88 protein-coding genes and 2 pseudogenes are annotated in these 102,957 nt (G+C 69.0%); 46 read left to right on the forward strand and 44 right to left on the reverse strand.

Going from position 1 to position 102,957, the window contains the following annotated elements:
• Positions 1–310 precede the first annotated feature (310 nt).
• Both ABDW61_RS10315 and ABDW61_RS10320 read left to right on the forward strand, forming a co-directional pair.
• Entirely contained in the window at positions 311–2,443 is a 2,133-nt protein-coding gene (locus ABDW61_RS10315) for a TonB-dependent siderophore receptor (protein ID WP_343638402.1), read from the forward strand.
• A 20-nt stretch (positions 2,444–2,463) separates the two neighbouring features.
• A complete protein-coding gene (locus ABDW61_RS10320) occupies positions 2,464–3,573 on the forward strand; it encodes a PepSY-associated TM helix domain-containing protein (protein WP_343638403.1) in 1,110 nt (369 codons plus the stop codon).
• Here ABDW61_RS10320 and ABDW61_RS10325 read toward each other — a convergent pair.
• Positions 3,472–6,315, reverse strand: a complete 2,844-nt coding sequence (locus ABDW61_RS10325; protein WP_343638405.1) for a hypothetical protein — start codon at positions 6,313–6,315, stop codon at positions 3,472–3,474. The genes ABDW61_RS10320 and ABDW61_RS10325 overlap by 102 nt on opposite strands.
• Positions 6,316–6,385: 70 nt before the next feature.
• Positions 6,386–8,980: a tetratricopeptide repeat protein gene (locus tag ABDW61_RS10330; RefSeq protein WP_343638407.1), complete on the reverse strand. Its 2,595-nt coding sequence runs from the start codon at positions 8,978–8,980 to the stop codon at positions 6,386–6,388.
• A 215-nt stretch (positions 8,981–9,195) separates the two neighbouring features.
• Here ABDW61_RS10330 and ABDW61_RS10335 point away from each other — a divergent pair, with 215 nt between their 5' ends.
• Entirely contained in the window at positions 9,196–10,278 is a 1,083-nt protein-coding gene (locus tag ABDW61_RS10335; RefSeq protein WP_343638409.1) for a hypothetical protein, read from the forward strand.
• Here ABDW61_RS10335 and ABDW61_RS10340 read toward each other — a convergent pair.
• Positions 10,230–11,213: a LysR substrate-binding domain-containing protein gene (locus ABDW61_RS10340; protein ID WP_343638411.1), complete on the reverse strand. Its 984-nt coding sequence runs from the start codon at positions 11,211–11,213 to the stop codon at positions 10,230–10,232. The genes ABDW61_RS10335 and ABDW61_RS10340 overlap by 49 nt on opposite strands.
• Before the next feature lie 115 nt (positions 11,214–11,328).
• On the opposite strand from ABDW61_RS10340, the gene ABDW61_RS10345 reads away from it, so the two are divergent.
• Genes ABDW61_RS10345 through ABDW61_RS10365 form a run of 5 tightly spaced genes read left to right on the forward strand, consistent with a single transcriptional unit; the run spans position 11,329 to position 17,254 of the window.
• On the forward strand, positions 11,329–12,324 hold the full coding sequence (locus ABDW61_RS10345; protein ID WP_343638413.1) for a tripartite tricarboxylate transporter substrate binding protein: 996 nt from the start codon (positions 11,329–11,331) through the stop codon (positions 12,322–12,324).
• A 16-nt stretch (positions 12,325–12,340) separates the two neighbouring features.
• Positions 12,341–13,888 carry an altronate dehydratase family protein gene (locus ABDW61_RS10350; RefSeq protein ID WP_343638415.1) on the forward strand — a complete coding sequence of 516 codons (1,548 nt, stop codon included), beginning with the start codon at positions 12,341–12,343 and terminating at the stop codon, positions 13,886–13,888.
• Between the two features lie 13 nt (positions 13,889–13,901).
• Positions 13,902–15,353, forward strand: coding sequence for an NAD-dependent succinate-semialdehyde dehydrogenase (locus ABDW61_RS10355; protein ID WP_343638416.1), 1,452 nt, complete (start codon positions 13,902–13,904; stop codon positions 15,351–15,353).
• Between the two features lie 14 nt (positions 15,354–15,367).
• Positions 15,368–16,168, forward strand: coding sequence for a 4-hydroxy-2-oxoheptanedioate aldolase (gene hpaI / locus ABDW61_RS10360; protein WP_343638553.1), 801 nt, complete (start codon positions 15,368–15,370; stop codon positions 16,166–16,168).
• Positions 16,169–16,183: 15 nt separating this feature from the next.
• A complete protein-coding gene (locus tag ABDW61_RS10365; protein ID WP_343638418.1) occupies positions 16,184–17,254 on the forward strand; it encodes a tartrate dehydrogenase in 1,071 nt (356 codons plus the stop codon).
• A gap of 9 nt (positions 17,255–17,263) precedes the next feature.
• Here the strand turns inward: ABDW61_RS10365 and ABDW61_RS10370 are convergent, their stop codons facing one another.
• The 11 genes from ABDW61_RS10370 to ABDW61_RS10420 form a co-directional block, all read right to left on the reverse strand.
• Positions 17,264–18,817, reverse strand: a complete 1,554-nt coding sequence (locus ABDW61_RS10370; RefSeq protein WP_343638420.1) for a tryptophan halogenase family protein — start codon at positions 18,815–18,817, stop codon at positions 17,264–17,266.
• A gap of 10 nt (positions 18,818–18,827) precedes the next feature.
• The gene (locus ABDW61_RS10375; RefSeq protein ID WP_343638422.1) at positions 18,828–19,826 is read right to left on the reverse strand and encodes a cupin-like domain-containing protein; all 999 of its coding nucleotides are present in this window, start codon (positions 19,824–19,826) and stop codon (positions 18,828–18,830) included.
• Entirely contained in the window at positions 19,823–20,548 is a 726-nt protein-coding gene (locus tag ABDW61_RS10380) for a SapC family protein (protein ID WP_343638424.1), read from the reverse strand. Before ABDW61_RS10380 ends, ABDW61_RS10375 begins: the two co-directional genes overlap by 4 nt.
• Positions 20,549–20,682: 134 nt before the next feature.
• Positions 20,683–23,739, reverse strand: coding sequence for a TonB-dependent receptor (locus tag ABDW61_RS10385; protein WP_343638426.1), 3,057 nt, complete (start codon positions 23,737–23,739; stop codon positions 20,683–20,685).
• 211 nt (positions 23,740–23,950) lie between these two features.
• A complete protein-coding gene (locus ABDW61_RS10390) occupies positions 23,951–25,078 on the reverse strand; it encodes an ABC transporter ATP-binding protein (RefSeq protein ID WP_343638428.1) in 1,128 nt (375 codons plus the stop codon).
• Positions 25,079–25,092: 14 nt separating this feature from the next.
• On the reverse strand, positions 25,093–26,451 hold the full coding sequence (locus ABDW61_RS10395) for a GH1 family beta-glucosidase (protein WP_343638429.1): 1,359 nt from the start codon (positions 26,449–26,451) through the stop codon (positions 25,093–25,095).
• 82 nt (positions 26,452–26,533) lie between these two features.
• A complete protein-coding gene (locus ABDW61_RS10400; RefSeq protein ID WP_343638430.1) occupies positions 26,534–27,406 on the reverse strand; it encodes a carbohydrate ABC transporter permease in 873 nt (290 codons plus the stop codon).
• Positions 27,407–27,420: 14 nt separating this feature from the next.
• Positions 27,421–28,356: a sugar ABC transporter permease gene (locus tag ABDW61_RS10405; RefSeq protein WP_343638431.1), complete on the reverse strand. Its 936-nt coding sequence runs from the start codon at positions 28,354–28,356 to the stop codon at positions 27,421–27,423.
• 14 nt (positions 28,357–28,370) lie between these two features.
• The gene (locus tag ABDW61_RS10410) at positions 28,371–29,636 is read right to left on the reverse strand and encodes an extracellular solute-binding protein (RefSeq protein ID WP_343638433.1); all 1,266 of its coding nucleotides are present in this window, start codon (positions 29,634–29,636) and stop codon (positions 28,371–28,373) included.
• A 313-nt stretch (positions 29,637–29,949) separates the two neighbouring features.
• A complete protein-coding gene (locus ABDW61_RS10415; protein WP_343638435.1) occupies positions 29,950–30,972 on the reverse strand; it encodes a LacI family DNA-binding transcriptional regulator in 1,023 nt (340 codons plus the stop codon).
• Positions 30,973–31,170: 198 nt separating this feature from the next.
• A complete protein-coding gene (locus ABDW61_RS10420; RefSeq protein WP_343638437.1) occupies positions 31,171–31,752 on the reverse strand; it encodes a TSUP family transporter in 582 nt (193 codons plus the stop codon).
• A 353-nt stretch (positions 31,753–32,105) separates the two neighbouring features.
• Here ABDW61_RS10420 and ABDW61_RS10425 point away from each other — a divergent pair, with 353 nt between their 5' ends.
• The 3 genes from ABDW61_RS10425 (at position 32,106) to ABDW61_RS10435 (ending at position 34,454) form a co-directional block, all read left to right on the forward strand.
• Complete coding sequence (locus tag ABDW61_RS10425) at positions 32,106–32,555, forward strand: type II toxin-antitoxin system HicB family antitoxin (RefSeq protein ID WP_343638439.1); 450 nt, start codon at positions 32,106–32,108, stop codon at positions 32,553–32,555.
• A 112-nt stretch (positions 32,556–32,667) separates the two neighbouring features.
• Positions 32,668–33,666 (forward strand): diacylglycerol kinase family protein, encoded by a 999-nt coding sequence (locus ABDW61_RS10430; RefSeq protein WP_343638441.1) that lies wholly within the window; start codon positions 32,668–32,670, stop codon positions 33,664–33,666.
• On the forward strand, positions 33,663–34,454 hold the full coding sequence (locus ABDW61_RS10435; protein WP_343638443.1) for a metallophosphoesterase: 792 nt from the start codon (positions 33,663–33,665) through the stop codon (positions 34,452–34,454). Before ABDW61_RS10430 ends, ABDW61_RS10435 begins: the two co-directional genes overlap by 4 nt.
• Here ABDW61_RS10435 and ABDW61_RS10440 read toward each other — a convergent pair.
• The 4 genes from ABDW61_RS10440 to ABDW61_RS10455 form a co-directional block, all read right to left on the reverse strand.
• A complete protein-coding gene (locus ABDW61_RS10440) occupies positions 34,424–35,269 on the reverse strand; it encodes a phosphatase PAP2 family protein (protein ID WP_343638444.1) in 846 nt (281 codons plus the stop codon). The genes ABDW61_RS10435 and ABDW61_RS10440 overlap by 31 nt on opposite strands.
• Before the next feature lie 23 nt (positions 35,270–35,292).
• Entirely contained in the window at positions 35,293–36,252 is a 960-nt protein-coding gene (locus tag ABDW61_RS10445) for a Fic family protein (RefSeq protein ID WP_343638445.1), read from the reverse strand.
• Between the two features lie 58 nt (positions 36,253–36,310).
• Positions 36,311–37,558 (reverse strand): Fic family protein, encoded by a 1,248-nt coding sequence (locus ABDW61_RS10450; protein ID WP_343638447.1) that lies wholly within the window; start codon positions 37,556–37,558, stop codon positions 36,311–36,313.
• Between the two features lie 258 nt (positions 37,559–37,816).
• A complete protein-coding gene (locus tag ABDW61_RS10455) occupies positions 37,817–38,071 on the reverse strand; it encodes a hypothetical protein (protein WP_343638449.1) in 255 nt (84 codons plus the stop codon).
• A 148-nt stretch (positions 38,072–38,219) separates the two neighbouring features.
• Between ABDW61_RS10455 and ABDW61_RS10460 the strand changes: the two genes are divergently transcribed.
• The 4 genes from ABDW61_RS10460 to ABDW61_RS10475 all read left to right on the forward strand — a co-directional run bounded on the left by ABDW61_RS10460 (position 38,220) and on the right by ABDW61_RS10475 (position 43,369).
• On the forward strand, positions 38,220–39,212 hold the full coding sequence (locus ABDW61_RS10460; protein WP_343638450.1) for a LysR family transcriptional regulator: 993 nt from the start codon (positions 38,220–38,222) through the stop codon (positions 39,210–39,212).
• 67 nt (positions 39,213–39,279) lie between these two features.
• Positions 39,280–40,509, forward strand: coding sequence for a Fic family protein (locus ABDW61_RS10465; RefSeq protein WP_343638452.1), 1,230 nt, complete (start codon positions 39,280–39,282; stop codon positions 40,507–40,509).
• 52 nt (positions 40,510–40,561) lie between these two features.
• Complete coding sequence (gene corA / locus ABDW61_RS10470) at positions 40,562–41,530, forward strand: magnesium/cobalt transporter CorA (protein ID WP_343638454.1); 969 nt, start codon at positions 40,562–40,564, stop codon at positions 41,528–41,530.
• A 195-nt stretch (positions 41,531–41,725) separates the two neighbouring features.
• A complete protein-coding gene (locus ABDW61_RS10475; protein ID WP_343638456.1) occupies positions 41,726–43,369 on the forward strand; it encodes a hypothetical protein in 1,644 nt (547 codons plus the stop codon).
• 118 nt (positions 43,370–43,487) lie between these two features.
• Here the strand turns inward: ABDW61_RS10475 and katG are convergent, their stop codons facing one another.
• From katG to ABDW61_RS10510, 7 genes are all read right to left on the reverse strand, one after another.
• A complete protein-coding gene (katG, locus tag ABDW61_RS10480) occupies positions 43,488–45,695 on the reverse strand; it encodes a catalase/peroxidase HPI (protein ID WP_343638457.1) in 2,208 nt (735 codons plus the stop codon).
• A 343-nt stretch (positions 45,696–46,038) separates the two neighbouring features.
• A complete protein-coding gene (gene yddG, locus ABDW61_RS10485) occupies positions 46,039–46,926 on the reverse strand; it encodes an aromatic amino acid DMT transporter YddG (protein ID WP_343638458.1) in 888 nt (295 codons plus the stop codon).
• A 180-nt stretch (positions 46,927–47,106) separates the two neighbouring features.
• The gene (locus ABDW61_RS10490) at positions 47,107–47,970 is read right to left on the reverse strand and encodes a glycoside hydrolase family 16 protein (RefSeq protein WP_343638460.1); all 864 of its coding nucleotides are present in this window, start codon (positions 47,968–47,970) and stop codon (positions 47,107–47,109) included.
• A gap of 45 nt (positions 47,971–48,015) precedes the next feature.
• The gene (locus ABDW61_RS10495) at positions 48,016–49,281 is read right to left on the reverse strand and encodes an extracellular solute-binding protein (RefSeq protein ID WP_343638462.1); all 1,266 of its coding nucleotides are present in this window, start codon (positions 49,279–49,281) and stop codon (positions 48,016–48,018) included.
• Positions 49,282–49,345: 64 nt separating this feature from the next.
• The gene (locus tag ABDW61_RS10500; protein ID WP_343638464.1) at positions 49,346–50,749 is read right to left on the reverse strand and encodes a glycoside hydrolase family 30 protein; all 1,404 of its coding nucleotides are present in this window, start codon (positions 50,747–50,749) and stop codon (positions 49,346–49,348) included.
• Between the two features lie 207 nt (positions 50,750–50,956).
• Complete coding sequence (gene galK, locus ABDW61_RS10505; RefSeq protein ID WP_343638466.1) at positions 50,957–52,156, reverse strand: galactokinase; 1,200 nt, start codon at positions 52,154–52,156, stop codon at positions 50,957–50,959.
• Complete coding sequence (locus tag ABDW61_RS10510) at positions 52,153–53,283, reverse strand: UDP-glucose--hexose-1-phosphate uridylyltransferase (RefSeq protein WP_343638468.1); 1,131 nt, start codon at positions 53,281–53,283, stop codon at positions 52,153–52,155. The genes galK and ABDW61_RS10510 overlap by 4 nt, the downstream gene beginning before the upstream one ends.
• Before the next feature lie 123 nt (positions 53,284–53,406).
• Between ABDW61_RS10510 and ABDW61_RS10515 the strand changes: the two genes are divergently transcribed.
• A complete protein-coding gene (locus tag ABDW61_RS10515) occupies positions 53,407–54,429 on the forward strand; it encodes a helix-turn-helix domain-containing protein (RefSeq protein ID WP_343638470.1) in 1,023 nt (340 codons plus the stop codon).
• 4 nt (positions 54,430–54,433) lie between these two features.
• On the opposite strand, the gene ABDW61_RS10520 is transcribed toward ABDW61_RS10515, so the two are convergent.
• Positions 54,434–56,704 (reverse strand): aminotransferase class V-fold PLP-dependent enzyme, encoded by a 2,271-nt coding sequence (locus tag ABDW61_RS10520; protein WP_343638471.1) that lies wholly within the window; start codon positions 56,702–56,704, stop codon positions 54,434–54,436.
• A 103-nt stretch (positions 56,705–56,807) separates the two neighbouring features.
• Between ABDW61_RS10520 and ABDW61_RS10525 the strand changes: the two genes are divergently transcribed.
• Both ABDW61_RS10525 and ABDW61_RS10530 read left to right on the forward strand, forming a co-directional pair.
• Positions 56,808–57,269 carry an Lrp/AsnC family transcriptional regulator gene (locus ABDW61_RS10525; protein WP_343638554.1) on the forward strand — a complete coding sequence of 154 codons (462 nt, stop codon included), beginning with the start codon at positions 56,808–56,810 and terminating at the stop codon, positions 57,267–57,269.
• A gap of 366 nt (positions 57,270–57,635) precedes the next feature.
• Positions 57,636–57,971, forward strand: coding sequence for a hypothetical protein (locus tag ABDW61_RS10530; protein WP_343638473.1), 336 nt, complete (start codon positions 57,636–57,638; stop codon positions 57,969–57,971).
• Between the two features lie 292 nt (positions 57,972–58,263).
• On the opposite strand, the gene ABDW61_RS10535 is transcribed toward ABDW61_RS10530, so the two are convergent.
• Complete coding sequence (locus ABDW61_RS10535) at positions 58,264–58,905, reverse strand: DUF1109 domain-containing protein (protein ID WP_343638475.1); 642 nt, start codon at positions 58,903–58,905, stop codon at positions 58,264–58,266.
• Positions 58,902–59,465, reverse strand: coding sequence for a sigma-70 family RNA polymerase sigma factor (locus tag ABDW61_RS10540; RefSeq protein ID WP_343638477.1), 564 nt, complete (start codon positions 59,463–59,465; stop codon positions 58,902–58,904). Before ABDW61_RS10540 ends, ABDW61_RS10535 begins: the two co-directional genes overlap by 4 nt.
• A gap of 174 nt (positions 59,466–59,639) precedes the next feature.
• Here ABDW61_RS10540 and ABDW61_RS10545 point away from each other — a divergent pair, with 174 nt between their 5' ends.
• From ABDW61_RS10545 to ABDW61_RS10580, 8 genes are all read left to right on the forward strand, one after another.
• Positions 59,640–59,918: a DUF2282 domain-containing protein gene (locus ABDW61_RS10545; RefSeq protein WP_343638479.1), complete on the forward strand. Its 279-nt coding sequence runs from the start codon at positions 59,640–59,642 to the stop codon at positions 59,916–59,918.
• 13 nt (positions 59,919–59,931) lie between these two features.
• Complete coding sequence (locus ABDW61_RS10550; protein ID WP_343638481.1) at positions 59,932–60,777, forward strand: DUF692 domain-containing protein; 846 nt, start codon at positions 59,932–59,934, stop codon at positions 60,775–60,777.
• Positions 60,774–61,520 carry a DNA-binding domain-containing protein gene (locus ABDW61_RS10555; RefSeq protein ID WP_343638483.1) on the forward strand — a complete coding sequence of 249 codons (747 nt, stop codon included), beginning with the start codon at positions 60,774–60,776 and terminating at the stop codon, positions 61,518–61,520. Before ABDW61_RS10550 ends, ABDW61_RS10555 begins: the two co-directional genes overlap by 4 nt.
• Positions 61,517–62,020, forward strand: a complete 504-nt coding sequence (locus tag ABDW61_RS10560; RefSeq protein ID WP_343638485.1) for a DoxX family protein — start codon at positions 61,517–61,519, stop codon at positions 62,018–62,020. The genes ABDW61_RS10555 and ABDW61_RS10560 overlap by 4 nt, the downstream gene beginning before the upstream one ends.
• A gap of 166 nt (positions 62,021–62,186) precedes the next feature.
• Positions 62,187–62,477 carry a co-chaperone GroES gene (groES, locus tag ABDW61_RS10565; RefSeq protein ID WP_088451343.1) on the forward strand — a complete coding sequence of 97 codons (291 nt, stop codon included), beginning with the start codon at positions 62,187–62,189 and terminating at the stop codon, positions 62,475–62,477.
• A gap of 179 nt (positions 62,478–62,656) precedes the next feature.
• Positions 62,657–64,294, forward strand: coding sequence for a chaperonin GroEL (gene groL / locus ABDW61_RS10570; RefSeq protein ID WP_343638488.1), 1,638 nt, complete (start codon positions 62,657–62,659; stop codon positions 64,292–64,294).
• Between the two features lie 308 nt (positions 64,295–64,602).
• Positions 64,603–66,681, forward strand: coding sequence for a DUF1631 family protein (locus ABDW61_RS10575; RefSeq protein ID WP_343638490.1), 2,079 nt, complete (start codon positions 64,603–64,605; stop codon positions 66,679–66,681).
• Between the two features lie 193 nt (positions 66,682–66,874).
• Positions 66,875–69,184: a patatin-like phospholipase family protein gene (locus tag ABDW61_RS10580; protein WP_343638491.1), complete on the forward strand. Its 2,310-nt coding sequence runs from the start codon at positions 66,875–66,877 to the stop codon at positions 69,182–69,184.
• Positions 69,185–69,199: 15 nt separating this feature from the next.
• On the opposite strand, the gene yihA is transcribed toward ABDW61_RS10580, so the two are convergent.
• Positions 69,200–70,447: a ribosome biogenesis GTP-binding protein YihA/YsxC gene (gene yihA / locus ABDW61_RS10585; RefSeq protein WP_343638492.1), complete on the reverse strand. Its 1,248-nt coding sequence runs from the start codon at positions 70,445–70,447 to the stop codon at positions 69,200–69,202.
• Between yihA and ABDW61_RS10590 the strand changes: the two genes are divergently transcribed.
• The 3 genes from ABDW61_RS10590 to ccsB all read left to right on the forward strand — a co-directional run bounded on the left by ABDW61_RS10590 (position 70,431) and on the right by ccsB (position 74,627).
• A complete protein-coding gene (locus tag ABDW61_RS10590) occupies positions 70,431–71,012 on the forward strand; it encodes a c-type cytochrome (protein WP_343638494.1) in 582 nt (193 codons plus the stop codon). The genes yihA and ABDW61_RS10590 overlap by 17 nt on opposite strands.
• A 155-nt stretch (positions 71,013–71,167) precedes the next feature.
• The gene (locus ABDW61_RS10595; protein ID WP_343638555.1) at positions 71,168–73,213 is read left to right on the forward strand and encodes a cytochrome c biogenesis protein ResB; all 2,046 of its coding nucleotides are present in this window, start codon (positions 71,168–71,170) and stop codon (positions 73,211–73,213) included.
• 1 nt (position 73,214) lies between these two features.
• Positions 73,215–74,627, forward strand: coding sequence for a c-type cytochrome biogenesis protein CcsB (gene ccsB / locus ABDW61_RS10600; protein WP_343638496.1), 1,413 nt, complete (start codon positions 73,215–73,217; stop codon positions 74,625–74,627).
• A 126-nt stretch (positions 74,628–74,753) separates the two neighbouring features.
• On the opposite strand, the gene ABDW61_RS10605 is transcribed toward ccsB, so the two are convergent.
• From ABDW61_RS10605 to ABDW61_RS10630, 6 genes and pseudogenes are all read right to left on the reverse strand, one after another.
• Positions 74,754–75,329: a hypothetical protein gene (locus ABDW61_RS10605; RefSeq protein ID WP_343638497.1), complete on the reverse strand. Its 576-nt coding sequence runs from the start codon at positions 75,327–75,329 to the stop codon at positions 74,754–74,756.
• 16 nt (positions 75,330–75,345) lie between these two features.
• A complete protein-coding gene (locus tag ABDW61_RS10610) occupies positions 75,346–75,846 on the reverse strand; it encodes a hypothetical protein (protein WP_343638498.1) in 501 nt (166 codons plus the stop codon).
• An 86-nt stretch (positions 75,847–75,932) separates the two neighbouring features.
• Positions 75,933–76,211 (reverse strand): hypothetical protein, encoded by a 279-nt coding sequence (locus tag ABDW61_RS10615; RefSeq protein WP_343638499.1) that lies wholly within the window; start codon positions 76,209–76,211, stop codon positions 75,933–75,935.
• Positions 76,212–76,332: 121 nt separating this feature from the next.
• Positions 76,333–76,590: pseudogene (locus ABDW61_RS10620) on the reverse strand (RHS repeat-associated core domain-containing protein); the annotation flags it as partial.
• 41 nt (positions 76,591–76,631) lie between these two features.
• On the reverse strand, positions 76,632–77,054 hold the full coding sequence (locus tag ABDW61_RS10625) for a hypothetical protein (protein ID WP_343638500.1): 423 nt from the start codon (positions 77,052–77,054) through the stop codon (positions 76,632–76,634).
• Positions 77,051–77,911: an RHS repeat-associated core domain-containing protein gene (locus ABDW61_RS10630; RefSeq protein ID WP_343638502.1), complete on the reverse strand. Its 861-nt coding sequence runs from the start codon at positions 77,909–77,911 to the stop codon at positions 77,051–77,053. The genes ABDW61_RS10625 and ABDW61_RS10630 overlap by 4 nt, the downstream gene beginning before the upstream one ends.
• A gap of 195 nt (positions 77,912–78,106) precedes the next feature.
• On the opposite strand from ABDW61_RS10630, the gene msrP reads away from it, so the two are divergent.
• The 11 genes and pseudogenes from msrP to ABDW61_RS10685 all read left to right on the forward strand — a co-directional run bounded on the left by msrP (position 78,107) and on the right by ABDW61_RS10685 (position 87,849).
• On the forward strand, positions 78,107–79,090 hold the full coding sequence (msrP, locus tag ABDW61_RS10635; RefSeq protein ID WP_343638504.1) for a protein-methionine-sulfoxide reductase catalytic subunit MsrP: 984 nt from the start codon (positions 78,107–78,109) through the stop codon (positions 79,088–79,090).
• A 19-nt stretch (positions 79,091–79,109) separates the two neighbouring features.
• Positions 79,110–79,775 carry a protein-methionine-sulfoxide reductase heme-binding subunit MsrQ gene (locus tag ABDW61_RS10640; protein WP_343638506.1) on the forward strand — a complete coding sequence of 222 codons (666 nt, stop codon included), beginning with the start codon at positions 79,110–79,112 and terminating at the stop codon, positions 79,773–79,775.
• A gap of 23 nt (positions 79,776–79,798) precedes the next feature.
• Complete coding sequence (locus ABDW61_RS10645; protein ID WP_343638508.1) at positions 79,799–80,440, forward strand: hypothetical protein; 642 nt, start codon at positions 79,799–79,801, stop codon at positions 80,438–80,440.
• A 117-nt stretch (positions 80,441–80,557) separates the two neighbouring features.
• The gene (locus tag ABDW61_RS10650) at positions 80,558–81,106 is read left to right on the forward strand and encodes a GNAT family protein (RefSeq protein WP_343638510.1); all 549 of its coding nucleotides are present in this window, start codon (positions 80,558–80,560) and stop codon (positions 81,104–81,106) included.
• Positions 81,103–81,951 carry an APH(3') family aminoglycoside O-phosphotransferase gene (locus tag ABDW61_RS10655; protein WP_343638511.1) on the forward strand — a complete coding sequence of 283 codons (849 nt, stop codon included), beginning with the start codon at positions 81,103–81,105 and terminating at the stop codon, positions 81,949–81,951. Before ABDW61_RS10650 ends, ABDW61_RS10655 begins: the two co-directional genes overlap by 4 nt.
• 142 nt (positions 81,952–82,093) lie before the next feature.
• Positions 82,094–83,071, forward strand: a pseudogene (locus tag ABDW61_RS10660) (FAD-dependent oxidoreductase); the annotation flags it as partial.
• A gap of 87 nt (positions 83,072–83,158) precedes the next feature.
• Positions 83,159–83,527 (forward strand): dihydroneopterin aldolase, encoded by a 369-nt coding sequence (locus ABDW61_RS10665; protein ID WP_343602724.1) that lies wholly within the window; start codon positions 83,159–83,161, stop codon positions 83,525–83,527.
• Positions 83,528–83,633: 106 nt separating this feature from the next.
• A complete protein-coding gene (ttcA, locus tag ABDW61_RS10670) occupies positions 83,634–84,638 on the forward strand; it encodes a tRNA 2-thiocytidine(32) synthetase TtcA (RefSeq protein WP_343638513.1) in 1,005 nt (334 codons plus the stop codon).
• Between the two features lie 385 nt (positions 84,639–85,023).
• Positions 85,024–85,665: a DUF4136 domain-containing protein gene (locus tag ABDW61_RS10675; RefSeq protein WP_343638514.1), complete on the forward strand. Its 642-nt coding sequence runs from the start codon at positions 85,024–85,026 to the stop codon at positions 85,663–85,665.
• Positions 85,666–85,803: 138 nt separating this feature from the next.
• A complete protein-coding gene (glmU, locus tag ABDW61_RS10680; protein ID WP_343638516.1) occupies positions 85,804–87,177 on the forward strand; it encodes a bifunctional UDP-N-acetylglucosamine diphosphorylase/glucosamine-1-phosphate N-acetyltransferase GlmU in 1,374 nt (457 codons plus the stop codon).
• A gap of 195 nt (positions 87,178–87,372) precedes the next feature.
• Positions 87,373–87,849, forward strand: a complete 477-nt coding sequence (locus tag ABDW61_RS10685) for a hypothetical protein (protein WP_343638518.1) — start codon at positions 87,373–87,375, stop codon at positions 87,847–87,849.
• Positions 87,850–87,861: 12 nt separating this feature from the next.
• Here the strand turns inward: ABDW61_RS10685 and ABDW61_RS10690 are convergent, their stop codons facing one another.
• Both ABDW61_RS10690 and ABDW61_RS10695 read right to left on the reverse strand, forming a co-directional pair.
• Positions 87,862–88,692 (reverse strand): transposase, encoded by an 831-nt coding sequence (locus ABDW61_RS10690; protein ID WP_343638520.1) that lies wholly within the window; start codon positions 88,690–88,692, stop codon positions 87,862–87,864.
• Positions 88,693–88,780: 88 nt separating this feature from the next.
• Positions 88,781–89,263, reverse strand: a complete 483-nt coding sequence (locus tag ABDW61_RS10695; protein ID WP_343638521.1) for a thioredoxin family protein — start codon at positions 89,261–89,263, stop codon at positions 88,781–88,783.
• A 112-nt stretch (positions 89,264–89,375) separates the two neighbouring features.
• Here ABDW61_RS10695 and ABDW61_RS10700 point away from each other — a divergent pair, with 112 nt between their 5' ends.
• From ABDW61_RS10700 to ABDW61_RS10715, 4 genes are read left to right on the forward strand one after another with little or no spacing between them, the layout of a single operon-like run.
• Positions 89,376–90,290, forward strand: coding sequence for a DUF808 domain-containing protein (locus ABDW61_RS10700; RefSeq protein ID WP_343638522.1), 915 nt, complete (start codon positions 89,376–89,378; stop codon positions 90,288–90,290).
• Positions 90,291–90,296: 6 nt separating this feature from the next.
• The gene (locus ABDW61_RS10705; RefSeq protein ID WP_343638523.1) at positions 90,297–90,539 is read left to right on the forward strand and encodes a hypothetical protein; all 243 of its coding nucleotides are present in this window, start codon (positions 90,297–90,299) and stop codon (positions 90,537–90,539) included.
• 51 nt (positions 90,540–90,590) lie between these two features.
• A complete protein-coding gene (locus ABDW61_RS10710) occupies positions 90,591–91,214 on the forward strand; it encodes a UPF0149 family protein (RefSeq protein WP_343638524.1) in 624 nt (207 codons plus the stop codon).
• Between the two features lie 16 nt (positions 91,215–91,230).
• Positions 91,231–92,730, forward strand: a complete 1,500-nt coding sequence (locus ABDW61_RS10715; RefSeq protein WP_343638526.1) for a M48 family metalloprotease — start codon at positions 91,231–91,233, stop codon at positions 92,728–92,730.
• 43 nt (positions 92,731–92,773) lie between these two features.
• Here the strand turns inward: ABDW61_RS10715 and ABDW61_RS10720 are convergent, their stop codons facing one another.
• The 6 genes from ABDW61_RS10720 to ABDW61_RS10745 all read right to left on the reverse strand — a co-directional run bounded on the left by ABDW61_RS10720 (position 92,774) and on the right by ABDW61_RS10745 (position 100,822).
• Positions 92,774–94,921 carry a peptidase domain-containing ABC transporter gene (locus ABDW61_RS10720; RefSeq protein ID WP_343638528.1) on the reverse strand — a complete coding sequence of 716 codons (2,148 nt, stop codon included), beginning with the start codon at positions 94,919–94,921 and terminating at the stop codon, positions 92,774–92,776.
• 1 nt (position 94,922) lies between these two features.
• On the reverse strand, positions 94,923–96,197 hold the full coding sequence (locus ABDW61_RS10725; protein WP_343638530.1) for an HlyD family efflux transporter periplasmic adaptor subunit: 1,275 nt from the start codon (positions 96,195–96,197) through the stop codon (positions 94,923–94,925).
• Positions 96,198–96,292: 95 nt separating this feature from the next.
• Positions 96,293–96,823 carry a hypothetical protein gene (locus ABDW61_RS10730; RefSeq protein WP_343638532.1) on the reverse strand — a complete coding sequence of 177 codons (531 nt, stop codon included), beginning with the start codon at positions 96,821–96,823 and terminating at the stop codon, positions 96,293–96,295.
• 78 nt (positions 96,824–96,901) lie between these two features.
• Positions 96,902–97,828, reverse strand: coding sequence for a hypothetical protein (locus ABDW61_RS10735; protein WP_343638534.1), 927 nt, complete (start codon positions 97,826–97,828; stop codon positions 96,902–96,904).
• Positions 97,785–98,003, reverse strand: coding sequence for a hypothetical protein (locus ABDW61_RS10740; protein ID WP_343638536.1), 219 nt, complete (start codon positions 98,001–98,003; stop codon positions 97,785–97,787). The genes ABDW61_RS10735 and ABDW61_RS10740 overlap by 44 nt, the downstream gene beginning before the upstream one ends.
• Positions 98,004–98,149: 146 nt before the next feature.
• Complete coding sequence (locus ABDW61_RS10745; RefSeq protein WP_343638538.1) at positions 98,150–100,822, reverse strand: prolyl oligopeptidase family serine peptidase; 2,673 nt, start codon at positions 100,820–100,822, stop codon at positions 98,150–98,152.
• A gap of 214 nt (positions 100,823–101,036) precedes the next feature.
• Here ABDW61_RS10745 and ABDW61_RS10750 point away from each other — a divergent pair, with 214 nt between their 5' ends.
• Both ABDW61_RS10750 and ABDW61_RS10755 read left to right on the forward strand, forming a co-directional pair.
• Positions 101,037–101,657, forward strand: coding sequence for a hypothetical protein (locus ABDW61_RS10750; RefSeq protein WP_343638539.1), 621 nt, complete (start codon positions 101,037–101,039; stop codon positions 101,655–101,657).
• Positions 101,658–101,724: 67 nt separating this feature from the next.
• The gene (locus tag ABDW61_RS10755; protein ID WP_343638540.1) at positions 101,725–102,018 is read left to right on the forward strand and encodes a hypothetical protein; all 294 of its coding nucleotides are present in this window, start codon (positions 101,725–101,727) and stop codon (positions 102,016–102,018) included.
• 286 nt (positions 102,019–102,304) lie between these two features.
• On the opposite strand, the gene ABDW61_RS10760 is transcribed toward ABDW61_RS10755, so the two are convergent.
• On the reverse strand, positions 102,305–102,823 hold the full coding sequence (locus ABDW61_RS10760) for a deaminase (protein WP_343638541.1): 519 nt from the start codon (positions 102,821–102,823) through the stop codon (positions 102,305–102,307).
• Positions 102,824–102,957: the final 134 nt, after the last annotated feature.

A 102,957-nucleotide genomic window follows, 5' to 3' on the forward strand; every position in this document is an offset into this window, starting at 1 on the left:
GTAGGAGAAGGGATGACGGGTCGGGGGGAATGACGACGGATGCTAGGCCGCCCTCCTGCCGCCGGCAGGCAGGAACCGGACGCGTCCCTCGAACGAGCCACTCCCCCCGTCCGGTGGCGCCCGCACCACGGTTTGGCCGCTTTCGCGTGGCTCCTCGCCCTCCACGCGCGGGATGCGCACGGATTTCCCCTCCGGAAAGTTGCGAACTATTCGCATTTGATAACGTATCGCGTTTGGCGCACTGAGCGCGGTCGCCCGGCCTCCCCCGCTCTGCGGTTCTTCCCCCGTTCTCCCCGTTCTGGTCCCTCCCATGTTCGCCACCGCCTTCCGCGCCACCACGCCCCGCCTGTCCCTGATCGCCCTGTCCGTCCTGGCCTTGACCGCGCCGCTCGCCGCGCGCGCGCAGGCCGCTGCGGAGCCGACGAAGCAACTGCTGGACGAGGTGGTCGTCCGCGGCGTGCGGGTGAAGACCTTCGCGCCGACCACCGTGCAGGTCGGCGCCTTCCGCGACCAGGACCCGCTGGACGTGCCGCTCACCAACAACGTGATGCCGCGCGACCTGCTCGACGCGCAGGCGGCGCAGGGCCTCTATGACGCGCTCAAGAACACCGCCGGCGTGACCCGCTCGCAGGTCAGCGGCTCGACCTACGACAACCTGTCCATCCGCGGGATCATCGTGGAGAACCGCGGCAACTACCGCCTCAACGGCAATCTGCCGGTGGTCAACCTGATCGACATCCCGCTCGAGAACAAGGAGCAGGTCGAGGTGCTGAAGGGCGCCTCGTCGATGTACTACGGCATGGTGCCGCCCTCGGGCATCGTGAACTTCGTGACCAAGCGCGCCGGCGCGTCGCCGGTGACCTCGCTGACGACCACCGTCAACGACCATGGCGGCCTCAAGGCGCATGTGGACATCGGCCGCCGCTTCGGCCCCGACGACAGCATGGGCCTGCGCTTCAACGCCGCCACCAGCAAGGAGGAGACCGGCATCGACCGCTACAAGGGCGATCGCGGGCTGGTCTCGGTGGCCTACGACTGGCGCGCGGCCTCGTGGGCCAATCTGAAGGTCGATGTCGAGCATTACCGCAAGAACGTCAGCGAGCAGGCCGCGATTTCGCTGCCGGCCGCCGTCAACGACACGATCACGCTGCCGCGCGTGCCGGACAACAAGACCAACCTCGCCGGCGACTGGGCCCGCTACGACGCCGAGGCGACCAACCTGCTGCTGCGCGGCGACTTCGCGCTCAGCGACGACTGGGTGCTGAGCGTCGAGACCGGCCGCGCCAAGACCTCGCGCGACCGCAACTACACGACCTTCGGCGCCTACAACAACGACACCGGCGCCGGCACCGCGACGACGACGGTGCTCAAGGGCCAGGCCTACACCAACACCAACCACCGCGTGGAGGCGATCGGCCGTTTCGCCACTGCCGGCATCGGCCATGAACTGACCGTCGGCGCGACCTACAACCGCCGCGCATCCGATGGCTGGCTCAGCGCCACGGCCAGCGCCGCGCAGAACCTGTACGCGCCCGTCGACCTGCCTCAGCCCGCCGTGACGCTCAAGCAGGCCGGCTATCCGTCGCAGATCAACGACCGCGGCCTCTATGTCTTCGACCGCGTGTCGCTGGGCGCGCAGTGGCAGGTGCTGGCCGGCCTGCGCAAGACCTTCTACCGCAGCGAGGCGACCAACCCCGCCACCCCGGTCGCGACCTATCGCGCCGACAAGATCACGCCCAACGTCTCGGTGATGTGGAAGCCGGTCAAGGACCTGAGCGTCTACGCCAGCGCTCTGCGCGGCCTGGAGGAAACCGGCACCGCGCCGCTGAACGCGCTCAACGCGGGCGAGGTGCTGGCCCCTGCCGTCAGCAAGCAGCACGAGCTGGGCGTGAAGGCGCGCCTGGGCCGGGTGCTGCTGCAGACCGCGGTGTTCCAGACCGACCGCGCGCTGGCCACGACGATCAACCGCGTGTTCCAGGTCGGCGGCGAGACGCGCTACCGCGGCCTGGAGTTCTCCGCCAGCGGCGAGATCGGCCGCGACTTCGCGCTGGTGGTCTCGGGCCTGCTGCTCGACGCCGAGATCACCAAGGTCGGCTCGGCCAACCCGCTTGAACTGGGCAAGACGCCGGAGAACACGCCGAAGAACACCCTCAGCCTGTTCGGCGAGTACCGCGTCCCCGCCGTGCCCGGCCTGGCGCTGAACGCGGGCGTCTATCACGTTGGCAAGCGCGCGGTGAACAACAGCAACCAGGCCTGGATCGATGGCTACGAGACGCTGTCCATCGGCGCGCGCTACCAGACCATGCTGCTGGGCAAGACGGTGAGTGTGCAGGCCAACCTCGACAACGCGGCCAACAAGGACTACTGGAGCACCGCCGGCAATGGCCTGCTGGGCGTCGGCGCGCCACGCACGCTGCGCCTGACGGCCAAGGTCGACTTCTGATCGATGGCAACGGAGCGCCCATGGCCCTGATGACCGCCCGCCGCCTCTGGATCTGGCTGCATCGCTGGATCGGGCTGACGCTCGGCATGCTGCTCGCCGCGGCGGCGCTGCTGGGCACGCTGATGACGGTGCTGCGCCCGCTCGACGAGGCGATGCATCCCGAGCTGTTCCGCGCGCCGCCGCCAACGCCAGCCTCCCTGGCGGCCGTCGATGCGCAGACCCTGCGCCAGCCGCTGGAGACGCTGCGCCGCCGCGCCGCCGAGGAATTCGGCCCCAAGGCCACGCTGACGATCCGCCCGCCGCGCGAGGCGGGCGAATCGCTGCGCGCCATCATCCGCGGGGCGGCCTGGGAAGGCACGATCTACCTCGACCCGGTCACCGTGCGCGAACTCGGCCGCCGCGGCGAGGCCGAGGGCCTGGCCAACACCGTCTTCGAGCTGCACAGCGCGCTGCTGCTCGGCGACACCGGCAAGGCGGTGCTCGCGATCACGGCGCTCGCCTACCTGGCGCTGCTGGTGACCGGTCTGATCCTCTGGTGGCCGATGAACGCCGCGCAGTGGCGCCACGCGTTCAAACTCAAGCTGGACAAGGGCACGACGCGCAGCCTCTTCGATCTGCACCGTTTCGGCGGCGCGGTGCTGGGGCTGCTGATCGCCGTGGGCGTCGCCAGTGGCGCCTGGATGGCCTGGCGGCCGATCGGCGGCTGGGTCAACGCGCTGGCTGGCGACACCGCGCCCAAGCCGCCCCAGGCGGGCAAGGCCTCTGGCGAGCGCGTGCCGCTCGACCTCATCGTGGCGCAGGCCCGCGCGCGCTGGCCCGACGGGCGCCTGGGCTTCGTGCAGCTCGGCACCACGGACGCCAAGCCGGTGCGGCTGCGTTTCCGCGTCGCCGGCGAGCCGCATCCCAATGGCCTGTCCTCGATCTGGGCCCACCCCGTCGATGGACACGTGCTCGCGCAGCAGCGCTGGAACGAGCTGGACCTGGCCGGCCGCTCCACCGCGTGGATCTATCCGCTGCACGCGGGCGAGCTATTCGGGCTGGCCAATCGCGTGATCACGGGCCTGGTGGGGCTGGCGCTGTTCGCGATGGGCGTCACCGGGGCGTGGCTGTGGTGGCGCCGGCGGGGTTGAGGGCCTGATCAGCTCGTCGATGCAGCGCGCCACCTCGTCGCTGCCGGGATCCGGATCGAAGTAGTGCGTGTGCGCCCCGCCGCCGACGCACAGGTCCTTGCGCGGCGGATCGTCCAGCGCGACCGCGCCCGCGTCGTAGAAGGACGCGGTGCGCTGGATGCCTTCCGGCGCGGGATGCCAGATCCAGCGCCCCACGTAGTCGCCCGCCGTGAACACGTTGGTCCAGCGGTCCAGGCCGAGGTCGCCGAGCTTCGGGCCCTCCAGCACCCAGCGATAGAGCTCGGGAAAGCGTGCCGCGTAGAGCTGGCGCAGCGGACTGCCGGCGGTCAACAGGTGCACCTCCACCTGATCCAGCCATTGCCCGAGCACCGCCGCCCGGCTGCCGTCGCCGCAGCGGGCGCGATAGGCCAGGTAGCGCAGCAGGTCCGTCGTGATGACGGTGCCCTGGCTGTGCGCGACGATGACCACGCGCGTGGCGCCCTGCTCCTTCAGATGCTCGAGCAGCGCGACATAGCGCGCGAAGATCCGGGCCCGCGGGATCGCGCCGCGCGGGAACTCGCGCAGGTAGTTGTCGATGTCCAGCATCGCATCCAGCGGCGCGCGCAGCCATGGCGCGTACTTGGACAGCGTGCGCCCCAGCAGCGACAGCGCGCCCAGCGCCGAGACCGAGCCCGTGACGAAGGGCGCGAGCATCGCCTGCGACTGCAGCCCGCCGATGATCAGCAGCAGCTTCAGCTCCGCGATGAAGAACGGCGCGAACAGCTGCGTCGCCTCGATCAGCAGCAGCAGCCCGATGACGATGCCCACGGCCGCGCTGACCAGCGCCACCAGCGACACGAAGCCCTCGAGCCGCTCATAGCTGTCCGTCAGCCAGCGGCCCAGGTCGCCGGGGCTGCCGATGTCGCGTTCCAGCTCCGCCAGCACGCTGGGCACCAGCATCGCCAGGATGTACAGGATCAGCGCGAACAGCAGCAGCGCGACGGCGCAGAAGCTCGCCGTGCTGTACACGTAGCGCAGCGTCAGGAAGCTCTCGGCCGGCAGCACGCGCGCGCTCAGCGGCTCCAGCAGCAGCTGGAAGCCCCAGAAGTCCGCCGCCACCTCCTGCTGGAGCTCGAACAGCCAGGGCCGGTAGCCCCATTTGCCGGCGGCGTTCTCCAGCACCTGGTGCGAGGTCGCCCAGATCACCATGCCGACCGCGGTGAACGAGGTCAGCGACACGCAGAGTCCGAGCCGGGCGGTGGTGATGCTGGCGCGCGCCTGCGGCCCCAGGCGCGCCTGCCGCATGCCGCGGACGATCCAGAACAGCAGCATGAAGGCGGCCACGCCCCACCAGAGGTAGCTGCCGAGCAGCGACACCTCGAAAGCCCGCAGCGCGGCCCGGGTCCACCAGACCCAGACATCGTGCTCCGGCGGCGTCGGCGGCGCCGGTCCGAAGCCTGGTGGATCCTGCGCTGGCGGGAACACCGGCGGCGCGTCCCACATGGCGGCGGCGATGATGCCGTAGCTCATGGCCAGGAAGACCAGCCCGATCTGGCGCGTCGACACGAAGCGGCGATCGGCGACGCGCAGCCCGGCGTCGCAGGCGACGGCGAGCGCGGTCAGCAGCGCCAGGCCGAGCACCCACGGCGTCGCGTAGCCGAGGTACAGGACCGTGCCGACGAGCGCCGCCTCCAGCACCAGCACCGTCCGCGCCGGCCACGACCGGACCCATCGGTAGGCCAGCCACCAGGCCGCCAGCACCGGACCGGCCACGGCCAGCGCCAGCTTGGCGGAATTCGCCGTCGACCCGCCCTCGCCCGATCCCGCGCCCACGCCGCCGTTGAGCACCGACATCAGCACGATGAACAGGCCGGTCAACACCGACTGCAGGAACAGATTGGCCAGCAGGTGCGCGAAGCCCCAGTCCAGCGCCGTCTGCAGCCGTGACAGGCGGCGCCAGCCCTGCCTCACGGCGGGCGAGGCCCTCGCCACTTCGGCGCCCTTGCGCGCATGGTCGATGGTGTCGCGCGCGAGCTTGGACATCCGGAACAGGATGGTGAACAGCTCGGTGAGGATGGGTGGCAGCGAACTGGACAGCCGCGACAGGTCGGCCCAGTACATCTCGTGGAAATCAATGCGCCGCGCGTTGTCACCGGGCGCGCCGGAGGCATCCGTGCGCGTGAGCCAGATGCGGCGGCACTCGTAGGGCTCCGCCGCCGTGCCGCCGCGCTGGGCCTTGAACAGCAGGTAATCGGTGAAGGCGAGCCCGAGGTCGGGCCGCTCGTGCGTACGCGTGGGCGGCGGCGCCTCCGCTGCCGGCGAGGTCGTGACCGAGGCCTCGTAGCTGGCGACCTGGGCCCGGACCGCGCCCTGGCGCTCACCCTGCGCCGCCCGGTCCAGCCAGCCGGGCCGCAGGAAGTCCGAACGCAGCGACTGCCGCAGCGCCTTCATCGGCGGCGGCGTCTCGTGGGGATCGGGCATCGCCGGCACGCTGCCCTCCAGCGGCGGCACCTGCAGCATCAGGCAGTCGGAGGCCGCCTCGCTGTAGCGCACGCCGTCCGGTGGCCGCGTCGTCAGCAGCGAGGCCAGCGTGCGGACGGTGTCCCCCGGCGCCTGGTCGGCGACGCCGTGCACCGTGACGACGGCGGTCCGCTGCCGCGGACCTGACGGCGCCCCGGCTTGAGGGTCCTTGCGGTCCCACGTCCGCGCGCGAGCGCGGCGCGCGCCGAGTGGATCGCGCTCGTCCGGCGCAGTGTCGGCCATGGCATGACTCTCCCCTTGTCGTTCCCGGCATCGTGACATCCGGGCAGGGGCGCGTCACGCCAGGCCATCCTCAAGGCATGGGATATCCCCGGCCGCCACCGTTCAGCGCGCCCATTCCGAGCCGCTCGAAGACCTGGCGCTCGCGGGCCCCGACAGCGTGCGCCACCATCCAGGCCGAGCGCGGCTTGAAGTAGACGTACTCCGGCGGCGTGCCCGCGGCGATCCGGTCGCGCAGCGGCTGCCACGCCGCGTCGGCCTGCGCCGCGCGGTCCAGCCGGCGCAGCGCGGCGCCCTTCACGGCCACCGCCAGGTCCAGCCACGGCGCGATCGCCAGCGCGCGGTCGGCCGCCTTCAACGCCTCGGCCCCATCGCCGCCCTCCAGCGCCAGCCAGCCCTGCAGCGCGAGCACCGACGGATCCTCGGGATCCAGCAGCGCCGCCGCCCGCAGGGCGTCGCGCGCGGCGTCCAGCCGGCGCGCCATCAGCAGGTCCTGCGCATGGTCGATGCGCAGCTCGATCAGGCCGGAGCGCTCGCGCACGACACGGTCGTACAGCGCGAACGCCGGCTCCCAGCGGCCGGCCAGCGCCAGCGCGGCCGCCTTGCCCCACAGCGCCTCGGGCTTATCGCCCTGCGCCGCGAGCGCGGCGTCGTACGCGGCGATCGCGCCGTCGACGTCGCCCAGATCGCGCAGCACGCCGCCCACCGCGAGGTTCACGCGCAGCGAGTCCTCCGCGTTCATGCGCTCGCCGCCGGCGCGCAGCTCCTTGGCCACCGCGGCCAGCGGCACGCCCAGCCAGCGCCGGGCCTCGGCGACCGCGACGCGCACGTTGGCGCTGCCGCCGTGCGCCGCGAGCGCCGCATCGGCCAGCGGCCCGACCAGCGCGCGATCGCCGCGGATCGCGCGGATGCGCAGCATCGTCAGCTGCGCCGCCTCGTTGTCCGGCGCCAGCGCCAGCGCCTTCTTCTGCTGCTCGAGCGCGCCGTCGACGTCGCCGGTCTCCAGCCGGCGTCCGGCCTCGTTGCTCATCGCGATGGGCAGGCTCGCGCTCGCATCGGTGCGCGCCTGCAGCTTCAGCACCAGGCGCTGCAGGTCGGGATCGAGCTCGGCCAGCCGTTCGCGGACGATCTCACGGGTGTCGTAGGCGTCGCGGCGCGGCGAGGCCTGCGCGTTCACGCCTTCGGCGAAGTATTCCCAGACCGTGCCACTGGCGTAGCGCGACAGGAAGGCTTTGCCGGTCTTCGCGTCGCGCGCCTTGGCGGCGCGGTACAGCGCCTCGATCTCGCGCCAGTCGTCGGGGCCGAGCACGCCATGCACCTGGTGCGACAGCTCATGGAGCACGGTGTTGTAGCGGTCGGCGATCAGGCGCTCCACGTCCTCGACACCGGTGACCGTGTTGTGGCCGCCAGCGCCGCGCACGTCGTCCCACAGCCGTGAATCGGTATCGATGCGCGCGTCGCGCAGCGACTCCAGCTGGGGCGTCTCTGACAGGCGTTGCCACATCGGCTTGATGTAGTGCGTCGCGCTGCCCTCGGCCAGCACCGGGATGTAGGCCTTCCACGGCGCCACCGACAGCGCGACCCGCTTGCGGATGCGGGGCGACAGGTCGTTCCAGTTCAGCACGTAGCGCTCGATGCCAGGCACCTCGGGCATCGGCGCCGCGGCGAAGCGGGCTTCGTAGCCCTCGCGGTGCACCTCCACGGCCAGGCGCTGGAACTCCAGCGCCTTGGCCAGCACCGCATGCGCACGGCCATGGTCCGGACAGGCCTTGAGCGCCTGGCGCGACAGCTCGCGCGCGAGGCCCGGATCGCCCGCCTCGAGGGCGTCCGACGCGTGCCGGACCAGGCGCTCGGCCTCGTCGAAGCGCGCGCCTTCGTCGCGGCGCAGCTCGGTGTAGTTGCGGCGGGCGTAGCCGTTGCCCAGCAGATAGTGCGCATGCTCGTCGTACGGGTTGTAGTCGAGCGCCTGCTGCGCGGCGGCGGTCGCGTCGGCCGTGCGGGCCAGCCGGATGAAGGTCTCCGCGAGCGCGCCCAGCGTTTCCGCGCTGCGGCGCCAGGCGAGGCTTTCCTCCAGCCGCTTGAAGGAGGTGTCGAAGTCGCGCTGCTGGTAGGACCACTGGCCGAGCGCGCGCAGCGCCTCGCCCTTCTCACGGGAGGTGGAGGCCGCCTGGAGCGCGCGGTCCAGCAGCGCCTTCGCGCGCTCGTCCTGGTGCAGCGCCAGCGCCAGTTCACCCGCCGCCAGCAGGTCCACGGCGTCGGCCGTGCCGCGCTCGATCGCGGTGCGGGTGCGGCGGTCGATCGCGGCCAGGTCGTCGCGGGCGCGCAGGCCGTCGTAGAGGACGCTGCGCTCGCCGGCGCCCAGCGCCGGCTTGGCGGCCAGCGCCTTCAGCAGGGGCAGCGCGCGCGGGAAGTCCTGCGTCCGCAGCCAGACGCGCAGCCGCGTGAGCTGCGCCGCCGGGCTGCCGTCGAGCTGGGCGAGCGCGGCGGCGGCCTCGTCGACGCGGCCGGCCTCGGCCAGCGCGTCGACCAGTTCCGGGGTCGGCGCGGCCGCCGCTTCGCTCGCCGCCGCCGGCGCGGAGGGTTCCCCGGCGCGCGCTGGCGCGGCTGGCAGGGTCAGCAAGGCGGCGCTCAGCGCGCCCAGGGCCATCGGAATTCGGAATCGGGTCATCGTCATGGGAATCGGTCGCCGGAGGCATTCGAGGCACCGACTGTCCCACACACGCCGGCAGCTTTTTCCGGCCTGACGGGGCTGAGGGCAAGACCCGGCCCCGGTGGCGCCGGCGGGCGTCCCCGAGGGCGGCGACGGTCCGCCGCCGCGCCGGGAATCTCATCTGCCCCAGGCCCGTCGACACCGGCCCCGACGTTTCCGGTGCGCCCGACCTGATGCCGCTGTACCACCTGCCCCCCGCCCCCATCCCGCCCGTTCCGGTGGGTCTTCCGCCGCCCGCCCCGGCCCCCTCCTCCGCTTCCGGCGGCCCGTCCCCGGACGGGACCGCCGCCCCGGCCAGCCGCCCGACGGCGGCCTCGCAGGCGCTGGAGCGGCGCTGGGCCCAGTCGGTCGCCGCGCATGCGCTCTGGTCACGCCAGGCGCCGGTGGTGCCGCTGTTGCTGGACTGGCTGCGCGACGCCGACGACATCGCCCGCCGGCTCGGCCCGGCGATGTGGCGGCACTTCGCACAGCATCTGTTGCAGCACGCCAGTACACGAGACCTGCGCGCGATGGGGCTGGACGAGCGCGTCGAGGCGCGGCTCTGGACCTCCTGGCCGGAATGGCGCACCGCGGGCTTCCGCATCGCCGACGCGCCGGGCCGCCTGCACCGGGCCGTGGTCTGGTGGGAAGACGGCCGCCTGCCGGAATACCCCCGCGACGACGGCGTCTTCGAGGCCCCCTATGGGGCGGCGCTGTGGCTCGACGGCCGGCTGCTGCCCTATCCGCAGGAGCTGACCTTCGGCTGCTCGATCAACGGCTCCGGCGAGTGGATCGACGATCGCTACTTCGTCGTCGACGTCGACGGCCCGCCGGAGCATCCGGGCTATGTCGAAGAACGCGCCAACGGCCGCGGCTCGGTGCTCAGCCTGCTGGTCGTGGACGCGCGCCGCCGCAGCTGCCACCTGATCAACCCGCGTGCCCACGAGCCGTGGCTGCGGCCGCGCATCACGGTGCAGGCCGACGGCCGCTGGCGCATCGACCCCGGCATCGACGCCGGCGCCGACACCTCGCTCTACGACGAGGACGCGGACCGGCCGTCCGCGCCGTCGCGGCTGATGCTGCCCTCGGACCTGCCGCCGCCCTCGATCGAGGCGGAGATCCCCGCCGACGAGGCCGAGCCGCGCTCGCTGGCGCCGGCGTGGCGTTACGTCGTGGACCTGTGGAACGCGGACAGCGTCCGCTTGACCGGGCTGCTCGGCGAGATGAACTACGAGCTCGCCCTGGACAGCTTCCGCGACGCCGCCTTGGGCTGGTGAGCCGCCGCGGCCGCGCGGCAGTTCGCCATGAACTGCTCCGCGGCCGGCGTCGGACGGCGCTGGCGCAGCGTCATCAGCCCCACGGGCGGCAGCTCGATCGGGATGTCGATGGGCAGCACGGCCGCCAGGCCCTCGCGCGCCAGATAGCGCGCGACGTTGTCCGCCACGAAGGCCGCCGCGCCGCGCTGGCGCAGGAAGGTCAGCGTGACCAGGAAGGACGCGCTCTCGATGACGTCGCTCGGCGGGTCGAGCTGCTGCGCGTAGAACAGCTGGTTCAGCTTGATCCGCGACGAGGCCCAGGGCGGCGGCATCACCCAGGGCATGCGCGACAGGGCGGCCCAGGGCGCCTGGCGTGGCTTGCGCGCGGTGGCCAGCGCATGGTCGGGCCGCACGACGATGCGCATCGGCTCCTCGTACAGCGGCTCCATCGTCAGGTCGGGCGCCGCGTAGCCGGGCTCCAGCCGCGACACGATGAGGTCCAGCTCGCCGGTGCGCAGGCGGGGCAGCAGCCGGGTGAGGTCGCCCTCCTCGAGGTGGACCGTCGTCAGCGAGGACTGCCGCTTGAGCCGCTCCACCGCGCCGGCGACCACACCCGGCGTCGCCACCACCATGGCGCCGACACTGACCCGGCCCGCCGCGCCGCTGGCCACGGCGTCGATCTCGTCGCGCGTGCGGGCGAAGTCCGACAGCACCGAGCGCGCGAAGCGCACCACGGCCTCGCCAAAAGGGGTCGGCTCGGTGCCGCGCGTCGAGCGCGTGAACAGCGTCAGGCCGAACATGCGCTCCACCTCGGCCAGCGATTTCGACACCGCCGGCTGCGTCTGCGACAGGAACTCCGACGCCCGGCCCAAATGGCGGAACTGGTCCAGCGCGACCAGCATCTGCAAGTGGCGCAGCTTCAGGTTGGAACGGAGGACGCGGTCGATCTGGCTCATGGAGGCGCATCTTAGGCTTCATGCCGTTCAGGACATGAAGGCTGTCCAGTTCTTCATTTGAGGCGCATGGATCGGGTGCCCACAATGCGGCGCAAAGATCACCAGGAGACAAGCCATGACCCTCCGCACGGACCGCCGCCGCGTCCTGCTCGCCGGCGCCGCCAGCCTCAGCGCCGCCGCCCTGCCGCGCCTGGCGCGCGCCAGCGCGGCCTATCCCGGCGAGCGCGCCATCACCTTCATCTGCCCCTGGCCGGCCGGCGGCACCGCCGACGTGACGATGCGCGCGCTGTGCCTGGCCGCCTCCAAGGCGCTGGGCCAGACGGTGATCATCGAGAACCGCGCCGGCGCGTCCGGCATGCTCGGCACCAAGGTGCTGTCGCAGGCCAAGCCCGACGGCTACACGATCGGGCAGATCCCGATCTCGGTGACCCGCTTCGCGCAGCTGCGCACCGTGCAGCTGGACCCGCTCAAGGACCTGACCTACCTGGCGCGCGTCAACGGCCAGACCTTCGGCCTGGCCGTGCGCGCCGAGTCGCCGTGGAAGACGCTGGCCGAATTCGTCGCCGCCGCCAAGGCCAAGCCCGGCCTGATCACCTACGGCAGCGCCGGCATCGGCGGCGCGACGCACGTCGGCATGGAGGAGTTCAACCTGCTCGCCGGCATCCAGCTCAATCACATCCCCTACAAGGGCGGCGCGCCGGCGCTGCAGGACCTGCTGGGCGGCCAGGTGGACGCGGTGGCGGATTCCAGCTCATGGGCGCCGCATGTGAAGTCCGGCAAGCTGCGGCTGCTGGCGACCTGGGGCGAGACGCGGACCAAGGACTTCCCCGGCGTGCCCACGCTCAAGGAGAGCGGCTACGACCTGGTCGTCGACGCGCCCAACGGCATCGGCGCGCCCAAGGGCATGGACCCGGCGATCGTGGCCAGGCTGCGCGACGCGTTCCGCAAGGCGGCCGCCGATCCCGACTTCATCGCCACCTGCGACCGCATCGATTCGCCGGTGATGTACCTGGACCAGCCCGACTACGAGAAGTACGTCCAGGCCACCTACCGCAAGGACACGCAGCTGATCGAACGCCTGAAGCTGCGCGAGCTGCTGGCCAAGGGCTGAACGCGAGACCCCCACGATGACCGCTTCCATCGCCGCTGCCACGACCGCCTCGCCGCTGCTGCGCCTGCATCGCGACGACAACGTGCTGATCGCGCGGCAGGTGCTGACGCTGGGACAGGAGCTGCCGGAATTCGGGCTGCGCCTGAAGGCGCAGGTGCCCGCCGGCCACAAGATCGCGGCGCGCCGCATCGCCGCTGGCGAGACCATCCGCAAGTACAACGCGGTGATCGGCGTCGCGGCGCGCGACATCGAGGCCGGCGACTACGTGCACGCGCACAACATCGCACTGGTCGAGTTCCACCGCGATCCGGCCTTCGGCGCGGACGTCAGGCCCATCGACTACGTGCCCGAGGCCGAGCGCGCGACCTTCCAGGGCATCGTGCGCGCGGATGGGCGCGTGGCGACGCGCAACTTCATCGGCATCGTCGCGTCGGTCAACTGCTCGTCGACGGCGATCAACCGCATCGCCGCGCACTTCACGCCGGAGCGGCTCGCGCCGTATCCCAACGTCGATGGCGTCGTCGCCTTCGCGCAGACCAGCGGCTGCGGCATGTCCTCGCCCAGTCCCCACTTCGAACTGCTGCGCCGCACGATCGCGGGCTATGCCCGGCATCCCAATCTCGCGGGCGTGCTGATCGTCGGCCTGGGCTGCGAGCGCAACCAGGTCGCGGACCTGGTCGCCTCGCAGCACCTGGTCCCCGGCCACAACCTGCGCACGCTGGTGATGCAGGACACCGGCGGCACCCGCGCCACGATCGAGGCGGGCATCCGCGCGGTCGAGGAGATGCTCCCGGCGGCCAACGACATCGCCCGCCAGCCGGTCAGCGCGGCGCACCTGAAGATCGGCCTCGAATGCGGCGGCTCGGACGGCTTCTCCGGCATCGGCGCGAATCCGGCACTGGGCGCGGCGATGGACATCCTGGTGCGCCATGGCGGTACCGCGATCCTGTCGGAGACGCCGGAGATCCATGGCGTCGAATACATGCTCACCCGCCGCGCCGTCAGCCCGGAGGTCGGCCAGAAGCTGCTGGACCGCCTGGCCTGGTGGGCGGAATACACCCGCGGCCACAACGGACAGTTCAACGGCGTGGTCGGCCCCGGCAACCAGGCGGGCGGGCTGGCCAACATCTTCGAGAAATCGCTGGGCTCCGCGATGAAGGGCGGCACCACGCCGCTGCAGCAGGTCTACGAGTACGCCGAGCCCATCGACCAGGCAGGCTTCGTGTTCATGGACTCGCCGGGCTACGACCCGGTCGCCACGACCGGCCAGATCGCCAGCGGCGCCAACCTGATCTGCTTCACCACCGGGCGCGGCTCGATGTTCGGCTCCAAGCCGGCGCCGACGATCAAGCTCGCCAGCAACACGCCGATGTTCACGCGCCTGGAGGAGGACATGGACATCAACTGCGGCCTGGTCATCGACGGCGCGTTGAGCATCGAGCAGATGGGTCAACGCATCTTCGAGCACATCCTGCGCGCCGCGTCCGGCGAGCCGACCAAGAGCGAGCTGCTCGGCCTGGGCGACCACGAGTTCGTGCCCTGGCACCTGGGCATCGTCAGCTGATCGGAACCATCCCATGCAAACGAGGAACCACATCGCCGGCCGCTGGCGCGACGCGGCCTGCGGCGACCGCTTCCCGGTCGTCGACCCGGCCGACGAGGCGCGCATCGCCGAAGTCCCCGACAGCCGCGCCGAGGACGCGCGGGCCGCCGCCGACGCCGCGCACGCGGCCTTCCCCGGCTGGCGCGCGGTGCCGGCCAAGCAGCGCGCCGCGATGCTCAAGCGCTGGAACGACCTGATCCTGCGCGACCAGGACCGGCTGGGCGCGCTGATCTCGCAGGAGCAGGGCAAGCCGCTGGCCGAGGGGCGCGCCGAGGTCGCCTACGCGGCCAGCTATGTCGAATGGTTCGCCGAGGAGGCGACCCGCGTCCAGGGGGAGCTCATCCCGGCGCCGGTGCAAGGCCGGCGGATGCTGGCGCTGCGCGAGCCGGTGGGCGTGGTCGCCGCGATCACGCCGTGGAACTTCCCGGCCGCGATGATCGCCCGCAAGATCGCGCCTGCGCTGGCCGCGGGATGCACCGTCGTCGCCAAGCCGGCCGAGGACACGCCGCTCACCTCGCTCGCGCTGGTCGAGCTCGCGGTCGAGGCCGGCCTGCCGCCGGGCGTGCTCAACATCGTCTGCGCGTCGCGCGAGCGCACACCCGAGGTCGTCGACGCGTGGCTCACCGATGCGCGTGTGCGCAAGATCACGTTCACTGGATCGACGCCGGTGGGCAAGCACCTGGCGCGCGAGTCGGCCGCGACGCTGAAGAAGCTCTCGCTCGAACTCGGCGGCAACGCGCCATTCATCGTCTTCGACGATGCCGATGTCGACGCGGCGGTCGAAGGCCTGATGGCGGCCAAGTTCCGCAACGGCGGCCAGACCTGCGTGTGCCCCAACCGCGTGTTCGCGCAGGCGGGCATCCACGACCTGTTCGTCGAGAAGCTCGCGGCACGGGTGGGCGCGCTCAAGGTGGGGCCGGCCAGCCGGGCCGACTCGCAGATCGGGCCGATGATCAACGCCCGCGCGGTCGAGAAGATCGAGCGCCATGTCGATGACGCCGTGGCGCGCGGCGCCCGGGTCGTCACCGGCGGGAAGCGCGTGCGCAACGAGGTCGCCGCCGGGCCCCACTACTTCGCGCCGACCGTGCTGACGGGAGCAAGCACCGCGATGCAGCTCTGGCATGAAGAGACCTTCGGCCCGGTGGTGCCCGTGTTCCGGTTCGAGTCGGAGGACGAGGTCGTCGCCGCGGCGAACGACACGCCCTTCGGCCTGGCCGCCTACTTCTACACCCGCGACATCGCCCGCGCCTGGCGCGTCGCCGACGCGCTGGAGAGCGGCATCGTCGGCCTCAACGAAGGCGCCATCGCGGCCGAGTCCGCGCCCTTCGGCGGCGTCAAGGAGTCGGGCTACGGGCGTGAGGGCTCGACGCACGGGCTCGACGACTACCTGCACATCAAGTACGTCTGCCAGGGAGGCCTCGCATGAGCGCGCCCGCGACCCTGGACTTCTCCAATCCGTTCAAGCGCGCCTTGAAGGCGGGCCGGCCGCAGGTCGGACTGTGGCTCTCGATGGCGCAGGCCTACAGCGCGGAGGTGTGCGCGACGGCCGGCTTCCAGTGGCTGCTGATCGACGGCGAGCACGCGCCCAACGACCTGACCAGCACGCTGCAGCAGTTGCAGGCCGTGGCGCCCTATCCCTCGCATCCGGTGGTGCGGGCCGTCAACGCGGACAAGGACGGCATCAAGAAGCTGCTCGACATCGGCGTGCAGACGCTGCTGGTGCCGATGATCGACACGCCGGAGCAGGCCGCGGCGGTGGTCGCGGCGACGCGCTATCCGCCGCACGGCGTCCGCGGTGTCGGCGCTGCGGTGGCGCGCGCCTCGCGCTGGGGGCTGCGTCGCCACTACCTCGACGAGGCCGATGGCGACGCCTGCGTGCTGGTGCAGGCGGAGACCGCGACCGCGCTGCGGCACCTGGAGGCGATCTGCGCGGTGGAGGGCGTCGACGGCGTGTTCATCGGGCCGGCAGACCTGGCGGCCTCGCTGGGCCATCGCGGTCAGCCCGGGCATCCCGAGGTGCAGGCCGCGATCGATGGGGCGATCCGCACCATCGTCGCCAGCGGCAAGGCGGCCGGCACACTGACCGGCGACGCGGCGCTCGCGCGCCATTACCTCGCACTCGGGGCGCGCTTCGTCGCCGTCGGCATCGACCTGACGCTGCTCGCGCAGGCGACGCGTAGACTGGCCGCGGACTTCGACCTGGCGCCGCCGCAGCCGGCGCCGGCGGGCTCGCCCTACTGATCTCCCGTTGAAAGCATGACCATGAGCAAGACGTACAAGATCGCCGTCATTCCCGGCGATGGCATCGGCAAGGAAGTGATGCCCGAGGGCCTGCGCGCGCTGGAAGCCGTCGCCAAGCGCTTCGGCATCCGGTTCGAGTTCACGCCCATCGAATGGGCCAGCTGCGACTACTACCAGCGGACCGGGCAGATGATGCCGGACGACTGGAAGGCGCAGTTGCAAGGGCAGGACGCGATCTTCTTCGGCGCGGTCGGCTGGCCGGCCACGGTGCCGGACCATGTGTCGCTGTGGGGCTCGCTGCTGAAGTTCCGGCGCGAATTCGACCAGTACATCAACCTGCGGCCGGTGCGGCTCTTCGAGGGCGTGCCCTGTCCGCTGGCGAATCGCAAGCCGGGGGAGATCGACTACCTGGTGGTGCGCGAGAACACCGAAGGGGAATACACCAACCTCGGCGGCGTGATGTATGCGGGGACCGATCGGGAGATCGTGATCCAGGAGTCGGTGTATTCGCGCTTCGGCGCGGACCGGGTGCTGAAGTACGCGTTCGAGCTGGCGCAAGGCCGCGCGCGCAAGCATCTGACGGTGGCGACGAAGAGCAACGGCATCGCGATCTCGATGCCGTGGTGGGATGGGCGGGCGGACGCGGTGAGCGCCGGGTATCCGTCGGTGACGGTGGACAAGCAGCACATCGACATCCTGTCGGCGCGATTCGTGCTGCAGCCGGGGCGCTTCGACGTGGTGGTGGCGTCCAACCTGTTCGGGGACATCCTGTCGGATCTGGGGCCGGCGACGACGGGCACGATCGGGCTCGCGCCGTCGGCGAATCTGAATCCGGAGCGCTCGTTCCCATCGCTGTTCGAGCCGGTGCACGGCTCGGCGCCGGACATCTACGGCAAGAACATCGCCAATCCGGTGGCGATGATCTGGTCCGGGGCGCTGATGCTGCAGTTCCTCGGCGAACAGGCGGCGCATGACGCGATCCTGGCGGCGATCGAGAAGACGCTGGCGTCGGGGCCGCGGACGCGGGACCTCGGCGGAGAGGCCAGCACGACCGAGATGGGACAGGCGATCGCGGCGCTCCTCTGAGCCCGGTCCTCAGGCGCTCGCTGGAACGCCCTCGCCCGCTTGCGGGAGAGGGGCGGGGTGAGGGCCAGCAGCCGGCGCATAGCGCCTCACGTACTGCTGATGCGCCGGCAGCTGCCGCACCGTGTGCTCGATGCGCTCGCGCATTTCCCCAAGGAAGCCGCCCAGTTCACGGTCGTCCATCAGATCCGCGATCGGATGATGCTGCTCCGGCATGAGCCCCTGCCCCAGCATCACCTGGATCCACGAGTTCTCCGTGAACAGCTCATTGGGCGCGCGGAACACGCGTCCCGTCTCGCGGAACAGCGCGATGCGATGCCGCAGCGACGCCGGCAGCGCCATCTCCCGCATGTCGCGCCACATCGGCGCGTCGGTCCGCTTCGTGACGTGGTAATGCAGCACGATGAAATCGCGGATGTGCTCGACCTCATCGGCCATCTGCGCGTTGTACTCGTCGATGTCGGACTGCCGGATCCCGTCCTTCGGGAACATCTGCATCAGCCGGATCGCGCTGCGCTGGATCAGGTGGATGCTGGTCGATTCCAGCGGCTCCAGGAACCCGCTCGACAGTCCCACACCCACCACGTTGCGCTTCCACACGGCGTCCCGCTGCCCCGGCTTGAACCGGATCACCCGCGGCGCGGTCAGCACCTCGCCCTCGATGTTGCCCATCAGCGCGGCCTGCGCGGTCGCGTCGTCGGTGTAGCGGCTGCTGAACACCACGCCGTTGCCGACACGGTGCTGCAGCGGGATCTGCCACTGCCAGCCCCAGGGATGCGCGATCGAGCGCGTATACGGCACCGCGTCGCGCACCGACGCCGTCTGCACCGCGATCGCGCTGTCGCACGGCAGCCAGTGCGACCAGTCCTGATAGCCCACGCCCAGCGTCTGGCCCAGCAGCAACGAGCGCATGCCCGTGCAGTCGATGAAGAGATCGCCTTCGATCTCCGAGCCATCCTGCAGCCGCAGCGCGCGCAGGTCCCCATCGGGTGCGTGGCGCAGCACCTCGGCGATCCTGCCCTCGACGCGCTTCACCCCATGCCCCTCGCTGAAGCGGCGCAGATAGCGGCCATACAGCGTCGCGTCGATGTGGAACGCGTAGTTCATCCCCGCCCGCGGCAGGTGCGCGAAGCGCTGTTCCTGCGCCGCGCGCAGCTCCAGGCAGTAGTCGCCGTAATCGGCCGCCAGCCCGCGCTCACGGCCCTTGCGCCAGAAGTGCTGGAAGCCCGCGGTCCAGTGATCGGTCCCGGTCGTGCCGAACGAGTGGATGTAGTCCTCGCCGACATCGCGCCAGCCTTCGAACTGGATGCCCAGCTTGAACGTCGCCTGCGTCGCCGACATGAATTCCTGCTCCGGAATGCCGAGCAGGTGATTGAAGGTCAGCAGCGTCGGGATGGTCGCCTCGCCCACGCCGACGATGCCGATCTCATCGGACTCGACCAGCGTCAGGTCCAGCCCGCGCCCCAGGGTCTTGGACAGGCAGGCTGCCACCATCCAGCCGGCGGTGCCGCCGCCGGCGATCACCACGCGCCGCACCGGGCGGCGACTCATCGGGTCCTGGCTCATCGGGAGCTCCTCAGCGTTGCAGGCGTTGGATCAGGTGCGCGCGCAGATGACGCGCGCCTTCGTCGGTCAGCGGCGCCAAGGCATGGCGCGCGTGCTCGGGGACATGGGCCGCGGTGTCGGCATCGGCGTGGAAGACGTAATGGCTGAAGATGCCCTCCCACGCCCGCCGCTGCGGCGGCGGCAGGTCGCGCATCGTCAGCAGCGCCAGCATCAGCGCCGCCACCGGCGAGTCCATGTGGTCGGGCGACTGCCGCCACCAGTAGTTGATCAGCGCGTTGAAGCCCTCCAGCGCCTCGACGTGGTGCCACCACATGCTCGGGAGGTAGAGCGCGTCGCCAGGCTCGAGGACCGCGTCCTGGCCCTGCGCGAGCGCCTCGGCGAAGCGCGGGTAGCGCGCGAAGTCGGGCCGCTTCAGGTCGACCAGGCTCACCGGTTGACCGGCCGGCGTGAAGTCGAGCGGGCCCACGTAGAGATTGGGCAGTTGCTCCGGCGGGAACAGCGTGAAGCGGCGCCGCCCCGCGACCACGCAGGCGATGTTGTCGGGCAGGTCGTAGTGCGGGGCGATGCGGCTGCGATTGCCCAGCCACACGCTCACCAGCGGATCGGGATGGCCGACGTCCAGGTCGTTGTGCGCGCGAAAGCCGGGCAGGCAGGTGTCGACCGAGGTCGATCCGACATAGAAGCAGGGCGGCCGCGGATCGCCGCGCAACTCCAGCAGCGCCTCCAGCACTGCCGGCAGCGGCGCGTCCTGGCGGCCGAAGTTGTAGCCGGTGAACTCGTCGTTGTAGAAGAAGCGTCCGTCGATCTCCGGCGGACCGGTCATGATCGCCACCGCTTCGCCGCGCCAGCACTGGCGCAGGTAGTCGACCGCCGCGCGATCGGATCGCCGCGCCGCCTCGACCATTGGCCAATGCGCGACCAGGCCGCGCAGCACGACAGGCTCCGCCGCCTCGAGCAGGCCCTCGGGCAGACGGCCTGCCGCGGCCGCGATCTCGCGGATCGGCTTCACGCGCCTTGGCGGCGATGCCGCTCGATGAGGCCGCGCAGCTGCGACATCGACGCCACCGCCATATAGACGGGCTCGAGGTGGCCGGCGCGCTGGAGCGCGGCCAGTGCCTCGCCGTCGAGCGCGGCCAGGCGCTCTTCATGGATCGCGTGGAAGCCCGCGATGCGCGTGACCGCGCCGTCGTCGGACTCGATGTCCAGCACGAAGGACTCGAGCAGCCGATGCGTCATCAGCGCGTCCATGAATGCCGGCAGCGCCAGCATGCCGTCATGGATCGCGCGCAGCAGCGAGGCGGCGCGCTCCACGTACGCCGTGGGACGGCCGTGGCCGTCGAAGAGCGCGGTGTCGCCGTCCTCGGCCAGGCGCACACGCGGATGCGCGAGGTCCACGTGCAGCTGCAACTCGTCGTTGCCGCCGGGGCCGCCGCCGCGCCCGATCATGAAGGGCTGGCGCTCCACCGACCACGGCAGGTAGTGCGCATCCCAGACCGTGTCCGGTCCGGACTGCGCGAGAAACAGGTTGCGCCCCTCGGCCAGGCCGAAGAGCGCCACCGGATGCAGGCCGCCGCCATCGTCGCGGAAGACGATCGGGTAATGCGCCTGCGCGTTGCGGAACTCCGCGGGAAACAGCGGCGCGCTCATCGCGCCGTCGCCGTAGGCGCTGCCACGGCGGGTCACGACGCGCATCGCGCCATGGTCGCGGCCGTTCAGGAGGACTGTGGTCATGGGGCCAATCGTGGTCGAGCGCGACGCGCCGCGGAAGAGGAGAAGTCTGGAGGCCGGGTCGCCAGAAATGGCCCGGCGCGCGGATCGGTGAGGACGCCGCGCGCCGGGAAACGCCAGGAGACCTTCCGGCGAGCTCAGAACTTGTAGCGCAGGCCCAGCATGTAGCGGCGTCCGGTCTGCGTCACCGAGAACACCTCCTCGGAGGTGCGGCCATGCTGGCGCAGCACCGAGTCGCCCAGGTTGATCACCTCCGCCTGGAAGCTCAGCCGCTCGCTGAAGTTGTAGCCCAGGCTCACGTCCACCTGCGAGTAGGGCTCCGTGTAGATCGGCGCCGAGCGGCCCAGAGTGTTGCCGTCGTTCACGGCCGCCAGGAACTTGTCCCGCCAGTTGTAGGCCACGCGCACGCTGAAGGTGCTGTTCTCGAAGAAGCCCACCAGGTTGGCCGAGTCGCTCAGCCCCACCAGCGCGTACTGCTGGTCGAAGCTCATGTTGTCGTACTTGAGCCCGGACTTGACCTTGGTGTAGTTCGCCGCCACGCCGAAGCCGCTGCGCCCGAACGCGTGCTGCACGTTCAGCTCGAAGCCGCTCAGGCTGTTGGAGCGCGTGTTGGCCGGCACCGTGATCTGGAAGTTGGCGATCGGATCGTCCGGCTGGCCGACGATGTCACCCGTCGCATGGCCGTTCGCGGTCCCCGTCTTCGTCACGCCCGGCTGGCCGTTGAAGTTGTTGAGGATGTAGTCGCGGATGCAGGTGATGTCGCCATTGCACGCGCCGGTCGTCTGCGCCGCCTGGTAGTACTTGCCGCCGATCGGGGTGTGCAGGTTGAACGGGGTCATGTTCACCAGCGTCGACCCGATGTAGTTCGAGATGTTCTTGCGGAAATAGCCCGCCGCCACATAGCTCGACGGCGCGTAGTAGTACTCCAGCGAGAAGTCGATGTTCTTGGACTTCAACGGCTTGAGCGCCGGGTTGCCCTGCGCGCCGGTGCCGCCGTTGATGCGCGCCAGGTCGTTGAGCGTCTGGCCGCCCTGGATCGCGTCCCAGCCCGGCCGGCCCAGCGAGGTGCCATAGCTGGCGCGCAGCTTGAGCTTGTCGGTCAGGTCCGCGTCCCAGTCGATGCTGGGCAGCCAGTACTTGTAGCTGCCGTCCAGCGTCGTGAAGCCGGGCGTGCCCTTCTTCACCGTCAGTTCGTTGTTGGAGCCCCAGCTGATGCCCGTGGCGATCGGCACCAGCGCGCTCGAGGTGACCTTGGTCTTCTCGTAGCGCATGCCGATCGTGGCGCTCATCGGCACCCCCAGCTCCCACTCGCGGGTGTACTCGGCGTAGGCGCTGGTGGACTTCTCGCTGGTGCGGCGGTCGGTGTCGAAGACGTTGGACGCCAGGTACTTGTCGGCCGACAGCGGGCTGTTCGGATCCTTGGCCTTGGCCGCCGCCGCGGCGGCCGCCGCTAGGTCGCGCACCGTGGCGAAATCGAAGGTGTAGAACTTGCTGAACAGGCGCGGATCGCCGCCGCCCGAGATGTTGCCGAAGAAGTTGTGCAGGTTCTGCTGCTGCCAGACGTTGTCGGGATAGTCGGCCTCGCTGGTTGCGCCGCCCCAGGTGTCGAGCTGGACATTGGAATAGGCCGAGCGGTTGCGCACCTTGGACAGGCCCAGGCCGAAGTCCAGCTTGGACTCGTCGCTGATCTTCCAGTTGCCGCGCAGCTGCTGCTGGTCCACCTGCGACTTCATGTAGCTGTTGCGGAAGGACGATCCCGTGACCTTCTGCAGCGCCGGATCGGCCTGGCCATCGATCATCAGGATCGGCAGCTTCTGGCTGAAGTCCACCGTGGTGGTGCCGCGCGTGTAGCTGGCCGTGCCGATGACGTTGTTCGTGCCCCAGGGGCTGTCCGCGCCCGAGGTCGCCGTCGAGTGGTGCGCGTCGAACTCGAAGCGCAGCTTGTCATTGGCCTTCCAGTCGAGGTTGAAGCCCAGCGACTGGTTCTTGTTCTTCACCGCGAAGTCGGCGCCGCCCATGGCGATGTCGGCGGGGTTCTTGGTGGCGTCGATGATTTCGCTGTAGCTCAGCGGCGCGGAGACCGGTCCCTGGGTCCAGGCGCTGGTGGACGGGCCGAAGTTGAACCAGGCCGAGACGTCGTTGCGGCGGGTGTGGATCTTGTTCTGCGATGCGGTGTAGTCCACCGTCGCCACCAGCGACTTGATCGGTGCGAACTGCAGCGTCAACTGGCCGTTCGTGCGCTCCCGGCTCACGCCGTTCATGTTGTAGTTCAGGTTCTGCGGCACCGAGTAGACGTCGGTCGGGCCCGGGCGGTTCGTGATGCGCTCCGAGCCGGGCTGGCCGGCCTGCGGGATCGAGCCCCAGCCGCCCTCGTCGCCCTTGAACGGCAGCCAGCCATTGGGCACGCCGGCGCTGTTGTAGCCCAGGTCCCGCTTCTGGAAGCTGCCGCTGACCGCGATGCCGAACTTGCCGTCCGCGAAGGTCGAGCTGTAGATGCCGGAGACTTCCGGCGTCACGCTGTCGCCCTTGAGGTTGTCCGGCAGCCGCGAGTTGCCGGCGTCATGCACCGCCTTCACGCCGATGCTGGCCACGGTCTTCTTCGTGTCGAGCGGACGCGCGGTCTTGATGTTGATGGTCGCGCCGATGCCGCCGGTGGGCGTGCTGGCGCGGCTGGTCTTGAAGACCTCCAGCGCGGAGATCGACTCCGAGGCCAGGTTGGCGAAGTCGAAGGCACGCGAGTTGGACGGCCCCGTGTCGGCGATCGTCGAGGCCGGCATCTGGCGGCCATTCAGCAGCACCAGGTTGAAGTCGGGGCCGACGCCGCGCACCGTGACCTTGGAGCCTTCACCCATCGAGCGGTCGATCGACACGCCCGAGATGCGCTGCATCGATTCGGCCAGGTTGGTGTCGGGGAACTTGCCGATGTCCTCGGCGACGATGCCGTCGACCACGCCGCGCTGCTGGCGTTTGAGGTTCAGCGAGGTGTCCAGCGATTGGCGGATGCCGGTCACGACGACCGTGTCGATCTGCGCGTCGGCCTTGCGCTGCGCGTCGGAGGCGGGCGCTTCGGGCGCGGCGGGCGCCTGCTGCGCGTGCGCGGCGGCGGCGAAGAACAGCCAGGCGCAGGCGGCGGCCACCGGCTGGCGCTGCGGACCGCGGCCGGGCCGCTGTCGGGTGGGGTGGACGTGCTTCATTTGTCTCCTTGTTCTCTCTCAGTCTTGGCCATGACCCCCCTCGATGGCGGGCCCGAACGATGCAGGGCAAGCTGGCGCCGGTCGCTTTGCCGGACGATTCTGAAAGCGCTTTCAGAATTTATCCGCTTCGGCTCCGGGTCCTCTACTGACTTTCCCTAGCGAGGGATCCGCGCCACAGCGGCGCGGGGTACTGCGGAAACGGGAGCCGCCTTCAAGCGGCGGTGTTGGCGGCGGTGTTGGCGGCGGTGTTGGCGGCCGCGTGGGCCGCGGCGCCGCGCGACTCGAGCGCGCGCGCGTCGGCGTCGAAGGCCAGCGCGTGACTGGCGTCGGCCAGCAGGCGCACCGCGTCTCCGTCGTGCAGCGAGGCCGCCCCGGCGGGGAGCTTCGCGGTGATCAGGCCGGGCAGGCCGTCCACCTTGAGGTGCAGGATCGAGACATCGCCCAGGTGCTCGGCCAGGGCCACGATGGCGGACACGGCGCCGGGCTCATCCGCTGCGGCCAGACGCAGATGCTCGGGCCGCAGGCCCAGGCGCCTGGCCGCCGGCCGCGCGGCGCCGCCGAGCGCGTCCCACAGCTGGCGCGCGGCGCCCGGCGTGTTGGCGTCGGGCCGGTCGATGAGGTTGATCTTGGGCGCGCCGAGAAAGCCGGCGACGAACTCGTTGGCCGGATGACGGTAGAGGTCCATCGGCGCGCCGAGCTGCTCGATGCGTCCCTGGTTGAAGACCGCGATGCGGTCGCCCATCGTCATCGCCTCGACCTGGTCGTGGGTGACGTAGATCATGGTCGTGCCCAGTTGCTGATGCAGCCGCGTGAGCTCGATGCGCATGTCCACGCGCAGCGCGGCATCCAGGTTGGACAGCGGCTCGTCGAACAGGAAGACCTTGGGCTTGCGCACGATGGCGCGGCCGATGGCCACGCGCTGGCGCTGGCCGCCGGACAACTGCCTGGGCGTGCGCTGCAGCAGGTCGGAGATGCGCAGCACCTCGGCGGCGCGGCGCACCTGCTCGTCGCGCTCGGCGCGGCCGACGCCGGCCATCTTCAGCGCGAAGCCCATGTTCTCGGCCACCGTCATGTGCGGGTAGAGCGCATAACTCTGGAACACCATGGCCGCGCCACGGTCGGCGGGACGCAGGTCGTTGGCGCGCCGGCCGTCGATCAGCAGGTCGCCGCCGCTGATCTCCTCCAGGCCCGCGATCATGCGCAGCGTCGTGCTCTTGCCGCAGCCCGACGGCCCGACGAAGACCATGAACTCGCCGTCCCGCACGTCCAGGTCGAGACCCTGGATCACCTCGTGATCGCCGTAGCGCTTGCGGATGCCGCGCAGCGTGACTTGTCCCATGACGGTGCTCCCGTTCAGCCCTGGCGCGCGGCGCGCCGTTGCAGCACGAAGTCGCGGTACGCGAGCGCGCTGTCCTTGGGCGTGCGGCGCAGCGTCGCGTAATCGACGTGCACGATGCCGAAGCGCTTCTCGTAGCCGGACGCCCATTCGAAGTTGTCCATCAGGCTCCACACCATGTAACCGCCCATGGGCACGCCCTGCGCGATCGCGTCGCCGACGGCGGCGATGTGCGTGTCCAGGTAGCGGGTGCGGTCGGCGTCATGCACGCGGCCGTCGGCGCCCACCGGATCGCGGAAGGCCCCGCCGTTCTCGGTCACGTACAGGCGCTTGGCCGCCGGGTAGTCGCGATGCACCGAGACCAGCAGGTCGGTGAGGCCCTGGGGGTAGACCTCCCAGCCCATGTCGGTGAGCTCCAGGCCGCTGGCCTTCGGATCGAAGCTGTTGTCCGCGCTGGCCATGCCGCGCGAGTAGTAGTTGATGCCGACGAAGTCGATGGGCACGCGGATGCGGTCCATGTCGCCGGCCTCGACGTACGGCGCGTCATCGCCCAGGTGCTCGATCACGTCCTGGGGATAGTGGCCGTTGAACAGCGGGTCCATGTACCAGCGGCGCAGCTTGCCGTCCTCGAGCCGGGCCTTGGCGCGGTCCGCATCGGAGTCGGTGGCGGGATACATCGGGGCCATGTTCAGCACGATGCCCAGCGAGGCCTTGAGCTGCAGCTCGCGCATCGCGGTCACGGCCAGGCCGTGGCTGAGCAGCAGGTGGTGCGAGACCTGCGCGGCCAGGCGGCGATCCTTGAGGCCGGGTGCGAAGACGCCGGTCTCGTGTCCGAGCTGCGCGACCACCCAGGGCTCGTTGTGCGTGGCGATCGAGACCACCTTGTGGCCCAGCCGCTTCGCGATGCCCACGGCGTACTCGACGAAGCGCTCGACGGTGGCGCGGTTGCCCCAGCCGCCGGTGTCCTGCAGCGCCTGCGGCAGGTCCCAGTGGTTCAGCGTCAGGTAGGGCTTGAGGCCGCGCGCGAGCAGGCCGTCGACGAGCCGCTCGTAGAAGGCCAGGCCAGCTTCGTTCCAGTCGCCGTCGCCGGTCGGGCGCACGCGCGGCCAGGACACCGAGAAGCGATAGGCCTGCACGCCCAGGTCGCGGATCATGTCCAGGTCCTGCTCCCAGCGCGCGTAGTGGTCGCAGGCGACGTCGCCGCTGCTGCCGTCGGCGATCACGCCGGGCTGGCGGCAGAAGCTGTCCCAGATCGACGGGCCCTTGCCGTCGGCGTCGTGGGCGCCCTCGATCTGGAAGGCGCTGGTGGCGACGCCCCAGACGAAGTCGTCGGGGAAGCGCTTGGCGGAGGCGGTCGGCAAAGGAGAGGATGACATCGGAGCAGGCGTGCTTATGGTTGTTGGAGGGCGGAAGGCGAGAGGCTGAAGGCGCGTGCGATGAGGTGCGAGGCGTGGCGCGTCACTTCACCGCGCCGACGGTCAGGCCCGAGATGAGCTGCCGTGAGCACAGGACGAAGAGCACGATCAGCGGCAGCGTCGCGATGGCGGACCCCGCCATCAGCGCGCCCCATTCGGTGTCGACGGGGCTCTGCAGCGACCGCAGCGCCAGCGGCAGCGTGTACATCTCGGGCGAGCGCATGACGACCAGCGGCCCGATGAAGTTGTTCCAGGACGAGATGAAGGTGATCAGGCCGAGCGTCCCCAGCGCCGGCTTGAGCAGCGGCAGCACGATGCGGGCGTAGATGCCGAGCTCGCCGCAGCCGTCCATGCGCGCCGCCTCGACGAGTTCGCGCGGCACGGCCGAGGTGATGAACTGGCGCATCAGGAAGATGCCGAACGCGCTGGCCGCGCCAGGGATGTAGAGCGCGCGCGGCTGATCGATCCAGCCCAGCAGGTCCATGATCATGAAGCTGGGGATCATGTTCATGAAGCTGGGCAGCAGCATGGTGCCCATCACCAGGCCGAAGAGCGCCTTCTTGAAGCGGAACTCGTACATCGCGAAGGCGTAGCCGCCCATCGAGCAGAACAGCAGCGTCAGCGCGGTGTTGCACACGCCGACGTACAGGCTCAGGCCGAGGTTGCGCCAGAAAGGCAGGCGCTTGGTGAGGATGTCGACGTTGTTCAGGAAGTCGTCGCCGAACCAGAGCGGCGGCGGCAGGCTGAAGATCTCGGTGCGGGAGTGCGTCGCGAAGACGAACATGAAATAGAACGGCGCCAGCATGATCAGCGCGCCGGCGCCCACCAGCAGGTAGGCGGCCCAGGCGGTCATGCGGGGCGGCTGGGCGGCGCGCGGCGCGGCGGCGTCGAAGGGGGCGGGCATCGTGGTGCTCATGGTCGGGCTCGGCCTCAGTCGCCCTTGCGGCGGAAGGCGCGGTTCGTCAGCCACGTCAGCGCGGCCACGATGAAGAACAGCAGCCAGGACATCGCGCTGGCGGCGCCGAAGTCGTTGAAGTCGAAGGCGTTGCGGTAGAGGTAGACCGCGGCGCTCATGCCGGCCTGGTCGGAGCCGCCCTTGCCGCCGGTGAGGATGAAGGGTTCCTCGAACAGCTGCAGGCCGCCGATGACGCTGAGCGTCACGCCGAAGAAGATCATCGGGCGCAGGCTGGGCAGCGTGATGTGGAAGAACTGCTGCAGGCGGCTGGCGCCGTCCATGGTCGCGGCCTCGTAGAGGTCGGGCGGAATGGTCTGCAGCGCGGCCAGGTAGAGCACGACGTTGAAGCCGACGTAGCGCCAGAACACGATCATCGAGATGGCGGGCTTGAGCGCGTCGGGATCGTTGAGCCAGTCGACCGCGGCCTGCGGCACCAGGTGGCCCAGCAGCGGGATCTCGCGCAGCGTGGCCAGGGCGAGGTTGATCAGGCCGTAGTCGGTGGAGAACAGCGAACTGAACAGGATCGCGATGGCGACGGAGGACGTGATGTAGGGCAGGAAGTAGGCCCCGACCATCGGATTGCGCCAGCGCCTGAAGGCCAGGTGCAGGAAGGTGGCGAGCGGGATCGCGACCAGGTGCTGCGGCACGCCCGAGGCGATCGCGAGCCAGCCGGTGTTGCGCAGCGACTTCCAGAACCACTCGTCCTGCAGCGCGAAGGCGAAGTTGTCCAGCCCGACCCAGTGCATCGCGCCCAGGCCGCTGGTCGGTTCCCAGCTGTGGAAGGCCAGGTAGAGCGAGAACAGCAGCGGGAACAGGCCGAAGACGGCGAACAGCAGCAGGAAGGGCGCGAGCAGCGCGTAGGGCGCGTGGCGCGGCGACAGGCGCAAGGCGGGAGGGAGGCGGAAAGTCATCGTCGGATTCCGGATCAGCGGCGGGCGCGTTGCTGGAGCAGCCGCTGCGCGTCGGCGAGCGCGGCGGCGATGTCCTTGTCGCGGTCGAGCACCTTGTCGAGTTCGGTGTCGATGACCTCGCGGGCGAAGGCATCCTGCTTGTGCACCGGGAAGGCGCGGATGTGGGCGGCAGCGGCGCGCCAGTCGCGGCGCGCGGCCTGGCCGCCGAGGAAGGGCAGCGGCTGGTCGTAGAAGGGATCGGTCTGGGCGTCGATCAGCGCGGGGAAGGCGTCCTGCGCCTTGAACGCGGCAAGCTGCTGCGCGCGGTTGGTCGTCATGAAGCGGATGAACTCGTAGGCCAGCGGCTTGCGGGCGGCGTCGCCGTGGCGGGCCATGGCGAAGAAGGTGCCGCCGTAGGCGGCGAAGGCGCCTTCGGGGAGCTGCGCCGCGCGCCACTTGCCGCGCGTGCCGGGGGCGAGCCAGGTGTTGAGGTGGCCCGCGAGCCAGGCGCCCGACATCTGCGTCGCGATGCCGCCGCGCTTGAAGCCCTCGGTCCAGTCGGAGGACCAGGCTGTGACCTTGGCGTCGAGCTGCTGGCGGCGCACGGCGCGCGCGAGCTCGAAGGCGCGGACGAAGCGCGGTGAGGTCACCAGCGGGCGGGAGTCCTTGTCGAAGTAGAGGCCCTCGCCGGGCTGCAGGCCGGTGCGGATGAGGATGTCCTTCATGTCGCGGGCATGAGCCAGAAGATAGGCGCCGGTCGCGGCCTTGAGCTTCGCGCCGGCGGCGACGTAGCCGTCCCAGCTGGCGGTGAGATCGGTCTCCTTCAGGCCGGCTTTGGCGAGCAGGTCGGCGCGGTAGAGCAGCGTGCCGGGGCCGATGTCCGTCGGCACCGCGAGGACGGCGCCGGAGGGCGTCGTCGCCTGGTCGAAGGCGTAGGCGGTGAAGCGGCCGCGCTCGCGGCTGAGGTTGTAAGGGGGCTGGGACAGGTCCTCGAGGCCGGTGCCCTGGGCGAAACGGCCGAGATAGCCGATCTCCAGCGCCATCACGTCGGGCAGGCCCTTGGCGGTGGAGAGGGCCGTGGTCATCGCGGTGTGGTGGTCGTTGAGCTCACGGCTGACGATCTTCACCTCGACGTCGGGATGCAGCGCGTGCCACGCGGGGAGCGCGGAGCGGACGATCTCGTCGATGGCGGGGAACGCAGCGACGGTGAGCGTGGTTCCGGCGAAGGCAACGCCCGACCCCGCCAGGCTCGCGCCGAGGGCCAACGCCACCGCCGACATCCATCGGGGCCACTGCCGCATGCTGTCCGTCTCCGTCGATCGTTGTTATGAAAGCGCTTTCATGATATCGGTGTCAACAGAGGAACGTACCAGGGTTATCGCTAGGAAGGCCGCTGGCCTTCAATCCAGCAGCGCTGCGCGCTGTGAGTCGACGCCCCTCTCCCCTGCCCTCTCCCCGCACGCGGGGCGAGGGAGTTGACTTCGCAGCATTGAGCGTCGAATGACTCCCTCGCTCTACGAGTAGGCAGAGTGCCCAGCATGCAACTCCCTCGCCCCGCTTTGCGGGGAGAGGGCGGGGGAGAGGGGTCTTGGAAGTACGGCAGCGCCGCGAAGCTCAAATCGCCCGTGTGGACGAGCGCGCGATCAGCCGTGGCTCTGGAAGCTGCGCCGTCGGTGTCTTGTCCGCGAGCAGATCCAGCAGCGCCTGCGCGGCGCATCGCCCGAGCTCGAGCCCCGCCTGATGGATGGTGGTGAGCGGCGGAATGCAATGCGCCGCGCCCGCCAGGTCATCGAACCCGACGATCGACACATCCTCGGGCACGCGCAGTCCGCGCCGATAGAGCGCCAGCGACGCGCCGAACGCCATCTGGTCGTTGGCCGCGAAGATCGCCGTGAACGGCTCGCGGCTGTCGATGAGCCGCTCGACCGCCATCAACCCGCTCTCTTCATGGAACATCCCGGGCAGCACCAGCGCCGGCTTGTACTTCACGCCTGCCGCCTCGAGCGCCGCGCGATACCCGCGCAGCCGCTCCTGCGCATCGGGGTGGACCGGGTCTCCGGCGATGAACGCGATCTTGCGATGCCCTTGCGCGAGCAGGTGATGGGTGGCCAGGCGCGCGCCCTCGAAGTCGTTGAAGTTCAGCGAGTACAGCCCCTGCGCCTTCAGCGTCCTTCCGGTGACGACGACCGGCAGCTCCTTCGCGAGCTTGCGCAGCGCCTCGTCGCTGAGCCGGCCGGTGAGCACGATGAGCCCATCGACGCGGCGCGCGCGCAGCGTGTCGATGCAGCGCTGTTCTTCCTTCGCGTTCCAATGCCCGCTGGCGAACAGCGGGATGAAGCCGGCGGCGTCGAGGACCTCCTCGACGCCCCGCAGCGCGACGCCGTAATAGGGGCTGTCGATGGACTGGGTGACGACGCCCACGCTCTGCGAGCGCCCGCCGGCGAGCACGCGCGCGATCGGGTTGGGAACGAAGCCGAGCTCGGCGATGGCTCGGTCAACGGCGTCCTTCTTTTCCTGGCTGACGACGGCGGTGCCGTTGAGGATGCGCGAGACGGTGCTCGGCGAAACCCCGCTCGCTTCGGCGACCATGCCCAGCGTCACCTTGGATGACGGGCGGGCGGTCTTGGTGCTCTTCATGGCGGGATAGCGTTGTCGTGGGCGCGGGCGAGTTTAAGGGACGGGATGCGCGTTCGAAATCCGCGCCTCCACGGCACCCTCGCGCTCGCCGCGTCGGCGGCCTCGCTCAACGATCAGGCGGAGCGGATGAATGAACTCGCGTCGGCGTTCCGATTGAGTTGAGCCGGACCCGCATGGTGAATCTGGTGCACGCCTTGATCACAGCGCCCGCCACAGATTGGCCGTGCCGAGCGCGATGAACACGAGAAACAGCGCCCGCTGGAAAGTCGCCGCGCTGATGCGCGCCCGCACCGCGGCGCCGAGTGCGAGTCCGACGATCGCCGCAGCCAGCGCCACGAGCGGCGGCATCGACAGCAGCATGCCGCCTTCAAACGCGTGCAGCCGCGCGGCCAGCGCGAGCGTCGCGACGGTGAAGGACAGACCGAGCGCCTGGATCATCGTGTCCTTGTCCAGGCGCAATGCCTGCAGGTAGGGCACGAGCGGCAGCACGAAGACCGCCGTCGAGGCGGTGACGAAGCCGGTCGCGAGTCCGGCGGCAAGACCGATCCACCACGCGCCGTGCGAGACCTGCGGGACAACGGGCTTCCAGAGCCCCCAAAGTCCGTAAACGACGAGGATCGCGCCCAATGCGAGCCGCGCGTCGATAGGCGTGATCGCGCTGAGATCCGGTCCCCAGACGGTCGCCGCCGCCATGCCGAGCCAGACCGGCCAGAGCGTGGCCGCGAGCCGCCGCCATGCGGGACCGAGACATTGCGCGGCGTTCGTGACCAGCGAGGGCATCACCTGATGCCTTCGCGCTTCTGGTGCCACTCACCAGTGGATCTACCACCAGATGAAGGTGGCGTCGCGCTGACCTCTACACGTTGCTGTCATTGATGTATCGGACATAATCGTCCGAGAGTTCGCATCACGACTGGCAGCGAATTCATCAGGCGCATCAAGGCACTGGGACGGGCTCGTGATCTGACCGTGCTCTTGGACACAAAGCGCGGCAAGGGCAGTCATCAGCTGCTCTATTTCGGGGCGGCCAGGACTGTGGTCCGAAACCCGAAAGATGAACTGAAGACGGGCACCCTGCACGCCATGTGCTCGCAACTCGGTATTCGAGTCACTGACTTGTGAAGGAGAAAGCCATGGAACGATTTGAGTACGCGGTGCATCTGCAGCCGGCATCGGAGGGAGGCTTTGTCGTCACCTGTCGCGATCTTCCGGAGCTGATCACCCAGGGCGAGGACCTGGAAGACGCATTGAACGAGGCGGCCGACGCGATGGATGAGGTCTTCGCCCTGTATATGTCCGACGGCATTGCATTCCCGCCCGCGACCCGTGCGCGGCGACGTGAGCACATGGTGTCACCGCCCCCGGAGACGGTCGCCAAGGCAGCGCTCCATGCCGCGATGCAGTCGGCAAGTGTGTCGAAGGTGCAGTTGGCGCGCCGCCTCGGGGTGGACGAGAAGGAAGTGCGTCGGCTTCTTGACCCACATCACGCGTCCAAGTTGCCGCGCATCGCAGAGGCCGTGCATCTGCTGGGGCGCAGGCTGGTGATCGGCTTGGAGGAGGCAGCCATGCCGACAGGCCGATGATGGGGCCGTCGTGCCGAACGGCGATCTGAAGCCGCGACGCCGGGCGCTCAGCTTGCCAGGGCGGTTATCGTCCAATCTCAAGTTCGCCTAGCTGCGGTAGCAGATCTTGCCCATGTCCGAGTCCCTCCCCACCCCCTCCCCACCGTTCTTCGTCGTGTTCAACCGCGCCTCGGGCCGAGGGGACCGGGATGAAGTCGGCCCGGCCGTCGAGGCCGCCTGCCGCGCCGCTGGACGCGCCTGCGAACTCCTGCCCGTCGAATCCCCCGACCAGCTCCCGGCCATCGCCAGCGAGGCCGTGCGCCGCGCTCGCGATGCGGGGGGCGTCGTCGTCGCCGCGGGCGGGGACGGCACGATCAATTGCGTCGCGCAGGCCGTGCTCGGCAGCGGCTGCGCCTTCGGCGTGCTGCCGCGCGGCACCTTCAACTACTTCGCACGCACCCACGGCATCCCCGCCGACCTCGACGCCGCGCTGCGCGTGCTGCTCACCGAAACCGCCTCACCCGTGCAGGTCGGCCTGCTCAACGAGCGCGTCTTCATCGTCAACGCGAGCCTGGGCCTCTATTCGCAATCCCTCGAGGACCGCGAGGTCTGGAAGCAGCAGTTCGGCCGCAGCCGCCTCGTCGCCGCCGGCGCCGTGCTCGCCACCATCCTGCGCGGCCATCGCAGCCTCAGCCTCACGATCGAACTCCACGGCCAGCCCCGCAACGTCCGCACGCCGACGGTCTTCGTCGGCAACAACGCGCTCCAGATGGAACAGGTCGGCCTGCCTGAGGCGCGCGCCATCGACGGCGGCTCGCTCGCCGGCGTGATGCTCAAGCCCGTCGGCCGATGGGGCCTGCTGAAGCTGCTCATGCGCGGCGCGCTCGGACGGCTCCGCGACGCCGACCAGATCGTCAACTTCGCCTTCCAGCGGCTCACCGTCCGCCCGCACCGCTTCGGCACCCGCCGCGTGAAAGTCGCCACCGACGGCGAAGTGCTGTGGATGACGCTCCCGCTGCGCTTCGAGGTCGCACCGCATCCGCTGATGCTGATCCGCCCCGATGGGCTCCCGGAAGAGCGGCGTCAGGCTCAGGCCAGCCTCGCGGCGGCGGAATCGGAGGCCGGCGGATGACGGTGGTGCTGCAGGTCTCCGATCCGCACTTCGGCACCGAGCGCCCGATGGCCCTGGCCGCGCTCGAGCGGCTGTGCGCCGACCTGCGGCCAGACCTGGTGCTGGTCACCGGCGACATCACCCAGCGCGCCCGCGCCATCGAGTTCTCGCGCGCAAAGGCCTTCCTCGACAACCTGCGGACGCCCGTTCGCCTGACCATTCCCGGGAATCACGACATCCCGCTCTATGCGCTGCACACGCGTTTCCTGCATCCCTATCAGCGCTACGAACGCGTCTTCGGCCCCGCGCAGGACAGCGAGTTCGAAACCGACGATCTGCTGCTGATCGCGCTCAACACGACGCGCCGCTACCGCCACAAGCATGGCGAGGTGTCACCCGCGCAGATCGAGCGCACGGCACAGCGGCTCGCGCGGGCGCGGCCCGGCCAGGTGCGCCTGATCGCCGTCCATCAACCGGTGGCGGTGACGCGAAGCTCCGACGTCATCAACCTGCTGCGCGGCCACTCGGAGGCCGTGAAGCGCTGGTCGGAGGCCGGCGCCGATGCGGTGGTCGGCGGCCACATCCATCTGCCCTATGTGCTGCCGCTGCACGAGCGCCGGGCGGATCTGCCGCGGCCCGTCTGGGCAATCCAGGCGGGCACGGCGCTGAGCACCCGCGTGCGCGGCGGGATTCCCAATTCGGTCAACGTGATCCGGACCGGCCCCGGCCGGGCCGCGTCCGCCGAACGCTGGGACGTGGACGAGACGGCTGGGCTCTTTCAGCGCGTGAGTTCGACGCCGCTGCTCTGAACCGCGGCGCGCCGCCGGCGAGCCCAGCGTGCGAGCTCGATGCTGACGATGGACACGGTCAGCCAGGCCGAGCCCGACGCGAATCCGGCGAGCACGTCGCTCGGGAAGTGCACGCGCAGGAACACACGGCTTGCGCCCACCGAGAACGCGAGCGCCGCGGCCAGGATCCAGGCCGGCACATGCCAGCGTCTGGGCAACAGCCGGACCGCCAGATAGGCCAGCATGCCCATCGCGATGACGGTGCCGGAGCTGTGGCCGCTCGGAAAACTGAAGCCGTCCTCGGTGAGCCAGTGCGTCGGATGCACCGGACGGGCGCGCTCGAAGACCTGCTTCAGCAGCGGGTTCAGCGCGGCGTTGCCGAGCATCGCCAGCGACCAGCCCAGCGCCAGTCCATGGCGCCGCAGCACCAGCAACAGCAGCGCCACCGTCACCCCCAGGCCGATCAGCGTGTCGCGGTTGCCGACCGTCGTCAGCAGGAAGAAGCCGTGCAACGCGGCATCGGGGACACGGTCGATCATCGCCACGATGAAGGCCTCGTCGAGCTGGCCAAGGGTCTGCTCGGTGTGCAGCGCCTCGGCGATCTCGGCGAACAGCATCGCGCCGCCGGCGAGGAAGGCGAAGCCGGCCGTGAAGCGCAGCAGCAACGCGGCGGGGGACAGCGGCTCTGGCCTGGCGGGCGCGCCGCCGCGGTCGGGCAGCAGCGCGCGCGAACCGATCCAGGCGGTGACGATGACCACGAGCAGCAGCACGCCGTAGACCGTCAGTGCATGCCGCCCGGCAAAGCTGGCGGCGTCGAGAAGGGAAACGGAAAACATGCGCGCATTGTGCGGGGTGACCGTTAACGCGACGTTGGCCTGAAATCACCGGCTTCCCACAGCAGCCACGGATATTTCTTCATCGACCGCCGGTACATCCACTCGAACAGATCGACCGCGACGGACACATCGTTGCGCTCATACACGCCAAGCAACGCGACCACGTGGTCCTGCGGGTCGACGTCGCTGAAGCTGAGCGGCGCGCAGTGGCCTCGCAGCAGCGGCTTGTTGGCGCACAGCCGTCCAGTCCGTTTGTTGCCATCACGGAAGGCCTGCAGGTAAGCGAGGTGCAGCCAGAGGAAGAACGAGGCTTCGACCGGATTGCGGATCGCTGACGCCTTGACGGCGATCTGCTCGAGCATCTCCTGCAACAGCGAGAAGTCCTCGGTCGGCTTGTAGGCCGTGCCTTGGATGTAGATGCCGACGCCACGGACCTTCCCGCGTTGCGCTGCGGGCAGCAGGCCATTCATCAGCGCCTCCTGCACGTCCAGAATCAACTTCAGATCCAAGCGCTCGTCCGGTCGAGATGCCAGCACCTCCAAGGCGTGATGGTGATTGAGCACCATGCGCGCATGCTCGCTCCGTGCCGCCACGCCGTTCTGGAGGTCAGGGCTGAGGCTCAACAGCGCGTTCGACTCCGCGCGGGACAGCGTGCAGCCCTCGAGCTTCGACGAGGACCAGCAGAAGTCCTCGACGAAATCCGTCATCAGGCTGAGCGCCCCGTGGAATTGGCACCGCCCCTTGTCCCATCGCGCCTCCGAATGAAGCGAACTGGCCAGTGACGGCGGCAGCAACGAATCGACGTTGGGCTGGTAGGCGTCGAGGAACTCGCGGCGATAGGGCACGCGGGTACGAAAGTCGACCGGGATCTCCATGAAGTCGAACATCTGGAGCGAGCGCCCGGACCACGCCGGCGCGCCTGGCAGGGACGAGTCATAGGCCGCTTCTGGCTCGGCGACCTCCATCGCCGCCGTCAGCGGCATGTCGAAGAGCAGGTTCATCGCTCACCTCGTTGAGTCAGGGGTGCTTCGTCGTCGCTGGTCAATGCGGCCGGCCCGCGGCGATCCAGCTGTCGATCAGCGGCTCATCGATGTCGAATCGCAAGGCGTGACGAGGCGCCAAGGTCCGGAGCCGTTCCGCCAGAAGCTCGCCGAACTCTCCCGCGTCCGACGGCTCCAGGCACTCGAACGCAATGGCGGCCGCGGCTGAACGCCGCTCCACGACCACCGCGCGGATCACGCGCAGCAGCTCATCCCGGAAGCGGGCGACGCGGGCATCGATGCGCGGCCGCGTCGCAAGCAGGGCGACGTACTTGCGCATCGACCTCCGGTAGGTGTGCACGAACAGGTCGATGGCCATCGAGACATCCTGGCGCTCGTACACGCCCAGCATGGCTCGCCCGTAGTCGACCTCATCGATGCCCTCGAACGAGAGCGGCGCACAGTTGCGCAGAAGGAGCGGCAGGTTGGCGACCACGCGGCTCGTGCGCTTGTTGCCATCGGCGAACGCCTGCAGATACGCGAGGTGAACCCACAGGAAGAAGGCGGCTTCGACCGGGTTGCGGATGGCGGCGGCCTTGGCGAGCACCAGATCGAGCTGGTCCCGGAGCGCATCGCGCCGCTGCTCCGGTTCGAACGCCGCGCCAACGACCTCGACCTCGTGCGACCGGATCCGGCCTTGGTCGAGGCGATCGGACATCAGACCGTCCATCAGCAGGTCGTGGACCGCGAAGACGAACTCCACGCTGAAGCGCTGATTCGGTGCCGCATGGACCAGATACTCGACGGCGTTCTTGTGGTTGATGAGCATCCGCACGTCGTCGTCGTGGGCCGAGCGCGGATCCTCGATCAGCCTGCCCAGGCTGAAGATCGCCTGGCTCTGCTTTCGAGAGAGCGAGTTGCCCTCCAGCCTCGACGACGACCAGGCCAGGTCGAGCACGAACGCCTCCTCGACGGCCCGCGCGAAGGCGCCTCGCGGCAGCGTCTCGTACCAGCGGCTGGCCTGGAACAGCTGGTCGGCCAAGGCCTTCGGCAACAGCGAGGACGCATTGGGCACATAGCGCTCGGCGAGAGACCGGTCGTACCGCGCGGGCGGCCGGTCGGACAGGGAGACGTCCAGCCATGCCTGCAGGCGCAGCGAGGCCTCGGACCAGTCGACCGGCGCGAGGTCGTCCGGGAGATAGGGCGCGTCGGGTTCCGCCGCGCGAAGCCACGCCGGCTCGTGTCCGCCGAAGGGGACGCGCCCCGTGGCCTGAGGCCTCGCCCATCCGCTTTGAATCACTGCATCCATTGCTCACCTCGCTCTTCGGACAACAAGGCGACGATGTTGCGATGCGGATGCGGGCGACCCGGCCAAAAATCAGGTGGCCGCGGCCTGACCTGCGCTCGACTTGACGGACCCCGACTGGCGGAGCCGCTTTGCGACGGGGCGAGGATGTCGCGCGACGACTGCCGCGCGGCGGCCGCGCCACAAAGAAAAAGGCCGGACCTCGCGGCCCGGCCTTTCCTTGCAGGAGCGGACGCTGGTCAGGCGTCCCGAAGAAACCGATCAGTACATCATCCAGCCGTTGCGTGCCACGCGGCGCAGCGAAAAGGCCAGGTCCGGACGCTCGGCCGACTGCTCCTGGGCGGCGCGCAGGACGGCTTCGCGGGGGCGGAGTTCGGCGACGGTGTGCACGGCGCCGACGACGGCCCGGCCGGCGCGCAGCGCCAGGCCCACCAGACGCTCGCCGGCCGCGCTCGCGGTGCGGGCCCGGGCTGCGTCGGCAGCCATCACTTGGACATTCAGCGTGGTGGTGATCATGGCGTTTCCCTTCTTTCTGGAGGCACCGGACGAAGGTCCTGGCGCCGTGGTCGAGATATTGCGGTTTTCACGTAGAGGACGCCAATTGCGCTTCCGAATCGGGTCATCACTGGCGGAAATGCCTCGTGACGGAATTAGCATCCGCCCGATGAGCCCGCCCCGCCCCGTCAACTTCCGGACGCTCGACCTGAACCTGCTGCGCGTCTTTGACGTGGTGATGGAAGAGCGCCATGTCACCCGCGCCGCCCACCGGCTCTCCATCACGCAGCCCGCGGTCAGCAACGCGCTGCGCCGGCTGCGCGAGGCGACGCACGAGGAGCTCTTCATTCCGACCTCCACCGGCGTCGAGCCGACGCCGCACGCCCAGTCGCTGTGGCCGGTGGTGCGGCGCGCGCTGTCCAGCCTGCAGCAGGCGCTGGAGCCGCAGGTCTTCGATCCGCGCGCGGCCGGCAACACGGTCAGCTTCACGCTGGCGATGGCGGACGCGACCGCGGCGCTGGTCGTGCCGCAACTGGCGCGGCGCTTCCTGGACGAGGGCATCCATGTCGGGCTGCGCGTGGTGCCGCTCACCACGCGCGATCCGCGCGAGCTGCTGGAGCAGGGCTGGGCGGACCTGGCGATCGGCTTCTTCCCCGACCTGACGGAGCAGTTGCAGGTCGAGGACGACAGCGCCGCCTTCCGCCGCGAGGCGCTGTACGCGAGCCGCTATGTCTGCGTGATGCGCGCGGACCATCCGCTGGCCCAGCCCGGCGCGCTGACGCTGGACGCCTACTGCGCCGCGCAGCACCTGCGTGTGAGCTTCGGCGGCCGCGCGCACGGCTTCGTCGACGACGCGCTCGCGCAGCTGGGCCGCAAGCGCACGGTATCGATGACGGTCAACAGCTTCTTCACCGGCGCGATGGCGGTGCAGCAGTCCGACCTGATCACGGTGCTGCCGGACAGCTTCGTGCCCGCGACCGGCTTCGCCGGCCAGCTCGCCTGCCGCCTGCCGCCGTTCGCGCTGCGCGGCATCGACATCAGCCAGGTCTGGCACATCCGTGCCGAGACCGATCCCGCCCAGCGCTGGCTGCGCCAGATGATCGGCGAGGTCGCCGACGTCGTGGCAGCCGGCGCGCGGGCACTGCCGCGGACTGCGGCTTAGCGCATATCGGTCATTGTCTTCGGCGCCGCGGCGCGGAGCATCGCGGGCTTCTCATCGAGGAGGCCCCATGCAACGCGGACTCACCGGACACCACGAACCATCGATCGCCGGCGGCGAGCCTTGCCGCGCCTTCGTGCCCAGGCCGCTGCCGCCCGTGCCGGCGCTGAGCTTCGACGCGGATCTGCAGGAGCGGCTCAGCGCCGCGCACCTGGCGATCGGCCGGCTCGACGGCATGGCTTCGCGCATGCCGGAGACGCCGGTGCTGCTCTACGGCTACGTGCGCAAGGAAGCGGTGATGTCCTCGCGCATCGAGGGCACGCAGTCGTCGCTGTCCGACCTCCTGCTCTACGAGGCCAACGGCGCGCCGGACGTGCCGCTGCATGACGTGCGCGAGGTCTCCTGCTACGTCGCGGCGCTCGATCGGGGGCTCGCCGGTCTGAAGGCCGGCATGCCGCTGTGCACGCGCCTGATGAACGACATGCATGCGCTGCTGATGAGCCAAGGCCGCGGCGCCGGCAAGGCGCCGGGCGAGATCCGCCGCACGCAGAACTGGATTGGCGGGCGGTCCCCCCGGGCGGCGCAGTTCGTGCCGCCGCCGCCGAACCGGCTGCGCGACTGCCTGTCCGATCTCGAGAAATTCCTGAACGACCAGCCGGCGCCGACCGCCACCTTGATCAAGGCGGCACTGGCGCACCTGCAGTTCGAGAGCATCCATCCCTACCTGGATGGCAACGGCCGCCTCGGCCGGTTGCTGATTCCGCTGATCCTCGTCCACGAACGCGTGCTGCGGGCGCCGCTGCTCTACCTGTCGCTGCACTTCAAGCGGCATCGGCAGACCTACTACCGGCTGCTGCAGGAGGTGCGCGAGCACGGCGACTGGGAAGCGTGGCTGCGCTTCTTCGCGACGGCGGTGGCGGATACCGCGTCGCAGGCGGTGGGCACCGCCGAGGCCCTGACGGCCTTGCGGGTCATCGATGACGCGCGGATCCGCTCGACGCTGCGGGTCGACGATGCGCTCGTGCAAGTCCACCGCGCGCTGTGCCAGCGCCCGGTCGCGCGAGACGCCGACCTCATCGCGCTCACCGGCCTGGACGCGCGCGCGGTCGGCCGCGCCGCCGCGATGCTCACGGACCTGGGCCTGCTGCGCGAGGCGCCAGGCCTGGCGGGCGACCGCATCCACGTCTACACGGCCTTCCTGGACCTGCTCGACCGCGAGCCGGACGAGGACGATCCACCGCCTCCACCGGAGGCGGCCGACGGTGCATCGCCCTCGCGGTTTGTCTTGATGCCGTCTTGATCCGGTCCGGGCTACGCTCGGCGGATCACGCCGCTCACAAGAACGAGAGACCATGCTCATCAACTGCGTCGCGTACCGCGACGGCCGCCGGCTTGCCGACATCAGGCCGGAAGAGATCAGTGACTACCTGAAGCTGCCCGACTGCTTCGTCTGGGTCGCGCTGCGCGATGCCGCGCCCGAGGAAGTCTTGGCGATGAAGGAGGAGTTCGACCTCCACGAGCTCGCCGTCGAGGACGCGCTGCACGGGCAGCAGCGGCCCAAGGTCGAGGAGTACGGCGACACGCTGTTCGCCGTCATGCAGACCGTGCAGTTCACGCCCACCGATGAGCTCTGCACCGGCGAGGTGTCGATCTTCGCCGGCCGCAACTTCGTGCTGTCGATCCGCAATCGCGTCGCCCAGAACCTGCTGGGCGTGCGCGCCCGCGCGGAGAAGGAGCCGCACATGCTCAGGCGCGGCCCCGGCTTCGTGATGTACGCGATCATGGACGCCGTCGTGGATCGCTACTTCCCGGTGATCGAGGCGCTGGAGGCCGAGCTCGATGCGATCGAAGGGCAGATCTTCGAGCCCGGCGTGACGCGCGAGAACATCCGCCGGGTGTATGCGCTCAAGCAGCGCGTCACGACCGTCAAGCATGCGGTCTCGCCGCTGCTGGATGCCGTGGGCAAGCTGGTGCGCGGCCGCGTGCCGCCGATCTGCGAGGACACGCGCGAGTACTTCCGCGATGTCTACGACCATCTGGAACGCATGCAGTCGGCGCTCGACACGCTGCGCGATTCGGCCACCACCGCCATCCAGGTCCATCTGTCGATGGCGGCGATCGAGGATTCCGAGATCACCAAGCGGCTGGCGGCCTGGGCCGGGATCTTCGCGGCGGCCACCGCCTTCGCGGGGATCTGGGGCATGAACTTCGAGGTCATGCCGGAACTCAAGTGGCGCTGGGGCTATCCGGCGGCGCTCGGCGTCATCGCCGCCACCTGCGGGGTGCTGTTCTGGCGGTTCAGAAGGGCCGGCTGGCTGTAGCGTCCAGGGCGAGTACCGTCTTCACCACATCCCAACCGCTTCTTCTGAGCCGGACTTCACAAATTCCTGATCGACGGGCTCCTTTCGCTATCCGCACCACTGGGCGCATGCTTTACAGGGCAGACAATTTCTCGCGCCGCGGACCGCCCGGTCGGCGGCCCCGGAAAGCACAAACCTAGCGAAAGAGCTACCCCGATGAAGAAGCAGAACCGATCGACCGCGACCGCGGCCCTGGCCTCCGCCGCCCTCCTGCCCGCCCTGCTCGTGGCCTGCGGCGGCGGTGGTGGCGACGCCTCGCCGCCCACGCCCGACCCGGCCCAGCAGTCCCTCGTCGTCACCGGCACCGCCGCCACCGGCGCCGCCCTGGCCAGCGCGTCCGTCAAGCTGGCCTGCGCCGCCGGCACCGCCACCGTCACCGCGTCGGCCTCCGGCACCTTCTCCGCCACCATCGTCAACGGCGCCCTGCCCTGCGTGCTGACCGCCACCAGCAGCGACGGCAAGACCGAGCTCCACTCCGTCGCCGCCGGCACCGGCTTCGCTCCCACCACCGCCAACATCACGCCGCTGACCGAGCTGCTGATCGCCCGCCTCGCCGGCGGCGATCCCAAGACCTTCGTCTCCGGCTTCGGGGCCAACACCGCCATCTCCGCCAGCGATGTCGCCGCCGCGCAGACCGCGCTGCTGCAATCGCTCACCAGCGCCGGCCTGAACACCAGCGCCGTCACCGACGTCGTCAGCGGCTCGCTGACCGCGGGCAGCGGCGCCGGCTACGACGGCGTGCTCGACAAGCTCGGCACCCTGCTCAAGGGCGCGAACGTGGCCCTGTCGGACCTGACCGGCGCCGTCGCCTCCAGCAGCAAAGCCGGCAGCGAGACCACCGGCGCCGTGCTGGGCACCGTGCTGGCCGCAGCTCCCGGCGACTGCCCGGGCTTCAAGACCGGCACCCTGCGCGTGCTGGACCTCACCAGCGCCAAGTACTCGCTGATGAAGGTCGACACCACCGCGATGACCGTCAGCGGCACCGACGGCACCTTCGCGCTGACCAAGAACGCCGCCTGCGACTACAAGATCGGCGACCCCGCCGGCACCCGCGCGCTGGTCGCGCGCTCGGGCATCGTCATCTTCAGCTCCGGCACCGGCTTGAACGGCCTGGTCGGCGTCGCCTTCCCGGAGCAGAAGCTCGAGGTCGCCGCGCTCGCGGGCACCTATGACTTCGTGAACTACGCCGTCAGCGGCTACGCCGGCTTCGGCGACACCGTCTTCGCCGCCGATGGCAAGAACGGTCTGTCGCACAACTGCAATGGCTACGGCGCTTGCGTCGAGGACGCGCAGACCAAGGGCCGCCTGGTCGCCAACGCCAATGGCGGCTTCGACTACGCCGACGACCCGCAAGGCGATCACGCCCGCGTCTTCGCCTTCCGCAACGCATCGGGCCGCAACTTCCTGGTCGCGCAGAACGATGACGGCTCGGTCACCGTGATGGCCGCCAGGGACAAGCTGGCGCTGCCGGACGTGGGCCGCGTCGCCGGCTACTGGCAGTTCAGCGTGAACAACACCGGCCTGAGCGCCATCGTGGCCGACGCCAACACGATCACGGCCGCCGATCCGGTCACCGGCCTGGTGAGCCGCAGCTTCACGAACGACAACCACACGGACAAGATCACCTACAACGCGCCGTACGACGGCATGCGCTATCGCGCCCCCAACGCCTGCCTGAGCTCGGGCGGCGGCGCCTATGCCTGCAACACGGTGGTGCAACTGCCCTACGGCGGCGTGCAGGTGGCCGTCAGCGCCGACCCGGCGAAGAACTTCGTCACCGTGACCGTCGACAAGCCCTGATCCTGGGGCACGGCCCGGCCGCCGCGCCAAGCGGCGCCGCCTCGGGCCGATGAACGCTGCACGCCGGGGCGGGCGGTGTCCGGAAACGGACGCCTCCCGCCCCGGCGGCGTTTCGGGCTCACTTCAGTTCGAAGCGATCCAGGTTCATCACCTTGGTCCAGGCGGCAATGAACTCCTGGACGAAGCGCTGCTGCGAGTCATCGCTCGCATAGACCTCCGCCAGCGCGCGCAGTTGCGAGTTCGAGCCGAACACCAGGTCGACGCGCGTCGCGGTCCACTTCGGCTCCCCGGTCGCGCGGTCGCGGCCGACGTAGAGCTCAGCCGCCTCCGACGTCGGCGTCCACGCCAGGTTCATGTCCAGCAGCGTCGAGAAGAAGTCCGTGCTCAGCACGCCGGGCCGCGCGGTGAAGACGCCATGCCGGTCCTGCGTCGCGCCCAGGCTGCGCAGGCCGCCGACCAGCACGGTCATCTCGGGCGCGCTCAGCGTCAGCAACTGGGCCTTGTCGATCAGCAGCGCCTCGGCGGGCACGCTGTAGCGCTTCTTCTGGTAGTTGCGGAAGCCATCGGCGATCGGCTCCAGCACCGCGAAGCCTTCGACGTCGGTCTGCGCCTGCGACGCATCGACGCGGCCCGGCGTGAAGGGCACCGTCACCTGATGGCCCGCGGCCCTGGCCGCCTGCTCGATGGCCGCGGCGCCGCCCAGCACGATCAGGTCGGCCAGCGAGACCTGCTTGCCGCCGGCCGCGGCGGCATTGAAGTCGCGCTGCACCGTCTCCAGCGCGGACAGCACTTTGGCGAGCTGTTCCGGCTGGTTCGCTTCCCAATCCTTTTGCGGCGCCAGGCGGATGCGCGCGCCATTGGCGCCGCCGCGCTTGTCGGAACCGCGGAAGGTCGAGGCGCTGGCCCACGCGGTCGACACCAGCTCGCTCACCGTCAGGCCGAAGGCCAGGATCTGCGCCTTCAGCGCCGCGATGTCGCTGGCGTCGATCAGCGCGTGATCGACAGCCGGCAGCGGGTCCTGCCAGAGCAGGTCTTCGGCCGGCACCTCGGGACCGAGGTAGCGCGACTTCGGGCCCATGTCGCGGTGCGTCAGCTTGAACCAGGCACGGGCGTAGGCATCGGCGAAGGCGGCCGGATCCTGATGGAAGCGGCGCGAGATCGGCTCATAGATCGGGTCCATGCGCAGCGACAGGTCGGCCGTCGTCATCATCGGCGCATGCTTGCGCGACGGATCGTGCGCGTCCGGGATCATGTGCTCGGGCTTGACGTCCTTGGCCACCCACTGGTGCGCGCCTGCCGGGCTCCGGGTGAGTTCCCACTCGTAGCCGAACAGCATGTCGAAGTAGCCGTTGTCCCAGGTCGTCGGATTGGGCTTCCATGCGCCCTCGATGCCGCTGGTGGTGGTGTGCACGCCCTTGCCGGACTCGAACTGGTTGAGCCAGCCCAGGCCCATCGCCTCGAGCGGCGCGGCCTCCGGTTCCGGGCCGACCAGCTTCGGATCGCCGGCGCCGTGCGCCTTGCCGAAGGTGTGGCCGCCGGCGACCAGCGCGACGGTCTCCTCGTCGTTCATGCCCATGCGGCCGAAGGTGTCACGCACGTCGCGGCCCGAGGCCACGGGATCGGGGTTGCCGTCCGGACCTTCCGGGTTCACGTAGATCAGGCCCATCTGCACGGCGGCCAGCGGCGTCTCCATCTGGCGCTCGCCGGAGTAGCGGCTGTTCGGCTTGTCGCTGGTGGCCAGCCATTCGGTCTCGGCGCCCCAGTACACGTCTTCCTCCGGCGCCCAGATGTCCTCGCGTCCGCCGGCGAAGCCGAAGGTCTTGAAGCCCATCGATTCCATCGCGACATTGCCGGCCAGGATCATCAGGTCGGCCCACGACAGGCGGTTGCCGTACTTGCGTTTGATCGGCCACAGCAGGCGGCGGGCCTTGTCCAGGTTGCCGTTGTCGGGCCAGCTGTTCAGCGGCGCGAAGCGCTGGTTGCCGGCGCTGGCGCCGCCGCGGCCGTCCGCGCTGCGGTAGGTGCCGGCGCTGTGCCAGGCCATGCGGATGAACAGGCCGCCGTAGTGGCCCCAATCGGCCGGCCACCAGGGCTGGGAGTCGGTCATCAGCGCCGTCAGGTCGCGCTTCACCGCCGCGAGGTCGAGCTTCTTGAACTCCTCGGCGTAGTTGAAGCCGGCGGGCATCGGGCTGGAGTCCGGCGTGTGCTGGTGCAGGATGCGCAGGTTCAGCTGGTTGGGCCACCAGTCGCGATTGGAACGGCTGCCGGCGGCCGGGGCGGGGATGCTCTTCTTGCCCGAGAACGGGCACTTGCTTTCACTGCTCATGAGGTCTCTTTCTCTGTGACGGGGTCTCTGGTGGCGATCCGGAAGGCGGGGAAACGGAGGGCGAGGATGGATCAGGCGGGACGGCCTCGCCACTCTCCGATGGCAGAGCGCGAGATCGCCGGTCGCGGCGAGGGACGGGGGCAGGTCTTGCGGGCTGGAGGGAAGTCTCTTCATCCGCGCGCCGCCGGTCCAGTCGATTGCGCTTATGGCGGCCATAGGAAACCTTTTGAGACCGGCCGGGGGCGAAAGGCCACCGGCGCGAGCTGAAAGGTCTACCAGGAGTGGGACAGCGACGGCGAAAACGACCTGCGCGCCTTGCAGTTCGGCGGGGCAACCGCCACGGCTACGTCCGCGACCCGATCGCCGCCATCAGTGATCCTGCCGCGACCATCGCGGCGCCGATCCAGAACACGCCGGGCAGTGGCGCGCTCAGCAGCACGGATGCGAACAGCGCCGACAAGAGCGGCGTCGCGTTGGCCGCCAGCCCGAGCAGATGGATGTTGCCGCGCAGCACGCCGATGTTCCACAGCGTGTAGGCCAGCGTCACCGCCGCGCTTGCCAGCGCCACCTGGATCACGACATGCGCTGACCAGTTCATCGGTGGCCGGTCGCTGTTGAAGGCGTGGCAGATCCAGAACGCCACCGCGCTCAGGGCCATGAAGAACCAGAGCCCGTTCCTGCCCTGGGCCATGAACTTGGTGCAGGTGCTGTAGAGCGCCCACACGATCGCGCCGGCGAAGGCCAGGCCATAGGACAGCGGATTCGCCGCGGCGTTGTGGAAGAAGCGGCTCAGCGACAGCCCTTCCGGCGGCGAGGACGCGGTCACCACACCGGCGAGCGCGAGCGCCAGGCCGCCGAGCATCAGCGCGTTGAGCCGCTTGCGGCCCGCGGCGGCGGAGCACAGCACCGTGAGGCTGGGCCACAGGTAGTTCACCATGCCGACCTCGATCGCCTCGTGCCGCGTGCGCGCCAGCCCGAGCGCGAGGACGAAGCAGAGCTCGTAGGCGACGAACAGCGTGGCGCCGATCCACAGGTAGCGGCGGGGCAGTTCGCGCAAGGAGGCGCGCGCCGGGAGCAGCAGCAGCGCCGCGGCGGTGAACAACACCGCGGGCGCGCCGGTCCGGCCGAGGAACTCGATCGTGCTGCGGTTGACGCCGACGGAGGTGCTCCAGAACAGGATGGCGATCAGGCCCAGCGCGGTCGCGCCCTTGGAGACTTCAGACTTCGACATCCAGGGGATCAACCTTCGCAAAACTTCGGGGGCGACATGCCCCATTGTTTCGCGAGCGCCGGGCTCGAACGACCAGACTGGAAATCGGAGCGGCGCCGACCGCACGGATGAGGCGCTCGAGGAGCGCCGGGCGGCCATGATTCCGCGCGACCGCGCGAGACATTCTCCGGCCTTCTCCGATCACCGCTCCGCCTGATAGACCCTCACGTACTCGATCTCGTACCCGATCGGGAAGATCCCATCATCGATTTCTCCGCCGAGGTCCCCGCCAATGGCGAGATTGAGGATCAGGAACTGCGGCTTGTCGAACGGCCATTGCGCCGTTCCGCGTCCGAGGTTGGGATAGGCCGCATGCACCTGGCCATCGATGCCGAAACGGATCTCCCTGGGCGTCCACAGCATCTGGTAGTCGTGGAACTCGTCGCACGCCGTCGCGAGCTTGCGGCCCTCGCCCACTCCGTGCCCCCCGTGCCCCGAGCTGGTGTGCACCGTGCTGAACACCCAGTCCGGCTTGCGCCCCATGTGCTCGAGGATGTCCAGCTCGCCCGCCGCCGGCCAGTCGCCCTGGCTGCCGAGCATCCAGATCGCCGGCCACGTTCCCTGGCCGCAAGGCAGCTTCGCGCGAATCTCGAAGTAGCCATAGGTCCATTCGGCCTTGCCCCTCGTGATCAGCCGCGTCGACGTGTACTGCTGGCCGCCCCAATCCGGCTGCGAGGTCAGCGCCTCCTTCCTCGCCGTGATGACCAGCCGGCCGTCCTTCACCACCGCGTTCTCCGCGCGCGGGCCCGCGTAGTACTGCTTCTCGCGGTTGTGCCAGCCCTGCCTGTTCATGCCGGTGTCGTAGGACCAGCGAGACTCGTCCGGCAGCCCGGCCTTGTCGAACTCCTCCGACCACACCAGCGAGTAGCCCGCCGGCACGCCGATCGGCCCGGACGCCGCCCCGCCCTTCCCCGTCGCCGTCTGCGCCATCGCGGCGCCACCATCGATCGCGAGCGCCGCCACCAGCGGCACGGCGGCCCAGTGCCGTGTCAGTCGTTGCTTCATGACGTCCTTTCCCTCATCCCCCACTCCCATCCCCATCGCCATCCCTTACCGCTTCGCGCGGCGTTGCAACAGTTGCTCGGCATCGGCGAGCGCCGCCTTGATGGTCTTCTGCCCGCGCAGCACCTTGTCGAGTTCCGTCTGCACGACCTCCTCGGCGAACTTGTTCTGCTTGTGGACCGGCAAGGCCGTGATCTTCAGCGCGTCCTCGCGCCAGAGCAGCCGCGCCCGCTGTCCACCGAGAAAGTCCACCGGCTCGCTGAAGAACGGGTCCTCGTGCACCTCCCGCAAGGCGGGGAAGGCGTCATAGCTCTTGAAGGCCTGCAGCTGCCGCTTCGGATCCAGCGTCATCAACTGGATGAAGCGCCACGCGAGCGCCTTGCGCGACGGCGCGGACTTTCGCGCGATCGCATAGAAGGTCCCGCCATACGGCACATGGGCGCCGCCGGGCAGCGACGACGCGCGCCACAAGCCCTTGGTCTCCGGTGCGATGAACGCGTTGAGCTGCCCGACCAGCCAGGCACCCGACAGCTCCGTCGCCAGCCGCCCCTGCTTGAAGCCGGCGCCCCAGTCGTTCGACCACGCCGGGACCTTCGCATCGAGGCCCTTCTGCCGCGCGCGCAGCGCGACTTCGAATGCGCGCTCGAAGCGCGGTGAATTCACCAGCACCTGCGAGTCGCCATCGAAGTAGATGCCCTCGCCGGGCCGCAGCCCGTCGGCGATCAGGATGTCCTTGATCTCCTGCACGCTGGCGATCAGGTAGGCGCCCGTCGCGGCCTTGATGCGCTCACCCGCGGCGACGTAGCTGTCCCAACTGCGCGTGAGCGCCTCCGGCGCGACGCCCGCGCGCTCCAGGACGTCCTTGCGATACAGCATCGTGCCGGGCCCGATGTCGGCCGGCACCGCGACCACCGCGCCATCGCGCGCGATCGCCTGGTCATAGGCGTAAGGCACCAGCCGCGGCCGGAAGGCCTCGACGCCGAAGGGCGCCTGGCGCAGGTCCTCCAGCCCGCCGCCCTGCGCGAAGCGTCCGACGAAGCTCGACTCCAGCGCCATCACGTCCGGCAGCCCGACCGCCGTCGACAGCGCGGTCGTCATCGCCGTGTGGTGGTCGCTGTACTGCCGCATCAGGATGCGCAGCTCCACGTCAGGATGCATCGCCTGCCAGGCCGGGATCGCCGCCTTGGCGATCTCGTCCATCAGCGGAAATGCCGCGATGGTCAGCACCTCGCGCGTCTGCGCCAGCGCCGGCACGATCAGCGTTCCGGACCACGCCGGCGCGGTCAACGCCGCGAGCGCGGCGCGGCGGCTCAAGGCCGCGGATGCTCCGTGCGCAAGGGCCTTTGGGCGCTTCGCCCTGGACTCGGCCATCCGGGTCTCAGCGCGGCAGCACGTAGGTGGCGATGCTCCGCGGCGGCAGCGACACCACGCCCGCCACGCCATCGAGACGCAGCGTGAAGCGATGCGCCCGATCGCTGCGGTTCATCACGACGGTGACGACACTGCCGTCCTCGTTCACCGCCGCGGTGCACTCCAGGTCCTGGCTGCTCGCCGAGCACAGCACCCGCCGCGCGCCCGGCTTGATGAAGCGGCTGAAGTGGCCGAGGTAGTCATACGAGCTCTGCGGCATCAGCCGGTTGTGCTCGCGGTCCGCGAGCATCGGCGCGCTGCACAGGTTGCCGACATGGTTGGGGCCGCCGGTCTCGTCGAGCAGCAGGTTCCAGTCGATCCAGCCCACCGTCCAGCGGTTGAGGTCGTTGATGATGCTGCGTGCGTAGCGTTCGCCGGTGAGCCACGAGCCGATGTGCGGGCCGCCCTCCTGGCAGCCTTCGGTGAACAGCAACTGCTTGTCGGGATAGGCGTCGTGCAGCAGGCCGACGTGGTCGAAGTGGTCCTCGACGTACCAGTGGAAGCCGCAGCCCCACACGTACTTCGAGGCCTCGGGATCGGAGTACACGACATCCGCGCGCTGCACCATCTGGTCTCGGTTGTGGTCCCAGATGACGATGCGGATGCGCTCCAGGCCCGCCGCGTGCAGCGCGGGGCCGAGGTGGTCGCGGACGAAGTCGCGCTCCTCCTCCGCGGAGTAGACGCAGGAATCCCAGCGCTGCACGGCGTCCGGCTCGTTCTGCACCGACACGCCCCAGATGGGCACGCCTTCGGCCTCGTAGGCCTGGATGAAGCGCACGAAGCACTGCGCCCACGCCTTCGCGTACCGCGGCAGCAGCTTGCCGCCGTTGTTCATCTCGCCGTTGGACTTCATCCAGGCGGGTGGACTCCACGGCGAGACGAGCAGCTTCATCGGGCCGGGCGCGACCTTCATCGCCGCCTGGATCATCGGCAGCAGCGCGCGGCGGTCGCGATCGATGTTGAAGTGCTCGAGCGCTTCGTCGCCGGGGACCTCCGCATGCGCGTAGTTGCCCAGCGAGAAGTCGCAGCTGTTCATGTGCACGCGGTTGAAGGTGTAGCCATGGCCGGCGTTGGCGTCGAAGTACGCGTGCAGCAGCGCGTTGGCCTCGGCGGGAGGGAGCTTCTGCCAGGTGGTCGCGGCCGCTTCGGTGAACGCGCCGCCGAAGCCCTCGATCCGCTGGAAGCGCCTGGCGCTGTTCACCACCACCTTGGCCATGCCCGCCACCGCGGCATCGGCCATCAATCGGTCCACCGGCTGCAGCGCGAGCTCGGGCTGCGCCGCGAGGCGAGTCGAATCGGCCAGGCTCGCGCCCTTCGCGGACAGCGTCCATCGCAGCGGCGCGGACGCGCCAGCCGAAGTTGTCTCCGTCATGGGAATGCCTTTTGTGCTTGTCGAATCAGCGCATTTGAAATCGCTTTCAGGCGACGAGCATAGAGGCAGTAGGGGACACGGTCAATGGAGAGCTGCACTGGCACAGCGCTGCTGCCACTCGACGAACCCCCTCTCCCCTGCCCTCTCCCCCCTCGCGGGGGGCGAGGGAGTTCGTGGCGGGTGGTTGGTTGTCGGCGGGAGGGTGTGTCAGGCGAGCTGACCGGCGCCGTCGGAGGCGGCGCAGACGTGCAGTTCGGCGGCTCGGCCGTCGGGCGAGCGATAGCCGCGTTCGACCGCGGCGCGGATCTCGCCGACCATCGCCCGCGGCGCGAGCGCAATCACGCAGCCGCCGAAACCGCCACCGGTCATGCGCGCGCCGCCGTGCTCGCCGATCACCTCCTGCATCAGCGCGGCCAGCGCATCGATGGCGGGCACGGTGATTTCGAAGTCATCCCGCATCGACCAGTGCGACTCGCGCATCAGATGACCGATCGCGGCGAGATCCCCGTGGCCCAGCGCGCCGGCCAGACCGGCGCAGCGGCGGCTGTCCGAAATGATGTGGCGCGCACGCCGGCGCACCACCAGGTCCAGCGTGCCACCCAGCCGCGACCACAGCGCTTCGTCGACATCGCGCAGCGCCTTCACGCCAAGCCCGCGCGCGGCCGCCTCGCATTGCTGACGCCGCAGGTTGTATTCGCTGTCGACCAGCCCGCGCTGGATCTTGGAATCAACGACCAGCACCGCCAGGTCCGCCGGCATCGCGATCGGCCGCACGTCCAGCGAACGGCAGTCCATCAGCAGCGCATGATCCTTGACGCCCAGCGAGGACGACAGCTGATCCAGCACCCCGCAGCGGCAGCCGGCGTAGACGTTCTCCGCGCGCTGGCCGGCCAGCGCCATCGCGGTCGGCGTCAGCGTCCAGCCGTTGAGCGCCGACAGCGCCTGCCCGATCGCCATCTCCAGCGAGGCCGACGAACTCAATCCGGCGCCCTGCGGCACATTGCCCGCGATCGCGAGCGTCGCGCCGCCGACGGCATGCCCCTGCTCCCGCAGCACGGCGACCATGCCCTGCACGTAGCGCAACCATTGCGGACTCGCGCTCACGTCGGCGGCCTCGCCGACGCGGAAGCGGCCGAAGGCGCCCCCGGACGCACCCGCCTGGCCCTGCCCGCCCGGCAGGTCGCAGGCCAGCACCTCGATCACATCGTCCTCACGCGGCGCCGCGGCAACGACCGTCTCGCGGTCGATCGCGCAGGGCATCGCGAAGCCCTCGTTGTAATCGGTGTGTTCGCCGATCAGATTGACGCGCGCAGGCGCGCGGCTCAAACGTTCCGCGGCGCGGCCGAAAGCGCGCTGGAATCCGTCCACCGCGCGATCGCGCGGCGGGGTCGATGGCGTCTGGCTCATGCGCCCTCCTGCGCGGCAGCGCGGCGCGCCTGCCGGTAATGCACCGTGTCGCTGACCTCGCGCAGCCGCTGCGCGGCCGTCTCGGGCGTGAGATCGCGCTGCGGCTCGCCGAGCATCTCGAAACCCACCATGAACTTGCGCACCGTCGCCGAGCGCAGCAACGGCGGATAGAAATGCGCGTGCAGTTGCCAGTGGGCATGGGCCGCGTCGTCCGGACGGCCGGCGCCATGCGGCGCGCCATGCCAGCCCATCGAATACGGGAACGAGCACTGGAACAGGTTGTCGTAGCGCGTGGTCAGACGGCGCACGGCCTCGGCCAGGTCATCGGCCTGCGCCGGCGTCATCGCGTCCAGGCGCAGTGTGTGCGCCTTGGGCAGCAGCAGCGTCTCGAAGGGCCAGGCGGCCCAGTACGGCACGACGGCGAGCCAGTGCGCGGTCTCGACGACGATGCGCTCCTTCGCCGCCAGCTCATCGCGGACATAGCGCATCAGCAGCGGCTCGCCATGACGGGCGAGGTAGTCGCGCTGATGGGCGTCGGCCAGCAGGGCCTCGTCGGGCAACTGGTCCAGGCCCCAGACCTGGCCATGCGGGTGCGGGTTGGAGCAGCCCATCGCCGCCCCCTTGTTTTCGAACACCTGCACCCAGCGATGGCGCGCGCCCATGTCGGCGGACTGGTCCATCCACGCCGTCACGACGGCGCGCAACTCGGCCGGCGTGAGCTCCGGCAGCGTGCGCCCATGGTCCGGCGAGAAGCACAGCACGCGGCATTCGCCCGCCACCGGCAGCGACTGCATCAGGTCGGCAGCGCCGGCATCCGGCACGGCGATGCGCTCCTCGTCGCCCTGCGCCGGCTGCAGCGCCGCGAAGTCGTTGGTGAAGACGAAGGTGCCGGTGTAGTCCGGGTTGCGCTGGCCGTTCGCGCGAGTGTTCCCGGCGCAGAGATAGCAATCCGGATCATGGGCCGGCAGCAGCGTGTCGTCCAACGCCTCCTGCGCGCCCTGCCACGGGCGCTGCGTGCGATGCGGAGACACCAGCACATGGCCGCCGGTCAGCGGATTGCGGCGGCGGTGAACGCGGCCGGGACGGTCGGCGCGTTCGGTTCGCGCGTCGTGGGGAACGGGATTCATTCCATCATTATCGCGAATCTGATTGTTAGTAATGATCGGTTCTTACCCGATCTGCCAAAAGCCCGAGGCCGAAGCCAGGGAACGCGGCGCATAAACTCACGAATCTTTTCGGGGGAACGCGCGATGGTGGAGGTCTCGGGCAGCCGGATCCTGGTGGTGGAAGGCGATGCGGCACTCGCGGTGGCAAAGGCGCTGGCCTCGGACACGCGGCAGGCCCTGCTGGGTCTGCTGACGCATCAGGTGCTGAACGTGTCGGAGCTGGCATCGGCGATGAACCTGCCGCATTCCACCGTCAGCTTCAACATCAACCAGCTGCAGGCGGTGGGACTGGTGTCGGTGGAGGTGGAGCCCGGCACGCGCGGCCAGCAGAAGCTGTGCTCCAAGCGCTATGACGAGGTGCGCCTGCGGCTGCCCGGCGCGGCGATCGAGTCACGGCCCGACGTCATCTCGATCAGCATGCCGATCGGCAGCTACCGCCATGTCGAGGCCAAGCCCACCTGCGGCCTGGTCAGCGAGACCAAGATCATCGGCATGCTGGACGACTCGCGCTCCTTCTTCGAGCCGGAGCACGTCTATGCGCAGCTGCTGTGGTTCGGCGGCTCGGGCTACGTGGACTACGCCTTCCCGAACAACCTGCCCTACGGCGCGGTGCCCAGCCAGCTGGAGCTGTCGATGGAGCTGTGCTCGGAGGCGCCGCAGTTCAACGAGGACTGGCCGTCGGACATCACGCTGTGGATCAACGACAAGGAGATCGGCACCTGGACCAGCCCCGGCGACTATGGCGGGAAGCCCTCGCTGCTGATGCCGAGCTGGTGGCAGGTGGACCGCACGACGCATGGCTTGCTCAAGCAGTGGAGCGTCGGCGAACAGGGCTCGATGATCGACGGCGTCGCGCTGGGCCCGGTGAAGATCGCCGACCTGGACCTGCCGCAGACCAACCACATCAAGGTCAGGCTGGGCGTCAAGGAGGACGCCCGCAATCGCGGTGGCCTCAACCTGTTCGGACGCAAGTTCGGCAACTACCCGCAGGACATCGTGATGCGAATCGCGTTCGACTTTCCTCGCGGGCAGGGGCCGGACGCGGTGAACAACGAGCCGAAGACCTCGCCCGCGGCGGCCCGCCGGCCCCCACGACAGGTGCGCTGAGCGTTCAGATCGCGATGGCGTCGAAGGACGTCGCGGCCTTCGTCTCGGGCCACAGCGCCAGTCCCCCGGCCAGGCTCCACGCCTGCCCGTGGCCGAGGCGGCGAAGCGCCCGAGCCGCCTGCGCGCTGCGGTTGCCGCTGCGGCAGAAGAACACCACCGGCGTGTCGGCCGGCAGGTCGCGCCAGCGCGGCAGCGCATTGACCAGCGTCGACAGCGGCACCGATTCCGGCGCCAATTCCTCGGTCGGACTCAATCTCGCCTCGTAGGCCTCGCGGACGTCCACCAGCACCGGCTTGGGCCCGACGCCATCGCACAGCAGCGCCTGCAGGCCGGCGACGTCGAGTTCGACGCGCTCCACCGCCCGCGCGCAATCCACGCGCGCACCGCAAGCCATGGTCTGGTACTCGGTTGGCGCGAGGTCGCGCTCCAGCTCGGCCTTCTCCATCGCGAAGGCCTCGGCGCTGAGCCGTCCCTTCAGCACCCCTTCCAGCAGCGGCTGCGCGCCGCACTCCACGGCCAAGGTCGTCGCGAAGCGGTCGTCGTAGTCGTGGCCCGGCAGCAGCAGACCCTGCGCGCCGACATGGCGCTCGAGCGTCTTCAGCGACGCCCCATAGGCGCTCGGCGCGCTCTGCGCGAAATCGCTGCGGCCCAGCGCGCCGGGCATCACCGTATCGCCGACGAAGGCGGCGATCAGCGCATCGCCGGTGTGCAGCAGGTAGGCCGTCGAATCCTCGGTGTGGCCCGGCAGCGCGAGCCGCGCCAGCCGGTGCGCGCCGAGTTCGATGGACTCGAGCTCCTTCGGCCAGCCGAGCCCGTCGACGCGATCCGCCGATGCCGCGGCATCGAGCAGCCCCACCACCGCATCGCGCAGCGCCTGGGCCGACGAGGCGTGATCGCCATGGCTGTGCGTATCCAGGATCGCCGCGAGCGTCAGCCCGCGACATCTCATCCACTGCGCCAGCGTGCCTGTGAGCTCGGGCAGCGGATCGATCACCACGCAGCGGCGGCTGGCGGCATCGGCCACGACATAGCAGCAGGCGCCATCGACGGCGAAGCGCGTCACCAGTTCCGGCGCCTGCGGTGTCTCGTCGGAAGCGGGCATCTGGCAGGTCGCGCGCAGCGACGCGCCACAGGCGCGCAGGCGGCGGCAGGCTTCGTCGATGGTGGCGTCGGCATCCGCGGCGCCGAAGGACAGCCGCACCGCCGAGGCGGCGCGCGCCGCCGGCAGGCCCATCGCCTGCAGCACGTAGCTGGGCTGCGCCTTGGACGCGCCACAGGCCGAGCCGCCGCTGACGCGCAGCCCGGCGGCGTCGAACAGGTCGAGCAGCAGCTTCGCGCTCAGGCCCGGCACGGAGACATTGAGCGTCGTGGGCAGGCTGATGTCGAACGGCGCGTTGAAGACGACGCCGGGGAAGGCCTCGGTGAGCGCATCGGCCAGGCGCTGGCGGCGATCCAGCAATTCGCCGAGCGAGGCGAAGGTGCCGCCTTGTTCGAGCGCGTCCAGCACGGCGCCCAGTGCCGCGATGCCGGCCATGTTCTCGGTGCCGGAGCGCAGCGCGCCTTCCTGGCCGCCGCCGGCCAGCAGCGGCGTGAACGGCGCGCCGTCGCGCACGTAGAGCATGCCGATGCCCTTGGGCGCATAGAGCTTGTGGCCGGAGAACGGCGCGTAATCGATCGCGCGTTCGCCGAGCAGCAGCGGCAGCTTGCCCAGGGCCTGCACGCCGTCGACCAGCCACAGCGCGCCGGTACCGCGCAGCGCGTCGGCGATGCCGTCCAGGTCGCTGATCACGCCGGTCTCGTTGTTGGCGGCCATCGTGCAGACCAGCCCCGCCGCGCCCGCCTGCGCGCGCAGCCAGCCGAGCTCATGGCGGCCGTCCAGGCCAACGGGGATCGGCACGATCTCCAGGTCCAGGCCCAGCAACGCATTCCAGTGCTTCAGCGCTTCTGGCACGGCCTTGTGCTCGGTGGCGCCATACAGCAGGCGCGGCGGGATGGCTTCACCCGCCTCGCGGCGCTGGCGCAGCGCGGTCAGCGCGGACAGGACGGCGGTCTGGATGCCCTCGGTCGCGCCGCTGGTGAAGAGCAGCCGGCCCGAAGGGGCGCCGAGCACGCGGCGGGCGGTGGCGCGCACTTCGTCGAGCCGGGCGCGGGCCTTGAGACCGCTGCCATGGATGCTGCTCGGATTCCCGAAGGCCTCGGCCATCACGGACAGCGCGGCGTCGCGGGCCTGCGGCAGGACAGGGGTGGTGGCGTTGGCGTCGAGATAGATTTCCATGGCCGGGGATTGTCGGAAGCCACCCGTGGAATCCGCATGCAAAATCCGCCTTTGCATAGCCGATTTCGGCAATTCAATTCCAAGGACCGAGGCAATGGCGAAACTGGATTCCATCGACCGCAAGATCCTGCAGGCCTTGCAGCAGGATGCCTCGATCCAGGTCAGCGACCTGGCCGCGGAAGTCGGGTTGTCGACGACCCCCTGCTGGCGCCGGGTGCAGCGCCTGAAGGAGGCCGGGGTCATCACGCGCAACGTGATGCTGGTGGATCCGCGGAAGGTGAACGTCGGGGTGACGGTGTTCGTGTCGGTGCGGACCAGCATGCATTCGCAGGGCTGGTTCGAGCAGTTCCGGGCGGCGGTCGAAGCGATTCCCGAGGTGGTCGAGTTCTACCGGATGAGCGGCGACGTGGATTACCTGCTGCGCGTGGTGGTGCCCGACATCGCCGCGTACGACCAGGTCTACAAGCGGCTCATCGCGGGGACGCAGCTGTCGGACGTCAGCTCGAGCTTCGCGATGGAAGAGCTGAAGTTCACGACGGCGTTGCCCTTGTCCTATATCGACTGAGCGGCTGTGGGGCCGTCGCGACGACGGCTGGCGATTCCTTCGATTTCTCCCTGCCGCCGTGAATGCACGCATGAGCGGGAACTAGCAAGCGTTGCTCAGTTCATCGAACGGTCGTCCTGACTCCGATTCGGGATCCGGGATCCTTCACCCGGATTGATCGATGCGCAGGTGCCATCCACTGGTGCCATTCCGGCTCGGTACGGCGAGCCGGGTTGCACGACGCGCGCCGGAAAGTCCATCCCGCTTCGCCCTTGCTGGCGACAACCTGAGCGCTGCGCAGACTGGCTGCATACCCGTCGGGTATCGCGCAGTCGGACTGGGCGCGTCGCACACCAGGCCGTGTTGATCTTGAAAGAGAGACTTTTCATGTCGATGCAAGAACTGACCCTGGAAGAGATGGATCGCGTGCATGGCGGCAGGGGGCAACTGCTGAAGAAAGCCGCGGAGGGTTGTGCTGTCGGCGCGTCGGCCGGCTCCAGCACGGCGGCAGAAGGATATGGCCTGCTGGGCGGGATGGCTGGATGTCTGGCCGGCGCTTCTGTCGCCATGATGAACGGCAGCACGGCAGCCCAGACAGCGGCCGGCTGGGCTGCCGGAGCGGGTTTCGGCCCTTACGCGGGAAGTTCCATGAACGTGTCTGCCGCGAACTATGAGAACTCGATGGATAGGGCGAATCCGCCTCGCCGGATGAGCTCCATCTGATCGTCGTCTCGACCAACCCGGCGGCGGTCCACCGTTGGTCGCCGCCATTCCGCGATAGCGCCGGAATCTCTTCTATGCAAATTGACTGCTCAACTATCCGGGTCCTCGTGATCGTGCTGTCGGGATTGGTCGGCCATCTCATCACCGGCCGCCCCGTCGTCGCGACCCTCGTCGGCCTCGTCCTCTCGGAAATCGTCGGAAGGCTGTGTGAACGACGAGTGGCTCGACGATCAGAAAGAGATGCCGCTCGCTCAGACGAAAGGCGGGCGGCGGACGGAGAGTAAGGGCCTGATCACCATCTCAACCACCGCCGCCCGGCGACCGCCCCCAGCGCCGCCGACAGCCCCATGCCCAGCACGTACCAGATCGCGACGAAGGGCGCAGCCATCTCCGGGCAGTGCAGCGAATAGACGCACGCCCCCACCGCGCCCGCGAGCCAGCCAGCCGCCGCGCCCGTCAACGCGGGCCGCGTCGGCGCCAGGCCCCGCAGCGCCCATAGCAGTGCCACGCCGATCGGCAGCGCCGTCGCCGTGACGTTGAACACGCAGGTGCGCCAGGTCGTGCCCAGCACCAGCGGCGCGCGCGCCGCGGGCTCCGCCATCCACAGCACCGCCGCCGCCCAGATCCACAGCAGCGACACCGGCAGCCACACGCCCAGCCACCAGCCGCCCATGCGCACGCCCGGATGCCCGAGCCGGAACACCACGATCAGCCCCGTCCCCGCGACCGACAACGGCATCGCCACCTTCTGCCAGAACGCGGCCGTCCCCATCACCGCGGCCAGATCCGCCCGGATGCCGTAGGCGGCCTGCACCCAAGCGAGCGCGAGCGCCACGCCGACCATCAGCGCGATCGCGAAGCGCCGCTCCCCGGCGCGCGCCGGCACCGGGCCGGCGTCGCGCGCCAGCAGCCCGATCAGCTCGTCCGTCTTCATGTCATGTCCTTCCATAGCCGCGCCAGCGCCTTGAGCCCGCGGTGCACGCCCACCTTCACCGCCGACTCGCTCATGCCCGTCAGCCGCGCCGTCTCCTGCACCGACAGCCCTTCCAGCTTCGTATGCAGGATCGGGAGCCGCTGATGCGTCGGCAGTTGCTCCAGCATCTGGCCCAGATCCCGCCGCGCCTCGCCGGCCTCGTGATCCGCGCTCGCGAAGACCGCCAGGTCGTCGTCCAGCGGATCGTTCAGCGCGTCGTGACGCTCGCGCCGCCGCCACAGGTCCACGAGCTTGTAGCGCGCCACCGCGTGCACCCAGGCCGTCAGCGGCTCGCCGCGGCGGTAGCTCTGGCGCTGCGTGTGCACCGCCATCAACGTCTCCTGCACCAGGTCCTCGACCTCGTCCGGCAGTTGCTGCAGCCGGCGGCGGAAGTACCCGCGCAGCAATCCGCCCAGGCGCTGCAGGAAGCGGTGGTAAGCCGCCGCATCCCCATCCAGCCCGGCAACGAACAGGTCGTGCAGCTCATGCTCGGTCGCGATCACGGAATCTATTCGCGTCATGGGGACGGAAGGTTACAGCGGGCCTCAAAAAAATAGTTGAGGCGTTTTCACCTGCCGCTGTAACCCGGCGCGCGTTCGCCACGAACTAGCTTGCGGATCGCTGCAGGAACCGCCTGAGGCATCCCCGGCACAACGCCATTCATTCAATTCGTTCAACCGCACAAGGAGTTCCACATGAAGACCACCGCTCTGAGCATGGCCCTCGTCACCCTGACCGCCCTGTCCGCCTCCGCGATGGCACAGGACGCCAAGCCCGCCGCCAGTGACAAGGAGCGCTGCTACGGCGTCGCGATGGCCGGCAAGAACGACTGCGCCGCCGGCCCCGGCACGACCTGCGCCGGCACCGCGAAGGCCGACTACCAGGCCAACGCGTGGAAGTACGTGCCGGCCGGCACCTGCACTGCGATCAAGACGCCCAAGGGCATGGGCTCGCTGTCGCCGGTGAAGTCCTGATCGGACCCGCGCCATGACACACGCGCTGGGCGCGGGCCTGGGCTTCAAGCCGGACTTCGCGGAGGACGCGCTCGCCGCGTGCCACGCGGGTCTCTGGTTTGAAGTCCATCCCGAGAACTACCTCGTCGCGGGCGGCCCGCGCCTGGCGCTGCTCGAGGCCGTGCGCGCGGTGCATCCGCTGTCGCTGCATGGCGTTTCGGCGTCGCTGGGCGGGCCCGGGCCGATCGACGCGGGCCACCTGCGGCGCTTCGCCGCGCTCGCGGACCGGCTGCAGCCGGCGCTGATCTCGGAGCACCTGGCCTGGAGCCGCTTCGGCGGCGCCTATGCGCCCGACCTGCTGCCGCTGCCGCGATCGACCGAGGCACTGCACCGCGTCGCCGCCAACATCGGCCGCCTGCAGGACGCACTGCGCCGGCGCGTGGCCATCGAGAACCCGTCCCACTACCTGCGCCTGGCGCATGACTGGGACGAGGTCGAATTCCTTCACGAGCTGGTCCGCCGCACAGGCTGTGGCCTGCTCGTGGACGTCAACAACGTCGTCGTCTCCGCAGCCAACATCGGCCTCGACGCCACGGCGTGGATCGACGCCATCGACGGCGCGGCCGTGATGGAGGTCCACATCGCCGGCCATCGCGCGGATGCCGATCCGGCCAGCGGCCTGCTGATCGACAGCCATGACGCGCCGGTCGCCCCACGGGTGTGGACGCTGCTGGAGCGCCTGACCGCGCGCATCGGCCCGAAGCCGACGCTGCTTGAGCGCGACAGCGACCTGCCGCCCTTCGCCGAGCTGATCGCCGAGCGCGGGCGGGCCCAAGCCGTGCTCGATGCGGTGGCCCGCGCGCAGGAGGTGCCCGCATGACGCTCGACGAGTTCCAGGAAAGCTTTTGGCGCGATCTGTGGGCGCCGGCCGATGGCACCGCCAGACCGCCCGCAGGCTTGGCCGTCTATCGCAACACCGCGCTCAAAGGCTGCGTCGATGCGCTGAGATCGCTGTATCCGGCAGTGCATCGATTGACAGGCGGCGCTTGGATGGAAGCAGCCGCGCTCGACTTCGTCCGCGCCGATCCTCCGGCTGGTGGCGAGCTCCAGCACTACGGCGAACGCTTTCCCGCCTTCCTCGACCGAGCGCTGGCAGGGGGCGATCTGCCCTGGCTGAGCGCCGTCGCCCGTCTGGACAGGCTCTGGAGCGAAAGCCATGTCGCCGCGGACGCGCCGGTGATGGGCCTGACGGCGCTGATGCGAATCGACGCGGATCGGCTGGCCCCAGCGCAGTTGGCGCCTCATCCCGCGGCGCGCTGGCAGTGGTGCGCCGATTGGCCTGCATTCAGCTTGTGGCAAGCCGCCCGCAGCGGCGCCGCCGATCCCAATCCACCGCACTGGAATGGCCAGGGCGCATTGCTCTGCCGCCCCGAAGGCGCGGTCCTCGCGCTCGAGATCGGCGCCTCAGACGCCGCGCTGCTCGACGCTTGCGCCGCCGGCCAGCCACTGGGCGCGGCGCTCGACGGCGTCCACGCCCGGTTCCCCTGCTTCGACCCCGGCGCCTCGCTGGGCCGGTTGCTTCAGCACGGCGCCTTCGCCACCCTCACCGAGACCTCACCATGAACACGACCTCCTCCACCGTCCGGGCCGCCGCGCCGGCCTCCCCGTCCCGCTCGCCGGGCGCGCTGCTCGAGGCGCTGCGCGCTCGGCTCGAGCGTTGGATCTCCTTCGACCTGATCGCCCTCGCCTGCCGCTTCAGCATCGCGGGCGTGTTCTGGCTGTCCGGCCGGACCAAGGTGGAGGGTCTCTTCACGCTGACCGACACCACCTTCCTGCTGTTCCGCGAGGATTACGCCCTGCCGCTGATCCCGCCCGAGATCGCCGCCTACCTCGCCACCGGGGCCGAGCACCTGCTGCCCATCCTGCTGGTGCTGGGCCTGTGCACGCGGGCGGCGGCGCTGGGCGTGCTGGCGATGACGGCGGTCATCCAGACCTTCGTCTACCCGGCGGCCTGGCCCACTCACCTCAGCTGGGCCGCGCCCATGCTGCTGCTGCTGGGCCGGGGCCCGGGCCGCTGGTCGCTGGACCACGTCATCGGATGGGGTTCCACGCGCCGCCCTTGAAACGTCAAGACCGGTCCATATAATCCTTGCTGCTAGCACTCGCGATCGTCGAGTGCTAACAAGCCCCGAGCCGCGAGACCCGGGGCTTACTTCTTGTGATGGGCTGGCCGGGGCGAACAGCGCCCGGCGGGTCCAGGAATCAAGTCTGCACAGTCAAGGAGATCTGATGAAACTGCGTCCTCTGCACGATCGCGTGATCGTTAAGCGCCTGGAAAACGAAACCAAGACGGCCTCCGGCATCGTCATCCCCGACAACGCCGCCGAGAAGCCCGACCAGGGCGAGGTGCTGGCCGTCGGTCCGGGCAAGCGCAACGACAAGGGTGAGTTCATCGCCCTGAACGTCGCCGTCGGCGACCGCGTGCTGTTCGGCAAGTACAGCGGCCAGACCGTCAAGGTCGACGGCGAAGAACTGCTCGTCATGCGCGAGGAAGACCTCTTCGCCGTCGTCGCCAAGTAAAGCTACTGCGCGGCGCGCTGGCGTCGTCGGGCGGTGCTCGGGATCCTCACGACCTCAAGGTCGCTCCGGTCCCTCCGCTCCCCCCTCCTAGCCAGCCCACCGCTCGCTACGCTTTCCTCGGCAACGACCCGAGCAGTGGCGTGGCAGTCCATTCATAGATCAGATTCGGAGAATTTCTCATGGCAGCAAAAGACGTGGTCTTCGGCGGCGAGGCCCGTGCCCGCATGGTCGAAGGCGTGAACATCCTGGCCAACGCGGTCAAGGTCACGCTGGGCCCCAAGGGCCGCAACGTGGTGCTGGAGCGCTCGTTCGGCGCCCCCACCGTCACCAAGGACGGTGTCTCGGTCGCCAAGGAGATCGAGCTCAAGGACAAGCTGCAGAACATGGGCGCCCAGATGGTCAAGGAAGTCGCTTCCAAGACCTCGGACAACGCCGGTGACGGCACCACCACCGCCACCGTGCTGGCCCAGGCCATCGTGCGCGAAGGCATGAAGTACGTGGCCGCCGGCATGAACCCGATGGACCTCAAGCGCGGCATCGACAAGGCCGTCACCGCCCTGGTCGAGCAGCTGAAGAAGGCCTCCAAGGCCACCACGACCTCCAAGGAAATCGCCCAGGTCGGCACGATCTCGGCCAACTCCGACGACTCGATCGGCCAGATCATCGCCGAGGCGATGGACAAGGTCGGCAAGGAAGGCGTCATCACCGTCGAGGACGGCAAGTCGCTGAACAACGAGCTGGACGTCGTCGAAGGCATGCAGTTCGACCGCGGCTACCTGTCGCCGTACTTCATCAACAACCCGGAGAAGCAGTCGGCGATCCTGGACAACCCCTTCGTCCTGCTCTACGACAAGAAGATCTCCAACATCCGTGACCTGCTGCCGACGCTGGAAGCCGTCGCCAAGGCCGGCCGTCCGCTGCTGATCATCGCGGAAGAAGTCGACGGCGAAGCGCTGGCGACCCTGGTGGTCAACACCATCCGCGGCATCCTGAAGGTCGTGGCCGTGAAGGCGCCGGGCTTCGGCGACCGCCGCAAGGCCATGCTGGAAGACATCGCCATCCTGACCGGCGGCAAGGTGATCGCCGAGGAAGTGGGCCTGTCGCTCGAGAAGGTCACGCTGGCTGACCTGGGCCAGGCCAAGCGCGTCGAAGTGGGCAAGGAAAACACCACCATCATCGACGGCAACGGCGCCGGCAGCGACATCGAGTCGCGCGTCAAGCAGATCCGCGCCCAGATCGAGGAAGCCACCAGCGACTACGACCGCGAGAAGCTGCAGGAGCGCGTGGCCAAGCTGGCTGGCGGCGTGGCCGTCATCAAGGTCGGTGCCGCCACCGAAGTCGAGATGAAGGAGAAGAAGGCCCGTGTCGAAGACGCGCTGCACGCCACCCGCGCCGCCGTCGAGGAAGGCATCGTGGCCGGCGGCGGTGTCGCGCTGCTGCGCGCCCGTCAGGCCGCTGGCGAGATCAAGGGCGACAACGCCGACCAGGACGCCGGCATCAAGCTGATCCTGAAGGCCATCGAAGCCCCGCTGCGCGAGATCGTCTACAACGCCGGCGAGGAAAGCTCGGTCGTCGTCAACAACGTGCTGGCCGGCAAGGGCAACCACGGCTACAACGCCGCCAACGGCACGTACGGCGACATGATCGAGATGGGCATCCTGGACCCGACCAAGGTGACCCGCACCGCGCTGCAGAACGCCGCGTCCGTGGCCTCGCTGATGCTGACGACCGAGTGCATGGTCGCCGAAGCGCCGAAGGACGAGTCCGCGGCCCCGGCCATGCCCGGCGGCATGGGCGGCATGGGCATGGACATGTGATGTCCGCCTGAGCCCGGCGGTCGGCCCTCTGGCGCCGCCCGTCACCGCTCTCGAGAGGGGTCGCTTCGGCGACCCCTTTTTTCTTTGGCCCGGCGATGATGTTTCCGCCCATTCCTGTTTCGGTTGGATACGCTTCGGGCGCCTGGCTTGCTCTCCCGCGTATCGCGATTCGCACAGAATCGATCGTCACCGCCGGCCACGGCGGCGGGTCCCCATCGGGCTTTCCCTCACTCGCACGGCCCCACGGTCCTGGGGGATGTCACATGAATCAGGGGCGACCATAATGCGCTGACAACTTGTCACAAAAGATGGCCCAAGCATCTTCGCCCTCCCTCCAGACGCTCGTCGACGAGACCCTCGCGCACGTGCCAGGGCTTGCCCACGCGGTCTACAACGGCCTGCAGGACGAGCTCAAGAGCCGGCTCGAGCACCATCAGCTGCTCGCCGGCTGGTCCAAGCGGCGTGCGCATTTCGCGTCCGACTTCGAGGCCTCGCTGACCCGGCTGCTCACGCTGGCGCGCGAGGGCGGCGATCCGCTGCAGAAGGACCGGCAGAAGACCCAGGCGCGCAGCAACCCGTTCGACGACCTCGCGTTGAGCCTGGTCGACGAAGGGCAGGCGCTGAAGGATGTAGCGCTGGCGCATGTGATGTCGGCGATCGAGGACCAGTCCAGGGCCGAGCTGCACCAGCTGGGCAACTTCTTCGCCGCGCTGCGCGGCATCGCCCGGCCGCTGAAGAACGACAACCCGCTGCGCGCCGCGCTGTTCGCACAGGCGCTGGCGCGCGCGATCGAGGGCGTGGACCTCGACGCCGACGGCCGCTACGCGCTGATGCGCCTGGCGGCGCATCCGCTCGCGACCAAGCTGCAGCCGATTTACGCGCGGCTGTGCCAGGGACTGCGCCAGGCGCATCTCACCGGCATGCTGACGAGCCACGGCGCCGCGCTGAAGGAATCCGACCTGCGCCTGCGCCAGTTCAAGAGCGTCACCGAGGCGCCGAACACGCAGAACGCGACGCTCGATCAGGTCGCGATGAAGCTGGACCTGATGAACACGCGCAACGCCGAGCTGGCGCCGGCCGTCGCGCGGCCGGCCAACGGCGCGGCGCCCCCGCCCGGTCCGGCGCCCAGACTGGGACCGGGCGTCGGCGCGCCGGGCACCGACCTGCTCTCGCGCCTGTATGACCAGATCCTGGCCGACGACAGCCTGCAGCCGCCGCTGAAGGTGCTGATGGGCCGGCTGCAGGTGGCGATCGTGCGGCTGTCCCGCGCGGACGCCACGCTGCTGCGCCGCCAGGATCATCCGACCTGGCAGTTGTTGAACCGCATCGCGGCCCATGGCGCCGGCTTCCAGCGCGCGGACGACAGCGAGCTCAAGGCCTTCCTGCAGTTCCTGGAGCGCGTCATCCAGCCGCTGCTGGACAGCGCCCATCCGTCGGCGCTGCAGTTCCAGCAGGCGCTGAGCGAGGTCGACGCGCACATCCGCGCGCAGGCCGAGGCCCGCGGCCAGCGCAGCGCGCTGGCGCTGGAGCGGCTGGACCGCGAGCAGCGCCGCCAGGAGTGGCAGCGCATGCTGCGCGACCAGCTGCAGCACCAGCTCGACGACGCCCATGCCGGCAAGCTGATGCGCCGCTTCCTGCTCGGCCCCTGGGTCGAGGTCATCGCGCAGGCGATGGTGCAGCACGGCCGCGACGCGGTCGAGGCGCAGACCTACATCGAACTGGTCGACGCGCTGCTGAGCAGCGTCTCGCCGCAGCCCGACGAGGCGGCGCGCCAGCGCTTGCGCGGCCAGCTTCCGGACCTGATCCGCGCGCTGGAGCGAGGGATGGATGCGATCGCGCTGCCGCAGATGCAGCGCCAGACCTTCCTCGACGAACTGATGCGCCAGCACGGCCGCGTGCTGCGCGGGCTGCCGGCGGTCGAGCAGGCCGCGCCCGCCGCGCCCGCGCCGCGCCGCCCGGCGCAGACGCCGGAGGAACTGCTGCAGCAGCTGCTGGACGAGCGCGAGTCGCAACTCCCGTCGCGATGGGCCTTCGAGCGGGTCGACCGCGGTCAGCTGCCGACGGTGCCGGTGGCGCTCTACAGCGAAGAGCACTCGCCGCATGCGCGCGCCGCGCTGCAGGACTGGATCGCCGGGGTGCACATCGGCGGCTGGTACCACCTGTTCCTGCAGAGCGAATGGATCACCGCGCAGGTGGCCTGGATCAGCGACAGCCGGCAGATGTTCCTGTTCATCGGGCAGGTGTCCGACGAGCGCCACTCATTGACGCGCGGCGCGCTGGAACAGCTGGTCGCCAATGGGCTGATCACCCAGCTCGAGCACGAGCCGCTGCTGCAGCGCGCGATCGGCACGCTGATGCAGGACCTGGACCGCGCGCCGGGCCACTGACCGGCAGGCGCCGGCGCGGAACCGGTCGGCCGGTTCAGGTCACAATGCGCCCGCCTCGCGCCTTCGCCGCGGGGCCGTCCCCTGCCCGATGCCCGCCGTGTCCCGAGATCTCCGCGCCCTTCCCCGTTTCTCCGGCCTTTCCATGGGTCCGTCCGCTGGCCTTTCCACTGGCCTGCGCGGCCTTCGCGGCCTGATGCTGATCGCCGCAATCACCGCCACGGCCGCCTTGATGGCCTCTTCCGCATGGGCCTCGCCAGCAGGGTCGGGGCAGACGGTGCCGCCCAATCCCCCCGCCGGTCAGCAGGCGCCAACGCCCGCGGCCGACCAGGCGCAGCGGCCCCGCCTCGGCCTGGTGCTGTCCGGCGGCGGCGCGCGCGGGCTGGCGCACGTCGGCGTGCTGAAGGTGCTCGAGCGCGAGCACATCCCCGTGGACATCATCACCGGCACCTCGATGGGCGCGATCATCGGCGGGCTCTATGCCAGCGGCATGACCGCCGACGACCTGGACCGGGAGCTGACGAAGATCGCCTGGGACCGGCTGTTCGCCAGCCGCGTCGATCGGCAGGATCTGTCCCAGCGCCGCAAGGAGGAGGACTTCGAGTTCTCCGCGACGATCGAATTCGGCCTGCGCGACGGCGAAGTCCGCGTGCCCACCGGCACGCTGTCCAGCCGCGGCCTGGAGGCGCTGCTGCGCCGCCTCACGCTGCCGGTGCGCAACGTGCGGCAGTTCGACCGGCTGCCGACGCCGTTCCGCGCCGTCGCCACCGACATGGAGAACGGCCATGAGCGCATCCTCGCGGAGGGCGACCTCGCGCTGGCACTGCGCTCCAGCATGAGCGTGCCGGGGGTGTTCGCGCCGGTCGAGTGGGAGGACCGCATCCTCGGCGACGGCGGCCTCGTGAACAACCTGCCGGTGGACGTCGCGCGCGAGATGGGCGCGACGCGGCTGATCGCGATCAACGTCGGCACGCCGGTGGGCGGGCGCGAGACGCTGAACTCGCTGATCGGGCTGACGGCGCAGATGATCAACATCCTCACCGAGCAGAACGTGCAGCGCTCGATCGCCAGCATGAGCGCCGGCGAGGACCTGCTGATCACGCCGCAACTGGGCGCGCTGAGTTCGGGCGACTTCGACAAGGTGCAGGCCTTCATCCGCGCCGGCGAGGAGGCCGCCGAGCGCGCGCTGCCGCAGCTGCGCGCCTATGCCGTCGATGACCGCAGCTACGCCGACTGGCAGATCGCGCGCACCGGCCTGAAGCCGCCGGCGGTGGTGCTGGCGGCGGTGAAGCTGGAGGGTTCCGACAACACCAACCCGGAGCGCTTCCGCAGCCAGCTGGAATCCAAGCCCGGCCAGGCCTTCAACAACGAGAGCGCCGAGCGCGACATGCGCTTCCTGTCCTCCAGCGGCGACTACAACCGCGTCGACTATCACGTCGAGCAGCGCGCCGAGGGCGAGACGCTGGTCTTCAACATGGAGGACAAGCCCTGGGGGCCGAACTACTTCCGGGTCGGCATGGATCTGTCGACCGACTCGGGCGGCGACAGCTTCTTCAACCTGCGCGTGAGCCACAACCGCCATTGGCTGACCGACAAGGGCACCGAGTGGCGCAACCAGGTCACGATCGGCGAGACGCCGCGGCTGTACACCGAGCTCTATCACCCGCTGGGGATCAAGCTGGGGATTTCGGACGACTGGTTCGCCAGCGTCTGGGCCGAGGCCAACCAGCGCAAGCAGATCGTCTACGGGAACAACGATCCGGACGATGCCAACCTCGGCCAGGCGCGGCTGGTGCGGCGCGACGCGTCGATCGGGCTGGACGTCGGGCAGCCCTGGGGCCGGCTCGGCGAGGTGCGGCTGGGCGTGATCAGCCAGATCCGCCACGCGCGGCCCGACCTGATCACCGCCATCACGCCCGAAATGGGCAAGCTGCGCTGGACCAGTTATGAGCGCGGCTTCCGCTTCCGCACGGTGGTCGACCAACTGGACTACGCCAACTTCCCGCAGCACGGCTACCGGTTCAACGTCGACGCGGAAGGCGGCCGGCAGGACAACCGCAACCTCAACAGCGGCCGCTTCCTGCGCCTGAAGATGGATGGGAACGTGGTGCGCAGCTTCGGCGGCCACACCTTCAGCCTGTACGCGCGCGGCGTGGCCTCGCAGCAGCCGGACGAGACCGGCCTGGGCGGCGACACGCTGGGCGGTTTCCATCAGCTCTCGGGCTACAAGCCGAACCAGCTCAGCGGCAACTCGCTGCTGTTCACGCGGGCGACCTATTACCGGCGGCTGAACGACTCGCCGCTGTTCTCGCGGGGATTCTTCGTCGGCGGCACGCTGGAGGCGGGCAACACCTGGCTCTCGCGCCACGACATCAGCCTCAAGGACATGCGCTATGCGAGCAGCCTGTTCCTGGGCTCGGACACTGGGCTGGGGCCGCTGTACGTGGGCGTCGGCTACGCGCCGCGCGGCGGCACCGCCTTCTACGTGTTCATCGGCCGGCCGTGACCTGAAGCGCGCCGGTCAGTGGCCGGCGGCGTCTTCGTCTTCCGCGCCGCCTTCGGCGCTGCTCTGCGGCTCACCGGCGCCGGCCTCGCCGAGGCCTTCATCATCCTCGTCGTACGGCTCGCGCGGCGGGCGGTGCGCCCAGTCGTAGATCACTTCGGCGACGTCCTCGAGCCCCTGCTTGCTCAGCGCCGAGAACAGCGTGATCGCGATGTCCGAATCCTCGGTCGCGAGCACGGCCAGTTCCTTCTGCACCTGGGCCACGATCGCGCTGCCTTCCTTGCGGTTGAGCTTGTCGGCCTTGGTCAGCACGACCAGCAGGCTGACCTCGCCGGCCGTCACGCGGTCGGAGACGAACTCCAGCAGTTGCTTGTCGAGGTCGGTCAGGCCCAGGCGCGAGTCCACCATCAGCACGACCCCGGACAGCGATTCGCGCTCGCTGAGGTAGTCGGCCATGACGCGCTGCCAGCGCAGCTTGGCATCGCGCGCGACGGCCGCGTAGCCGTAGCCGGGCAGGTCGGCGAACAGCGCGTCCGGCGCGTCGCGGGGGCCGACGGCGAACAGGTTGATGTGCTGCGTGCGGCCCGGCGTCTTGGACGCGAAGGCCAGCCGCTTCTGCTGCGCCAGCGTGTTCACGGCGGTGGACTTGCCGGCGTTGGAGCGGCCGACGAAGGCGATCTCCGGCAACTGGCGTGGCGTCAGGTCTTGCGCCAGGGCCTCGCCTTCGCCCGCGATCGCGGCGCCGGCATCGCCCTCGGGCGCGCCGGCGTCATCGAAGGGCCCGCCGTCGAATTCACCGGCGGCCTCGGCGGCTTCGCGCGCGGCGCGCGCCTCGGCGGGCAGCACGCCGTTGACCGGCAGGTGGCGCAGCTGGCTCGCGGTGGTCAGGAAGCGGGCGGTGTGGGTCCAGGCCAAGGCGCGCTTGCCGGGCGTCATCGGTTCGCTGCTGACGGGCTTGGCGGCCGGGGCCAGGCCTTGCTCGCGGGCCTTGGCGTCGGCCTTGGCCTTGGCGCTCGCCTTCGCGCGCATGCCGGTCTTCCCGGGCCCTTGCTTCTTCTTTGGCGCTCCCGGGCGACCCGTGCCACGGCCTGCGGGTTTCCCTGGGGCCGCCGAAGCGGGTTTCTTGTTGGAATCGGTCATCGCGCTGCGGGGCTCAAAAGAGGTGCCATTGTAAGATCCCGCGCTTGCGCTCACCCGACCCTCAACATTCATGAAGACTGCCGCTTTCTTGTTGTCGAGTATGGTTCTGATGTCCGGCGCCGCCATCGCCGCCGAACCGCAAGCAGCCGCCAAGCCGGATCTGACCAAGGGTCAGGCCATCAGCTCCCAGGTCTGCGCCGCCTGCCACACCGCCGACGGCTCCCGCGGCAGTCCCGCCAACCCCATCATCGCCGGCCAGCACGCCGACTATCTGGCCAAGCAGCTGCACGAGTTCAAGTCGGGCAAGCGCAAGAACCCGGTGATGTCGGGCATGGCCGCGCCGCTGTCGGACGACGACATCCGCAACGTGGCCGCGTTCTACGCGAGCAAGGGCGCCAAGCCCGGCTTCGCGAAGAACAAGGAGCTGATCACGCTGGGCGAGAAGATCTATCGCGGCGGCATCGCGGACAAGCAGGTGCCGGCCTGCGCCGGCTGTCACAGCCCGAATGGCGCCGGCATCCCCGCGCAGTACCCGCGCCTGGGCGGCCAGCACAGCGACTACACCGAGGCCCAGCTGACCGCGTTCCGCGCCGGCGGCCGTCCGAACAGCCCGCAGATGCTGGCGATCGCCGCCAAGATGAGCGATCGCGAGATCAAGGCCGTCTCGGACTACATCGCGGGGCTGCGCTGACCCCAGTCGACGGTTGACGGCCCTCGCCCGGTCCGCCGCGCCGGGCGACGAGAATGCCGCCCATGACCGAGAAGTCCCCCGATCGTCCCCTCCGGCCCGCGGCCCCTGCGGTGGCCCGCGCCGCGCTTGACGACGCGCTCGAGCTGCTGGCGTCGATGCGCTTCGCGATCGCGCTGCTGACGGTGATCTGCATCGCCTCCGTGATCGGCACGGTGGTGCAGCAGCAGCAGCCGATGACGAACTACGTCAACCAGTTCGGGCCGTTCTGGTCGGAGCTGTTCGGCAAGCTCGATCTCTACACGGTCTACAGCGCCTGGTGGTTCCTGCTGATGCTGGGCTTCCTGGTGGTGTCGACCAGCCTGTGCATCGCGCGGCACACGCCCAAGATCCTGCGCGACCTGAAGACCTACCGGGAGACGATGCGGGAGCAGTCGATCCAGGCCTTCCGGCACAAGGCGCTGGGCTACCTGCACATGAATCCCGAGGCGGCGCTGGCGCAGGTCAACGCCTGGCTGGCGGCCGAGGGCTGGAAGGCGCGCGCGCAGGTGCGCACCGGCGGCGTGATGATCGGCGCGCGCAAGGGCGCGGCGCACAAGATCGGCTACCTGGCGGCGCACTCGGCGATCGTGCTGATCTGCCTGGGCGGCTTGCTGGACGGCAACCTGATCGTGCGCGCGATCATGTGGGCGCAGGGCAAGCAGATCTACCAGGGCGCGGACCTGAACCAGATGACGGCGGACAACCGGCTGGGCACGTCCAACCCCAGCTTCCGCGGCAACCTGTTCGTGCCCGAGGGCAGCCGCTCGTCGACGGCGCTGCTGTCCATGCCCAGCGGCGTGGTGGTGCAGGACCTGCCCTTCGATGTCGAGCTGAAGAAGTTCATCGTCGAGTACTACGCGACCGGCATGCCCAAGCTGTTCGCCAGCGACATCGTGCTGCACGACCGGCGCGACGGCACGTCCACCCAGGCGACGGTCAAGGTCAACGAGCCGGTCACCTATCGCGGCGTGACGCTGTACCAGAGCAGCTTCGAGGATGGCGGTTCGCTGCTGAAGCTGAACCTGCGTTCGCTGCAGGCGGCGCATGACACGCCGATGGAGGGTCGTGTCGGCGCCAGCGCGACGCTGACCGCCGATGGCGAGTCCTATGGGCTGGAGTTCACCGGCCTGCGGGTGATCAACGTCGAGAACTTCGCCAATGACGGCAAGGATGGCAAGGGCACCGACGTGCGCAAGGTCGACCTGGTCGGGCGGCTGGAGCAGCACCTGGGTTCGGGCGCGAACACCAGCGACAGGAAGACGCTGCGCAACGTCGGGCCCTCGTTCAGCTACAAGCTGCGCGACGCCAGTGGCCAGGCGCGCGAGTACAACAACTACATGCTGCCGCTGGAGCTCGATGGCCACCGGGTATTCCTGCTGGGGGTGCGTGACACGCTGGCGGACAACTTCCGCTACCTGCGGGTGCCGGTGGACAGCAAGGACAGCATCGAGGGCTGGCTGGCGCTGCGGCGCGTGCTGGCCGATCCGGCGCAGCGGCTGATGGCGGCCAAGCATTACGCGCTGGCGGCGAGTCCGCAGGACAAGCCGGGCATGCAGGCGCAGCTCGAGGCGACGGCGCTGCGGACGCTGACGCTGTTCGCCGGCGCCGAGGGCCTGAAGGCGGGCGCGCCCGCGCAGGGCGCGGCGGTGGGCGGGTTGCCGGCGCTGTCGCAGTTCATCGAGCGCGAGGTGCCGGAGGCCGAACGCGCGCGCGTGTCGGAGGTGCTGCTGCGCATCCTCAACGGCAGCCTGTTCGAGCTGCACAAGCAGGCCGAGGAACAGCTGGGCCGGCCCAGACCGGAGCCGGGCGAGGCGGCGCAGGCGTTCATGACGCAGGCGGTGCTGTCGTTGTCGGACGCGATGTTCTATCCGGCGCCGATCGTGGCGCAACTGGACGATTTCAAGCAGGTGCAGGCGAGCGTGTTCCAGGTGACGCGCGCCCCTGGGCAGACGCTGGTCTATCTGGGCGCCGTGTTGCTGATCGTCGGCGTGTTTGCGATGCTCTACGTCAAGGAGCGGCGGCTGTGGCTGTGGCTGGAAGGCGCGCCCGGGCGTGCCGAGCAGACGCGGGTGCGCATGGCGCTGTCCAGCAACCGGGACACGCCGGACCTGCCCGTCGAATTTGAAGCGCTCAAGCAGCGGCTGCTGCATGAGGAGGCCTGACATGACCAGCACATCCTCCACCGCGGACGCGTCCGCCCTTTCTTCGCCGCCGGGCGCCGAGGCGCCGCTGGCGCGCTCGCTGGTGATCGGCAAGCGGGGCTACTTCCAAGGGCGCAGCGCGTTCGACTGGATCTTCGCGGCGCTGGTGCTGCTGGGCGCGGGCTTCGCGTTCAGCCGGTACCACGCGTCGATGGACGTGTATGAGAAGGGCATTCTGGCGGGCGCGGCGCCGGCGCTGATTGCGCTGGGCTGGTTCTGGCGGCCGCTGCGGCCGCTGTGCCTGATCGTCGGGGCGGCGAGCCTGCTGGCGATCCAGCTCTATCTGCGCCAGACGGACGACTTCGGCGCCGACTTGGCGGCGGGGGAGAAGGTCTTCCTGCTGAAGTACCTGCTGTCGAGCCAGAGCGCGATCCTGTGGATGAGCGTGCTGGTGTGGATGAGCACGCTGTTCTACTGGCTGGGCTTCTTCCAGAAGGAGGCGGGGCACAGCGAGGCGGAGGCGATCGGTTCGCGGCTGGCGTGGGGGGCGGTGGGGATGGCGCTGACCGGCACGATGGTGCGTTGGTTCGAGAGCCACCAGATCGCGCCGGACATCGGTCACATCCCGGTGAGCAACCTCTACGAGGTGTTCGTGCTGTTCACGTGGCTGACGACGCTGATGTATCTGTACTACGAGCAGCGTTTCGCGACCCGGGCGCTGGGCGCGTACGTGATGCTGGTGGTGAGCGCGGCGGTGGGCTTCCTGCTCTGGTACACGATGGCGCGGGACGCGCACGAGATCCAGCCGCTGGTGCCGGCGCTGCAGAGCTGGTGGATGAAGATCCACGTGCCGGCGAACTTCATTGGCTACGGCAGTTTCGCGATGGCGGCGATGGTGGCGCTGGCGACGCTGCTGAAGACGGCATCGCCGCGGTCGCTGGTGATCGGTCTGATCGGTGTGCCGGTGGGGCTGGTGGCAGTGCTGCTGGCGTTCCGTTTCGGCGCGGGGCTGTCGCCGGAGCTGCAGGCCGGGCTGGACGGCTGGGCGGGGAAGATGGCCGGCGTGGCGGTGTTCCTGGCGGCGAGCGTGGCCTTGCGGGGCCCGCTGACGGCTCGGCTGCCGTCACTGACGACGCTGGATGACCTGAGCTACAAGGCGATCGCGCTGGGTTTCGCGTTCTTCACGATCGCGACCATCCTGGGCGCGTTCTGGGCCGCGGAGGCCTGGGGCGGGTACTGGAGCTGGGACCCGAAGGAAACCTGGGCGCTGATCGTGTGGCTGAACTACGCGGCCTGGCTGCACATGCGGCTGATGAAGGGGCTGCGCGGGGTGGTGTCGGCGTGGTGGGCGCTGATCGGGCTGCTGGTGACGACGTTCGCGTTCCTCGGAGTGAATATGTTCCTGTCGGGATTGCACTCGTACGGGACGTTGTAACGCCACAGAGTTTCAAAAAAGCGGCGCCAAGCAAAAGCTTGGCGCCGCTTTTTTTTGCATGGTCGCGACGGTTGCCCCGTTATGCCCGATACCGCGCGATTACGAAGAAGCTCGTCCTTCACCGAACTATTTTTCAGGCTTTACTCGCCGCCACAGCAGAAATGCGCCGACGAGCATCAATCCTGCGGCGATCACGCCTCTGAACAAGAGGTCAACCCAAGAATATTCGATCGACCTCTCGGGAAGCACGTTTCCGTCAGCCTTCAATACATATTCGAATAGATTACTGCGCGAGTGTGTGCCATCTCGCATGACCAACTCAAGTTGCCAATCTCCTTCGCGCCTTGTTGCGCGGAATTCCCCTCCATCGTATCCCTGGTGCTCAAGTGTTGCGCGCCACTGAGCAATCATTTCCTTCGCATCGGCGGGCGGAACGAGCGTGAAGGAATCGCGAGGAAAAATCAGATCGGCGTTGGATTGGACGACGGTCAAAATGCCGCTATTCCATTCAGCCAAGGAGACATTCACTGCTCTCGAAAGGCATTTGGAGCCACCACAGGGGCATCTCGGAAATGCCAGCATTTGAAATTGATCATTTGGAGCGACCTGCGGCTCCGCGAAAAAATCCAGCGCCGGGCAAGCCCATAACGCAAGGGCCGCAGCGATGAAAAGAGCGCCCAGCGGCCGGCGCCAAGAATTCATTTCTAGCGTGAGCATTCTATTCCAGGAGACGCTCAGAGTTTGCTACTGCCAATGCCCGCTCCAATCTAGGCAGAACCTCTTTGCCGCCAATGCATTGACCGATGAGGTGCGCAATGTCAATGTCATTAAGCGTCCATCCACTTTCAAACAAGAGTCGAAACCAAGGTCGAAAGTAGGTAATGGTCTCATTTGCAGCTGAGCGTTGCAGCGTTAGAACTGCTCGTCCAAAGTTTTCCAGCTCCCATTTTGCGACACTCCCTGCCAATGCCACTTCCTGCTCGCTGTCAAAAATCATCCATGCATCATTGCGCAAATAGACAGCAAGCAACTTCTTAACCCAGCGCCCATCCGAAGACGTGATCAATGTCGAGCCGTAGCCAGACACGTGAGTCTTTGGCTGCGGGTCAGTCACACCCTCCCAAATCCCAGTGCTCAAATCCAAACAGAAAAAATGCGGACTCAACGGCGCACTGGCGGTGAGGTTTCGCAGAAGCACAATGTCTGGATCAGCGTTCATTTCGAACAAGTGCTCCCTCGATAACCTGGCAGTGTGGGCGGCCGGCCAAGGCCGCTCGAGTCTGGGTTTTCGCCGGGCAACTTTCGTCAATCAGTGAATTTTCGCAACGAAGGAGTGGGACCAAAAGGCAAAAAGAGCTTGACCGACTTAGATGACCAGCCAACTTCAATGCTGTCCAACTCATTAAAACTCGAAGCAATTGGCCATCGTTTAAATTCCTCGCCCTTTGTATGCACAAAATCAAACTCGAACCCGTCGAATCGGCCAAATGAAAGAAACGCCTGCGCACGGACAAGTGCGCACTCGTTGGCCAACGATACAACTTCAAGATCTGCAACATGGACGGTTCCGGATCCAGGAAACAAGATGTTTTCTGGCCAATCTGTACGGCCGAAATCGGAGTCATCGTCGATGAAACGCTGGAATCTCCGATTTGGGGATCGATCACGTCGATCGTATGGCCTCAATTGCTCCTGCAACTTCGATCTATCCGACGCTCTTATTGATACTGCCATCGACGCCAGCCAGGTTTCGTAGTCTTTGCCCTTGGCCGAATAAGAGAACGTCGCCAAAGCCCGCCGAAAAGTCGACCACCCCTTGTAGCAGGGGATCACCCCAGGCCCAAAGACCGTTCGGATCGATGTACAGCAGCGGGTTCGAGGAGACATAGGCATACGTGTTGACTCCTCCAATCATTCCCATTGGTTCCCTCTGCACATATCGCCCACTGCTAGGGACGTAGCCCCGTGCAGCTTGTCGTAGCTGCGGCGCTCCTAGTTAAGGAGCTACTGAACTAGGAAGTGCCCTTCGACTTCTCCGTCATTGGAAACATACAGCGTGTCGCCCGTTTGTAAGCGACCTTCAATGCTGATGGACACATTCCTCCAACAGTCGCAACCGGAATTGAACAGCGAATTGCTTTTCTCTTCATGCAAAACAAGAGTTGCCCGATGCTCATTCGTTTCAGTTAAGTACGGCGCCGCCAAAGGGCCTCGGCATGGCATCGGCATAGTTCCGGTTATCAAAAGTGTTGCGCCAGTCTTTTTGACCTCAAGATGACGATTTGCAATGCCTTCATGGCACTCAGACACTTCAACCACTCGGACGCCGGTGGCGTACGTAAACGCAGCACCATTTTTATCGGCCTTTGAGCAACCGAACAGAGCCCCTAACGCTATACAAAGTGAAATCAAAGACAAGAATTTCATGGTGCGAGGAGATGGGAGGTGTCGACGGGGGTGGGCACAGGAGCCGGACCTTTTTTATCGAAGGTTCGCCATGTGCCCCGATTGGTCATATCAGGAATATGGTTTAGTTTTGATTTCAAATCTTCGGATAGCGACCCATATGGGACCGGATTTTCCCAACTTCCTACATTCCAGATTCGCTCAGTTGGCGCTCTAACCGACGCATTCCAGTGTCGTTTTGCCAATTGTTCTGCTATGGAATATTCACCCTGTCCTGCGCGACAGGCATCCAAAATTATCGGCTGCGACTTCTTGCAGCCTTTAGACACAAGAGTCGCCGCGAGCTGGTCGGCCTTCATCTGGTTTACGCTGTTGGGCGACCCATGTGATATGACGATGCACAAATTTGGGTCATCCCAATGTGCAACGGCAGCTGGATACACGGGGTCTGTTTCCTTTACAAGAATTACCTTGGTAGTGCCTGTAGGGTCAGCGAAAGCAAGCGGGTTGGAATCAACATAGGCGTACGTGTTAATACCCCCATTTAGCCCAATTGGGTCACTTTGGACATACCGACCAGTCGTTCCATCGTAGTCCCGGAAGTAGTTGTAGCTCAGTCCCGACTCCTTGTCGAAATACTGCCCTGGGAAGCGCAAATTGACGACCAGATTCTCGAGCGAGTTCGGAATCGTCTCAGCCGCAGTTGTGCCGAAGGGCTCCGAAATCCAGCGCCAACGCACGTCCCCTACCGCATTCACGATCACCCGCGCCGCATTCAGGTGATCGGAGTATGCGTAATACACCCGCGGCTCAGCCGTCGTCGAGTTCGTGAGCACGGCGATCAGCGTACCTCCGAGCCATACGAATTCCTGCAGCACTCCACCGCTGCTGTTGTATTCCCCGAGTAACCGTCCATTCTGTCGTACGCGAAGCGGGGTTGGGGCGTACCCGTTTGGGCGTACCCATCACCTTGCGCACGCGCTGTCCCGCCGCGTCGGCGGCTTAAGCGCACCCTCATCCAATCCCCTTCGCGAAGGCGTAACGTTCGCACCTCGCTCCCTCAGAGGTCCGCCATGCATTTCCACAAGCCCCGCGACGGTCAGCGCATCCCGTCCTCCGAGATCACCTCGCGCGCCGTCTACGACGCCCGCCGCGACTGGCTGAAGACGGCTGGCGCGCTCGGTCTCACCGGCCTGGGTCTGAGCGGCGCCGTCCAGGCCCAGACCGCCGGGCCCGGCAAGCTCGCCAAGCTCCCCGGCGGCAAGAGCTCGGTGGCCGGCGCCAACGTGATGGAAAAACTGACGGCCTACAAGGACGTCACTTCGTACAACAACTTCTACGAGTTCGGCACCGACAAGTCCGACCCCGCCGAGAACGCCCACACGCTCAAGCCGCGGCCCTGGTCCGTCGTCATCGAGGGCGAATGCGCCAAGCCCGGCCGCTTCGGACTGGACGACCTGCTCAAGGTCGCGCCGATGGAGGAGCGCATCTACCGCCTGCGCTGCGTCGAAGGCTGGTCCATGGTGATCCCGTGGGTGGGCTACTCGCTGGCGGAGCTGCTGAAGAAGGCCGAGCCCACCGGCAAGGCCAAGTACGTCGAGTTCACGACGCTCGCCGACAAGGCGCAGATGCCCGGCGTGCGCTCGGGCGTGCTGGACTGGCCCTATGTCGAAGGCCTGCGCATCGACGAGGCCATGCATCCGCTCACGCTGATGGCCTTCGGCCTGTACGGCGAGGTGCTGCCCAACCAGAATGGCGCACCGCTGCGCCTGGTGGTGCCCTGGAAGTACGGCTTCAAGTCGGCCAAGTCCATCGTCAAGATCCGCTTCGTCGAGAAGCAGCCCGTCAGCAGCTGGACCAAGGCCGCGCAGCAGGAGTACGGCTTCTATTCCAACGTCAACCCGCAGGTCGACCACCCGCGCTGGAGCCAGGCCACCGAGCGCCGCATCGGCGAGGACGGGCTCTTCGCCAAGCGCCGCCAGACGCTGATGTTCAACGGCTACGAAGCGCAGGTCGGTCAGCTGTACGCCGGCATGGACCTGAAGAAGAACTACTGATCGCGACGTGCATTCCCCGATGAGCGCCACGCCGTCCTCGCCATCCACGACTGCCGCGCCGGCCGCGCCCGCGCGGCGCGCTCCCGCCAGGCGCCATCCGCTGCTGCATCCTGCGGCGAAGGCCGTGCTGTTCGTGCTCTGCCTGCTGCCGCTGAGCTGGTATGTCTTCGGCGCATTCGCCGACCGGCTCGGCGCGAATCCGGCGGAGACGCTGATCCGCGGCCTGGGCGATTGGGCGCTGCGATTCCTGTGGATCACGCTGGCCGTCACGCCGCTGCGCACCTGGACCAACCAGCCGGCGCTGGCGCGCTTCCGGCGCATGCTGGGGCTGTTCACCTTTTTCTACGCCAGCCTGCACCTGCTCGCCTATGGATGGCTCGACAAGAGCCTGGACCTGCCGGGCATCCTCCGCGACATCGCCAAGCGCCCCTTCATCCTGATGGGCTTCACCGCCTGGCTGCTGCTGCTGCCGTTGGCGGCCACCTCGTTCAACCGCGCGATCAAGGCGCTCGGCGCGCCGCGCTGGCAGCTGCTGCACAAGCTCGTCTACGCGATCGCCGTCATCGGGCTGATGCACTTCATCTGGATGCGCGCCGGGAAGAACAACTTCGCCGAGCCGGCGGTCTATGGGGCGATACTCGCGGCCCTGCTGGGATGGCGGGTGTGGAGGCGCTTGAGACGCTGACACGCATTCAGGAAAGGAACGACATGGGATACACGCAAGGCGGACTGATTCTGAGGCGATCAAGCGCCACGGAGGATCCGATCGCGCTGGTCGAGCGCCTCACGGGCGAACGCGCCGAGGAGCTGGACCGCACCAATCCTTGGCCTTTCGATCCGCGCAGGCACAACGACGTATTGGTCCAGTTCTCCGGTGACGCCTGCGTCATCACCAATAACGACCTCTCATGGCCGCTGCTTGAGCAAGCCGACGCCGATGCGAGCGCGCTTCACCGCGCATTGGGGTCCCCGGATCTCTTCGTCGCGTTCTGCCGCTATGACAGCGGCGGCAGCTACGGCTACGCCGTCGTCGAACAGGGCCGCGTCGTGCGCCGGCGCCTGCAGACGACCGGCGTCCCGTCGCTTCCGCCACTCAGCGAGAGCGGCACGCCTCTGGCCTTCGAAACCCCGTGGCTGTCTGCTAACTTCTTCTATGACGAAGAGGACGACGACGTGCCCGACGACGAGCGCGAAAAGATCCTCTATCTCGACGACAAGGACGACGGCATCCCCGAGTACTGGCTGACGTGCCGGCTGCTCGAAATGCTGCTCGAAGAGCGTTTTGGCGTCGTGCCCTGGGATCTCGGCAGTGATCCGCACGACCGCTTCCTGCGCATGCACGCCCGGTGAGACGCGGCATCGCCCAGTCAGGTCCGAGTCCAGGATTGAGGAAACGGTTGGGGCGCTGATTCACCCGCAAGCGCTGACCTCCGCCATGGGCGGGCGCCGCCGCTATGCTCGACCGCCATGCTGAGCCTGCATCCCGTCTCCGATCGCGATCTCGAGGACCTGCGCCGCTTCGAGCTCGACAACCGCGCCTTCTTCGAGTCGCGCATCAACGCGCGCCCCGCCGCGTTCTACGAGGCCGGCGGCATCGAAGCGTCGATCGCCGCCGCGCAGCGCGAGGCCGCCGCCGACACCGGCCACCAGTTCCTGCTGCGCGATCCCGCCGGCCGGCTCGTGGGACGCATCAACCTGATCCAGGTCAAGCGCCAGCACTACCACTCGTGCGAACTGGGCTACCGCATCGCCCAGGCCGAGAACGGCAAGGGCTACGCGACCACCGCCGTGAAGCTCATGCTCGACATCGCCTTCCGCGAGCTCGGCCTGCTGCGCGTCGAGGCCAAGGCCAATGCCGGGAACGCCGGCTCGATCAAGGTCCTCGAACGCAACGGCTTCAGCCAGTTCGGCCGATCCACGCGCAGCTTCGAGCTCAACGGCCAATGGCTGGACATGCTGCACTTCGAATGCCACGCGCCGAACCACGGCGCCTCTCCCTCGCCACGCACCGCATGAGCCACATCGATCACGACCCTCACGACGATCGGGACGACGACCTGCGCGAGGTCCCCTCGGCCGCCCCCACGCTCCCGCCTTCGCTCGAACCCCGGCTCGCCGGCCGCGAGTGGCATCGGAACCTCGTCGGCGCCGCCGGCGCGCAGGTGTATCGCCTGCATCGGCCCGGCTCGCCCGACCTCTACCTCAAGCAGGGCGATGGTGAGACCTCCACGGCCATCGCCGACGAGTTCGCCCGGCTCAACTGGCTCGCCGGCCGCTGGCCGGTCCCGGCCGTCGAGCACTTCGAATGGCGCGGCGGCTCGGCCTGGCTGCTCACGCATGCCCAGCCCGGCCGCACCGCCTACGAGTGGCTCCAGGACGACCCGGACCGCGCGCCGGCCATCGTCGCCGCGCTCGGACGCTGCCTGCGCCAACTCCACGAGCTGCCCATCGACGCCTGTCCGTTCAACGCGAATCACCGCCTGCAGCTCGCCCTCGCCCGCCAGCGGCTCGAGGCCGGCCTGATCGACCCCAGCGATTTCGACGACGCCCGGCAGGGCTGGACCGCGCAGCAGGTCTGGTCGGCGCTCACCGGCCTGCTCCCGCTCGCTGAGGACCCGGTGCTCTGCCACGGCGATTTCTCGCTCGACAACATCCTGATGAACGAGCACGGCGAGGTGACCGGCATCATCGACCTGGGCCGCGCCGGCGTCGCGGATCGCCATCATGACCTCGCGATCCTCTCCAACAACCTGGACGAGTTCGGTCCGGAGCTCCAGCAGGTGCTCTTCACCGCCTACGGCCTGGACGCGCCAGACGCGCGCAAACTCGAGTTCCATCTGCTGCTGGACGAGTGCTTCTGAGCGGCGCCGGGCCGTGACGCCCGTCACCCTGGCGCGCCGGTCAAGGACCGCGCCAAGGCCCTGGATACGCGATCCAGGCGCCCATCCGGGATAATCCGCCGTTTGCTCCGGCCGCTCAGGCCGCCTGCCGCCGCGCCCGCCCATGTCCCAGACCTCGCCCGACCGACTGCCCGCCAGCCTGCCCGCGCTCGTCGATGCCGCCATCATCGGCGGCGGTCCGGCCGGCTGCAGCGCCGCCAGCTGGCTGACCCAACTGGGCTTGAGCGTCGCGCTCATCGAGCGCGCCCCGCGCCTGTGCGACAGCCTGCGCCCGCTCGAATACCGGCAGGACTGGCTGCTCGGCGCGCCCGGCGAGTCGCTCGCCGATCTGGGCGAGCGCTACGCGGCCCACGTCGCCGCGCAACCCGGCGTGCACACGCTGACCGGCCAGACCGTCCACCACCTGGACTGGCAAGCGGAACAGGGCTGGACGCTCTACTTCGACGGTGGCCCCGCCTTCGCGGTCAACGCGCCCGACACCGCCGGCGCCCCGCAGGCGCGCGACGCGTCCGGCCTGCGCCCGCTGCGCGCCCGCGCGCTGCTGCTGGCCACCGGCCTCACGCCGCGCCACCCTTCCCCGCTCTATCCGGACCAGAACCGCCACGGCCGCGTGCTGGACGCGATCGAACTCACCGCCCGGCGCGACCAGTTGCCGCCCGGCAAGGTGCTGCTGCTCGGCGGCGGCGACAACGCGATCGAGAACGCGCTCCACCTCGCCGGCCGCGGTCACGCCGTGACGCTCTGGTCGCGCTCCGAATGGCGCGCCCAGACGCATCTGGTCCAGCAGCTCGACGGCGCCCCCGGCCTGCGGCGCCGGCCCGCGCAGGCGCTGCCGACCGCCATCGCCGCCGACGCGGCAGGCGTGAACGTGAACTCCAAGGCCTATGGCGAGGAACGCTTCGACCACGTCGCCGTGCTGCTCGGCTACGAGCCCGAGGCCTCCGCCTGGCTCAAGGTCGCCGACGCGCTGCAGCGGGCCGGCGTCACGGCGCCGTCGCAGCCCTTCCGCGACGAGCCGCGCTTCGGCGTGCTGGGCCTGTTCGTGGCCGGCGACGCCAGCGGCCGGCAGCATCCCTGCGTGCAGACCGCGCTGGGCGACGGCGTCGTCGCCGCCAAGCAGATCGAGGCCTTCCTGCGCCCGCTGCGCGAGTCGCAGCCGCCACCCGCGCTGCGCCGCAACAACCGCCAGGTCATCCACATCAACGGGCTGCGCTTCGGCGCCAACCTCGGCGTGCTCGACTTCGAGCGCGAAGGCCCGCAACCGATCCAGGTCGATGCCGAAGTGAACCTCGGCGCCCAGACCATCGTCTCGCGCGATGCCGACATCGGCCACGTGCTGGACTACCGCCGCGTGCGCACCATCATCATCGACGAGTGCACCGCCGAACACACCGATCTGCTCGAGGCCCTGCTGGGCAAGCTCTGCGTCCGGCTGATGAAGCTGGCCGGCGTGGTGGGCGTGCGCATCAAGGTGACCAAGCTCGAAATCTTCCCCGACTGCCAGGTCGCGATCTCCGCCGAATGCGGCACCTGGTAGGCCCACCCCCTACGCGCTGACGCGCGCCCCCTCAAGGGGGCGGGCCTGGCGGCCCGGCAGAGCCGGTTCCGCGGGCCCCGCTTGATGAATACATTGAGGACTGAACATGACCGACTCGACCACCACCCTTGAAGGCCTCGACCTGGCCGGCGCGGACGCCGCGGCCACCGCGGCCAAGAAGCATGCGCATGAGATGAACAAGCTCAGCAAGCGCCTGCACCGCCAGGTGGGCCAGGCGATCGCCGACTTCAACATGATCGAGGACGGCGACAAGGTCATGGTCTGCGTGTCCGGCGGCAAGGACAGCTACTCGCTGCTGGACATCCTGATCAACCTGCGCGACCGCGCGCCGATCAAGTTCGACCTCGTCGCCGTCAACCTCGACCAGAAGCAGCCCGGCTTCCCGGAGGACGTGCTGCCCGCCTATCTGAAGTCGCGCGGCGTGGACTTCCACATCGAGGAGCAGGACACCTACTCCATCGTCAAGCGCCTGGTGCCGGAGGGCAAGACGACCTGCTCGCTGTGCTCGCGGCTGCGCCGCGGCATCCTGTACCGCGTGGCGGGAGAGCTCGGTGCGACCAAGATCGCGCTCGGACACCACCGCGACGACATCGTCACCACGCTGATGCTGAACATGTTCTTCGGCAGCCGGATGAAGGGCATGCCGCCCAAGCTGGTCAGCGACGACGGGAAGAACGTCGTGATCCGGCCGCTGGCGTACGTGAAGGAATCCGATCTGGAGCGCTGGGCCGAGCATCGCGAGTTCCCGATCATTCCGTGCAACCTGTGCGGCAGCCAGCCCAATCTGCAGCGCGCGACGGTGAAGGCGATGCTGCAGGACTGGGACCGCCGCTTCCCGGGACGCGTCGACAACATGTTCACCGCGATGGGGAACATCGTGACCTCGCACATGATGGATCGGGAGCTGTTCCCGTTCCAGACGATCAAGGCCACCGGGGCGCCGGTGGCGAACGGGGATATCGCGTTCGACGAGGACGAGCAGTGCGGCACGACCGCGCCAGCGACCGGCGTCGTCAAGCTGGTGCGCCCGGGGCAGGCGCCAGCGCCGCTGGACGACGCGGGCGAGGCGTACTCGGCAGCGGACGACTGACCGCCACGCCACGCCACGCTACGCCACGCTACGCCGCGCCGCGGCGGTCTTTTCCCCTCGCCCCAGCGGGGAGAGGGAGGGGAGAGGGGGCTCGTGCCACAGCGCTGCTGCCCTTCGAAGCACCCCCCTCTCCCCTGCCCTCTCCCCCCTCGCGGGGGGCGAGGGAGTTCTTGCCGGCAGCGGCGGAAGCAAGCCGCCTTGTGCCCGCCTTCGCGCTTCCATACGAAGAGATACCCCGCGTTGACCGCGCCGTCACGGTGCTTCCACACGCGGGTCAACCCGCCGGGGCCACAATCGTTGCACTGTCACGCCGTGCAATGGCGTCCCCGGGCGCGACTTCCGCTCCGGGCGGCGCCACCCAGCGGCTCCCGACCTGGAGGACCCCATGTTCACCCTGAATCGTCGACTGGCCCTGCTGAGCCTGGGCGCGGCGGCCGCGATGTCGCTGACCGCCTGCGCCGCCCTGAACACCGTCTCCGCCGACGCGCAGACCTTCGGCAGCTGGCCCGCCGGCCGGCAGCCCGGCAGCTACACCTTCGAGCGCCTGCCCTCCCAGCAGCGCAACGAAGCCAGCCAGGCCGCCCTCGAGGACGCCGCCCGCGGCGCCCTGGCCAAGGCCGGCTTCAGCGAGGCCAGCGATCCCAAGCAGGCCGACATCGTCGTCTCCCTGGGCGCGCGCGTCAGCCGCTCCGGCCCCGCCCCCTGGGACGACCCGCTGTGGTGGCGCTGGAACGGCAGCTACTGGGGCTGGCGCTACGGGCCCGCCTGGCGCCCCTACTACAGCCGCTGGGGCTATGCCTACCCGATGGACCCGATGATGGAGCGCCGCTATGACCGCGAGGTCGCCATGCTGCTGCGCGACCGCAAGTCCAACGAGCCGCTCTACGAGGCGCGCGCCTCCAACGACGGCCTGACCGAGGGCGGCAAGGAGCTCTTCGGCGCGCTCTTCGAGGCCTCGATGGCGGACTTCCCGCAGACCCGCCCCGAGCCGCATCGCGTCAGCATCTCGCTGACGCCGTCGAAGTAGCGCGGCGGCGCTCGCGAGCGCCTGCACGCGCCTGCAGGCGCCCACAAGCAGCGACAACCAGTCACCGCGCCGCCCCCCGGCGCGTCACGAGCGGCGCCCATAATCGCGGTTTCTCCACAGGGAACCGCGATTCTTCTTATGTCGCTGAACATCGTCGTCATGGCCGCGGGCAAAGGCACCCGCATGAAGTCCAGCCTGCCCAAGGTGCTGCACAAGCTGGCCGGCCGCGCGCTGCTGCGGCATGTGCTGGGCAACACCGCCGCGCTGCACGCCGATGCCCGCATCGTCATCACCGGCCATGGCGCCGAACAGGTCGAAGCCGCCGTCGCCGGCGACGGCGTTCGCTTCGTGCGCCAGGAGCCGCAGCTCGGCACCGGCCACGCGATCCAGCAGACCGTGCCCGCGCTCACGGCTGGCGGCACCACGCTGATCCTCAGCGGCGACACCCCGCTCATCAGCACCGCCACGACCCGCGCGCTGGTCGAGGCCTGCGGCGGCGAGCGCCTCGTGCTGCTGACCATCGAGTACGCCGATCCGACCGGCTACGGCCGCATCGTTCGCGACGGCGATCAGGTCAAGGCCATCGTCGAACACAAGGACGCCAGCGACGAGCAGCGCCGCATCCGCGAGTGCTACACCGGCATCATGGCCGCCCCCACCGAGGCGCTGAAGCGCTGGGTCGGCCAGCTCGACAACAACAACGCCCAGGGCGAGTACTACCTGACCGACATCGTGGCGATGGCAGTCGCCGAGGGCGTCGCCGTCACCGGCGTGAAGACGGCCGACGAAACCGAAGTGCTGGGCGTGAACAGCCCGTCGCAGCTCGCGCAGCTGGAGCGCCGCTTCCAGCTCGTGCAGGCCGAGGCGCTGATGACCGCCGGCGTGCGTCTGGCCGATCCGTCGCGCTTCGACCTCCGCGGCACGCTGCACTGCGGCAAGGACGTCGAGATCGACGTCAACTGCGTCTTCGAAGGCGAGGTGACGCTGGGCGACGGCGTCCGCATCGGCGCCAACTGCGTGATCCGCAACGCCACCATCGGCGCCCACGCGCGCATCCACGAGTTCACCCACATCGATGGCGAAAGCGCCGGCGCCAGCGTCGGCGAGGGCGCGCTGGTCGGCCCGTTCGCGCGGCTGCGCCCGGGCGCTCAGCTGGGCGCGGACGTCCACATCGGCAACTTCGTCGAGGTGAAGAACTCGACGCTGGCCAAGGGCGCCAAGGCCAACCACCTGGCCTACCTCGGCGACGCCACCGTCGGCGAGCGCGTCAACTACGGCGCCGGCAGCATCACCGCCAACTACGACGGCGCCAACAAGTTCCGCACGACCATCGGCGCCGACGTGCACGTGGGCTCGAACTGCGTGCTGGTCGCGCCGGTGACGCTGGGCGACGGCGCCACCATCGGCGGCGGTTCGACCATCACCAAGGACGTCCCGCCCGGCCAATTGGCTGTGGCGCGAGGCCGACAAACCGTGATTTCCGGCTGGACCCGCCCCAAGAAGGTGAAGTGATTCACCCAAACAGGCTGGAAACCCCTTAAGCTCCGGCACATTCGTGTCACGAATCGTGACATGTTCAACGAAGACGGCACCTGGATCACCGAACCGGCCGATGTTCCCCCCAACCCGTGGGAGGCGCATTTGCCCAACGATGCCTAGCATCCGTCCCGTTGATTGGCCGACCCGCTGTTCTCCAGCTGAACCCCTATGGCGCACACCAAGACCGCTGCTCCGCTGCCGACCCAGGACGACGACCTGATCGCCGTGCCGCCGTCGTCCGCCACGCTGGACGCGCTGGCGGATCGCTCGGACGACCCGGCCGCCCAGGCGGCCCGGGCCGAGGCGCTGGAGCAGCTGGCGCTCTCGCACGCGATGTGCGATCAGGCCGCCGACGCCTGCTTCTATCTGTGCCGCAGCCTGGGGCTGGCGCGCCAGCAGCAGACGCCCGACGCGGCGCCCGATCTGGAACTGCTGTTCCAGTTGCTGGGCGCGCTGGCCGATCTTCCGAGCGAAGTGTCCGCGCTGCCGCTGCCCGAGGGCGAGGCCGACGGACTGGGCGTGGCCGAGCTGTGCCATCAACTGGGCGCCGCCCGCGAACTGACCGCCGCCGCCTGGAATGACGCCGCCGAGCAGGATCTCGCGCTGGCTCCCTGCCCCGCGGCGCCGGCCCGGGCGCTGCACTGAGCAGCCTGAGCGCTAGCGCTGGCGCTCGTGACCGGCGATGAGCCGGCTCACCCGCGACACCGACAAGCCCAATTCACGCGCGAGTTCGGTCATCGATTGACCGCCCTCGGTGTGGGCGCGATAGAGCGCCTCCTCGCGGCTGCCGCTGGACTTGAGCCAGTCCCCCCAGCGCCGCGGACGCGGCGAGCGCGCGGGCCGCTCGCTCTGGCGCACGGTGCGCTGCACGAAGGCCGCATCGCCCAGGAAGATCTGCTGGCGGAGCTGGCCCCAGATGTCGAGGTCGGGTTCCGATTCCACGATCGCCTGATAGCGCTGCTGCGCCTTGCGGCGATCCGCCGCGTTCTGCGGCATCCGGCCCAGGACATTCGTCCACAGCCCTTCGACCTCCAGCCAGGACGGCGCCGGCACCAGTCCGGCATGCGCCTGCAGACTGCTCCAGCGCCACGCCGCCGGCGACGGCGCCAAGCCGGAGCGCCGCCCGATCAGGTCGACGTAGCGGCAGGCGTCCAGCAGCAAATGCTCGCGGTCCACCAGCACCGCCTTGAAGCGGCCCTGGAACACGTGGCCGATCTGCCCGTGACGCCGGTTGTGCGCCTGCGTGTAGACGCCATTCAAATGGCGCATCAGGCGGGAGAGGTTGGCCTGCCGCGTGAACAGCAGCAGCTCGTAGTGCTCGCGGCCCAGGCCGTAGGCCAGCACCTGCGCGTCGAAGCGCTCCGCGGCTTGCTGGATCAGCGCCAGCATCACCTGGCGGTCCTCGTCGTCGGCGAACACCGACGCGTCGCCGCGCGTCGCGACGTGATAGACGGCGCCAGGGAATTCGATGCGGAGCGGTCGGGCCATGCCAGTAATTAGGCGATGGCCGCACAAAAGACAAGCACCCGCACCGCCTTTCGGCGACGAGCGCAAGACTTGACCCCTGAGTGCGGGATCAGCTCTTGCCGAGCGAGGCCAGCACCTGCATCACGGCGTCCTCGCCCATGCTGCGCGCATCCGCGAGTTCACCGCCCTTGGTGGTGCCCAGCACCTGGCCGTCGGCGCCCAGCACGGCGACGGTCGGGATGCCCTTCTTCAGCGTGACGCCCATCTGGTTGGCGACGTCGACGTTCTTGTCGAAGCGGCCGACATTGACCTTCACCGTCACGAAGCGCTTGTCGACGGCGCTGCCCAGATGGCCCTGGCCGAAACCGCGGTTCAGCGCCAGGCAGTCCTTGCACCAGTTGGCGCCGTAGACCACCAGCACCTGCTTGCCTTCCTTGGCGGCGCGGGCGACGGCGTTGTTGATGTCGGCGCGGGCATCGGCCTGCTCGTCGTACGGGCCGGCGCCGGGCGCGGCGTCGGCGGCGTGGGCGGAGGTCACGGACACCGCGGCGAGCGCGGCGGCGAGCAGGAAGGAGGCGGTGCGGCGTTTCATGAGGCGAAAGTGTGCCACCGGGCGCCAATCCCTGCCGGAGAGGAGGGTCGGCTTCAGGTACAAAGGCGGGCTTCGCACAAATCATCACCTTCAGGGAACGGACTCTCTCGCCATGGCCTCCAGCCTGCTCGCACTGCTCGACGACATCACCACCGTCCTGGACGACGTGGCCCTGCTCTCCAAGCTGGCCGCCAAGAAGACGACCGGCGTGCTCGGCGACGACCTGGCGCTGAACGCGCAGCAGGTCACCGGTGTCAGCGCCGACCGCGAACTGCCGGTCGTGTGGGGCGTGTTCAAGGGCTCGATGGTCAACAAGGCGATCCTGGTGCCGGCCGCGCTGGCGATCAGCGCCTGGGCGCCGTGGCTGGTCACGCCGCTGCTGATGGTGGGCGGCGCCTATCTGTGTTTCGAGGGCGTCGAGAAGCTCGCCCACAAGTGGCTGCACGGCCCCGAGGACGAGGCCCATGACGCCGCGCTGTCCGAGGCGCTGAAGGATCCCTCGGTGGATCTGGCGGCGCTGGAGCGCGACAAGGTCAAGGGCGCGATCCGGACCGACTTCATCCTCTCCGCCGAGATCATCGCGATCACGCTGGGCACCGTCGCGGACGCGCCCTTCACGACGCGGCTGCTGGTGCTGTCGGGCATCGCGGTGCTGATGACGATCGGCGTGTACGGCCTGGTCGCCGGCATCGTGAAGCTGGACGATGCCGGCCTGTGGCTCAGCCGCAAGGCGGCCGCGTGGCAGCAGTCGCTGGGCCGCGGCCTGCTGTGGCTGGCGCCGTGGCTGATGAAGGCGCTGTCGGTGGCCGGCACGGCGGCGATGTTCCTGGTGGGCGGCGGCATCCTGACGCATGGCGCGCCCGTCCTGCATCACGCCATCGAGCACGCGGTGCAGTCGCTGGGCGTGAGCGGCTTGGCCGCGACGCTGGCGCAGGTGCTGGGCGACGCGATCGTCGGCATCCTGGCGGGCGCGGCCGCCGTGGCGGTGGTGACCGGTATCCAGCGCCTGCGTCATCGCCGAGAATGACGCCCCATGAAGACGCATCACATCGAAGTCCAGAAGTTCAAGGCCGCCTCGAATTCGAGCACCAGCGGCCTGATGACCTTCAAGGTGGACGCCCTCGTCAAGGAACGCGAGCCCGTCGAGGGCATCGAGCCCAGCACGCTGCTCGTGATGACCGAGGCCAACGCCCGCGTGCTGATGGCGCTGCTCAAGACCCAGCTGTCCGAGATGGACACCCGCAAGCCCAAGAGCCGGCACGGCCGGCACGGCTGAGGCGCTTTCCGCCGCGTCCCGCCCCCCCGCCCCTCTCCCTCAGGACCCGACATGGACTTCCCGCAGTACCAGCCCGACAAGGCGCAATACTCCCCGCTGACCGACGATGAGCTGTCGGACCTGGACGACTTCCTGTCCGAGCTGGACAACGACGCCGCGATGAACATCGAGGCGATCGACGGCTACCTCAGCGCGCAGCTGCTCAGCCCGGTCCCGCTGAGCGACAAGCCCGGCGCCGACTGGATGAGCCCCGTGTGGGGCGGCGGCGATCCGTTCGCCAGCGGCAAGCAGCGCAAGAAGATCGCGCTGCTGCTGCTGCGCCATGTGCACAGCCTGTCGGTGCAGTGGACGTCCAAGCAGGACGAATGGGAGCCGATCTTCAGCGTCGCCGAGGACGGCGAGCAGCAGCTGGTCGACGCCGAGGACTGGTGCACCGGCTTCATGATCGGCGTGGACCAGGACGGCGAGGCGTGGTCCCCCCTGTTCGAGCATGTGAAGACCGCGGCGGCGCTGGCGCCGATCGCGCTGCTGGGCGGCGACGAGAGCCAGCTCAGCGCCGAGGACCAGGAGAAGCTGACCGACCTGCACTGGCGCGACGCGCTCAGCCGCGAGGTGCCGGAAGGCGTGCTGACGCTGTGGACGCTGCGCCAGCAGGCCGGCCAGGCCCTCCTCTGAACGCTCACGTCCTCCGATGAAACGCAAGTTCCCGATGGCGGCGCTGGCCGCCGCCACGCTGATGACGGTCGCCGGCTGCGGCACCAACGTCGTCAATCCGGTCACCGGCCGCACCGAGCGCAGCGCGATGAGCCTGCAGCAAGAGGTCGAGGCCGGCCGCCAGGCGCATCAGGACGTGCTCAAGGAGTACGCCGTCGTCGACGATCCGAAGCTGCAGGCCTATGTCACGGCGCTGGGGAACAAGCTGGCGGCGCAGTCGCACCGGGCCGAGCTGGACTGGCATTTCACGGTGCTGGACAGCCCGGAGGTGAACGCCTTCGCGCTGCCGGGCGGCTATGTCTACGTCACGCGCGGCATCCTCGCCTACATGGAGAGCGAGGCCGACCTGGCCGGCGTGATGGGCCACGAGATCGGCCACGTGACCGCGCGGCATGGCGCGCAGCGCGCGACACGGCAGCAGACCGCCGGTCTGGGCGTGCTGGCGGCGACGGTGCTGGGCGCGGTGCTGGAATCGCGCGGCGTCAGCGGCGCGACGGAAATCGCGGGCCAGGTCTCGCAGAACGCGGCGGCGGGCTACATCGCGTCGTACAGCCGCGAGCAGGAACTGCAGGCGGACCAGCTCGGCGCGCAATACCTGGCGCGCAACCGCTACGACCCGAAGCACATGGTCGACGTGATCCAGGTGCTGAAGGACCAGGAGCAGTTCGCCGCCGACCAGGCGCGCGCGCAGGGCCGCCCGGCGCCGGGCGGCAACGACTGGCTGGCCTCGCACCCGAGCAACGAGCAGCGCCTGCAGCGCATCCGCGACGAGGCGGCGCAGCTCACCGGCGGCCAGCCGGTCGACGAGAACCGCGCGGCGTTCCTGCAGGCGATCGACGGCATGGGCTTCGGCGACAGCCCGGCGCAGGGGCTGGTGCGGGGACAGCAGTTCCTGCATCCGGGCCTGGACTTCGCGCTGACGGCGCCGCCCGGCTGGGCGATCCAGAACGGCAATGACGCGGTGACGGTCATGAGCCCGCAACGCGACGCGGCGCTGATCCTGCAGCCGGTGCCGGCCAAGGCGGGCAACGCGCACGACGAGATCCTGCGCAACCTGGGCGCCGAGCAGGGCCGCACCGACGCGAAGACGATCAACGGACTGAAGGCAACCCACTTCGCCGGCGTGCGGCGCAATGCGCAGGGCCAGCGCGGCAACGCCGAGCTGACGCTGGTGACCAGCTCGAAGGGCGCGGTCTACGCGCTGGTCTACGCCGCGAAGGACGGCCAGGCGCTGCAGACGCGGCGCGGCGGGCTGACGCAGGCGGAGGAGAGCTTCCGCGCGCTGACCGCCGACGACCGCCGGCAGGCCCGGCCGTGGAAGATCGCGCTGCGGCCGTATCCGGCGGGCGGCTTCGCCGAGATGGCGAAGGGCTCGGTGCTCAACGAGGGGCAGTTGAAGCTGCTCAACGGCCGCTACGGCGGCGAGACGCCGCCCAAGCCGGGCGAGCGCGTGAAGACGGTGGTCGCGGCACCCTGACCGCGCCAGGCCGCGGCAGGGCCCTGTCGGCCAGGCGCGCCGCTCAGGCCACCTCCGCGAGGTGCGGCGCGCCGTCCGTCGCGGCGGCTTCACCGCGCCGCACCGGCACGAAACGCCCGCCCTCCAGCCGCAGGACCCGGTCCGCGATGGCGATCGTCTGCGGCCGGTGCGCGATCATGATCCGCGTGATGTCCAGGCCCGCGAGGGCCTCGGCGATGGCGCCCTCGTTCTCCAGGTCCAGGTGGCTCGTGGCCTCGTCCAGGAACAGGATCCGCGGACGCTTGTACAGCGCGCGCGCCAGCAGGATGCGCTGCTTCTGGCCGCCGGACAGCGCCGTGCCCATGTCGCCGACCAGCGTGTGATAGCCCATCGGCATCGCGCGGACCTCGTCGTCGATGCGGGCCACGCGGGCGCAGGCCATGGCGAACTCGACGTCCGGCTTCGCGTCGTGGAAGCAGATGTTGTCCAGCAGGGTGCCCGCGAACAGGTGGTCGTCCTGCAGCACGGTCGCCACGAGCTCGCGATAGCCCTGGACCGACAGCCGGTCCAGCGGCCTCCCGCCCACGAGGACCGCGCCGCTCGCGGGCTTGAGCATGCCCAGCATCAGCTTGAGACAGGTGGTCTTGCCGGCACCCGAGACCCCGGTCAGCGCCACGCATTCGCCGGGCGCCACGCGCAGCGAGGCCTGGGACAGCACCGGCGCCTCGTCGGTGCCATACCGGAAGGTCACCCGGTCCAGCGCGACCGAGGTGTCCGCCGGCGGCTCGGACGCGAACGGCCGCGTCTCCTCCGGAGTCGCCAGCACGATGTCCGCCAGCCGCTCCGTCTGCACCGCCGTGAGCTTCCATTCGGCCACGCGATCGATCAGCAGATTGGCGCGCGAGGTGAACTGCTCGGCGAACGAGATGAAGGCCAGCAGCATGCCCAGTGACATGCGGTGGCTCAGGACCAGGCTCGCGCCCAGCCACAGCAGGCCGACCCGCTCCGCCGTCTGCAGCGCGGACCAGCCCGATCCGAACCAGAGATTGAGCCGCAGCATCTTCACGTGCGCGTTGGTCGCCGCCATCCACAGCCGCATCCAGGCGCTGCGGCGCTCGTTCTCGCGATTGAAGAGCTTGATGGTGCGCACGCCGCGGACGGTCTCGAAGAAGTGCGACTGCTCCTTGGCCTGCTTCGCGTAATAGCTGGCGGACCACAGCCGCATCGAGGCATAGCGGCTCCATCGCACCAGGACGTACAGCAGCGCCGTGCCCACCGGCACCAGCGCCAGCGACGGCGAGTACAGCAGCATCATGGCCAGGCTGCCGCACACCATCACCAGGTCCAGGGCCAGCTCCACGGCGGTGCGGGTCACGGTCTCCGCCAGCGGCGTCACCGCGCCGAAGCGCGACACGACATCGCCCAGGTGCCGGCGCTCGAAGAAGGCCACCGGCAGCCGGAGCAATCGCGTCATGACCTGCCCCATCCACTGCGCGGTGAACGAGGTGGTGACGTACAGACCCATCCACGACCGCATCGCCCCGATCGCCACCGAGATCAACCCGACCGTCAGCGCCGACAGCGCCAGCACGTTCAGCAGGCTGGCGTCGCCGGCGAGGATGGCCTCGTCGGTGATCCACTGCGTGAGCACCGGCGTGAGCAGCGCGAAGGCCTCCAGCACCAGGGCCAGCAGGAACAGCTGGAACAGGGACCGCGCCACGCCGCGCATCTTCCCCACCAGCTGGGCCAGCGCGACGGGCGGCGCCGGCGGCTTGCGGCCGAATTCCAGGCCGGGACTGAGCTCCATCGCCACGCCGGTGAAGTGCGGCGAGGCCTGCGCGGCGGTGAGCGTCACGGCGCCGGCGGCCGGATCGTGCAGGTGCAGCACCTCGCCGCGGACCTCGCGCAGCACGACGAAGTGCTGCAGGTCCCAGTGCAGCACGGCGGGCGTCTGCAGCGCCGCCAGCTCGTGCAGCTCGAGCCGCAGCGCGCGCGGCACCATGCCGGTCGCCTCGGCGATGCAGGCGAGCGTCTCCAGCGTCGTGCCCTTGAGCGAGGCCGGGAAGCGCATCCGCAGTTCCGCCAGGCTGACGTGATGGCCGTGGGCGGACAACACCATCGCCATGCAGGCCAGCCCGCACTCCGAGGCTTCCGCCTGAAGCACCACCGGCAGCCGCGGGCCGGCGCCGAAACCGAGCAAGGTCATGTCCATGTCAGATCCCGAAATGTCCGTTCTCGCGCAGCGGCTCGAAGATCCACTCGTACAGCCGGCGCTCGTCCAGCGCGACGGTGGCGCTGACCTGCATGCCGGGCCGCAGCGGCGCGGCGCGGCCATAGGCCGGGATGGCCTGCGCCGCCAATTGCGCGGTGACCGCGTAGGAAGGTTCCGGCGCCTGCTGGGCCTCGGGCATCAGCACCGCGAGGTGGGAGGCGGGCGACAGCTCGCTCGCCGCCACCGGCGTGCGGGACACATGCGTCACCTGCCCGTCCAGCAGGCCGAACTTCTGGAAGGGGAAGGCGTCTACCTTCATGTGGACGGCCTCGCCCCCATTGAGGAAGCCGATGGTGCGGCTGGGCGCGTAGAGCTTGGCCACCAGCGGCTGGCCGCGCGGCGTGAGCGTCGCGGCCGGTGTCGACGGGCCCACGGTCTGTCCCGGCGACAGCTCCAGCGAGGACACGACGCCATCGAAGGGCGCCGCGATCGACCAGCGATGCGAGCCCTGCTGCTGGCGGAGTTCGCTCTGCGCGGCTTCCAGCGCCCGCTCCAGCTGCGCCAGCGTGACCTGCTGCCGCGCGGGCATCGCGGCGATGTCGCGCTGCAGGCGGCCGATCTCGGCGAGGGTGGACTGCAGGTCGTGCTGCGCCGACTGCAGCCGCACCCGCTGATCGAGCAGCTCCGCGCGCTTGTTGTCGAGCATCTGCGCCGACGCATAGCCCTGCGCCTGCAGGCCGTGGTAGCGATCGACCTCCGTCTGCGCGCTCTGGATGCGCTGCGCCAGGCCCTCGAGCTGGTCGCGCTGGATCTGAGCCAGTCCGCGCTGCTCGTTCAGGCTCTTGGCGGCGTTGTCGAGCTCGTCGCGATGCGACTGACGCGTCGCGGCGAGCTCCGCTTCCAGCGACGCCACCTTCGCCGCGGCCGACCGGTCGAGCCGGTCCTCCACGGCGCCGCCGTCGCGGCCCAGGTGCTCGGTGCTGAAGACCAGCAGCACGTCGCCGCGGCGCACCTCGGTGCCGACCGGCGCCAGCACCTCGGCCAGCACGCCGTTCTGCGGCGCGTAGATCTTTGCGACACCGGACTCGGGTTCCAGCACGCCCTGCAACTCCACGTGACGCGTGTACTTGATCAGCGTCATCGCCGCCACGAGCAGTGCCAGCAGCACGCCGGCCAGTGCCGCGAACGCGGTGTGCGACGGCGGCCGCACGAGCAGGATGCCGCCGGGCTGCAGGTCGCCGGCAGGCAGCACCTCACGTCTGAAAAATGAGTTCACGTCGGGGTCCGGGCTGGACGGCCGGCCGCGAAGAGCCGGCCCGGTGGAAGGCGCAAGAGCAAGGGCGCCCGCGGGCGCCCTTGCTCAGCGGGGCATCAGTCCTGCTCTTCTTCGTAGATCGGCTTGTCGCCGCCACCGCCGCCGCCACCGCCACCGCCCGCATCACCGCCGCCAGCGTCGCCGCCACCGGTGTCGCCGCCGCCGGTGTCGCCAGGCTCGCTGGTATCGCCGGCACCGCCGCTGCTGCCCGTGTCGCCACTGCTGCCGTCGCTGCCGTCGGCCACGGTGCCGTTCTCGGCGATCTGCACGTCGCCCTTGTCGACGTCGCTGGCGTCCGCGTTCTTCTGATCGATGATCTTTCCATCCTTGTCGATGGTGGTGATCTTGCAGGAGGTGACGGTGGTGCCGAAACCGCCGTTCAGGTCGATCAGCTTCCTGCCCTGGAGACCCAGGCTGAGGGACACGGTGACCCCGGTGCAGGTCACGATCGCGATGCCCCCGTTGCCGAGGTCGAACTTGTCCACCTGCACGCCATCCTTGATGGTGCTGGAGATCGGCTTCTGCACGGGTTCCGTGCTTCCCGCGCCGGAGACGTGGCGGAACAGGGCACGATCAAGAACTTCCATTGTTTCTTCCTCACCTTGGTTTGCTTGAAATGGCCGGCGTGACCGGCCGGGAGTCGTGACAGGCACGACATCGGCGACTCAGGGCACGGGCGTGACCGCCACCCCCCTGCGCCGCAGATCCTCGAGCAGCCCGTCACAGCGGCGGGTGATGCCCTCGTAAGGGAAGAGATGCGCGGCCCCCAGGGCTTCGAAATGCGTCTTCCCGTCGTCGAGTTCGAGCAGGCGTGGCAGCCAGCGCTCGTTTCTTGGACAGACGAACATGTCCAGGAATGGATTCGGATCGATATGCCTGTCCACGAAAACCCGGCGCGCGAGGTTTTCGACCTGACTCGCCGCGTCGGCCACCGTCGCCTGTTTGAGCGGACGTTCGGGATCGAAGTTCTGGATATGCCACTTCAGGATTTCGGCCCGCGCATTGCTGCCGCAATAGGCGGCCCATAAATCATCATGCTCATCCACCGAACGAATATCGATATTCGTCCGGCGCTGCATCAGGGTTTTGACGACCGGCGTCGGAAGGACGTCCGCCTGCGCCTGCGGCAACCCGCCCTCCAGCACTTGATATTGCAGCCGCAGCATCAGCAGGAGACCGAATTCGGATATGTCCCGCACGTGCAGGGCGGCGTTGCTCTGAAGGATTTCCTCGCTGGGCGGCCCGTTGGGGAGATCGGCAAGCACGGTCCTGAAGTACGGCACCGCGCCGCGGCGAAGAACGTCGCGCGCCTGATCGACCGCCTCGGCATCCTTCCCGGTCAAAGGGGTTGGACACTCCGGCATGTCATTGACGAAGGTCCGCTCGCCCCCCTCGATATGAAGCACGTCCGACTTGTCGAACGCGGGAAGGACCACTTTCTGGAAATAGTCGTCCTGTTCCAAGCGGCTGCCGAAATGCGAGATGCCGAGAATGAAGACGGTGGTCCCGGGATGCGGCGTGATTTTCCAGAGCCGGACCGGTTCGTCGTCAGAGGCCGATGCGCAATTCGATGCCGCCAGCATCAGCAGCATGCCAAGCAGCAGAAACCCTGTCCTTGCCAGCCTCGAAATACGCGCGCACAGCCTTCGCATCGAATATCCCCGACCACCCTGTTGATTCATTGCGATTGATTCTTTCCGGCGACAAGGGCGTTGCCAATACCCCTCGATGGGGGAAGCCTGAAATGAATTGATGCAAAATCGTCAAGATATCGTTGATGCAATATTAATATTCCGTCAACGGGTGTTGCGGATATTGGACGACGTCAATTCAACGTCGAGAGAACGTGATGGAGCCGGAAAAGAAAAAGGCCCGCGGGCTTTTCAACCGCGGGCCTTTTCTGGGGGGATGTCTTATTTCTGCTGCGCCGGTCCGAGGTTGCGCAGCCAGAACGCCTCGTACTTGCGGTGCCAGCCCGCGGGCTTCACCGCGCCGCCGAGGGCGTGCTCGCCATCGGGATCCAGGAACAGCTCGACCAGCCCTTCCTTGCCCGATTCCAGCAGCGCGCGGTACACGTTGACCGTGTCCTGGTAAAGCACGTTCGGGTCCTGCATGCCGTGCACCAGCAGCAGCGGCTTCTTCAGCTGCCTGGCCAGCGGCAGCAGCGAATACTTGCGCAGCACCGGCTTGGTCCGGTCCACCTTGCCGATGGTCCGGCCGCTGTACCAGCTGTTGTAGTTCTCCCATTCGGTCGGACCCGCGCCCGCGATGCCGGCCGCGAACAGGTCGGGCTTCGTATACATCGTGTACTGGGTCTGGAAGCCGCCGAAGCTCCAGCCATTCAGGCCGATGCGCTGGCCGTCGACACCCAGGTTGGCCTTCATGTAGGCGACCAGGTCCTCCAGGTCCTCGGTCTGCGGCGCGCCCGGCTGCTCCCAGTTGGCATCAGCGAACTTCTCGCCGTAGTTGGAATGCCCGCGCGGATCCACCGTCACCGTGACGTAGCCATGCTTGGCCGCCATGTACATCGCGAAGACATAGCCGGTCGGCTGGAAGCTGTCGGTCTCGACCGAATGGCGGTCATTCAGCGGCCCGCCGTAGGTGTAGACGACCGCCGCGCGCTTGTCGCTCGGCGCCCAGCCCAGCGGCTTGAACACATAGGCCGGGATCATGTCGCCGTGGCGGTTGCGGAAGCTGAAGCGCTCCGGCCGCAGCACGTCGACCTTGGCCCAGGCCGGGTCGTGGCTCTGCGTCAGCAGCTTGCCGGGCTCGGCGCCCGATGCGGCGGCCTGTCCCTTCAACAGCTTCAGCTCTGGGCGTTCGGCCCAGTTGCCCGCCACCGCCGCGGCCCATTGGCCGTTGCGCGCCACCGCCGCGTTGCGGTGGTAGTCCGGCGATCGGCCCAGCGCCGTCATGCGGCCGTCCTTGAGTTCGACGCGCCAGACATTCATCGCGGCCAGGTCGTCCTTGTTGGCCACGACGAACATCGTCTTCGCATCCGGCGTGAAGCCCAGCACCTGGAAGGCCTCGAACTCGCCCTTCACCAGCGGCGTCACCGAACGGTCGGCGCCCGCCGCCAGGCTCATCGCATAGGGCTGGCGCCAGCCGTTGTCGGCCAGGATCAGCACCAGTTGCTTCGAGTCCGGCGTGAACGACGGCGTCATCACGTTGACCAGCTCGTGGTGGATGGGCGCGCGGCGCTCCAGCACCATCTCCGGCTTCGCGTCGCCGGGCTTGCCGAGGTAGACGCGCAGCAGGTCCTTCTCGCGCTCGAAGGTGGTGAAGGCGTAGCGGCTGCCGTCGCGCGCCCACACCACCGGCGAAATCTCGAACCACGCGTCACCGCCCGGATGCGTGAACACCGGCTCGGGCTGGCGCTCCGGCGAGGCGCCGGCCGCCGGCACCTTGCGGATGTAGATCGCCATCGCGGGCAAGCCGCGCTTGTCGTCGGAGACCTCGCGGTCGACCTTCTTCGCCGTCGCGAAACGGTCGCCGTAATTCATGATCTCGACCTGCCGGCCCGGCTTGGGCAGCGGCTTGCCATCCGCGTTCACCAGCGGCGCGTTGGCCACCAGCGCCATCCAGCGGCCGTCCTCGCTCATCACCGTCTGGGCGATGCGGAACTTGCGGTCCTCGTCGTCCGGGTTGAACAGCTCGCGGTTGATCACCTCGATGCCGGCCGTGGCCAGGCGCACGCGCAGCACGCGGGTCTCGTCCTGCACGATCAGCGACTGGTCGTCCGGCGCGTAGGCGACCGGCTTGAGCGTGCGGCCGGTCGACAGCAGCGGCTCGGCGCGGTCCGCGCCCGCCTTCCAGCGCAGCAGTTGGCCGCGATAGGCCAGCACCAGTTCATCGCCCTTGGACGCCCACACGAATTGCGACACGCCGGGGTAGAGGTCCTCGGGCTTGAGCTTCTCGCGCTCGCGCTTCTTCTTCAGCTCGTCGCGAAGCTCCCAGAGCGCCATGTCCTTGGGATCCTTGGCCGGCTTCTTCGCCTCCGCCGCGGACGCGCCCGAAGCCCGCGCCGGCGCGGCCGACGGCGCCTCGCCCCAGGCCGCCTTCTCGGCCGCCTTGCGGGCGTCCTCGCGCGCCTTGCGCTCGGCCAGCTCGACCTTCAGATCGGCGATCGCCTGGCGCTCCCATTGATCCAGATCCACGGGCTCGCCGCGCAGGTAGGCGGCCTGCGCCTCCTCGCGGGCCTGGCGCTCGGCCAGCTCATCACGTTTCTGCTTGAGCTTGCGGGCGTAGCGCTCCAGGTTCTCCGGCGTCTCCACCACGGCCATCAGCGCCGGCGACGTCACGCGGACCGTCCGGCCCGTCTGGGTGTCGTGGACGTAGAGGTCGCTGCCGGGTTCGCCGAACGGGTTCCAGAGGTAAGCGACGTAACGGCCGCTCGCGCTGAACTTCAGGTCCTTGGCGGACTCGCCGCGGTAGGACTCGGCGCGGAACAGCTGTTCCAGGGTCAGCGGCCGGTTGGCCACCGCGACGGGGGCGGCCGCCGTCGTCTGCGCCAGCGAGGGCTCGCCGGCGCCCAGCCCCGTCGCCAGGGTCGCCAGCGCCAGGGAAGTCAGGATCCATTGCTTCAAATCATTGCTCCACGCCCCGCAGGTCGGCGGGGACGCGGGATTCTAGGAACGCGGCCAACAACTGCTTACCGCTGCGCTGTGCACCGGATCCGTCAAGCGCGCGTTAACTGTCCATACTTTCCCTAGGCAGGCTGTTTCCGGACGCGCCGCCCATGACCTCCAGCAGGGAGGTCGGATGGCGAACCGGACCACCGGCACCGAAGAGAGGCACTCGATGAAGCATCTGATCCACCGCATCCTGGGCGCACTGGCGCTGACGGCCGGCGCGCTGACCGCGCCAGCGGCCTTCGCTGGCGACGTGGGCGTGTCCATCAGCGTCGGCCAGCCGGGCTTCTATGGCCGGATCGACGTCGGCAACACCCGCCCGGACGTCATCTATGCGCAGCCGATGGTCATCGAGCGGGTCTATGACCCGGCGCCGCCGCTCTATTTGCGCGTGCCGCCCGACCATTACCGCTACTGGGCCCGTCACTGCGGCTACTACCGTGCCTGCGGCCGGCCGGTGTACTTCGTCCGCGAGGACTGGTACTCGCGGACCTATGCGCCGGTGTACTACGGCCGCCCGCACGTGCACCCGATGCCGGTGTATGCGCCGCCGCCGCCTCCGCGCTGGGATCCGCCGCGCCGCGACCACTGGGATGGCCGCTGGGACGGCCGCCGCGACTGGCATGAGGACCGCCGCGGCTGGGACGGCCGGCGCTGGGAAGAGCGCCGCGACGACCATCGCGGCTGGGATCGCGGCGGCGACCGTGGCGGCGACCGTGGCGGCTGGGACCGCGGTGATCGTGGCGACCGCGGAGACCGTGGCCATGGACATGGTCATCACCGCGACTGAGCCCATTGGGGCTCGCGTATAGTCGGCGGCTTGCACGCCAGCATGGCGTGATTCACAGCGCCGACGTATGTTCGCCAAAGTCATCGCCGCTCTCGGTCTGTTGGTCTGCGTCTGCCTCGCGATCGACATGGCCCTGCCGCTACGGCATCGGATGGCGTGGCGATCGTGGTTCAAGCGGACGGGCTCCCTGTCCGGCGGCTTCGGCCTGAAGGGCCGCTTCAATTCCCGGGACCGGCGCCGCGCGGCGCATGACGCGGCGCTCGACGCCATCGCCCGCGCGAAGCGCCGCTCGGGCACCTGGGACGGCAACGTCTATCACGGCGACGACTTCGAGCAACGGCAGCGGCGCAAGCCGCATTGAGCGGCCGCCAGCGCGTGATCGAACGGGAGATGCCGGGATGGCATCTGATCGGGATCAGGGCGTATCCATTGGCATGGCTACCAGGAGAGCTTCTTCGCCCTCTCGTGAATGCGCCGAACAAGGGCGTGGTACTCGGGAGAGCCCGGATCCAAGGGCTCTCGTCGCCCGGGGACTGCCTCGGCGCACCGCTCCGTGAAAAGCGCGATGACACGGGCCGAGGCATTGCTGGATCCTTCATGGCTTCGCCGCGACGGCGAAGACAACCGCGAGAGATCGAACTTCAAGATCATGTTGCCTCCCCTCGTGGCTGGACGACCTGAGGTGCACGTCCGTTGCACGCATGGCGATACGCCTTCTGAAAGTGCGTGGATGCCGCAGTCTCGAATTCGGTGTAGTTGTCCATGTACTCGGGAAGGACCTTTCCTGGAGCGCTGTCTCGAAGTGGAATGAACGCTCCCGACCGCACGTCCTTTCGACCACTTGACCTGAAAACAACGGGAAAGAGCCTTGGCGCCAGCCCTTCGAAATGCTCAAAGCGTACACGCTGATCCGCTGTCGTCGGTTCCGCCGTTCCAAGGTCAGAGTCACGCTCGGGCATGGATTCGAACGTAATAGCGTCCCGGTGCAGCTCCTGGGCCAGACTCTTGTCATAGGGCTCGATGTAGACGACGCGTTCAATGCCGGCTGCCACGATGTGACGGGCACAGCTGTGGCAGGGAAAGGTTGTCGTGTACAGCGTCGCTCCAACAAGCCCTTGTGTCGCAGTACGCGCCATGGCCAAGATCGCGTCCATCTCTGCATGCACGGCACGAGGCGGTCTCAATTCTGAAGTGCAACACCCCTACCCAGGTAAGGTGTCGCGATGGAAAGACGAGAGACGTATCGGCATTTGAGTCCCGACGAGCGCGTGGCGATCTCGGGGCTGAGGATGCAGGGCAT

This window comes from Roseateles sp. (assembly GCF_039595595.1).
In the GTDB taxonomy this organism is placed as follows: Bacteria; Pseudomonadota; Gammaproteobacteria; order Burkholderiales; family Burkholderiaceae_C; genus Roseateles.

What these genes read in the sequence shown, in the direction of transcription:
- ABDW61_RS10420 (WP_343638437.1), bottom strand. Translation starts at nt 31,752, where the DNA reads ATGCCCTCGCTGGTCACGAACGCCGCGCAATGTCTCGGTCCCGCATGG.
- ABDW61_RS10690 (WP_343638520.1), bottom strand. Translation starts at nt 88,692, where the DNA reads ATGGCCCGACCGCTCCGCATCGAATTCCCTGGCGCCGTCTATCACGTC.
- ABDW61_RS10450 (WP_343638447.1), bottom strand. Translation starts at nt 37,558, where the DNA reads ATGGATGCAGTGATTCAAAGCGGATGGGCGAGGCCTCAGGCCACGGGG.
- ABDW61_RS10380 (WP_343638424.1), bottom strand. Translation starts at nt 20,548, where the DNA reads ATGACCACAGTCCTCCTGAACGGCCGCGACCATGGCGCGATGCGCGTC.
- ABDW61_RS10435 (WP_343638443.1), top strand. Translation starts at nt 33,663, where the DNA reads ATGACGGTGGTGCTGCAGGTCTCCGATCCGCACTTCGGCACCGAGCGC.
- ABDW61_RS10675 (WP_343638514.1), top strand. Translation starts at nt 85,024, where the DNA reads ATGTTCACCCTGAATCGTCGACTGGCCCTGCTGAGCCTGGGCGCGGCG.
- ABDW61_RS10530 (WP_343638473.1), top strand. Translation starts at nt 57,636, where the DNA reads ATGTCGATGCAAGAACTGACCCTGGAAGAGATGGATCGCGTGCATGGC.
- ABDW61_RS10340 (WP_343638411.1), bottom strand. Translation starts at nt 11,213, where the DNA reads ATGAGCCAGATCGACCGCGTCCTCCGTTCCAACCTGAAGCTGCGCCAC.
- ABDW61_RS10575 (WP_343638490.1), top strand. Translation starts at nt 64,603, where the DNA reads ATGGCCCAAGCATCTTCGCCCTCCCTCCAGACGCTCGTCGACGAGACC.
- ABDW61_RS10320 (WP_343638403.1), top strand. Translation starts at nt 2,464, where the DNA reads ATGGCCCTGATGACCGCCCGCCGCCTCTGGATCTGGCTGCATCGCTGG.
- ABDW61_RS10560 (WP_343638485.1), top strand. Translation starts at nt 61,517, where the DNA reads ATGAACACGACCTCCTCCACCGTCCGGGCCGCCGCGCCGGCCTCCCCG.
- ABDW61_RS10405 (WP_343638431.1), bottom strand. Translation starts at nt 28,356, where the DNA reads ATGACTTTCCGCCTCCCTCCCGCCTTGCGCCTGTCGCCGCGCCACGCG.
- ABDW61_RS10455 (WP_343638449.1), bottom strand. Translation starts at nt 38,071, where the DNA reads ATGATCACCACCACGCTGAATGTCCAAGTGATGGCTGCCGACGCAGCC.
- ABDW61_RS10425 (WP_343638439.1), top strand. Translation starts at nt 32,106, where the DNA reads ATGGAACGATTTGAGTACGCGGTGCATCTGCAGCCGGCATCGGAGGGA.
- ABDW61_RS10705 (WP_343638523.1), top strand. Translation starts at nt 90,297, where the DNA reads ATGAAGACGCATCACATCGAAGTCCAGAAGTTCAAGGCCGCCTCGAAT.
- ccsB (WP_343638496.1), top strand. Translation starts at nt 73,215, where the DNA reads ATGACCAGCACATCCTCCACCGCGGACGCGTCCGCCCTTTCTTCGCCG.
- ABDW61_RS10385 (WP_343638426.1), bottom strand. Translation starts at nt 23,739, where the DNA reads ATGAAGCACGTCCACCCCACCCGACAGCGGCCCGGCCGCGGTCCGCAG.
- ABDW61_RS10365 (WP_343638418.1), top strand. Translation starts at nt 16,184, where the DNA reads ATGACCATGAGCAAGACGTACAAGATCGCCGTCATTCCCGGCGATGGC.
- ABDW61_RS10595 (WP_343638555.1), top strand. Translation starts at nt 71,168, where the DNA reads ATGCGCTTCGCGATCGCGCTGCTGACGGTGATCTGCATCGCCTCCGTG.
- ABDW61_RS10390 (WP_343638428.1), bottom strand. Translation starts at nt 25,078, where the DNA reads ATGGGACAAGTCACGCTGCGCGGCATCCGCAAGCGCTACGGCGATCAC.
- ABDW61_RS10730 (WP_343638532.1), bottom strand. Translation starts at nt 96,823, where the DNA reads ATGGAAGTTCTTGATCGTGCCCTGTTCCGCCACGTCTCCGGCGCGGGA.
- ABDW61_RS10370 (WP_343638420.1), bottom strand. Translation starts at nt 18,817, where the DNA reads ATGAGCCAGGACCCGATGAGTCGCCGCCCGGTGCGGCGCGTGGTGATC.
- ABDW61_RS10345 (WP_343638413.1), top strand. Translation starts at nt 11,329, where the DNA reads ATGACCCTCCGCACGGACCGCCGCCGCGTCCTGCTCGCCGGCGCCGCC.
- ABDW61_RS10720 (WP_343638528.1), bottom strand. Translation starts at nt 94,921, where the DNA reads ATGGACATGACCTTGCTCGGTTTCGGCGCCGGCCCGCGGCTGCCGGTG.
- ABDW61_RS10415 (WP_343638435.1), bottom strand. Translation starts at nt 30,972, where the DNA reads ATGAAGAGCACCAAGACCGCCCGCCCGTCATCCAAGGTGACGCTGGGC.
- ABDW61_RS10645 (WP_343638508.1), top strand. Translation starts at nt 79,799, where the DNA reads ATGGGATACACGCAAGGCGGACTGATTCTGAGGCGATCAAGCGCCACG.
- ABDW61_RS10655 (WP_343638511.1), top strand. Translation starts at nt 81,103, where the DNA reads ATGAGCCACATCGATCACGACCCTCACGACGATCGGGACGACGACCTG.
- ABDW61_RS10545 (WP_343638479.1), top strand. Translation starts at nt 59,640, where the DNA reads ATGAAGACCACCGCTCTGAGCATGGCCCTCGTCACCCTGACCGCCCTG.
- glmU (WP_343638516.1), top strand. Translation starts at nt 85,804, where the DNA reads ATGTCGCTGAACATCGTCGTCATGGCCGCGGGCAAAGGCACCCGCATG.
- ABDW61_RS10330 (WP_343638407.1), bottom strand. Translation starts at nt 8,980, where the DNA reads ATGACCCGATTCCGAATTCCGATGGCCCTGGGCGCGCTGAGCGCCGCC.
- ABDW61_RS10535 (WP_343638475.1), bottom strand. Translation starts at nt 58,905, where the DNA reads ATGAAGACGGACGAGCTGATCGGGCTGCTGGCGCGCGACGCCGGCCCG.
- ABDW61_RS10430 (WP_343638441.1), top strand. Translation starts at nt 32,668, where the DNA reads ATGTCCGAGTCCCTCCCCACCCCCTCCCCACCGTTCTTCGTCGTGTTC.
- ABDW61_RS10755 (WP_343638540.1), top strand. Translation starts at nt 101,725, where the DNA reads ATGTTCGCCAAAGTCATCGCCGCTCTCGGTCTGTTGGTCTGCGTCTGC.
- ABDW61_RS10590 (WP_343638494.1), top strand. Translation starts at nt 70,431, where the DNA reads ATGTCCGGCGCCGCCATCGCCGCCGAACCGCAAGCAGCCGCCAAGCCG.
- ABDW61_RS10540 (WP_343638477.1), bottom strand. Translation starts at nt 59,465, where the DNA reads ATGACGCGAATAGATTCCGTGATCGCGACCGAGCATGAGCTGCACGAC.
- ABDW61_RS10710 (WP_343638524.1), top strand. Translation starts at nt 90,591, where the DNA reads ATGGACTTCCCGCAGTACCAGCCCGACAAGGCGCAATACTCCCCGCTG.
- ABDW61_RS10750 (WP_343638539.1), top strand. Translation starts at nt 101,037, where the DNA reads ATGAAGCATCTGATCCACCGCATCCTGGGCGCACTGGCGCTGACGGCC.
- corA (WP_343638454.1), top strand. Translation starts at nt 40,562, where the DNA reads ATGCTCATCAACTGCGTCGCGTACCGCGACGGCCGCCGGCTTGCCGAC.
- yihA (WP_343638492.1), bottom strand. Translation starts at nt 70,447, where the DNA reads ATGGCGGCGCCGGACATCAGAACCATACTCGACAACAAGAAAGCGGCA.
- yddG (WP_343638458.1), bottom strand. Translation starts at nt 46,926, where the DNA reads ATGTCGAAGTCTGAAGTCTCCAAGGGCGCGACCGCGCTGGGCCTGATC.
- msrP (WP_343638504.1), top strand. Translation starts at nt 78,107, where the DNA reads ATGCATTTCCACAAGCCCCGCGACGGTCAGCGCATCCCGTCCTCCGAG.
- groL (WP_343638488.1), top strand. Translation starts at nt 62,657, where the DNA reads ATGGCAGCAAAAGACGTGGTCTTCGGCGGCGAGGCCCGTGCCCGCATG.
- ABDW61_RS10315 (WP_343638402.1), top strand. Translation starts at nt 311, where the DNA reads ATGTTCGCCACCGCCTTCCGCGCCACCACGCCCCGCCTGTCCCTGATC.
- ABDW61_RS10685 (WP_343638518.1), top strand. Translation starts at nt 87,373, where the DNA reads ATGGCGCACACCAAGACCGCTGCTCCGCTGCCGACCCAGGACGACGAC.
- ABDW61_RS10700 (WP_343638522.1), top strand. Translation starts at nt 89,376, where the DNA reads ATGGCCTCCAGCCTGCTCGCACTGCTCGACGACATCACCACCGTCCTG.
- ABDW61_RS10715 (WP_343638526.1), top strand. Translation starts at nt 91,231, where the DNA reads ATGAAACGCAAGTTCCCGATGGCGGCGCTGGCCGCCGCCACGCTGATG.
- ABDW61_RS10400 (WP_343638430.1), bottom strand. Translation starts at nt 27,406, where the DNA reads ATGAGCACCACGATGCCCGCCCCCTTCGACGCCGCCGCGCCGCGCGCC.
- ABDW61_RS10510 (WP_343638468.1), bottom strand. Translation starts at nt 53,283, where the DNA reads ATGAATCCCGTTCCCCACGACGCGCGAACCGAACGCGCCGACCGTCCC.
- ABDW61_RS10550 (WP_343638481.1), top strand. Translation starts at nt 59,932, where the DNA reads ATGACACACGCGCTGGGCGCGGGCCTGGGCTTCAAGCCGGACTTCGCG.
- ABDW61_RS10325 (WP_343638405.1), bottom strand. Translation starts at nt 6,315, where the DNA reads ATGGCCGACACTGCGCCGGACGAGCGCGATCCACTCGGCGCGCGCCGC.
- ABDW61_RS10640 (WP_343638506.1), top strand. Translation starts at nt 79,110, where the DNA reads ATGAGCGCCACGCCGTCCTCGCCATCCACGACTGCCGCGCCGGCCGCG.
- ABDW61_RS10395 (WP_343638429.1), bottom strand. Translation starts at nt 26,451, where the DNA reads ATGTCATCCTCTCCTTTGCCGACCGCCTCCGCCAAGCGCTTCCCCGAC.
- katG (WP_343638457.1), bottom strand. Translation starts at nt 45,695, where the DNA reads ATGAGCAGTGAAAGCAAGTGCCCGTTCTCGGGCAAGAAGAGCATCCCC.
- ABDW61_RS10515 (WP_343638470.1), top strand. Translation starts at nt 53,407, where the DNA reads ATGGTGGAGGTCTCGGGCAGCCGGATCCTGGTGGTGGAAGGCGATGCG.
- ABDW61_RS10555 (WP_343638483.1), top strand. Translation starts at nt 60,774, where the DNA reads ATGACGCTCGACGAGTTCCAGGAAAGCTTTTGGCGCGATCTGTGGGCG.
- ABDW61_RS10355 (WP_343638416.1), top strand. Translation starts at nt 13,902, where the DNA reads ATGCAAACGAGGAACCACATCGCCGGCCGCTGGCGCGACGCGGCCTGC.
- ABDW61_RS10580 (WP_343638491.1), top strand. Translation starts at nt 66,875, where the DNA reads ATGCTGATCGCCGCAATCACCGCCACGGCCGCCTTGATGGCCTCTTCC.
- ABDW61_RS10500 (WP_343638464.1), bottom strand. Translation starts at nt 50,749, where the DNA reads ATGACGGAGACAACTTCGGCTGGCGCGTCCGCGCCGCTGCGATGGACG.
- galK (WP_343638466.1), bottom strand. Translation starts at nt 52,156, where the DNA reads ATGAGCCAGACGCCATCGACCCCGCCGCGCGATCGCGCGGTGGACGGA.
- ABDW61_RS10520 (WP_343638471.1), bottom strand. Translation starts at nt 56,704, where the DNA reads ATGGAAATCTATCTCGACGCCAACGCCACCACCCCTGTCCTGCCGCAG.
- ABDW61_RS10650 (WP_343638510.1), top strand. Translation starts at nt 80,558, where the DNA reads ATGCTGAGCCTGCATCCCGTCTCCGATCGCGATCTCGAGGACCTGCGC.
- ABDW61_RS10625 (WP_343638500.1), bottom strand. Translation starts at nt 77,054, where the DNA reads ATGAAATTCTTGTCTTTGATTTCACTTTGTATAGCGTTAGGGGCTCTG.
- ABDW61_RS10605 (WP_343638497.1), bottom strand. Translation starts at nt 75,329, where the DNA reads ATGAATTCTTGGCGCCGGCCGCTGGGCGCTCTTTTCATCGCTGCGGCC.
- ABDW61_RS10410 (WP_343638433.1), bottom strand. Translation starts at nt 29,636, where the DNA reads ATGCGGCAGTGGCCCCGATGGATGTCGGCGGTGGCGTTGGCCCTCGGC.
- ABDW61_RS10735 (WP_343638534.1), bottom strand. Translation starts at nt 97,828, where the DNA reads ATGCTGCTGATGCTGGCGGCATCGAATTGCGCATCGGCCTCTGACGAC.
- ABDW61_RS10460 (WP_343638450.1), top strand. Translation starts at nt 38,220, where the DNA reads ATGAGCCCGCCCCGCCCCGTCAACTTCCGGACGCTCGACCTGAACCTG.
- groES (WP_088451343.1), top strand. Translation starts at nt 62,187, where the DNA reads ATGAAACTGCGTCCTCTGCACGATCGCGTGATCGTTAAGCGCCTGGAA.
- ABDW61_RS10335 (WP_343638409.1), top strand. Translation starts at nt 9,196, where the DNA reads ATGCCGCTGTACCACCTGCCCCCCGCCCCCATCCCGCCCGTTCCGGTG.
- ABDW61_RS10610 (WP_343638498.1), bottom strand. Translation starts at nt 75,846, where the DNA reads ATGAACGCTGATCCAGACATTGTGCTTCTGCGAAACCTCACCGCCAGT.
- ABDW61_RS10490 (WP_343638460.1), bottom strand. Translation starts at nt 47,970, where the DNA reads ATGAAGCAACGACTGACACGGCACTGGGCCGCCGTGCCGCTGGTGGCG.
- ttcA (WP_343638513.1), top strand. Translation starts at nt 83,634, where the DNA reads ATGACCGACTCGACCACCACCCTTGAAGGCCTCGACCTGGCCGGCGCG.
- ABDW61_RS10350 (WP_343638415.1), top strand. Translation starts at nt 12,341, where the DNA reads ATGACCGCTTCCATCGCCGCTGCCACGACCGCCTCGCCGCTGCTGCGC.
- ABDW61_RS10440 (WP_343638444.1), bottom strand. Translation starts at nt 35,269, where the DNA reads ATGTTTTCCGTTTCCCTTCTCGACGCCGCCAGCTTTGCCGGGCGGCAT.
- ABDW61_RS10445 (WP_343638445.1), bottom strand. Translation starts at nt 36,252, where the DNA reads ATGCCGCTGACGGCGGCGATGGAGGTCGCCGAGCCAGAAGCGGCCTAT.
- ABDW61_RS10695 (WP_343638521.1), bottom strand. Translation starts at nt 89,263, where the DNA reads ATGAAACGCCGCACCGCCTCCTTCCTGCTCGCCGCCGCGCTCGCCGCG.
- ABDW61_RS10465 (WP_343638452.1), top strand. Translation starts at nt 39,280, where the DNA reads ATGCAACGCGGACTCACCGGACACCACGAACCATCGATCGCCGGCGGC.
- ABDW61_RS10475 (WP_343638456.1), top strand. Translation starts at nt 41,726, where the DNA reads ATGAAGAAGCAGAACCGATCGACCGCGACCGCGGCCCTGGCCTCCGCC.